Source organism: Streptomyces sp. NPDC051180 (assembly GCF_040689545.1).
Lineage (GTDB): Bacteria > Actinomycetota > Actinomycetes > Streptomycetales > Streptomycetaceae > Streptomyces.
The window spans coordinates 54,754-166,877 of sequence record NZ_JBFBBC010000009.1; the positions used below are offsets into that span (position 1 = coordinate 54,754).

Below are 112,124 nucleotides of genomic sequence, written 5' to 3' on the forward strand. Positions count from 1 at the left end.
CCGGCGCAGCCGCCCCGGAGGCCCTGCGGACGCGCGCCCTGGAGGCGCTGACCGCCGCGCGGGCGCGGACGGCGCTGCTCACCTCCTGCGTGGAGGACGGCGAACTGACCGCCCAGCACTCCCCTCTGATGTCGCCCCTGGTCTGGGACCTGGCGCACATCGGCAACCAGGAGGAGCAGTGGCTGTGGCGGGCCGTCGCCGGGCGGGACGCGCTGCGGCCCGAGATCGACTCGCTCTACGACGCGTTCGAGCATCCGCGGGCCAGCCGTCCGTCCCTGCCGCTGCTCCCTCCCGGGGAGGCCCGCGCCTACGCGGCGGACGTACGGACCCGGGTGCTCGACGTGCTGGCGAGCGCGCCGATGGAGGGGCGGCCGCTGCTCGACGCGGGCTTCGCCTTCGGCATGATCGCCCAGCACGAACAGCAGCACGACGAGACGATGCTGATCACCCATCAGCTGCGCAAGGGGCCGGCCGCACTGACCGCGCCCCCGCCGCCTGCCCACCGGTCCGGGCCGTTGCCCGCCGAAGTGCTGGTGCCCGGCGGGCCGTTCACGATGGGGACCTCGGACGAGCCGTGGGCACTCGACAACGAGCGTCCGGCGCACCCCCGCCTCGTGCCGCCGTTCTACGTCGACACCACGCCGGTCACCAACGGCGCCTACCTGGCGTTCATGGCCGACGGGGGCTACACGGACCGCCGCTGGTGGCACCCGGAGGGCTGGGCGCAGATCCGGGAGCACTCCATCGGGGCGCCGTTGTTCTGGCGCCGGGAGGGCGGCGGGTGGACGCGCCGCAGGTTCGGCGTGACGGAACCGGTCCCCGAGGACGAGCCGGTGCTGCACGTGAGCTGGTACGAGGCGGACGCCTACGCGCGGTGGGCGGGCCGGCGGCTGCCGACGGAGGCCGAGTGGGAGAAGGCCGCCCGGTTCGACCCGGTGTCCGGGCGCTCGCGGCGCTTCCCCTGGGGTGACGAGGAGCCGGGCCCGGAGCACGCCAACCTCGCCCAGCGGCATCTGCGTCCCGCACCCGCGGGCAGCTACCCCGAGGGCGCGTCCCCCCTCGGCGTCCGGCAGTTGATCGGTGACGTGTGGGAGTGGACGGCGAGCGACTTCCTGCCGTACCCCGGCTTCTCCGCCTTCCCGTACAAGGAGTACTCGGAGGTGTTCTTCGGTCCGGAGTACAAGGTGCTGCGGGGCGGGTCGTTCGCGGTGGACCCGGTCGCCTGCCGGGGCACGTTCCGCAACTGGGACCTGCCGGTGCGGCGCCAGATCTTCTCCGGCTTCCGCACGGCACGCAGCGCGGAGCTCGACTGATGTGCCGTCACATCGCCTTCCTGGGCGAGCCGGTGGCCCTCGGCGAGCTGCTCGTCCGGCCGGAGCACGCGCTGCTGCGGCAGTCCTGGGAGCCCCGTACGCAGTCCAGCGGGGTGGTGAACGCCGACGGTTTCGGCGTGGGCTGGTACGCCGAGGGCGATCCGCTGCCCGCGCGGTACCGGCGGGCGGCGCCCATCTGGGGCGACCTGTCGTTCGCGGACCTCGCCCGGGTGGTGCGCTCCGGCGCGCTGCTCGCCGCGGTCCGGGGGGCCACCCTGCCGGGCGCCGACGGGGAGGCGGCGGCGGCGCCCTTCACCGCGGGGCCGTGGCTCTTCAGCCACAACGGCGCGGTCACCGGCTGGCCGGGTTCCCTGGCCCCGGCGGCCGGCGCGCTGCCGGCCGAGGAGCTGCTGTCGCTGGAGGCGCGGAGCGACTCGGCGCTGCTGTGGGCGCTCGTCCTGCACCGGCTGCGGGCCGGGGACGCGCCCGGCCGGGCGCTCGCCGACACCGTGCGGGAGACCGCGGCCGCCGCGCCCGGCTCCCGGCTGAACCTGCTGCTGACCGACGGCGTCACCATCGCCGCGACCGCCTGGGAGAACGGCCTCTGGTACCTGAGGGGTCCCGACCGGGTGGTGGTGGCCTCCGAACCGTACGACGACGATCCCCGCTGGCGGGAGGTGCCCGGGCACACGCTCGTGACCGCCACCCGCGCCGACGTCACCCTCACCCCGCTCAAGGAGCCATCCGCGTGAGCCCGTTCCAGCTGACCCGCACCCTCGCCCCCGACGCCGCCGGCGCCGACCTTCGCGCCGACGTCCTGCAGGGGCTGTCGCGCTTCCCCAAGGAACTGCCGCCGAAGTGGTTCTACGACGCCCGGGGCAGCGAGCTGTTCGAGGAGATCACCCGGCTGCCCGAGTACTACCCCACCCGGGCGGAGCGGGAGATCCTGGTGGAGCGGGCGCCGGAGATCGCCGCGGCGACCGGGGCCAGGACCCTGGTGGAGCTGGGCTCCGGCTCCTCGGAGAAGACCCGGTTCCTGATCGACGCCCTGCTGCCGGGGCTGGACAGCTACGTGCCGGTGGACGTCAGCGAGTCCGCGCTGACCGGGGCGGCGGAGTCGCTGCTCGCCGACCGGCCGGGGCTGCGGGTGCACGCGCTGGTCGCCGACTTCACCCGGGGGCTCGGCCTGCCGGGGACACCGGGACCGCGTCTGGTGGCCTTCCTCGGCGGCACGATCGGGAACCTCCTCCCGGCCGAGCGGCGGACGTTCCTCCGCTCGGTGCGGGCGATGCTGTCCCCCGGGGACGCCCTGCTGCTCGGCACGGACCTGGTGAAGGACGAGGCGACGCTCGTCGCCGCGTACGACGACGCGGCCGGGGTCACGGCGGCGTTCAACAAGAACGTGCTGTCCGTCATCGACCGCGAGCTGGGCGCGGACGCGGATCCCGACGCCTTCGACCACGTGGCGGTGTGGGACGACGCGCACGAGTGGATCGAGATGCGGCTGCGCGCCCGCCGCGCGCTCACCGTGAAGATCCCGGAGCTGGACCTCGTGGTGCCGTTCGCGGCGGGCGAGGAGATGCGGACGGAGGTGTCCGCGAAGTTCCGTCAGGCGGGTGTCCGGGCGGAGCTCGCGGAGGCGGACCTCGATCTGGACCGCTGGTGGACGGACGGCGACGGCCGGTTCGCGCTGTCGCTCGCGACGGCCCGCTGAGCGGCTGCGGCCAGTGACCTCCGGTCCGGGTGCCGGGAAGCGGGTATCCGCTCCGGCAGCCGGACCTCGGCCGTGAGGCGGCGGGTGGTGACGACGCGCCACAGCGAGGCGCCGAGGGGATCGTCCCCGACGTAGGCGGCGGCTCCGGTGGGCCGGTAGGCGATCCGTACGGGCTGGACGTCGGCCCCGCCGTCGAGTGCGGCCTGGAAGGCGGCCGGACGGAACCGGCCGCCGGCCCGGCCGCACCAGGTCGACCCCTCGGGGAAGACCACGACGCGGCCGCCGGCCGCGAGGACGCCGGTCATCCCGCGGACGGCCCCGGGCAGGGCGCGGAGCCCGTCCCGGTCGAGGAAGAGCGTGCCGCCGAGCGCGGCGAGCACACCGAGGACGGGCCAGCGGCGCACCTCCGCCTTGGCGACCATCCGGCCGGGCAGCACGGCCGCGACGAGGGGGATGTCGAGCCAGGAGACGTGGTTGGCGACGACCAGGAGCGGGCCGTCGGCCGGGCCGGGAGTCCGGCCCTCGTAGCGGACGCGCACCCCGAAGGCACGGACGACGGCGCGTACCCAGCGGCGGACGAGGGCCGTGCGGATGGCGTCCGGGAGCAGGGCGGCGGCCGGGGCGAGCAGGACGCCGACGAGGACGGCGCCGGTCCCGGCGGTCAGCCGGAGCACGGCGAGGGCGGTCCGGACGGCCGCCCGGTCACGGCCATCGGCGTGCGGGTGGGCGACGCACCGGCCCGGGGTGCAGGGTGCCGTGGGGAGCCACGGCGAGGGTGCCGTGGTCCCGTTCACCGCGCCGGGGCGAGCGACAGGAAGTGGGCGAGGTAGCGGGGGTTGGTGCGGCGCAGCGAGAGCAGGACGTAGAGGTCGGCGACGCCGAAGTCGGGGTCGTGCGCGGGGGCGCCGCAGACCCAGGCGCCGAGCCTGAGGTAGCCGCGCAGGAGGGGCGGAAGTTCGGTGCGGCCCTCGGGGCGGGTGACTCCCTGCGGGCTCCAGAGCTTGTGCGGCGTCACCCAGTGCTCCTCGGGGGCGAGGTGCTTGGCCTTGACGGTGTCCCAGGTGGCGGCGGCGAGGCCGCCTCCGTCGGCGAGCGGGAGGGAGCAGCAGCCGGCCAGCCAGTTGTGGCCGGTGGTGGCCATGTAGCGGGCGAGTCCGGCCCAGATGAGGGCGATGACCGCGCCGTTGCGGTGGGCGGGGTGGACGCAGGAGCGGCCGACCTCCACGAGGTCGTGCCGGATGGGCGCGAGCCGGGTGAGGTCGAACTCGGTCTCGGCGTAGAGGCGGCCGGCGACGGCGGCCCGGTCGGGCGGCAGGATGCGGTAGGTGCCGACGACCTCGCCGGTGGTCTCCTCGCGGACGAGGAGGTGGTCGCAGTACGCGTCGAAGGCGTCGGTGTCGAGGCCCGGCTCGGGCCCGTCGATCCGGGCGCCCAGTTCGCCGGCGAAGACCAGGTGGCGCAGGCGCTGGGCGGCCCGCACCTCCTCCTGGTCGCGGGCGAGACCGACGACGTACCGGGGGGCGGGCTGCTGCTCCGCGCGGGCCCGGGGCTGTGCGGGGACGGCGAGCGTGGGCGTCGGTGCGGTCATGACGGGCTCCTCCGGCAGACGGAAGGGGAAGGGGCGGGCCGGGACCGCTCGCGCGGTGGCCCGGCTCCCTACTTCTTCCGTGACCGGCTGGATTCGAGTTGACCGTCCGGGGACTCGTGGGTGTGGACCCGCTGAATGCTATTCGGCGAGGGTGTCCGTGATGGCCGCGGACGCCTGCTCGGCCGCCTTCAGGGGGTCCTCGCCGGTCAGGACGGCCGTCATGTACGGCTTGATGGGGTTGTCCCCCTCGACGCTGGCCCACTGCGGGGAGTTGGGGGTGGCCCTGCCCCGGGCCGCGGCCTTGGCCATGACGGCGGTGGCCTCCTGGCCGGAGACGACGCCGGCCAGGCTCTTCTTGTTGGGGACGTAGCCCATGGTGCGGGCGAGTTCGGACTGCCACTTCTCGCCGGCGAGCGCCTTGACGACGTCGATGGCGGCGGTGCGCTCGGGTGCGTTCTCCGGGATGATCAGGTCCGAGCCGCCGGTGAAGACGGCGCAGGGCTGGTCGGCCTTGGCGCCGGGTATCGGGAAGTAGCCGAGCTTGTCCTTGAGCGCCGGGTTGGCCTTGAGGATGGCGGCGACGGCGCTGGGCGTGGCGATGAGCTGGGCCACGTCGCCCCGGGCGAACACGTCGGCCTGCGGCGGGTTCTGCTCGTCGGCGTTCTTGGGGCCGGAGCCGAGGGCCTGGAGCTGCTTGTAGTAGGCCATGCCGCGCCGGGCGGCGGGGGAGGCGAGCGCGCCGCTCCATTCGCCGCCCTTGTCGACGGCGAGTTCCCCGCCCTCGTCCCAGATGAATCCGGCGAGGGTGTACCAGTCCTGTCCGGCGAGGTAGATGCCCTGGTTGCCGTCGGTGTTGAGCTTCTCGGTGTCGGCGAGCCATTCGGCGCGGGTGGCCGGCGGCTTGTCGATGCCGGCGTCCTGGAACAGGTCCTTGTTGTAGATGACGATGCGGTTGGCGGCGTACCAGGGGATGCCGTACTGCGATCCGCCGATGCTGCCGGGCTCGGCGAGACCGGGGAGCCAGTCCTCGCTGCCGAGGTCGCGGACCGACTCCAGGGTGAGGTCGAAGAGCTTCTCGGTGTCGGCGTACTGGGCGACCTGGGTGTTGCCGACCTCGATGACGTCGGGGCCGCCGGAGCCCTTGATGGCTTCGGTGACCTTCTTCCCGATGCCGGTCCAGTCCTGGATGGTGACCTCGAGTTCGACGTTGTCGTGCTCGTCCTCGTAGGTCTCCGTGAAGCGCTTGAGGAAGTCCTCGCTGACGCTGTCCCGCATCAGCCAGATGTGGACCGTCTTCGTCTGGCCGCCTCCGCCCGGCAGCATCCCGCACCCGGCGAGGGCGAGCGCGGTGGCGGCTGCCAGGGGGCAGGCGAGATGGCGGTTCTTCACGTGGGTCACCTTCTGCGGTTCAGCACAGGGGCGTGCGGCATGGGGGGCTGACCCGACATGGGGGGACCGAACGGGGTGTTCGCGCGGGTATGTGGCCTGGATTCTGGTCTGGACCAACCGGATGGTCAAGTCCTTGACGATCCCGTTCCGCCCCGCGGACGGACGATCTATCCCCTTACCGCCGGTAGCTCCCGGGCGTCCACCCGGCCCCCGTCGTGTCGCGCGCCGTCACGCCCTGGGGCACCGTGGAGGGAACGTACCGAGAGGAGTTCGGCCCCCATGTCGAATCACACCTACCGCGTCACCGAGATCGTCGGCACCTCCACCGAGGGCGTCGACGAGGCCATCCGCAACGGCATCAAGCGCGCCTCGCAGAAGCTGCGGGGCCTCGACTGGTTCGAGGTCACCCAGGTACGCGGCCACATCGTCGACGGGGCGATCGAGCACTACCAGGTCGGCCTGAAGGTCGGCTTCCGCCTGGAGGACGAGGACTGACCCGCCGGGCCGGGGCCGCCGGCCGGACGCCGGGCCACCGGGCCGCCGGGCCACCGGTGTGGCTGCCTCGGGCCCGGTGCGGCCTTTCGGGTGCGGCCCGTCCGGTGTCGCCGGTCGGGTACGGCCGGTCAGGTGCGGCCCTCCTTCTCCTGGGCCTCCCTCAGCGCGTCGGAGGGCTCCGCCCAGCGGGCGCGCACCACCCGGAAGCCGGCGGCCTCCGCCGCGTCGCAGACGGCCGTGTCGTCGTCGACCAGCATCCTGACCGTACGGTCGACGGCCAGCCGGCGCAGGATCTCCACCTTGGTGACCCGGGCGGGCCGGAAGTCGCGGTTGCGGCGCATGTGGACCGCCCCCTGCGGGAGTCCCTGCGCGGCCAGCCAGTCCGCGGTCGCCCGGCGGCAGCGCTCGGGCCGCCCGGTGAGGTAGACGACCTCGCACTCGCCGGCCGCGTCGAGGCAGAGCGCGACCCCCTCGTCCAGCGGCGGGTCGTCGGGCGCCGCCGCGAAGAACGCCTCCCAGTCCTTGGGCCTGCGCTCCAGGAAGTGCTGGCGGTGCGCGGTCGCGGCGAGCGTGTTGTCCAGGTCGAAGACGGCCAGGGGCCGGTGGTCCGATGTCACGGACCCAGCGTAGAAGCCGCCCGGCGAGGCCGCCCGGGACATACCGGCGGCCCCTCCCCGGGAATCCCTCCCGCTCCGGGGCGTTGAACCCGGTGTGAGCACCTTCCCCGGCGGCATCCGCTTCTCCGTCCTCGACCGGTCGCGCACCCGGGAGGGCGAGGACGCGCCCCGGGCGCTGCGGAACACCGTGCGCCTCGCCCAGGAGGTGGAGGCCCTCGGCTACCACCGCTTCTGGGTGTCGGAGCACCACGGCGTCCCCGGGGTCGCCGGATCGGCTCCGACGGTCCTGGCCGCGGCCGCGGCGGCCGCCACCTCCGCCGTCCGGGTGGGCACCGGCGGGGTGATGCTCCCCAACCACCGGCCCCTGGTCGTCGCCGAGCAGTTCGGCGTCCTGGAGTCCCTCTTCCCCGGCCGGATCGACATGGGGGTCGGGCGTTCGGTCGGCTTCACGGACGGCGTCCGCAGGGCCCTGGGACGGGACAAGGACGAGGCCGACCGGTTCGCGGAGCAGCTCGACGAGCTCCTCGGCTGGTTCACCGGCGGGCCCGCCGCCCACCCCCAGGTGCACGCACGGCCCGCCGAGGGGCTGCGGGTGCCGCCGTTCGTCCTCGCGACCGGCGAGGGCGCGGGGATCGCCGCGCACGCGGGGCTCCCCCTGGTCATCGGCGACCTGCGCTCCCGTGACCGGGTCCTGGCGGCCGTCGACGCCTACCGTGCCGCCTTCCGGCCTTCGCCCTTGGCCGCCGAGCCCTACGTCGCCGTCGCAGGGACGGTCGCGGTGGCCGCCACCGAGGCGGAGGCGCGTCGGCTCCTGGTCCCGGAGGCGTGGTCGCTCGCGTACGCGCGCACCCGGGGCGACTTCCCGCCGCTCGACGCCCCCGAGCGGATCGAGGCCCTGACGATGACGGAGCGGCAGCGCGGCTTCTACGAGACGGGGCTGACCGGCCACGTCCACGGTACGGAGGAGCAGGTCGCCGCGGCCCTCGAAGAGGCGGTGAAGGAGACGGGGGCGCAGGAGGTGCTGGTGACCACGAGCACCTACGACCGTGCGGCGCTGACCGAGTCGTACCGTCGGCTCGCGCACGCCGTGGGCCTTGCGCCGCGGGCCCGGACGGCCGCTTCCTGGCCCGAACCACCGCCCCGACCAGGCCAAACGGTGATCGGTGGCTAAAATCGACCCATGCACGACAGTCCGCACGATCCGTACGTCCGCGTCCGCGGCGCCCGTGAGCACAACCTCGCCGGGGTGGACGTCGACATCCCGCGCGACGCGCTCGTGGCGTTCACCGGGGTCTCCGGCTCCGGCAAGTCGTCGCTGGCCTTCGGCACGATCTACGCCGAGGCGCAGCGGCGGTACTTCGAGTCGGTGGCGCCGTACGCGCGGCGCCTGATCCATCAGGTGGGGACGCCCGCGGTCGGCGAGATCACCGGGCTGCCGCCGGCGGTCTCCCTGGAGCAGCGTCGTTCCTCGCCGAACGCCCGCTCCTCCGTCGGCACGGTGACCACCCTCTCCAACTCCCTGCGGATGCTGTACTCCCGGGCCGGCCGCTACCCGGACGGCGCGGACCGGCTCGACTCCGACGCGTTCTCGCCCAACACGGCGGCGGGCGCGTGCCCTTCGTGCCACGGCCTGGGGCGGGTCCACGAGACCAGTGAGGAACTGCTCGTCCCCGACGCCGGGCTGTCGATCCGTCAGGGTGCCATCGCCGCGTGGCCGGGCGCCTGGCAGGGGAAGAACCTGCGGGACGTGCTGGACGCGCTCGGCTACGACGTCGACCGGCCGTGGAGCGCGCTCGACGCCGAGGACCGGCGGTGGATCCTCTTCACCGACGAGCAGCCGGTCGTCACGGTGCACCCGGTGCGGGACGCCGACCGTATCCAACGCCCCTACCAGGGGACGTACATGAGCGCCCGGCGTTACGTCATGCGCACCTTCTCCGACTCCAAGAGCGCCTCGCTGCGCGCGAAGGCCGAGCGCTTCCTCACCAGCGCGCCGTGCCCGGTGTGCGGCGGCGGCCGGCTGCGGCCGGAGGCGCTGGCGGTCACGTTCGGCGGCCGGACCATCGCCGATCTGGCCTCGCTGCCGCTGACGGAGCTGTCCCGGCTCCTGTCCGGGGCGGCGGCCGACGGCTCGGAGACGGCCCGGGTGCTCACGGGGGACCTCGTGGCGCGGATCGCCACGGTCACCGAACTCGGCCTCGGCTACCTGAGCCTCGACCGCGCCACCCCCACCCTCTCCAGCGGCGAGCTCCAGAGGCTGCGGCTCGCCACCCAGCTCCGCTCCGGACTCTTCGGCGTGGTGTACGTGCTCGACGAGCCGTCCGCCGGACTCCACCCTGCGGACACCGAGGCCCTGCTCGTGGTGCTCGACCGGCTCAAGGCGGCGGGCAACTCCGTCTTCGTCGTCGAGCACCACCTCGACGTGGTGCGGCACGCCGACTGGCTCGTGGACGTCGGCCCGCGGGCCGGTGTGCACGGCGGACGGGTGCTGCACAGCGGACCGCCGAGCGGCCTGGCGGACGTCGACGCCTCCGCGACCCGGCGCTTCCTCTTCGACCGGACCCCGGCTCCGGCACGCACCGTGCGGACCCCGGCCGGATGGCTGCGGACGGGCCCGGTCACCCGCCACAACCTCGACGGGGTGGACGCGGCCTTCCCGGTCGGCGTCCTCACCGCCGTCACGGGCGTCTCGGGCTCCGGCAAGTCCACCCTCGTGGGCGCGCTGACCGCGGAGGTCTCCGGCGTGGGCCGCCTCGTGACGGTGGACCAGCGGCCGATCGGCCGCACGCCGCGCTCCAACCTCGCCACGTACACCGGCCTGTTCGACGTCGTGCGGCGGCTCTTCGCCGAGACGGAGGAGGCGACGGCCCGCGGCTACAAGGCGGGGCGCTTCTCCTTCAACGTGCCCGGCGGGCGCTGCGAGACCTGCCAGGGCGAGGGCTTCGTGTCGGTGGAGCTGCTCTTCCTGCCGAGCACGTACGCCCCCTGCCCGGACTGCCACGGCGCGCGCTACGACCCCGAGACCCTCCAGGTCCGCCTGCGGGGCCTGACCATCGCCGAGGTCCTCGGCCTGACGGTGGAGTCGGCCGCCGTCTTCCTGGGCGACGTCCCGGCCGCCGCGCGCAGCCTGCGGACGCTGCTGGACGTCGGCCTCGGCTACCTCGGGCTCGGGCAGCCGGCCACCGAACTGTCCGGAGGGGAGGCCCAGCGGATCAAGCTCGCCTCCGAACTCCAGCGGCCCCACCGCTCCCCCACCCTGTACGTCCTCGACGAGCCGACGACCGGGCTGCACCCGGCCGACGTCGAGGTGCTCATGCGGCAGCTCCACGGCCTCGTGGACGCCGGGCACACGGTGGTCGTCGTCGAGCACGACATGGACGTGGTCGCCACCGCGGACTGGGTCGTCGACCTCGGCCCCGGCGGGGGCGACGAGGGCGGCCGGGTGGTCGCGGCCGGTCCGCCGGCCGAGGTGGCGCGGACGGCCGGCGGCCGCACCGCGCCGTACCTGGCCCGGGCCCTGGGGTCCGGGGCCTGAGGCCCCGGACCCCGCGCCCGTCAGGCCGCGGTGTCGAACGTGTAGTGGCGGGTGTGGTCCAGCATGTCCGCCGGCGTCACGTCGTTCCACGGGCGCATGGTGTCCCGGAGGTCGACGACGTTCGCGGTGCCGGCCGCCGGCAGGTACGTCGAGCGGGGGTGACGGGCCTGCCAGTCGGCCCACAGCTTGTCGATGAAGGCGTGGTGCAGCCAGAACACCGGGTCGTTGGGCGAGACCCCGGTGGCCATCTGGCCGCCGACCCAGACGTGGACGCGGTTGTGGAGGTTCACTCCGCGCCACCCCTCCAGGTGGTTGCGGAACCCGTCCGAGGAGCTGTTCCAGGGCGCCATGTCGTACGTCTCCATGGCGAGGACGGAGTCCACCTCCGCCCGGGTGGGGAGCTGACGGCCGCCGGCGCCGAGGTCGCGCCGCAGGTAGTCGCGCCCGTCGACGCGGACGGTGATGGTCCAGCGGTTGCCGCTGCGGGCGAACGCGCCGTCGGTCACCTGGCCGTCCCGGACGCGGCCGGTGCCGCCGAGGAAGTCGGGTGCCCAGATCGAGGAGCGCGAGGTGCGGTCGGCGGTCCAGTCCCAGTAGGGAAGGGTGACGGTCGGGTCGACCGACTGGAGCGCCTGCTCGAACTCCAGGAGGAAGCGCCGGTGCCACGGCAGGAACGACGGCGACCGGTGGCCGACGCGGTCGCCGCTGTCGGTGTCGCTCATGATGAAGGCGTTGTGCGTGGTGACGAAGGTGTCGTACCGCCCGGAGCGCTTCAGCTCCAGGAGCGCGTTCACGAAGCGCCGCTTCTCGTCGGCGGTGAGGGTGGCCTGGTTCTTGCGTACGGTCATGGTGGTGCCGCTTCCTGGATCGGTCAGCCGAGGGTGAGGGGTACGAGCGGGGCGCCCTGGAGCTCGCGGACGGCCGCGCGGGCCACCGCCTTGGGCGTGGTGACCGGCTCGTAGTGGTTGATCACGCTGATCCAGGTGCCGTCGGCGTTCTGCATCACGTGCAGTTCCTCACCGTCGATCGTCACGGAGTAGCCGCCTCCGTGGTGCCCCCCGTGGTGACCGCCCCCGTGCGAGGGTCCGCCCTTGATGCGACGGCCCTGGTAGACCTCGTCGAAGGAGCCGGGAGCCGGGGCGGCCGCGGGAGCGGCGTCCTGGGGACCGGCGGCTATGGCGGAGCCGGCCAGGGCGACGCCGGCGACGGCGCCTGCCGCGCCGGCCGCGACGCCGAGCGCCCGGCGGCGGGTGATGTCGGACATGAAACCCCCAAATGGTCTGTGCGACCGGGGGTTTGGTCATGTGCCCCCGGCACGTCCATCAGTACCCGGGGGCGTCGGCGCGGCGGAAATCACCGGGGGGTGGTTGGCCGCGATGTGGACAACATGTGGGGAAAGGTCCAGGTTTGAACAGAGTTGATCTTGCTGTCGCGAGCGACAGAAGCACCCCCGAGCGAAGATCTTACGGAGAAGGTGATCGTTTTGTGAACGATCTTTCGCTCAGGGGTGCGAGGTGTGGCGGAGCCCACGCCCTCAGACTGTCCGGATCCGGTCTCAGCCGCGGGGGGCCTTGCGCCGCGCCCGCAGCCACTCCCGGTTCATCGCCGCGATCGACGGAAGGGGGATGCCCTTCGGGCAGGCCGTCGCGCATTCCCCGGTCAGGGTGCATCCGCCGAAGCCCTCGGCGTCCATCTGGGCCACCATGTCGAGCACCCGGGTCTCGCGTTCGGGCGAGCCCTGGGGCAGGACGTTGAGGTGGTTGATCTTGGCCGAGGTGAACAGCATCGCGGAGCCGTTGGGGCAGGCGGCCACGCAGGCTCCGCAGCCGATGCACTCGGCGTGCTCGAAGGCCGAGTCGGCGTCGGCCTTGGGCACCGGGGTGGCGTGGGCCTCCGGGGCGGATCCGGTCGGTGCCGTGATGTACCCGCCCGCCTGGACGACCCGGTCGAAGGCGGACCGGTCGACGACCAGGTCCTTGACGACGGGGAAGGCGGAGGCCCGCCAGGGCTCCACGTCGATCGTGTCGCCGTCGCGGAAGGAGCGCATGTGGAGCTGACAGGTGGTGGTGCGCTCCGGACCGTGGGCGTCGCCGTTGATGACGAGACTGCACGCGCCGCAGATGCCCTCGCGGCAGTCGTGGTCGAAGGCGACGGGGTCCTCACCGCGCAGGGTGAGGTCCTCGTTGAGGGTGTCGAGCATCTCGAGGAAGGACATGTCGGGCGAGATCCCGTCCACCGCGTAGGTGGCCATGGCACCCTCGGTGCCGGCGTTCTTCTGGCGCCAGACGCGCAGGTTGAGCCTCATGCGTAGCTCCGCTGGGTGGGGTGGACGTACTCGAAGGACAGCTCCTCCTTGTGGAGGACGGGGGTCCCGTCGGCCCCGTCGAACTCCCAGGCGGCCACGTACGCGAACTCCTCGTCACGGCGGGCGGCTTCGCCGTCCGGCGTCTGGGACTCCTCGCGGAAGTGGCCGCCGCAGGACTCGGCGCGGTGGAGCGCGTCGAGGCACATCAGCTCGGCGAGCTCCAGGTAGTCGACGATCCGGTTGGCCCTCTCCAGGGACTGGTTGAACTCCTCGCCCGTCCCCGGGACCTTGACCCGGCTCCAGAACTCCTCGCGGATCGCGGGGATCCGCGCCAGAGCGGTCCGCAGACCCTCCTCGGTGCGGGCCATCCCGCAGTACTCCCACATGAGTTCGCCGAGCTCGCGGTGGAAGGAGTCGGGGGTGCGGTCGCCGTCGACGGCGAGGAGGAGGTTCAGCCGGTCCTCGGTCTCGGCGAGCACCTCCCGCACCGCCGGATGGTCGTCGGTGACCGCCTCGGCGTGCGGATGGCGCGCCAGGTAGTCGTTGATGGTGGCCGGGAGGACGAAGTAGCCGTCGGCCAGGCCCTGCATGAGGGCGGAGGCCCCGAGGCGGTTCGCCCCGTGGTCGGAGAAGTTGGCCTCCCCGACGGCGAAGAGGCCGGGGACCGTGGTCTGGAGGTCGTAGTCCACCCAGAGCCCGCCCATCGTGTAGTGCACGGCGGGATAGATCCGCATCGGCACCTCGTACGGGTTCTCCGCGGTGATCCGCTCGTACATGTCGAAGAGGTTGCCGTACTTCTCCTCGACCGCCTTGCGGCCCATCCGGCGGATCGCGTCGGCGAAGTCCAGGTAGACGCCCTGGCCCCCGGGTCCGACGCCGCGCCCCTCGTCGCACACGTTCTTGGCGGCCCGGGAGGCGATGTCCCGGGGGACGAGGTTGCCGAAGGAGGGGTAGATGCGCTCCAGGTAGTAGTCGCGCTCGTCCTCGGGGATCTCCGCGGCGGGACGGGTGTCGCCCTTGGCCTTCGGCACCCAGATGCGGCCGTCGTTGCGCAGGGACTCGCTCATCAGGGTCAGCTTCGACTGGTGGTCGCCCGTGCGCGGGATGCAGGTGGGGTGGATCTGCGTGAAGCACGGGTTGGCGAAGTAGGCGCCGCGCCGGTGCGCCCGCCAGACGGCGGTGGCGTTGGAGTTCATCGCGTTCGTCGACAGGTAGAAGACGTTGCCGTAGCCGCCGCTGGCGAGGACCACGGCGTCCGCGTAGTGGGTCGAGATCTCGCCCGTGACGAGGTCGCGCGCGACGATGCCGCGGGCCCGCCCGTCGACGACGACCAGGTCGAGCATCTCCGTACGGGCGTGCATCTCCACGTTCCCGGCGGCGATCTGCCGCGACAGCGCCTGGTAGGCGCCGAGGAGGAGCTGCTGCCCGGTCTGGCCGCGCGCGTAGAAGGTCCGGGATACCTGGACGCCGCCGAAGGAGCGGGTGTCGAGCAGGCCGCCGTACTCACGGGCGAAGGGCACGCCCTGGGCGACGCACTGGTCGATGATCTCCACCGAGATCTGCGCGAGCCGGCGGACGTTGGACTCGCGCGCCCGGAAGTCGCCCCCCTTGACCGTGTCGTAGAAGAGGCGGTGGATCGAGTCGCCGTCGTTGCGGTAGTTCTTGGCCGCGTTGATGCCGCCCTGCGCGGCGATGGAATGGGCCCGGCGCGGGGAGTCCTGGAAGCAGAACTGGACGACGTGATAGCCCTGTTCGGCCAGCGTCGCGCCGGCCGAACCGCCGGCCAGGCCGGTGCCGACGACGATGATCCGATGCTTGCGGCGGTTGGCCGGGTTCACCAGCTTCGCCTCGAAGCGGCGGGTGTCCCAGCGCTCGGCGACGGGACCCCCGGGGGCCTTGGTGTCGGTGATCGGCTCGCCGGTCGTGTAGTCGAGATAGCTCATGGTCAGCTCACCACTCCGGTCATGACGGCGACGGGGACGGAGACGAAGCCCGCGGTCAGCACGAGCGCGAGGAGGTTCGCCGCCCCCCTGAGGAAGCGCTCGCGACGGGCACTGCCGACCCCCAGGGTCTGCGCGGCGCTCCAGAAGCCGTGCCGGACGTGGAGGCCCACGGCAAGCATGGCGACGATGTAGATGACGTTGCCGTACCAGGTGGAGAAGGTGTCGATCACGTTCTGGTAGGGCCGGCCCTCCTCGAAGCCGCCGGGGTGGACCGTGCCGGTGGTCAAGTCGAGGATGTGCCAGACGATGAACAGGGCGAGGACGATCCCGCCCCAGCGCATGGTCCGGGTGGCGTACGACGCGCGCCTGCGCCGGTGGACGTACGCCGTGGGGCGGGCCCTCACGTCACGCCGGCTGAGCTGGTACGCCGAGACCGCGTGGGCCACGACGGCGGCGACGAGCACCAGCCGGACGATCCAGAGGGCCCACTCGTGGTGCAGGACGGGCGCGCCCAGCACCCGCAGCCAGTGGGCGTAGCCGTTGAACTCCTCGGGGCCGAAGAAGACCTTCAGGTTGCCCGCGACGTGGGCGACGAGATAGCCGAGCATGATCAGCCCGCTGACGGCCATGACCGTCTTCTTGCCCAGGGTCGACGACCAGAATCCGCGTGACGGTGTGGGGGACGGCGGGCGGCCCGCCGTGCGGTCCCTCGTGGGTGCCAGAGCCATGCGTACGACGCTAGGGCCGAAGGACCCAAGAGGTCCAAGACATGGTCCGGCTCAACTCGATAGGACACGCCTATCCACATCGCCTACGCTGGCCCCATGCAGTTCCAGCAGCTCCTGTACTTCGTCGCCGTCGCCGAGACCCGCCACTTCACCCGGGCCGCCGAGCGCGTCCACGTCTCCCAGCCCTCCCTCTCCCAGCAGATCAAGGCACTGGAACAGGAACTGGGCGCCGAGCTCTTCAGCCGCGCCCGCGGGAACATCGCCCTCACCGACGCCGGCGAGGCATTGCTGCCGCTCGCCCGCCGCATCCTCGCCGACACCGAGACCGCGCGCCTCGAAGTACAGGAACTCGCCCAGCTCAAACGCGGCCGGGTGCGGCTCGGCGCGACCCCGAGCCTCTGCACCGGGCTCCTGCCGGACGTCCTGCGCACCTTCCACGACCTCCACCCGGGCATCCAGCTCCTCATCGAGGAGGGCGGCTCCCACGACCTCGTCCGCGAGCTCGCCCGCGGCGCGCTGGACCTCGCGCTGGTGGTCCTCCCCCTCCCCACCCCCTCCCCCGCCCTCACCACCGTCGAGCTGCTCCGCGAGGACCTCGTCGTCGTGTCCTCCGCCTCCGCGCCCGCCCCCCGCCGGCCCGTCCGCATCACCGACCTCCGCGACCAGCCGCTCGTCATGTTCCGGCACGGCTACGACCTGCGGGAACTCACCGTCGCCGCCTGCCGCGCCGAAGGCTTCGAGCCCACCTTCACCGTCGAGGGCGGCGAGCTCGACGCGGTCCTCGGCTTCGTCCGCGCGGGGCTCGGTCTCGCCGTCGTCCCCACCATGGTCGCCGCGCGGGCCGGCCGCGACCTCCGCGTCACCGCGCTCGCCCGGCCCGGGCTCCGCCGCACCATCGCCCTCGCCCACCGCAGCGACGTCGCCCCGCCCCGCGCCGCCCGCGAACTCCAGAACCTCCTCCTCCGCACCCGCTGACCCGCCCGCTCCGCGCCCCCCCCGTTGTGGGCAATCGTTCCGCTGGGGCGGAACGGGTGGGCACAACGGACGGCGCCCCTGCCGGGCCTAGGCTTCCGCGCCCGGGCCCGCACCCCTTGCGCGTCGCGCGGACGGTGCGGGTCCAGGCGCAAGGGGCGGGGGCGCGGCCAGGCGCGCCGTCCCGTGTGCCCACCCGTCCCGCCCCAGCGGGACGATTGCCCACACGGGGGCGGGCGGGGGGGCCGCCCGGTCGCACCGGGGGAGGCGAGGCCCGGATGCGGGCCCCGCGACGCGGGTGGGGCGGGACGGTCAGATCGCGTCGGCCAGGAGGAGGGAGTGGATGCGGTCGGGGGCGCCGGGGCGGGCGTAGTACCAGCCTTGGGCCGTGTCGCAGCCGAGGTCACGGAGCCGGCGGGCCTGCGCGCCGGTCTCGACGCCTTCGACGGTGACGGCGAGTTCGAGGCTGTGGGCCAGGGAGACGATCCCTTCGACGATCTTGAGGTCGACGGGGTCGACGGGGTGCTGCTGCATGCCGCGGGTGAAGGACCGGTCGAGCTTGAGGACGCTGACGGGCAGGCGGCGCAGGTTGGCGAGGTTGGAGTAGCCGGTGCCGAAGTCGTCGAGGGCGATGTCGACGCCCATCTCGGCGAGCTGACGCAGCGGCTTGAGGAGGTCCTCGTCGGCCCCGATGAGGGCGGATTCGGTGACTTCGAGGCAGAGCGCACCGGGTTCGAGGCCGGACCGCTCCAGGACGTCGACGGTGTCGGCGACGAGGCGCGGGTGGTGGAGCTGGGTCGGGGAGAGGTTGACGTTGATGCGCAGGGGGCCGCCGTCGGCGTGCCGGGTCTGCCAGAAGCGGGCCTGGCGCACGGCTTCCTGGAGGACCCACCGGCCGAGGGGCACGATGAGGCCGGTGTCCTCGGCGAGGGGGATGAAGCGGTCGGGGCCGAGCACGCCGTGCTGCGGGTGGCACCAGCGGACGAGCGCCTCGGCGCCGTGGACGCTGCCGTCGTCGAGGTGGACGAGGGGCTGGTACTCGATGAAGAACTCGCCGCGTTCGAGGGCTGTGGGCAGGGCGGTGGTGAGTCCGTGCCGGGTGATGGCGCGGGCGTCGGCCTCGGGGTCGGCGAGCTCGAAGCGGTTGCCGCCGGCGGACTTGGCCCGGTACATGGTGATGTCGGCGCTGCGGAGCACCTCGGCCGGGGTGCGTTCGCCCGCGGGGCCCTCGACGACGCCGAGGCTGCCGCGGACGGTCAGTTCGCGGCCGTCGATGCGGAGCGGGGTGGCGAGGGCGGCGAGGATGCGGTCGGCGAGCTCGGTGACGTCGCGTTCGCCGCCGGGGGCGGTGGTGAGGGCGACGAACTCGTCGCCGCCGAGCCGGGCGACCATCTCGCCCGCGCCGGTGACGCAGGTCTGCAGCCGGTCGGCGACCTCGACGAGCAGCCGGTCGCCGGTGGAGTGGCCGAGGCTGTCGTTGATGACCTTGAAGCCGTCGAGGTCGAGGTAGCAGAGGCCGAAGCGGGCGTTGTCGCCGGGCGCGAGCGCCTTCTCCAGGCGTTCGAAGAAGAGGGTGCGGTTGGGCAGCCCGGTGAGCGCGTCGTGGGTGGCCTCGTACCGCAGGCGCAGGTGGAGCAGGCGCCGTTCGGTGGTGTCCTCCAGGAGGGCGAGCTGGTACTGGGGGCGGCCTTCGGCGTCCCGCAGGAGGGAGACGGTGAGGTTGGTCCAGAGAACCGTTCCGTCACCCCGGTAGTAGGGCTTCTCGACGCGGTAGTGCTCGCGCTCGCCCCGGACCAGTTCCTCGTACAGCTTCCAGACGTGCGGGCCGTCCTCGGGGTGGACCCATTCGCTGACGTTCCGGCTGCGCACCTGGCCCTCCATCCCGCCGAACATGCGGGTGAGGGTCTCGTTGATCTCCAGGATGTTGCCGTCGAGGTCGGCGATGCCGATGCCGATCGCGGCGCCGTCGAAGACCGCGCGGAAGCGGCTCTCGGTGGCGTGCAGGGCGATCTCGGCGGCGCTGCGGGCGGCGAGCGCCGAGCGGGCGATCGCCTCCTGTTCGGCGCGGGTCCGCTCGCGCAGGGCCTGGGCGTAGCCGGTGGCCATGGCGTGCTGGAGTCGGGAGCACCGGGCGCGGAGCTCCTCGGCGGGCAGGTCCGACTCGGCTCCGCAGTAGAGCACCAGGTACGAGTCGACGACGCCGAGGCTGCGGCCGAGCGCGTCCGGGTCGGTGCAGTGCGCGTCGATGAGGGCCGCTCCGGTGCGCTGCGCCGGGGCCGTGTCGAACGGCCGGGCGTGCAGCGCGTCGCACAGGGTGCGCGCCAACGGCAGCAGGTGGACATCGAATTCGGCGCGGGTCAGCGAGGTGGCCGTCACCGGGAAGATGGCACGGCTCCAGATGGTGACGAACCTCCGGAGCCGGTCCTCCGGGCCGTCGGCCTCCGCGAGTGCGCCGGTGGGCTGCGACGGGACCTTCACGCCTTGCGCCCCACCCCTGCGAAACCGGAGAAGGCGTACGGATCCTCCTCCTCGACCGGGCTCTCCGGTCGCCAGAGGGGCATCGGGACCAGGCCGGGTTCGACCAGTTCGGTGCCCTCGAAGAAGCGGGCGATCTCGGCGCTGGACCGCATCACCAGGGGGTTGCGGATGTTCCGGTAGACGCCGACGGTGCCGCCGGCCTCCTCCTCCAGGAGCGGGATGCCCTCGTAGGAGGCGTGGGTGACGACGACGAGGCTCCCGGGGGCGAGGGCGTCGAGCAGTTCGGCGACGGCCTCGTGCGGCCGGTCGTCGTCCTCCAGGAAGTGCAGGACGGCGACGAGGAGCAGGGCCACCGGCCGGTCCAGGTCGAGCAGCCGGGTCACCTCGGGGCTGAAGAGGATCTCGGCCGGCTTGCGCAGGTCGGCGGCGACGACCGCGGCGCTCTCGTCGCCCTCCAGGACGGCGCGGCTGTGGGCGACGGCGACCGGGTCGTGGTCGACGTAGACGACCCGCGCGGCGGGGTCGGCGGCGCGGGCGACCTCGTGCACGTTGCCGAAGGTGGGTATGCCGGAGCCGATGTCCAGGAACTGCGTGACGTCGTTGTCAACGGCGTGGCGGACGGCGCGCCGCATGAAGGCACGGTTCGCCTGCATGATCTTGGGCAGGCCAGGCATGAACTCCATGGCCTTGCGCGCCGCTTCCCGGTCCACTTCGAAATTGTGCGAGCCGCCCAGATAGAAGTCATACATACGGGACACGCTCGGCACCGAAATGTCGATGCCGGGCGGGGCCCAGGCGGGTCGCTCCATCGATGTCTCCAACAAGTCGCCACGGAGGATGCGGCCATGTGTTCGTGGCCGGTGTTCGAGGTGAGGCTACTGATCGCCCGCCGGGAGAGCGAGTAGAAACGGAAATTAGCGGTCCGTTCTTGGTCACACGCCATTGGCACGTGCTCGCGGAACGCAGAGTTCACGCCTTCAGGCTGTGCAAATTCACGTGCATATGAGCGTGCGTCGACTGCGTCGGCGACGCCTCTCCTCACCCGACGGCGCCTCAGGCCCCGCCCTCACCTCGGCCGTTGCCGGCGTCGGGGCCGTGTCGCCGGTGCAGGATGCCCCGTCGACCGCCTGTTCCGACAGGGCGACAACCGGACACTTCTCGACCGCCAGGCCGGAAGGGCCCTTCTCGATTCGCCCCGGTCGTCCCTACCGGCCATTGCACCGAATCCGTGGGCGGCGCGCGGTGAAACGTCAAGTCCACACAAGCGGAGATCCCCTCCATCCGGCGAATCCCGCGCGATTCCGCCCCGCGACGCCCCTGATGTGATCAAGCTCGACGGCGTGTCTCTGAACGGATCACTTCTCGCGCGGCCGGTGGCGGCCCTGGGATTGGTGTGGCTCCTCGCCTCACCCGTACCCGCCGCCGCGGACGCCTGCGCCTACGCCTCGACCGACGCGGGCGGTGCGCACCTCGCGGTGGCCTACGCCGGCGGCCACGACGACGACGGCGGCTCCCGCGGCCGCGGAGGCGAGGGCCACGGTCCCGGCGAGGGCCGGGGCCACGGGAACGGCCACGGCAAGGGCCACGGCGACGGCAAGGGCCATGGGAAGGGCCACGGCAAGGGTCATCACCACCACCACCCGAAGCCCTGCCACCCCAAGCCGCCCCCACCGTGCCCGACGCCCACACCCACGCCCGAGCCGACGCCCACCCCGACGCCGAAGCCCACTCCCAAGCCCACACCGCCCAAGCCCACGCCGTCCCCGAAGCCCACCCCGAAGCCGGAGCCGCCCCCGCCGTCGCCCCGGCCCACCCCTCCCCCGCCGCGGCCCGTGCCGAAGCCCCCGGCCGCCAGGCCCACGCCCGCCGCCCCGGCCCCGCCGCCCCCGACCACGAGGCCGCCCGAGCCGGCCCCCGCGCCGCCGCCCCCGCCGACCGTGCGGCCCCGGCCCCCGGCCCCGACGCCGGTGGCGCTGCCCCACTACCGCCCCGCCACCAAGGCCAAGCGGGAGGCGAGCACGTCCGTCGTCACGGCGACGCTGATGATCACCGCCCCGGCCGTGCTGGCGACGGCGATCCTGCGCCCCCGGTCCAAGTGACGCGCCGTCCCCGCACTCCGCCGTCTCCTCGATCCGCCGCCCCCTCGATCCGCCGTCCCGTCGTCCCGCTGATTCCCGCCGGAGAACTCCCTTGTCCGAATGGCTCGTTCTGACCCTCGCGATGGCGGCGGCCTGCGCCGTCGTCCTCACCATCGTCGTCATCAACAACCGCCGGATCACGGAGGACGACGACCCGAGCGAGACACCCGACGTCATCGAGTACATGACGATGATGATCGGCGTGATCTACGCGATCGTCCTCGGCCTCGCCATCGCCGGCGTCTGGGAGGCCCGCGGGGCCGCCCAGGAGACCGTGCGGCAGGAGGCGCAGGCCATGCACGAGATCTCGGCCCGCGCCGAGGTGTACCCGCAGGCGGTCCGGTCGGGCATCCGCGCCGACGTCGACGCCTACGTCTCCTATGTGGTCCACGACGAGTGGACGTACATGTCCGAGCACGGCGAGCTGAGCGAGGAGGGCACCGCGCTCCTGGAGCGGGTCCGCCGCAGCGTCACCGACTACCAGCCCGCGAACGACTTCGAGGGCCAGGCGTACCAGCCGCTGGTGGACCAGGTCGCGGCGGCCGACGACGCCCGCGGGGCCCGCGGCCAGAACGCCGGGGCGACCATGCCGGGGGTGGTGTGGTTCGGTCTGATCATCGGCGCCCTGGTGACCGTCGGCCTGATCTTCACGCTCCAGATCCGCAGGACCGGACGGGAGCTGCTGCTCGCCGGGCTGTTCAGCGTGCTGATCGCGTTCCTGCTTTTCCTCATCTGGGACTTCGACGCGCCGTTCGGCCGGGGCATCTCGGCCACCGCCGCGCCGTTCACCGATCTGTTCCCGCACCTCACCCGGTGAGGCGACACGCCCTTGTGGGCCACTCGGGGGACCTCCATGCCCCATTCGCGCGTCTGGGATCGCGGCTGTGGTAGTGCGCTCCTAGCGTTTCCGGCGACGAGGTGTACGCACGGTCTTTGGCGGAAGCCCCCTTCCGCGGCTGCCCCTCGGGACCCGGAGGATTCACCATGCGCGCGATACGTGCCGCTACCACTGCCCTGCTGGGGGCGGCCGCCCTCGCCCTGGCCGCCCCCGTCGCCCTCGCCGCGGACGGCGCTCCCGCTCCCGGCCCCAAGGTGCGGGCCAGGGCTCCGGGCGACTTCGTCGTGTCGCCCTCGGTCGTCGCCCCCGGCGGCCGGGTGACGCTGAGCGCGCCCGGCTGCGCCAGTACGGCGACGGCCTCGGCCGGCATCTTCGACACGGTCACGATCGCCCCGGGAGCGACGGCCTCGGCCACGGTGGACCTCGACGCCAAGCGCGGGGCCGTCTACACGGTGCTCTTCAACTGCACCGGCGGCGTGCAGGACACCGTCGCCCTGACGATCAGCGGCTCCCCCACCGCCACCCCGACCATCAGCGCCACGATCCTCACGCCTCCGCGCGGGGTGCAGGGCGGGCTCGGCGGCTCGATGGCGCCCAGCACCACCGAACTGGCCGCCGGCGGGGCCCTCGTCCTGGTCGCCGCCTCGGGTGCCGCGCTCTATGCGGTCCGTCGCCGCTCCGGCGCCGGCCGACGTCACTGACCGGGTGTCATGACCCGGCCCGGAGCGGTGCACGTCGTCCCCCGACGCCCGTCGGGTGGAGCGCGGCGCCCCGGGACGCCCGTCGCCCCCGGGTCCCGGCGGGGACTCGGGGGCGACGCGCACGGTGGGCCGGCCGGGAGGTTCGGCCGGTCAGATGCCCGCGCCGGTCACACGCCGGCGGCGGGCGATGAAGAGACCGCCGCCGAGGGCGGCGGCGGCGACGAGCGAGCCGCCGATGGCCATCTCCGTGGAGCTCGGCGCCATCGAGCCGCCGAGACCACCCTGGGCGCCCTGGCCGGCCAGGACCCGGAACGGCTGGGTCAGGGTGCGGCCGTTGCACTGGACGGCCAGGTTGTACTGGCCGGGCGTGGCGTTGTTGAAGATGCGGGGGGTGGCGGTCGACACCCCGTTGACGGCGGCGGGGAGCGTGGTCGTCGGGAAGGCGTTCGACGTGACCGTGCCACCCGCGCAGCCGCGGACGGTGATCGTGAGGATCGCGCCCTGGTGGACCGCGAAGGGGGACACGGTGACGCCGTTGGAACCGTCTCCGCCCCGCTCGGCCTGGAGAGGGACCGTCACGTTGCTGGGCCCGTTGGTTGCGGTGGCGAGGGGGGCCGCGAGTCCGAGCGCCGCGAACGCGGTCGCCGTCACCGCCAGAGTGCGTGCAGCACGCATGGTTGAACCTCCTGATGGAAGACGCCCCAAAGCGGTGCTCCGGGAGATTCGACGAGTACGCCTTCCATGACGAACCATCACAAGTCGGTGCGAGCCGTGCACGTCGGCGCTGGGCCACCCCGGTGAGGCGACACGCCGGGAGAAGGGCCCCCTGAGGCAACGGAGCCGCAGGTCAAAGCCGTTCGGGATGCTTATCTGACGATTACTCGGATGGGTCAGCCCCGACGTCACCCGGCTGCGCCCCGGCGGTGCTTCGGCACGGGCCGCCGCGCTCGCCCCGGACCCGCTCCCGCCCGGCCTCCGCGCAGACGCCCGCACCGTCTCCGGCACGCGCCTCGGGCAGGGCGGTCCGCACCCCTCCGGAAGGGCCGCCGACGCTCGCGACACCCGTCCGGCAGCGGGCCCCCACCCGTTCGCGCCGTCCGGCGCGACGTCGCACGCGACCGGATTTACCGTTCTGACGACGCCGAGAAGGGAGAACCATGCCCCCGAAGGACTTCCGCGTCTTCGAACGCAGGAGACGCCGACCCTGGGGCGTCCTGGCCCTCGCCATGCTGTCCGGACTCGCGATGATGCGCAACGGGGTGGACATCGCCGACGGGCCGCCCCAACCCGCCGCCGCCTCCCGGCCGGTGGCGCATCCGGTCGCCCCGCCGCCGCCCGCCGCGACCACCGGTCTGGAGCCGCTGCCCTTCGCGCCGGCGTCCCGGATCAAGATCCCGGCGATCCAGGTGGCGGCCCCCGTCATGGACGTGGGCCTGGACGCGGACGACTGGGTGGCGGCCCCGCCGCCGGAGGACCCCAACCTCGCCGGCTGGTACCAGAACGGCATCGCCCCGGGACAGCGCGGCACCTCCGTCATCGTCGGCCACGTCGACAACGCGAAGGGCCCCGCGGTCTTCTACGGCCTGGGCTCGCTCCAGAAGGGCCAGCACGTCGAGGTCGAGCGGTACGACGGCCGGGTCGCGGTCTTCGAGATCTACGGCGTCGAGGTGTACGCCAAGGACAACTTCCCCGGCGTGCAGGTCTACGCCGACAACGGGGAGCCGGAACTCCGGGTGATCACCTGCGGCGGCGGCTACACGCGCGCGCGTGGCTACGACGGGAACGTCGTCGTCTACGCGCGGATGGTCGGCTCGCGGTAGTCACCCCGAACGAAGGGCCCCGGCACCTGGTGCCGGGGCCCTTCCGCCGTACCGGGGAGGTCAGCGCCGGGGCACGGTGATCCGGTAGCCGGCGTCGAGGAGTGCGGGCAGGTAGCGGCGGAGCGCGGCGACGCTCTGGGAGCGGTTGCCGCCGGCGTCGTGGGAGAGCACCACGGTGCCCGGCGCGGCTCCGTCGAGGACGCGGCGGACGATGCTGTCGGTACCGGGCTCCTTCCAGTCCAGGGTGTCGACGGTCCAGGCGAGCGGCTCCATGCCCAGTTCGGCGCCGATCTCGAAGGAATGCCGGTTCCAGGCCCCGTAGGGAGCCCGGTACCAGAGCGGGGCGGTGCCGAGGGTCTTCTCGACGACCTCGCTGGTGGAGCCGAGTTCGTCGCGGATGCGGGAGGGCCTCAGCTTGGGGATCAGCGGGTGGGACCAGGAGTGGTTGCCGACGACGTGTCCGTCGGCGTCCATCTCCCGCAGCAGGTCCTGGTTCTCGACGGCCATCTCGCCGCAGACGAAGAACATCGCCCGGCAGTCGTGGCGGCGCAGGGTCTCCAGGATCGCCGGGGTGTACCGGGGGTCGGGGCCGTCGTCGAAGGTCAGCACCATCGACCTGCCGACCCCCGACATGCTGAGGAAGGGCCGCTGCCGCACGGGCGGCACCGCACGGCGGAAGGCCGGCGGCGCGTAGGCCGTCATCGGCTGGAGCCGGTAGGACGTCGGGAGCAGCCGGCCCGTACCGGCCTGCGGCCCGGCGGCCGGGCCGGGACCCGCCGCGCCTCCGCGTCCCCCGCCGGACGCGCCCTGGGGGAGGGAGGCGGCGCCGGAGACGGGCTCGGGCGTGGCGAACCGGTCGGCCGCGAGGACGCCGACGGTGGCGGTGGCCCCCAGGGCGGCGGCGAGCCGCAGCACCGCCCGGCGGCCACTGGTCATCTGATCCTTTTTCATGACCAATGGTTCCTACGGGCGAGCGTCCACACCCCTCATCGACACCGGCCCCCTGTCCGAAAACACCCGATGAGCCGATAGCCTCGAAGGGTGAGCGCACACCACCCCGGCCGGTTCGAACGCGGTACCGACGGCCCCAAAGTGATCATGGCCGGAATAGACGGCTCCGCCTCGTCGCTGCGTGCGGCCGCCTACGCGGCCGGACTCGCCCGGCGGCAGGACGCGCTGCTCGCCCTGGTCTACGTGCAGCCGCTGCTCCCGGCGGGCGCCGCGCTCGGTGCGCCCGTGTCGGACACCACCCAGGAGATCGCCGACGACCTCGCGAAGGAGATCCGCGCGTCGGCGGAGCGCGTTCGGGATCTGTGGCGGATGCGCTGGGAGTTCCGCACCTTCCGGGGCGACGCCTATGCCGGTCTGGTCCAGGCCGCCGAGGAACTGCTCGCGGACGCCGTGGTGGTGGGCGCATCCGAGTCCGCCGGCCACCGCTTCGTCGGCTCGGTGGCCGTCCGCCTGGTGAAGGCCGGGCGCTGGCCCGTCACCGTGGTGCCCTGACCGGTCGGCGCCGAGACCGCCCGCCGCGCCGCCGCACCCGATGCCGGCGGATGGGCCGTACGGGCTACCCGCCCATCACCAGGCCGTCCTTCGCGGCGCCGCGGCTGAGCACGACCCGGCGGATCGTGTCGCGGATCTCGGCGTGGCGCGGGTCGCGGGCGTCGGAGGCCAGGTCGACCACCCGGCCGCGCGCGGTGTCGAACCGCTGCGGGACGAACTCGGCCTTCGTGACCTCCCACCGCCCGCCGGGCGTGCGGGGCGGGGAGAAGGTGAAGCGGCCGAGGGTGCCCTGGTTGCCGCGGGGGTCGTGGGCGCCCTCGTGGTTGATCATGTCGCCGGCGATCTGGTCGCCCATCCCGTAGACGATCCAGACGCCGTTGACCTTCTCGTACGCCTGCGGGACGTGGGCGTGGGTGCCGATGATCAGGTCGATGTCGGGGCGCCCGCCGGTCCGTGAGGCGGTCAGCGCGCGGCCGAGGGAGAGCTGCCGCTCGTCGGGCTCGGTCTGCCATTCGGTGCCCCAGTGGACGCTGACCACGACCACGTCCGCGCCGGCGGCCCGGGCGGCGCGCGCGTCGGCGACGACCTTCTTCTCGTCGAGCAGCCCGACCGCCCAGGGCCGACCCTCGGGCAGGGGATAGCCGTTGGTGTCGTACGTGTAGGCGAGCTGGGCCACGGTGGCGCCGCCGGCCTTGAGGAGGGCGGGCCGGGCGGCCTCCTCGGCGGTGCGGGCGGAGCCGGCATGGCGGACGCCCGCCCTGTCGAGGGCGTCGAGGGTGCGGGCGAGCCCCTCCGGGCCGTCGTCGAGCGTGTGGTTGGAGGCGGTGGAGCAGGAGTCGTACCCGGTGGCACTGAGCGCTTCCGCGACCTCGGGCGGCGACTTGAAGGCGGGATAGCCGGTGTAGGGCCCGCCCTCCCGTCCGTAGACGGTCTCCATGTGGCAGAGGGCCACGTCGGCCCCGGAGACCACGGGCTTCACTCCGGCGAACATCGGACGGAAGTCGTAGCCCTCGCCTCCGGCGTCGTCGGCGGCGCGGCGGATGATCGAGTCGTGCGGCAGCACGTCGCCGGAGGCCACCAGGGTGAAGCCGACGGGTGCGGAGGCCCCGCCCGGCGCCGCGGAGGGGGCCGGCGGCGATCCGGGCGTCCGTCCGGAGTCGGGTGTCCTGCCGGCGCCGCCGCCCCCTTCGGTGCAACCGGTCGCCGCGGCGAGCAGGAAGGCGGCGAGTACCGCCGCCCCGGCGGGTCTGGTGCGTGAGGTCATCTTCGACACTCCAGCCAACTCATCCGATGAACATCTGTTCTGATGAATTGAGCCCGCGGAAAAGGTCCCGTCAAGGGTCGAGGCCGTGGACGCCCACGAACCCCGCTGAAACGGACGCGGCGACGCCGTCCGACCGCTCGCCGTACCATTCGCCGCTCGGTGCGACCGTTCGTCGCAGACCCCTGTCCGTTCCCTGTCCCTCCTCTTCCGGATGCGCTCGTATACGGCCGGACGACGAGCCGCGGGAGAGGCGGACAGCATGACGACGGCGACGACCGACGAACGGACCCTGGAGGAGCTGCAGCGGGACCACGGCCCCGCGCTGCTCTCCTTCCTGTTGGGACTGACCTACGGGGACCGGCAGCGCGCCGAGGACCTCGCCCAGGAGACCCTGGTGCGGGCCTGGCTCCACCCCGAGGCGTTCGACGACGCCTACGCCTCGATCCGGCCCTGGCTCTTCACCGTGGCCCGCCGGCTCGCGATCGACGCCCGCCGCTCCCGGCTCGCCCGGCCCACCGAGATCGGGGACGGCGTCCTGGCCGTGACCCCCGACCCGGCCGACCCCACCGCCTCCGCCGAGGCCGCCCTCGACGTACGGGCGGCCGTCCGGGAACTGAGCCCCGAGCACCGTGCGGTGCTGGTCCGCCTGTACTTCCACGGCCTCACCGTCAACGAGGCGGCCGTCGAGCTCGGCATCCCCGCCGGGACCGTCAAGTCCCGCTCGCACTACGCGCTCCGCCAGCTCGGCCGCTCGCTCCCCGGCTACCGGCCGCCACGCCGCACGGCCGTTGCCCGCCCCCGTGCCGGGGCCCCACAATGACGCCGTGACGCTGACACTCACCGCCGCCGAACAGCTCCTCGCCGACAACTTCGCCCCCTGGGTGCTCGATCTGGGGCTCTCGGTCGCCTCCGTCGACGGGGCGGGGGCCGTGCTCCGGCTCCCCTGGTCCGACCGGCTCGCCCGGGAGGGCGGCGGTCTCTCCGGCCAGGCCCTGATGGCGGCCGCCGACACCGCCACGGTGATCGCCGTGGCCGCGGCCCGCGGCGGCTTCGTGCCGATGACCACCGTCCAGCAGTCCATCAGCTTCCAGCGGGCGGTCGTCGGCTCCGACGTCCTGGTGCACGCCCGGCTCACCAGGGCGGGGAAGCGCATGGCCTTCGCCGACATCACGATGACCGCGGAGGGCACCGAGGAGACCGCGGCCCACGCCACCGCCGTGTACGCGCTCCTCGGCTGAGACCGCACCACCCGCCTCTCCCGGCACGTCCGACACCAGGAACCTCACCGGCACCTATCCGGCCGGAAAACGTATCCGAAACCACACGGGCGAGTTGAGCAAAGCGGGACCCGCGGGCGCCCTTCTCGGAGGAGGCTCTCCCCCGGGCCCTGACGTCCGGGACCCCGACGTCCGGGAGAAGGTGGGAGCGTTGCTGCCCGAGAGCACGAACGGCGCCGGCGGCACGAGTGGCGGCGGACTCGCCGTCCCGATGGCCTGGCTGTGCGCCGAGTACCTGGCCGACGAGGTGCTGCGGGCCGCCGCGCTCGTCGCGCCCGGCTCGCTGGAGTACCGGGCCGGGCTCCAGGCCCTGGCCCTCACCGTCCACCTGTCGGAGGAACCGGACGGGCCGGCGGGCGCATGGGCCGCCCACCGGGTCGACGAGTGGCTGCGCCACACGGCCTACGACCGTCCCTGGCCGCCCTGGGTCGAGGAGCGGCTCGCCGCCCGGCGCTCGGCCGGCGGCGACGGCCCCGACCTGGCGCTCGCGCACACCGCCTGGCGCCGGCTGCGGGACACCTGGGTGCGCGCCGCCGACCTGGACGGCCCCGAGACCGGGGAGCCAGGTCTCCCCGTCGACGAGGAAGAGCAGGTCTGGCTCCCCGCCTGGAAACTGGGCCTGCCGCTCGCCCATCTCTCCCTGCACCTGCGCTGACGTCGCGTGGTCCGGAGGCCGGGCTCTAGGGAGCCGATCGGTGCACGCCCGGACGGTACTTGGGGATGCGGACCGTCACCTTCATCCCGGCGTCGAGACCCGTCTCGATGACGAGGCCGTGCTCCGTCCCGTACACCTGGCGCAGCCGCTCGTCCACGTTGGAGAGGCCGATGCCGGAGCCGGCCGGATGCTCCCCGCGCAGGACGGCCCGCAGCACCTCCGGATCCATGCCGATGCCGTCGTCCTCGACGGTCACCACCGCCTCGTCGCCGGCGTCGCGGGCGGCGATCGTGACGCGGCAGCCCCGTTCGCGGTCCTGGAGCCCGTGCTTGACCGCGTTCTCCACCAGCGGCTGGAGGCAGAGGAACGGCAGGGTCACCGGCAGCACCTCGGGGGCGATCTGCAGCCTCACCTTCAGCCGGTCGCCGAACCGGGCGCCGGCCAGCGCCAAGTACTGCTCGATGGAGCGCAGTTCGTCGGCGAGCTGGGCGAACTCGCCGTGCCTCCGGAAGGAGTAGCGGGTGAAGTCCGCGAACTCGAGGAGCAGTTCCCTGGCCCGCTCCGGATCGGTGCGCACGAAGGAGGCGATGGCGGCGAGGGAGTTGAAGATGAAGTGCGGCGAGATCTGGGCGCGCAGGGCCCGGATCTCGGCCTCCACGATCCTGGTGCGCGAGCGGTCCAGCTCGGCCAGCTCCAGCTGGACGGAGGCCCAGCGGGCCACCTCCGTCGCCGCCCGCACCAGGACGGCCGACTCCCGCGAACCGTAGGCGACCAGCGCGCCGAGCACGCCGTCCTCGCCCGTGAGCGGGGCGATCACCGCCCAGCGCAGCGGGCAGGCGGGGTCGGCGCATCCGGTGGGCGCCGAGCGGCTGCGGCCGGTCGCCAGGGTCTCGGCCGCCTCGTCGGGCAGGTGCGCGCGGTGGTGGTCCTCGCCGGGGCCGTCCCAGGCGAGGACCGCGCCCCGGTCGGTGAGGCAGAGCGCCTCCGTGCCGAGCAGCGAGCGCAGGGTGCCGGCCGCCCTGCGGGCGGTCTCCTCGGTGAGCCCTGCGCGCAGCGGCGGCGCGGCGAGGGAGGCGGTGTGCAGGGTGTGGAAGGTCGCCCGCTCGACCGGGGTGCCGAGGCCGGGATCGGCGGCCCGGCCGCCGCGCCGGGCGGCCAGCCGGCCGAGCGCGAAGCCCGCGGCGAGCAGGACGGCCCCGGCGGCGACCGCGGCGGCGAGGGCGATGCCGGTCATCGGCGGGCCTCCTGGGTGGGTACGGCGCCGGCCGACGGCGGGCCTCCCGGTCGGGGGACCGTCCCGGTGAACTCCTCCGGGAGGTGGAGCCGGGCGAGGAGGGCGGAGGTGCCGGGCGGGATCCGGCGGGGCGTGGCCAGCGAGACCAGCACCATGGTGAGGAAGCCGAGGGGGACCGACCAGACGGCGGGCCAGGCCATCAGGGTGTGCGGCCAGCCTCCGGGGGGCAGTCCGGCCCGGGTCGCCATCACGGCGGCGAGCGCGGAGCCGCCGCCGAGCAGGAGTCCCGCCATGGCGCCGGGCGGGGTGAGCCGCCGCCACCAGATGCCGAGGACGAGGAGGGGGCAGAAGGAGGAGGCGGACACCGCGAAGGCGAGGCCGACGGCGTCGGCGACGGGCACCTTGGAGGCGACCACCCCGACGGCGAGCGGGACGGCGGTGGCCAGCAGGGTCGCGAGCCGGAAGTGGCGGACGCCCCGGGAGGGCAGTACGTCCTGGGTGAGGACGCCGGCGACGGACATGGTGAGCCCGGAGGCGGTGGAGAGGAAGGCCGCGAAGGCGCCGCCGGCGAGGAGCGCCCCGAGGAGGTCGCCGAGTAGTCCGCCGAGGATCCGGTCGGGCAGGACGAGGACGGCGGCGTCGGCGGAGCCGGTGAGGGCGAGTTCGGGGGCGTAGACGCGGCCCAGGAAGCCGTAGAGCGGGGGCAGCAGGTAGAAGGCGCCGACGAGGCCGAGGACCACGAGGGTGGTGCGCCGGGCGGCCCGGCCGTGCGGGCTGGTGTAGAAGCGGACGGCGACGTGCGGCAGGCCCATGGTGCCGAGGAAGGTCGCCAGGATCAGGCCGTAGGTGGCGTACAGCTGGTGCCCGTCGCGGCCTCCGGCGAGGGGCTGGGACCAGCCGAGGGGGTCGCCGCCGCTGGCGGCCCGCTCGGGCAGGGTGGCGCCCGGCGCGAAGGCGAGGGTGGTGCCGCCGAGGATGTGATGGGTGCCCGGGGCGAGGGTGAGGCTCCGGTCGCGGTGGGGGACGGAGTCGACGGTGCCGGTCACGGTGACGGCGAGCGGGGCGTCGAGCCCGACGCGCACCGTGTCGGCCACCCGGACGACGGTGTGGCCGCGCAGGACCGCGGGGGCGTCGAAGCGGGCCCGGGGCGCGCCGTCGCCGTACCAGGCGGCGGCCAGGAAGAGCGCGGGGACGAGCAGGGCGGTGAGCTTCAGCCAGTACTGGAACGCCTGCACGAAGGTGATGCTGCGCATGCCTCCGGCGGCGACCGTGCCGGTGACGACGACGGCGACGAGCAGCCCGCCGACCCAGTCGGGGGCGCCGGTCAGGATCTCCAGGGTGAGTCCGGCGCCCTGGAGCTGCGGCAGCAGGTAGAGCCAGCCGATGCCGACGACGAAGAGGCTGGCGAGCCGACGGGCCTGCGGGGACTGGAGGCGGGCCTCGGCGAAGTCGGAGAGCGTGTACGCCCCGGAGCGGCGCAGCGGCGCGGCCACGAGGACGAGCAGGACGAGGTATCCGGCGGTGTAGCCGACCGGGTACCAGAGCATCGCGGGGCCCTGGACGAGGACGAGGCCGGCGATGCCGAGGAAGGACGCGGCGGAGAGGTACTCGCCGCTGATGGCGGCGGCGTTGAGGCCCGGACCGACCGTGCGGGAGGCGACGTAGAAGTCGGAGGTGGTGCGGGAGATCCGCAGGCCGAGCGCGCCGATGAGGACGGTGGCGAGGACGACGGCGGCGACGGCGACGACCGCGTGGGTCTGGTTCATGCGGGGCGGTTCACCGTTCTCAGCGTTCGACGAGGCCGGCGAAGTCGCGTTCGTTGCGCTCGGCCCGGCGGACGTACCAGTGGGCGATGGCCCAGATGACCGGGTACACGCCGAGGCCGAGGGCGGCCCAGACGAGCGCCTCGGGCGCGGGGAGCGCCAGCAGCAGCGGCAGCGAGCCGACCAGCAGGGCGAGCGCGCCGAGCGCGGTCAGGGCGGCGCGGAGCTGGCTGCGCATCAGGGAGCGGACGTAGGTGTGGCCGAGGGTGGTCTGCTCGTCGATCTCGGAGCGGGCCGGCGGGTGGGCGGGGCGGCGTCCCGCGGGTCCCGGAGCTGCTCCCGGGCCGTGGGCGGAGGCGTAGGTGACGGTCTCGCGCCGGGGTCTGCGCGGGGGGTGGTGCTCGGACATCACCGGTCCGCTCCCGCCTCTCTCGACGACTTCCGACGGTCCGCGCGGGCGGCTCGCCGGCCCGCGGACGCGTGGAGTCTACGCAGCGGGCCCCGGCCGCGGTAGACGTGCGGGCAGGTCAGCCGCCGGCCCGGCGCATCAGGAGGTCCCGCAGGTGGCGGGCGTGGCGACGGCTGACGGCGAGGTCCGTGCCGCCGACGCGGACCGAGGTGGCGCCGCCGTCGAGCCGGAGTTCGTCGATCCGGGCGAGGGCCACGAGGTGGCTGCGGTGGATGCGGACGAAGCCCCGGGCGGCCCACCGCTCCTCCAGGGTGGAGAGCGGGATGCGGACGAGGTGGCTGCCGTGGTCGGTGTGGAGGCGGGCGTAGTCGCCGTGGGCCTCGGCGTACGCGATGTCGTCGACGGGGAGGAAGCGGGTGACGCCGCCGAGTTCGACGGGGATCTGCTCGGGGACGGCGGGGGCGGGCGCCGCGGTGGCGTGGACGAGGTCGTGGACCCGGCGGACGGCTTCGGCCAGGCGCTCGCGGCGGACCGGCTTGAGGACGTAGTCGACGGCCTTGAGGTCGAACGCCTGGAGCGCGAAGCCCTCGTGGGCGGTGACGAAGACGACGAGGGGCGGCCGGGCGAAGCCGGCGAGCAGCCGGGCCACGTCGAGTCCGGTCAGGCCGGGCATGTGGATGTCGAGGAAGACGACGTCGATGCCGCCGTCGCCGTCGGGTCCGGTCTCCAGCGCGCGCCCGATCCTGCGCAGGGCGGCGGTGGCGTCGCCGGCCCCCTCGGCGGTGCGGACGCGGGGGTCGGCGCGCAGCAGGTAGAGGAGTTCCCCCAGGGCGGGTTCCTCGTCGTCGACGGCCAGTACGCGCAGCATGCGGCGGAGTGTAGTGCGGGTCCGCCTCGGCGGGCCCGGGCGGTCGCGGTCACTTGAGGAGCTTCGACAGGCGCCGGTCGGCGAGGGGTTTCCCGCCGGTCTGGCAGGTGGGGCAGTACTGGAGCGAGGAGTCGCTGAAGGAGACCTCGCGGATGGTGTCCCCGCAGACCGGGCAGGGTTGGCCCGTGCGGCCGTGGACGCGCAGGCCGCTCTTCTTCTCGGCCTTGAGCTTTCCGGCCGCGAGTCCGTGGGAGCGGTCGACTGCCTCGCGGAGGGTGGTCCGCATCGCCGTGTAGAGGGCGGCGGTCTCGTCGGGGGTGAGGTTCTGCGTCGGCTTGAACGGCGACATCCTCGCGGCGTGCAGGATCTCGTCGCTGTAGGCGTTGCCGATGCCGGCGAGGAGGCTCTGGTCGCGCAGGGCGCCCTTGATCTGGCGCCGTTCGCCGGCGAGGAGGGCGGCGAAGGCGTCCGGGCCGAACTCCTCGGCGAGCGGGTCGGGGCCCAGGCGTGCGACGCCCGACACCTCCTGGGGGTCGCGGACCAGGTGGACGGCGAGGCGCTTGGTGGTGCCGGCCTCGGTGAGGTCGAAGCCGTCGCCGCCGGTGAGCGCGATCCGCAGGGCCAGGGGGCCCTTGCCCGGTTTCGGCGGGCCGGAGGGCAGCGGGTCCTGCCAGCGGAGCCAGCCGGCGCGGGCCAGGTGGATCAGGACGTGGAGCTCGCCGGCCGGCCCCTCGGTGGTGAGGTCGAGGAACTTGCCGTGCCGCCCGACCGCGGTGACCGTGGCGCCCTCGACGGCGCCCGGGGGCGGGTCGTACGTCTTGAGGACGCTGATCGCCACGGGCAGGACGCGGGCGATCTCCTTGCCCACCAGGTGCGCGTCGAGGAACTCGCGCAGCGCTTCCACCTCGGGCAGTTCGGGCATGGCTCCACCCTGCCGCACGGCCGCCCGGGGCGCGCGTCAGGCGCCGGCCGCGCGGGGCTCCGGGGGGTCGAGCAGGTCGAGTTCGGCGCCGAGCGCGGCGGCCAGCGCGTCGAGGTCGGGGACGGCCTCGCCGTCGGCGACGAGCCCGATGTGGACCCGGCCGCGGTACGGGGACATGGCGACGGCGAGGGACTGGCCGCGGGCCAGCGGCGCCATGGGGAACAGCGCGCTGAGCGGTGCGCCGCCGAGGGAGAGCGCGGCGCGGGGCAGCGGCACCTGGGTGACGAGCATGTCGAAGAGGAGGCCGGCGGCCCCGGCGGCGAGGGGGGCGCCGAAGCGGTGGGCGAGCGGGTGCAGCTGGTCGGCGAGGAGGGCGACGGCGCCGGCGCCTCGGGAGGGGCCGGCGGCCTTGTTGCGGTCCATGGCCTGCCGGACGGCGGCGAGCCGGGCGGCCGGGTCGGGTTCGGTGACCGGCAGGTCCAGGAGGTAGCCGGAGAGGCTGTTGCCGGGGCCGGGCGCGGCGCCGGGGCGGCGGCGGGAGACCGGGACGAGGGCGCGCGGGTCGACGCCGGGGAGGGGCACGCCCCGGTCGTCGAACCAGCGGCGCAGGGCCCCGGCGGTGACGGCGAGGAGGACGTCGTTGCCGGTGCCGCCGGTGGTACGGCGGATCCGCTGGACGCGGTCGAGGTCCAGGGTCGCGGTGGCGATCCGGCGGGTGCCGCTGGAGTGCGCGGTGAAGGCGGCGGCGGGGCGGCCCGCGCGGACGACGGAGGAGCCGACGACCGAGGCGCCGACCTCGACGGCCCGGCCGAGGTCGCCGAGGCGGTCGCGGGCGAGTCCGAGCAGCCGGCCGGGGGCGGGCAGCCAGGTGCGCGGGGTCTCGGGGCGGGGGCGGCGGGCGGGGCGGCGGGCCGCGGCGATCTCGTCGAAGATGCCGGCGCCGATGGCGACGGCCCGCATGCCGTCGGCGAGGGCGTGGTGGAGTTTGACGAGGACGGCGAACGAGCCGTCGGGGGCGCCGCTGAGCAGGTACATCTCCCAGGGCGGCAGGCCGCGCTCGACGGGGCGTTCCATCAGCTCGGCGGCGAGCCGGGCGGCTTCGGCGGGGAAGTCGGTGCCGGGCAGGACGACCTCGCGGACGTGGCGGCGGACGTCGAAGTCCGGGTCGGCGCTCCAGGCGGCGCCGCCGACCGGGATGAGGACGTCCCGGACGCGCATCCGCAGCCGGGGGACGGCGGCGGCGCGGCGGGCGAGCAGGTCGAGCACGTCGGGCTGCCTGTCCGGCGGGGGGCCGAAGTGGGCGAGGGCGCCCAGGTGGAGGGGGTGGTCGGCGGATTCGAGATGCCAGAAGGCCAGGTCGAGCGGGGCCAGTAGTTCGGGGGCCGTCGACTCGGGGGCCAGGAGCTCACTGCTGCTCACGGATGTCCTCACGTCCTGCGCGGAGGGGCGGGAACCTGAAGTGAATCGCGTACCGTCAGTTACGGTCAAGTACGATCAGTTCACGCTCAGTTAACAAGCTCAACGCTCCAAGGTGAACTCACACCAGACGCACTTGCCACCACCCCGCGACTCGACGCCCCAGACGTCGGAGATCTGTTCGACGAGCAGCAGACCGCGCCCCGACACGCCCGCCTCCCCCGCCTCGCGGCGCCGGGGCAGCGCGCTGGAACGGTCCTCCACCTCCACCCGCAGCCTCCGCACCGGTCCCGCCAGGATCCGCAGGGTCACGATCGCCCCGCCGTCCGTGTGCATCAGCGCGTTGGTCATCAGCTCGTCGGCGACCAGCTCGATCTCGTCCGCGCGTTCCTCCGCGCCCCAGGCCCGCACGGCGGCCCTGACCATGTGCCGCGCGGAGCTGAGCGCCTCCGGGTCGCTCTGGGCCACGTGCTGACGGAACCGCCCGGCCGGGACCGCGTACCCGCCGTCCCGGCGCAGCAGCAGGATCGCCACGTCGTCCTCGCCGCCGCGGTCGGCGACCACGTCGCACAGGTGGTCGGCGAGCAGCTGGAGGTCGCCGGGTCCGCGCTTGACCAGCGAGGTGAGCCACTCGAACCCCTCGTCGAGGTCCGCCCCCGGCTTCTCGACCAGACCGTCGGTGTAGAGCATCAGGGTCTGTCCCGGGTCCAGCTCCAGGGTGGTCACCGGGTAGTCGAGCCGGCCGAACTCCGCCGAGAGGCCGAGCGGCAGTCCGCCCTCGACCGGCACCCGGCGGCAGCCGCCGTCGACCTCGCGCACCAGGGGGTCGACGTGGCCGGCCCGGACCACCTGGACGACCCCGGTGGCCAGGTCCACCTCGGCGTAGGTGCAGGTGGCGAAGCGTTCGGTGTCCAGTTCGTGCAGGAACACGGAGGCCCGGGCCATCACCGTGGCGGGGGGATGCCCCTCGGCGGCGTAGGCGCGCAGCACGATCCTCAGCTGGCCCATGACGGCCGCGGCGTGGGTGTCGTGGCCCTGGACGTCGCCGATGACGGCGCCGACGCGCCCGCCGGGCAGCACGATGACGTCGTACCAGTCGCCCCCGATGTCCCGCCCGAGCCGGGCCGAGCGGTAGCGGACGGCGGTCTGGGCACCGGGCACCTCGGGGATGCGGCGCGGCAGCATGGCCGTCTGGAGGCCCTCGGCGAGGTCGTGCTCCTGCTCGTACAGCACGGCCCGCTGGAGGCTCTGGGCGATGCTGCTGCCGAGGGCGACGAGCAGGGTCCGCTCGTCCTCGCTGAATCCGGTCCTGTCGCTGTAGAGCAGCCCGAGGGCTCCGATGGGCCGGGCCTGGGCGATGAGCGGCAGATAGGCGGCGGCGGTGATGCCCAGCCCGCTGATGTGCGGCCAGAGCACCGGGTAGGAGTCGGCGAAGTCCCGCGCCGAGTCGATGAACCGCGGGCGGAGGGTGCGGATCACCTCGCTCATCGGATACGGCTCGTCCACCCGGGTGAAGCGGGTGCCCGGCACGAAGGCGCCGGCGGGCCCCTCGGCGACGAGATGGATGCGGCCGGCCTCCAGGAGCCCCATGACCAGACTGGCGGCGCCGAAGTGCTCCAGGGCGTGCGAGTCGTTCAGCAGGTCGATCACGTCCTGGACCGTCCGGGCGTAGGCCAGGGCCGCGGTGGTGCCCTCGACGACGCCGGCGCGCTGCCGGCGCCCCTCGTCGAGGCCGAGCCGGGCGGCGGACTCGGTGAGTTCGTGGGTGGCGTCGCGCACGACGCCGACGATCCGCACGGGCCGGCCCGAGGGGTCCCGGTGCACGAGGCCCTGGGTGTGGGTCCACTGGTGCCTGCCGTCGCGGCGGCGGATCCGGAAGTACGCGCCGTACTGCTCGCTGCCCTCCTTGAGCGCCTGCGCCACCATCGTGTCGAGGCGGCGGCCCTCGTCCGGCAGGACCCGGGTGCCGAGCGTCTCGGGCCGGTCGTCGTACTCCGAGCGGTCCATGTCGAAGACTTCCAGGGCGGCGTCGTCCATGATCATGACGCCGCCGACCAGGTCCCAGTCGAAGCCGCCCATCCGGAAGGCGGAGCCGTACTCGGAGAGGATCCGGGCCCCGCCGACCTGCTCCTCCGCCGCACGGCGGAGTGGTTCGACCGCCTCCCCGCCCCCTGTGCCCGCGCTCATGGGGCCACGCTAGGCGCAGCTCCGCCCCCGCGCACCAGGAAGATCGGATTCACCCCTGGAATGTCTCCTGCCGGTCCGGCATGGGCCCGGCGGGGAACAGCTCGTCCTGCGGCGGCTCGCCGTCCGGCACGGTGGGCGGGTCCACGGGCGGCTCGGTCCCCGGGTCGGGGTACGGGTCGGTGGAGGGGTCCGGGTACGGATCGGTCCGGGGGTATTCCTCCGGCGGCGGGGCGGGCGGTTCGGGGACCGACGGCGGCGCGCTCGGCTGCACCGGCGCCGGGGAGGCCGGGTCCGGGGCGGTGCTGCGGCCCGGGGCGTCGGGCACGGAAGGCGTGGCGTCGGGGGTGGCGTCGCCGGTCTGGGTGCACCGGTCCGGGTCGCAGGCCGGTTCGACGTCGGGCTTGCGGTCCTGCTCCCCGTCGCTGCCGACGCGGCGCTCGATCCAGGTGCGGTCGGCGGCGTTGACGATGACGAGGCTGCTGACGACGGTGGAGGTCGGCCGCACGACGATGACCCGGTCGGGGTCGAACCCGCTCCAGGGCTCGCCCTGGTGGACGCCCTCCTTGACCGCGACCGGCGTGCGCAGCGGGTTCCCGCAGGCGCAGCGGACCCTCGGGGCGCCGTACTGGTCGACGAGGACCGCCGTGCCGGTCTGGAGGACGGACTGGAAGGCGGCGGGCCTGCCCGCGCGGTAGCCGTGGTTGGTGACCCGGGTGTCGGAGCGCAGCACGACCGGGGTCAGTCCGCGCAGCCAGTCGCCGACCTGGGTCTCGGGGATGCCCGCGGCCTCGGCGAAGGCGCGGGTCTTGCCCTTGTCCGCGGAGAGGAAGGCCGCCTGCTGCTCGACGTCGCAGCTGGCCTCGGCGCGCGTGCCGCCGTAGAGCCCGGGCGTGGAGCCGGTGACCTCGCGGACCTGGAACGCCTCGGCGGGCTCCCCGTCCGGGGCCGGCCGAGGAGGGGAGACCCGGTCGGTCGAGGCGGTGAAGGGGTCGGGGCCCTGGGCGCCGACCGGCTGGAGGACGATGTCGCGCCCCGCGGAGGCGGCCGCCTGCTCGCCGCCGGCGGTGGGGGTCTCCCCGCTCACGGAGCAACCTGCGAGAAGCAGCGCCGAGGCGACCGCGGCGGCCGCGGCCCGGGCCGTCCCGACCGAGGCGCCGCGCTCGACCGAGGCGCCACGCTCGGCCGAGGCGCCACGCTCGGCCGAGGCGCCACGCTCGGCCGAGGCGCCACGCTCGGCCGAGGCGCCTCGCTCGGCCGCGCGCGGCGCGGCCGGAAGACCCGCGTCGGCGGGCGGGGCCGGGCGGAGGGCCGGGGCCGACGCGGCTTCACGGAAGGCGTCGGCCGATCGGGCCGGAAGGCCGGCGTCGGCCGGCCGGGCCGCGTGGACGGCGCCGGTCGCAACGCCGGCGTCGGCGGGCGGGGCCGGGCAGGCGGCCGGGGGCGGGGACGTCCGGTCGGCGGCGGGTGTGCGCCGCGTCCGGCGCGAGGGGGTGCGCACCTTGGTTCTCCCGCTTTCTCTCCCCGGGCCCGCGGCCCGGCTCCGGCCAGTCCTCCATGTCTGTCGCAGTCCGTGACGGGCCGCAAGCGGGGGGAGGCCGACCGGGTCGCGCGCCACCCGCTCGGCGGGCGGCCCCGCCCCACCGGCCCGCGGCCCGCGCGCGACCGGGGCGCCACCCACCCTCCACTTGAACACGTTCAAGAAAAGCCCTACGCTCAACTCGCCAGTTGAACGCGTTCAAGTGGGGGGTGACACATGGCCGCGCTGACGGTCCTGGTGGCTCCGATCGTCATGATCGGAATGTTCTGGGTCGTGCCGACCGGGCTCGCGCTCCTCGACGGCCCCCGGCCGCCGGGGTGGGACGCGCTCCGGCGGGCCTGGCCGTACCTCGCCGCCCCCGGGGCGCTCTCCCTCTGGCTCCCCCGCTCCACCGGCGCCGCCGCACTGGCCGCCGTCTACGCGCTCGCCACGCTGGCGCTCGCCCTCCAGGCCCCCGCCCGGCTCTTCCTCACCCGGTCCCCGAGGCCGCGGGAGGCCGCCGTCCTCACCGCGCTGGCCGCACCGTCCGTGGCCGGCGTCGCGCTGGTCGCCGAGCGCGCCGGACACCCGCTGTTCGGCTTCGAGCTCGACATCCTCGCGCTCACCGTCCCGCACTTCCACTTCGCCGGGTTCGCCGCCGCCCTGGTCGCCGGCCTCGTCTGCCGCGCCTCCGACGGCCCGGCGGCCCGCTGCGCCGCGCTCAGCGTCCCGGCCGGGACCCTGCTCGTGCTCGCCGGCTACTTCGTGGACGACTGGGCCGAACTCGCGGGCGCCGTCGTCCTCACCGCCGGAATGGCCGCGGTCGCCGTCCTGACCCTGCGCGAACGCCGGGAGCTCGCGGCGGACCCGCTCACCCGCGCCCTGCTCGCCGTCTCCGCCCTGGTCCTCGTCGTCACCATGCTGCTCGCGCTCAGCTGGGCGCTCGGCGAGGCAACCGGCCTGCCCCACCTCTCCCTGACCTGGACCGCCGCCACCCACGGGCTCGGCAACGCCCTCGGCTTCGCCGTCTGCGGCCTGCTCGCCCGCCGCCGCCTCCGGGCAGCGGAGCTCCCCGCGCACCCCACCACCACTCCCCCGCCCGTCCACCCGCGAACGGAGATCCCGGCATGACCCGTCTCACGAGCGACCTCTCCCGGTCCGCCCACCCGCGCCCGGTCCTCACGTATCCCGAGGTCGGGGCCACCCGCACCCCGGAGACGCTGCCGGCCGGCTACCACCACCTGCGGCACAGCGTGACCGTCGGCAGCGGCCGCGCCGCCTTCGAGACGGCCGGCGCCGCCGTCACCAGCTGGCGGATGCACCGCGCCTCGGGGGCGCGGGTGCGCTGCGAGGCACTCCGCGCCGCGCCCGGGGTCGCCCTGGAGGTCTCGGCGGGCCTCGGCCCGGTCCGGCTCGGCGCCCCCTGTTCGGTGGTCTGGACGGCGTACGAGCAGAACCGCACCGGTTTCGCCTACGGCACCCTGACCGGGCACCCGGAGCGGGGCGAGGAGTCGTTCGTCGTCTCGCTGGAGCCGGGCGGCTCCGTCCGCTTCACGGTCACCGCGTTCAGCCGGCCCGGCACCTGGTACACCCGGCTCGCCGGTCCCGTGGTGCCGCTGCTCCAGCGGGCGTACGCGCGCCGCCTCGGCCGGACGCTCCGGCGCCTCGTCAGGAGCTGATCCCGGGCCGATACTGGAGACGATGGAGTGGTTCACCGCACCCGACCAGTGGCTGAGCCGGATCGTCTTCCAGCGGGGCCTCGCCGGGCTGTACTGCGTGGCGTTCCTGTCGGCCGCCCTCCAGTTCCGGGCGCTGATCGGGGAACGCGGCATGCTCCCGGTGCCGGAGTACGTGCGCCTCACCCGTCCGCGCCACACCCCCTCGCTCTTCCACTGGCGCTACTCCGACCGGCTGTTCGCCGCGGTCTCCTGGTCGGGGGCCGCCGTGGCGCTCGCGCTCGTGGCGGGTGCGGGGGACGCGGTCCCGCCGGCCGTGTCGATGCTCCTGTGGTTCCTGCTCTGGGCGCTGTACCTGTCGATCGTGAACGTGGGCCAGACCTGGTACTCCTTCGGCTGGGAGTCGCTGCTCCTGGAGACGGGGTTCCTCGCCGTCTTCCTGGGCAACGACGACACGGGGCCGCCGGTCCTCGTCCTCTTCCTGCTGCGCTGGCTGCTCTTCCGGGTAGAGTTCGGCGCCGGGCTCATCAAGATCCGCGGCGACCGCTGCTGGCGCGACCTCACCTGTCTCTACCACCATCACGAGACCCAGCCGATGCCCGGCCCGCTGAGCTGGTTCTTCCACCACCTCCCGCGCCCGCTGCACCGGGTGGAGGCCGCGGCCAACCACGTCGTCCAGCTGTTCGTGCCGTTCCTGCTGTTCACCCCCCAGCCGGTCGCCACGATCGCGGCCGGGCTGATGATCGCGACCCAGCTGTGGCTGGTTCTCTCGGGCAACTTCGCCTGGCTCAACTGGATCACCATCGTGCTCGCCCTGTCCGCGGTGGACACCTCACCCCTCACCGGCGACCGCCCGCGGCCGGATCCCCCGCTCTGGTACGTGGTCCTCGTCGTCCTGGTGACCGTCCTCGTCCTTGTCCGCAGCCGGCGGCCGGTCCGCAACCTGCTCTCCCGGAACCAGGCGATGAACCGCTCCTACGACCCGTTCCACCTGGTCAACACGTACGGCGCGTTCGGGACCGTCGGCCGCGTCCGGGACGAGATCGTCGTCGAGGGCACCGAGGAGCGGCGCCCGGGCCCGGGGACGGTCTGGCGGGAGTACGGGTTCAGGGGGAAGCCCGGCGACCCGCGCCGGCTGCCCCGCCAGTTCGCCCCGTACCACCTGCGGCTCGACTGGTTGATGTGGTTCGCCGCGCTCTCCCCCGGGTACGCGCGGGACTGGTTCGGGCCCTTCGTGGAGCGGCTGCTCGACGGGGACCGGGACACCCTGCGGCTGCTCGCGCACAACCCCTTCCCGGACGCGCCGCCGACGCACGTCCGCGCCCGGCTCTACCGGTACCGGTACACGACCTGGCGCGAGCTGCGCGCGACCGGGGCATGGTGGCACCGGACCCTGCTCCGCGAGTACCTGCCGCCGACCCGGCTGCGCGAGCCGGTGGACCGTCGTTGAGCCGGCGGCGGGCCCGCGTCGTCGCGCGCCTGTGCCCCCGGCCGCCGGAACACGGGTTCCGACGAGCGGGGGCACAGGTGTCGGGCGGGTGTGGTGTCAGGGCACCGGCTCAGTCGATGCCGGGCAGGATGTGGGGCTCCGCGAGGTCGTCCTCGTAGCCCGCGAGGCGGATCGGGGCCGAGCGGGCCCAGACCTCGAGGCTTCCCAGTTCGCCCTTGCGTCGGGGCCGGTCGGCGGGTTCGGCCGGTCGCGGATCCTGCTTCGTCAGTTCGGGTGTCACCGCGCACTCCTTCGTGTCGCGTACCTGTAGGACAAGTGCCGGTCGGTCGCGGTGGCGCCGTTCGTCGGGCGGGACCGCGGCCTTGGTGTCAGGCCAGTCCCCGGGCCGGCCGTGAGGAAGGTGTGTCTCCTCGGTGGCCGACCGTGGACATCAGAGTAACCAAATGAGCGGATCCGCGCTCTACCGGGCTTCAAAGTGTGACGCGATCGGGTGACATACGTCGAATGAGCGCCCTACCGATCGGTAGAACGCTCATTCCAGACGAGGGGCCGCGCGGCCCGGGGGTCACCAGTTGGCGGGGGCGTAGTCCTTCAGGAAGCAGCCGTACAGGTCCTCGCCGACCTCGCCGCGCACGATCGGGTCGTAGACCCGGGCCGCGCCGTCGACCAGGTCGAGCGGGGCGTGGAAACCGGCCTCGGCGAGGCGCAGCTTGTCGAAGTGCGGACGCTCGTCGGTGATCCAGCCGGTGTCGACCGAGGTCATGAGGATGCCGTCCGTCTTGAACATCTCCTCGCCGCTGGTGCGGGTCACCATGTTCATCGCGGCCTTGGCGGCGTTGGTGTTCGGGTGGCCGGCGCCCTTGTAGCCGCGGCTGAAGACGCCCTCCATCGCGGAGACGTTCACGACGTAGGAGCGACCGCTGGCGGCCTTCCTCGCCGCCTCGGCCATCACCGGCCGCAACTTGCTGATCAGGATGAACGGCGCCGTGTAGTTGCACAGCTGGGTCTCCAGCAGCTCCACCGGGGAGATCTGCTCGATGCTCTGCACCCAGGTGTTGGACTCGACGACGTCCGGCACCAGGCCGCCGGCGTCGATGGCGGTGCCGTCGAGGTGCCGGGCGAGCGAGGCGTTGCCCGCGACCAGCGCGAGGTCGGCGACCTGCTGGGCCTCCAGACCGCTCACGCCGACGGGCAGCGACGAGCCGCCCACCAGCTCGCCGACGGCGCCCGAGTTGAAGGCGCCGATGACGTGGTGGGAGGGGAGTTCGCCGGCCGGCAGCGGGGCGCCCTCCCCGTCGACGAGGGCGGCGTACGCGGACGGGAGCCGGCGCACCGTCTGCGTCGCGTTGTTGATGAGGATGTCGAGCGGGCCGGCCTCGGTCATCTGGTCGGCGAGGGCCACGGCCTGGGCCGGGTCGCGCAGGTCGATGCCGACGACCTCCAGCCGGTGCATCCAGTCCGCGGAGTCCTCCATCGCCTTGAAGCGGCGGATGGCGTCCTTGGGGAAGCGGGTCGTGATGGTGGTGTGGGCCCCGTCGCGCAGCAGCCGCAGCGCGATGTACATGCCGATCTTGGCGCGGCCGCCGGTGAGCAGCGCGCGCTTGCCGGCGAGGTCGGCGCGGGCCTCGCGCTTGGCCCGGTTCTGGGCCGCGCACGGCTGGCAGAGCTGGTGGTAGAAGTAGTCGACCTCGACGAACCGCGTCTTGCAGACGTAGCAGGAGCGCGGGCGCTGGAGTATCCCCGCGATCCGGCCTTCCTCGGTCATCGAGGAGGGCAGGATGCCCTCGGTCTCGTCGTCGATGCGCTGCGCGGAGCCGGTGGCCGTGGCCTCGGTGACCGACTTGTCGTTGGCGGTCTTGGCGGCCCGGCGCTCCTGGCGGCGGCGCTGCTTCACGGTCCGGTAGATGCCGGCGGTGGCCCGGCGGACCAGGATCGCGTCCGGGTGGTCGACGTCCAGCTTGTCGAGCTCGTCGAGGACGCTGAGGCAGACGGCCAGGCGCTCGGGGTCGACGCCCGGCCCGTAGTCCTGGAATTCTTCGGTCACCGTCATGGCCTTCGGGATCCTCGTTCGCTCGTACGTCGCCGTTCGCGGGGCTTTCGAAGAAGCAACTTTACGGAGCGGGGGGCCGCGCCTCCAAACCCGTACGAGGAGCGTGGTCGAAGACACAGTCCCCGCACAGACCGCCGCCCGGGCAGCGGTAGTACAGGCAGCAGCTGGACCGGCGCAGCCGGGGGCCGCGGACCGTGCCCGCGAGGTCGGGGTGGGCGAGGAGGCCGGAGACGAGTGCGGCGGCCCGCTCGGCGGCCTCCGGGCGGCGGTGGGCCGCCGCCCACCTGGCCAGTTCCCGCAGCGCCCCGGCGAGCGCCGAGCCGGCGTTCCCCCACAGCAGGCGGGGCGAGATCCCGCCGTCGCGCCGCAGCGCCGCGTGCAGCGGGACGAGATGGGCGTCCACGACGGCTGCGGCGAGGTCCTCCACGGTGGCGGGACGGGTCGCCGAGCCGGACCACCACAGGTCGTCGGGGGAGGTGAGGTCGCCGTCCCAGTGGAGCTCGGCGGGGGCCAGGGCGGGGAAGCGCCCGGACAGCGCGGCGGGCCCGAGCGCCGTCGACCAGAGGCGGGCCGCCAGCCCGAGGTGGGCGATCGAGGCCGCGACCCGCCGCTCGTCCGTGCCGAGCCGGGCGGCGACCCGGTCCACGCGCGCGGCGAGCGGGCCGTCCTCGCCGTCGTACAGCCGCGCCAGCGGGCGGTGCGCGCCGCCGCCCTCCGGCGGGGTGGTCCGCAGGGCGAAGAACCCGCCCACCGATCCGCTCTCGACGAGATCCACGCGCCTGCCCCCGGTCCTGCCGCCCCGCCGTCCGCCCGGGCCCGGTCGCGCCTGGAGGGAGCCGACGTCGCGGCTCGCCACCCACCGTAACCGCGGGCCGTTTCGCACAGACGTCCCGGCATCGATTCCACGAGCGTCCGGGCGGTCCCACGGGCCCTCCCCCGGAGGCCGGAAAAGTCGCTTTCCACCCGGTCCGACCTGCGAAGGCGTACATCCGAAGGTGTACGCGGCGCCCGTGTACTGCGCCGGGGGTACGGGCGAAGACGTCCCCTGGTACGACGACGCGATCGGCCCGGAAGAGAGATCGTGGAAGGTATGAGTCCTCTCATGCTGTCCGTCGTCCTCGCCCTGGTCTCCGCGGTCGCCTACGCGTCCGCGGCGATCGTGCAGGAGCGGGTCGCGGCCTCCGATCCCGGCGCGGGCTACGCCCCGCTGCGCAACCCGGCCTGGTGGGGGTCCGTCCTCCTCAACGGCGTCGGCGCGGCCCTCCACGTCGCCGCCCTCGCGTACGGGCCGCTCAGCCTGGTCCAGCCAATGGGCGCGCTCACGATCGTCTTCGCGCTGCCGCTCGCGGCGCTCTTCGTCGGCCGCCGGGCCGGACGACGGGCCTGGCGCGGCGCGGTGATGGCCACCGCGGGCCTCGCCGGACTGCTCAGCCTCACCAGCGGCGCCGAGGCACGGTCTCCCGCCGACGACGAGCGCTGGCTGCTCACGGCGGCCACCTTCGGCGCCCTGGCCGTGCTCTTCACCGTGGCGCGGCTGATGGGCCGCTCGGTGCTGCGCAGCATCGTCCTGGCCGCCGCGGCGGGCGTCTCGTTCGGCATCGCTTCGGTCTTCACCAAGGCGGTCGCCGAGGAGTGGACGCCGAGCGCGCCACTCGCCCAGTGGACGGCGCTGCTCGTCCTGTCGGCCCTGGCCGTGACGGGGCTGCTGCTGTCCCAGGCGTCCTACCGGGGCGCGGGGCTCGCCGCCCCGCTGGCCACCGTCACCGTGGTCAACCCGGTCGTCGCCGCGGCCGTGGGCCTCACGCTCTTCGGCGAGGGCTTCCGGTACGGCGCCGCCGGCACCGTCGCCGCCCTGATCTGCGGCGCGGTGGCCACGGGCGGACTCGTCCAGCTCATGCTGGACCGGATGGCGCTGCCACCGGAGCCGGCGTCGGAGTCACCGTCGGCCGCGCCGTCGGCGGCGCGGCCGGTCCGGGGGCCGGAACCGGCCCGGGGAGCGGGACCGGCCCGAGGAGCGGGACCGGCCCGGGGAACGGCGGCCGGGACGTCGGCCGAGGGCCGTCGGACGGCGGTCCGGGAGTCAGAGGCTGACGCCCCGGGCCCTGAGATAGGCCAGCGGGTCGATGTCGGATCCGTACCCGGGACCCGTGCGCACCTCGAAGTGGAGATGCGGTCCCGAGCTGTTGCCGGTCGATCCTGAGCGCGCGATGCGCTGACCGGCCTGCACCCGCTGGCCTTCCCTGACGGAGAGAGCGGAGAGGTGCGCGTACTGGCTGTACCGGCCGTCGTCGTGACGCAGCACGATCTGGTAGCCGTAGGCCCCGCCCCACCCCGCCGAGACGACCCGGCCGCCGGCCACGGCCTTGACCGAGGTCCCGGTGGGCACGGGGAAGTCGACGCCCGTGTGGTAGCCGCTGGACCAGGAGCTGCCGGGCTTGCCGTAGCGGGTCCCGATGTCCGCTGAGACCGGGGCCGAGTAGCGGACCTCGTCGGTGTCGGCGGCCGGGCGGGGCTTGGGGGCGGGCTTGGCGGCGGGTTTCGAGACCGGCTTGGCGGCCGGCTTCGACACCGGCTTGGTCACCGGCCTCGGTGCGGGGGTCGTGGCGGGGCGCGAGGCGGTGCCGGCGGACGGCCGCGCCACGGGCTTCGCGGCGGGACGGGACACGGGCTTCACGGCGGGCCGCGTGCCGGGCCTGCTCGCCGGGTGCGAGGCGCTGGGCCGGGGCTCGGGCGTGGTGGGCCGCACGGCGGGCGGCTCGGCGGTGGCGGTGCCGGGGCGGGCTCCACCGGTCTGCTGGGCGTTCTGCGCGGGCCGTGCCGTCCTCGCCGGCGCGGCGGGCTTCGCCTCGTCCGCCTTCCTCGGCGCGGCGATGCGGAGGGTGAGCCGCTGGCCGGGGCGGATGAGGTCGGGGTCGTCGCCGACGACCGACCGGTTCGTCTCGTACAGCCCCTTCCAGCCGCCCCGCACGTGCTCGTCGCGGGCGATCGCCGACAGGGAGTCGCCGGGCGTCACCGTGTACATCTCGCGCACGGTCGGCACGTCGGTCGGGCCGGCAGGTCTGGCGGGCTGCTCCGGTAACGCGCGCTGCCCGGGCAGCGAGGCGGTCCTGGGCGCGTTCCCGCCGCCGGGCGCCTTGCCGTCCGCCGTGCGCCCGGGGTCGCCTGTCTCCGGCGCCGGTCCGCCGCGGGCGAGGCCCGCCCGCCGGCCGCACTCCGGCCAGGCACCGGGCCCCTGTCCCTTGAGGACGCGCTCGGCGACGGCGATCTGCTGGTCCTTGGAGGCGAGGTCGGCGCGCGGCGCGTAGTGCGTGCCGCCGTAGCTCTCCCAGGTCGACTGGCTGAACTGCAGCCCGCCGAAGTAGCCGTTGCCCGTGTTGATGCGCCAGTTGGAGGAGGACTCGCAGGACGCGACCTTCTCCCACACGTCGAGCGACGCCGCCTGCACCGCGCCCGCCCCGATGAGCGGCAGCGCCATTCCGGCGCCTCCCGCGGTGACGGTGAGCGAGGCGCGGTTGATCCGGCTCGGCTGGTGGCGACGGTGACGTCCGCGTACGGCCATGGGTGGGCCCCCCTTGAACACAGCAGCAGCCGTCCAAGTTAGGGGTGGCGCACACTCCGTGACAAGGGCTTCGGGAAACCTCAAGCCCCCTGTGTCACCTCACCGTTGACGCGCCGCGGTGACCCGCCGGCCCCGGCTGCGGCTGAGGCTCGGGTTCCGGTACGGGTCCGCCGGGCTGCGGCGGCCCGGGGTCCGGCGGAACCGGCACCGGGTTCGGCGGCGGCACCGGCGGCGGCGTGGGCACCGGGGGCGGGATCGGCGACGGGGGCAGCGGATCGGGATACGGGTGCGTCATCACGGACCTCTCGGTCGACGGACTCCTGCGGACGGGCTCCGCCTACCCAGGGTCGCCCGCCCGACGCACCCCCGCCCGCCGGACCCCTCGTTCGGGTCACCCCCGGGGAGCGGGCGGGCGCCCCGGAGCGACGTCCCCGCCCGCCGGACCGGCCCCGCGACGCACGGCTCCCCCGCGGAACCCCCTCGCGCATTCCCTTCGCGAATCCCTCCCGCGTCCTCTCCCGAACGAGGAACGGTCCGCGGCCCGGAGCCTCCGCTCCGGGCCGCGGACCCGCCACCTCACCACAGTTCCGGCGTGGCCTTCAGCTGCGCCTTCGCCGCCCGGACCACGTCCGACGGCGGCACGGGCGCCTCCTCGGGATGCCCCGCGGCCCACTTGGCCGCGTACGGGCAGAGCGGCACCACGGGCACGCCCTCACGGGCCGCGATCGCGTAGAACTCGCGCACGAGCGCCCCCGCGATCCCCTTCCCCTCGTGCCCGCCCTCCACGATCGTGTGCACGGCCACCAGAGCGTGCGGCTCGGCTTCCAGGGCGAAGTACACGACGACGCCGACGTACGTGTCCCCCTCGAACGCCTCCAGGCGGCCCTTCGCCCGGTCGTCGCGGATCCTCGGCTCTGCCATGCGGTACTCCCTCGGCTCAGACCTGCGCGGTCACGACGGCCGCCGCGGGCACCGCGTGCGGCCCGCGCACCGTGTCGCTCCCGGGAACCGGCGCGGACGCGTCCGTCCCCAGCTCCACGATGCGGTTCTCCCCGTCGACGTGCACCACACGCGGAACGAACGTCCGCGCCTCCGCATCCGCGATCTGCGCGTAACTGATGAGGATCACCAGGTCACCGGGGTGCACCAGATGCGCCGCCGCCCCGTTGATCCCGATCACCCCGGAGCCCCGCTCCCCCTCGATCACATACGTCTCCAGGCGGGCCCCGTTGTCGATGTCCACGATGTGCACCAACTCACCGGGCAGCAGATCCGCCGCCTCCATCAACTCCACGTCGACCGTCACCGACCCGACGTAATGCAGGTCCGCCTGGGTCACGGTGGCCCGGTGGATCTTGGACTTGAACATTGTGCGTATCACTGAGGCACTCCTGGACTGAGGCTCCCTGCCTGCGTTTTTGCAGGTCAAGGGCTGTTTCCACACCCTACAACGAGTCGCAAGTCCAGCCAGCCGTCCCCAGGTTTCTCAGGACTCATGCTGACCACTTGCCGACTTCCCTGACGCATCATCAGGGAGTGCCCAGGGAAGTCACCCACTCTCCCTGGTTCCACCGCGACGACCCCACAAGCCTACGCAGCACGCACGAAAGAGCCCTCGTGATCACCGTCACTCTCCCGGGGCGCGGCATCGCTTCCGAACTACTTCCTGCCGCGTGCGGATGTCGCCGTGGCCACGGATGCGGACGCCGCCGCGATGCCGGCGAGCACTCCGAACAACTCCGGGTAGCCGCCCAGAACCGAGGCAAGGGTGGCTGCGGCGAAGGGCGCGAGAGCCGAGGCCGTCATGGCTGGGGCACTGAGGATCGCGGAGAGTCGGCCGTAGTGCTGTGTGCCCCAGCGGTCGGTGATCGCCGTCGCCTGGAGGAGGGTGAGGTTGCCCCGGACCATGCCGGCCGCGATCGACACTGCGATCACCAAGCCGTAGGGGCCCGGTGTGACGGCGAGGGCCGCCGTGGTCAGGGCACCGAGTGCAATGAGTGTCGTGGTGCGGACTGTGGTGCCGGTGTGGCGGGCCAGCGGGGCGTAGAGGGTGCGGCCGAGTGTCTGGCCTGCGCCCCCGAGGCCGAGAACCCAGGCGGCTTGGGCTGTGGTGTACCCACGTTCGAGCAGGAGAGGGACGAGGGTGACGACGACGGCGTACATGGCGAAGGCCGAGAGCGTGAACGCGACCGTGAGCAGGAGGAACGGTCGACTCCGGGCCACCGCACCGGGACTCGCGGCCATGTCGACCGGGGAGGACGCCGCCGAGGGCCAGGGGGCATTGAGCGCGATCGCGTGGGCCGGGATCGTGACGGCGGCGAGGATCGCCGCCAGCACCAGGTAGGTCTCGCGCCACGACAGGTGGTCGGCCAGGGCGGCGGTGAGCGGGGCGAAAACGGTGGAGGCGAGGCCGCCGGCGAGCGTGACGATCGTGAGGGCGCGGACGTGATCGGGAGCCCACCAGCGGGTGAGGGCTGCGAACGCCGGCTGGTAGAAGGTGGCGGCCATGGCGAGCCCGCCCAGGAGCCAGCCGGCGAAGAAGACCGGCAGGTTCGGCGCCAGGGCCACGATCACCAGACTCAGGACCCCGGCCATGGAGCCTGCCGTCATGACTGTGCGTGGGCCACGGCGGTCGATGATCCGACCGACTCGGATTCCGGTGAGTCCGGAGACGACCAAGGCTAGTGAGAACGCGGCCATGGTGGCACCGGTGGACCAGCCGCTGTCGGCGGTGATCTGCGGGTTCAGCACGGGGAAGGCGTAGTAGACGATGCCCCAACTGGTGATCTGGGTGGCGCAGAGCGCAGGCAGGACGGCGCGAGGCCGCGACCGGTCCCCTGCTCCGGTCGCGGCTCCGCGGGCGTGAAGGTCGGTCATCGAGAGGTCAGTAGCATCCGCCGACGGCGACGGGTTCACTCGCCTCGATGTCAGTGGCGGCGACCGTGCCGTCGCAACAGGCGCTGCCCTGCTGCTTGGCCAGGGTGCCGGCGTCGGCCTTGACGACGTACACCTCCCACGGTTCGCGGCCGGGACCGTGGACCCACACCTTGTCCTGGAGGGCGTAGCAACAGGTGGTGTCGTTCTCCTCCGTCGTCGACAGTCCGGCCTCGCCCAGGCGGGCGGTGGCGGCGCGGACCGCCTCGGTGGTGTCGACCTCCACGCCGAGGTGGTCCAGACGGGTGTCGTCGTTCTCGGCGCCTTCGATGAGGACGAGCTTGAGCGGCGGTTCCGTGATGGCGAAGTTGGCGTAGCCGTCACGGAGCTTGGCCGGTTCGGTACCGAAGAGCTTCGTGTAGAAGGCGACGGATGCCGCCAGGTCGGGAACGCGCAGGGCGAGCTGTACGCGGGACATCGTGTTCCTCCAGTTGGGGGGTGGGTGGATGGATGAATTCGACAGGACAGGGTCAGCAGCCGCCGGATGCGGTCGGGGCTCCGACGCCGATCCGGAGCGCCGTCGGGCTCGCGCAGCAGCCGCCGCCGTCGGCCGGTGTGTCGGCGGGCTGGTCGAAGAGGCCGGCTCCGCCGCAGACCCCGGTTTCGGGGTTTGATTCGACGTTCGTCGATCTCTCGCACCTTCAGCATGGCACTTGAATTGATAGACGTCAACATAGACATTCATCGAACTGATGGGTGCACCACCCCCTCGCGAATGACCCTTGGGCGATTGGTTCGACATGTGTCAACATAGATGCATGTCGAACGCCGAGCTGCTGCCGGTACTGGAGCCCGAGACCGTGCCCTGCTGCCCGCCCCTGAACGAGCGGCCGCTGACCGCCGAGGAGGCCGAGCGCACCGCCGTGATGTTCAAGGCGCTCGGCGATCCGGTCCGGCTGCGGCTCTTCTCCTCCGTCGCCTCGCGCGAGGGCGGCGAGGCGTGCGTATGCGACATCTCCGACGTCGGCGTCTCCCAGCCCACGGTCTCCCACCACCTGAAGAAGCTGAAGGAGGCCGGCCTGCTCTCCTCGGAACGGCGCGGCACGTGGGTGTACTACCGCGTCGAGCCCACCGTCCTCGCGGCCATGGGAGCCCTCCTCACCAAGGCGGCCTCGACCTGAGCCTCCCCGCGGACGTCGGAGCGCTACCTGCGGTGTGATCGGTTCGCAAGGGACGAGGTCGTCGCGATCTACCAGGCCGGCGTCGACGAGGGCAACGCGACCTTCGAGACGGTCTGGGTGGCGGCCACGAGGGTCTCCGACCGGTGCGCGTACGCCGGTGTCGTCGAGCACTCCGTGTACGTGCACCCGGACGCGCGGGGTCGCGGCGTCGCCTCGGCGCTGCTGAAGGCGCTCGTCGACTCCACCGAGGCGGCCGGGATCTGGACCGTCCAGTCGGGTATCTTCCCGGAGAACGCCGCCAGCCTCGCCGTCCACGCCCGCGCGGGCTTCCGGGTCGTCGGCACGCGGGAGCGCGTCGGCCGCCACCACGGCATCTGGCGGGACACGGTCCTCGTGGAGCGCCGCAGCCCGCACATCGACTGACACAGGCGAGTCTGGATGCCTGCCCGCATACGGGCAGACCGTGACGGAAAGGCGTCGCCGCCCAGGTGGCGGGGCGGCGACACCGCGTCTCAGGAGAGCCGGGCCGCCGGAGAGAGGTCTTCCCTGCCGGCCTTCTCGGTGTCGGCGAGAAACTCGCCCAGCGATGCGAGGATGCCGGGCGCCGGGCGGTAGTACACCCAGGTGCCGCGCCGCTCGGAGGTGAGCAGGCCCGCTTCCCGGAGCTTCTTCAGATGGTGGCTGACCGTGGGCTGGGAGACACCTACATCGGCTATGTCACAGACGCACGCCTCCCCGTTGGGATGGGAGGCCACTCTGGACAGGAGGCGGAGCCGAACGGGGTCGGCGAGCGCCTTGAACATCGCCGCCATGATCTCGGCGTCCCCTTGGGACAGCGCGGCGGTCACAAGGGGCGGGCAGCAGGCAGCGGGGGTCGCGCCGGATATGTGCGAGGCAGACTCGGTCAAGTGGCCGGTCCTCACGCCGAGGCCGCGGGGCGGCCCATGACGGCGTCGGCGGCGCTGGGGAAGCATGCCACGCAGGCGACGTTGATGGAGTAGAGCATTGACGTCCCCTGGCGCTCGCGCAGGACGAATCGCACGTCGGCAAGGAGCTTCAGGTGATGGGACACCGTCGACTGGCCGACGCCCATCCGGTCCACGATCTCTCCGACACTCATCGGCCCCGTGGCCAGTGCCAGGAGATTGAGGATCTGCACGCGAGTGGGGTCGGAGAGAGCCTTGAACCAGGTTGCATAGGACTCGGCCGTGCTTCGGTCGATCAGCTGGGCATTCATCGTACCGCTCATGATCCATCGATGTTAATCGATGACCGCCTGTGACGGCAAGGTTCATCCCGTGCGGAGAAGCCTCCACCGGAGGGATTCCCGGCTCGCCGCCCGTACATGCCCGATCCGTGTCGACGGCACGACGGACAGCACAGCCACCGCCCAGTCCAGACCAATACCGGTACGACCTGGACAGACACTCACGTCACGGCCTCACCAGACTCCGGGGGCGGCGCCTCTGACGGCCGACAGAGCGAGGCACCGCCGACTCCATTGTCGGGCGGCCCTTTAATCGTCTATCATCGATATTCGATAAAGGGGATGCCGCACGAGCTTCCCCACGCGGCTCGCCACGTCCCCCGTATGCCACGCCACGGCGCCGCTCCCCTCATGTGTCACCGTCTCAGAGAGGTTCACCTGTGGACGAATTGCTGGCCCTTGGCCGGTTCATCCTGGTGGAGGTGCTCCACTATCTCCCGTGGTTCCTGGTCGCTATCGTCCTGGGGATCGCCGTACAGCGTCTGTCGATCGACGTGGTCGCGCGCCGCAGCTTCGCCCAGGGACGCAGGGGCGTCCTCGGCATCGCCATCGTCACGGCCATCGGAGCGTTCAGTCCCTTCTGCTCCTTCACCGTGATCCCGCTGATCCGCCGCTTCCTGATAGCCGGCGTCCCGCTCTCGGCGGTCATGTCGTTCTGGATCGCATCCCCCTCCATGGACCCGGAGATCTACGCGCTCTCCGCCGCCCAGCTCGGGATCCCCATCGCCACCGCCCGCCTCATCGGGGCCCTCGTGCTGAGCTTCGGCGCGGGCCTCATCGTCCTCGCGCTCGAACGGCGTGGGCGGTTCGCCGATCCTCTGCTCGACTCCACCGAGGAGAAGGCGCCCGCCAAGACCTGTTCGCAGGAGGCGGTGACCGTTCCCGAGACGGCGTGCTCCACCGTGAAGGCAAGCGTGCCCGAGCCCGTGGCTGTCGGTGGCGGCGGCGTCGGCGGCACGCCCGAAGGGGGCTGCGGAGGTGCCTCGCAGGAGCCCGTGGCCACGGCAGGAGGCTGCTCCACCGCCGCACGGAACGACGAGGAGGACGACGGTACTCCGTGGCGTGTGCTCGTGCGGCGTGACATCAAGAATCTGCGCGCCGGCGAGATCCTGAAGGAGATCGTCAGCGACTCGCTGATCCTGGGCAAGTGGCTGCTGCTCGCCATCGTCCTCGAAGCCCTGATCGTCCGCTATGTGCCCACCGACGTCGTATCGGGCATCCTGGGCACGGACGGCGTCCTCTCCGTCCTGGTCGCCGGGCTCATCAGCGTCCCGCTCTACCTCAACGGCGTCGGTGCCATCCCGGTCGTCGAGGGCCTCCTGGACCAGGGCATGGTCGCGGCGGCGGGCGTCACCTTCCTCCTCGGCGGCGCCATCACGACGATCCCGGCCATGGTGGCCGTCAAGAGCGTCGTCAAGACGAAGGTCTTCGCCTTCTATCTCGGCGTGGGCCTCCTCGGCAGCGTGGGTATCGGCCTCATCACGCTGCCCCTGCTCTGACCCCAGTACTCCTCCTCACCCCCCACCCACGCTCCTGCGGCGACCCCCGACGCCGCAGGAGCGTCGCCGTACCCGCTGACGAACTCCGTGCGTACCCCCGACGGGGGAGCGCCAAGGCAGGGAGCACGCATGACCGCATCACCGCCACCGGACATCCCCCTGGCACCGATGACAGACGACCATGCGTCGGACGTCATGGCGATCTACCAGCAAGGCATCGACGAGGGCAACGCCACGTTCGAGACCAGCGCGCCGCCCTGGAGCGCGTTCGACACCGCCAAGCTGGCGGCTCACCGCTTCGTGGCGCTGGGGCAGAGGGGGCGCGTGATCGGCTGGACGGCCGTGTCACAGGTCTCGACACGACCCGCGTACGCGGGGGTCGTCGAGCATTCCGTCTACGTCTGTCCCACGGCGCGTGGAAGAGGCGTGGGACGCGCGCTGCTGGATGCGCTGATCGTCTCCACGGAGAAGGCGGGATTCTGGACCATCCAGGCGGGCATCTTTCCCGAGAACGCGGCAAGCCTGGCTCTGCACGAGTCCGCGGGCTTCCGCGTGCTGGGCCGGCGGGAGCGCGTGGCCCGCCACCATGGCGTCTGGCGGGACGTCCTGCTCGTGGAGCGCCGAAGCCCGGTGGTCGAATGACCGATGCCGGTCACCACGGTGACCGGCATCAGCCCTGCGTCTTCGTGATCGGTACGGATCCGGACCGTACCGGCCGCCCTGTCAGGGGAGCTCGAAGGGCAGGTCCATCCCGTCCAGTGCCGTCGCGCACGCGCATGCCCGCTCGCGGTCCAGGTCGTGGACGGTCTTCAGGACCAGGCTCTTCAGGCGTTCCACGTTCGCCGCGAACACGCGGAACACCTCGTCCTGCGAGACCCCGTCGCCGTGCTCCACACCGGCGTCGTAGTCGGTGACCAGGGCTATGGAGGTGTAGCAGAGAGCGAGTTCACGGGCGAGTACGGCCTCGGGATGCCCGGTCATGTTGATCAGGGACCAGCCGGCCGCTGCATACCACTGCGACTCGGCGCGGGTGGAGAACCGTGGCCCTTCGACGACCACCATCACTCCCCCGTCGTGGACGTCGGCGCCTGTCTCTCCCGCTGCCTTGAGTACGGACGCTCGGCCCGACGCGCAGTACGGGTCGGCGAACGACACGTGGGTGGCGCCGTGCTCGTAGTAGGTCTGGACGCGGCCGGCGGTCCTGTCGACGAGCTGATCGGGGAGGACGACGCTTCCGGGGCCGAGTGAGGCGCGCAGTGAGCCGACGGCGCAGGGTGCGAGGACCTGCCGTACTCCCAGCGAGCGCAGGGCCCACATGTTGGCGCGGTAGTTGATGCGGTGCGGCGGCAGTTCGTGGTGGCTGCCGTGCCGGGGCAGGAAGGCCACCCTCCGGTCGCCCACGGTGCCGACGGACACCGCGTCGGAGGGTGCGCCGTACGGGGTGGAGACCTCGACGCGCTCTGCCGATTCCAGGAGTTCGTAGAAGCCGCTGCCTCCGATGACCGCGATGTCGGCCTTCGTCGCCGACGGGGACGGATCACTCATCGCCTGGGTCCTCCTGCGCGTGCGTGTCGACCGGTGCCGTGAAGTGGCCCGGGGGGGTTGGGGATACGAGTGGGGTGAGGGAGGCGACAAGCTGGTGGCCGTTCACGGCCGGTCGCTCGTCGTCGGGGCGGCGCACGGCAACCGTGCGCCAGCCGGCTGCGGCTGCGGCGTCGAGCTCGGCACCGACGTCGCTGACGAAGAGCAGGTCGGCGGGTGCGTGCCCCAAGTCCGACGCGATCGCACGGTAGGAGTCGGCGTCCGCCTTGGGGCCGGCAGTCGTCAGATCGAAGTAGCCGTCGAGCAGAGGGCGCAGGTCGCCGTGGGCGGTGTGGCCGAACCAGTCACGCTGTGCGGCCACGGAGCCGGAGGAGTAGATGAAGCGCCCTGTGCCATCTCTCTGCCAGTGCTCCAGTGCGGGCGGAACGTCCGGGTACACGTGACCGTGGAGCTCTCCCGCGTCGTAGCCGCCCGACCAGATCAGTCCCTGCAGCGTCTTCAGCGGCGGCGCCTTCACGTCGCCGTCGGCCCACAGTTCCAGGAGGGCCAGAGCGCTCGCCTCGTCGTGGGCCGCCCCGGTGTAGGCGGCGACCGCATCGAGAATCCTCCGCCACGGCGCGGCTCCACGGTGAGCGGCGAGCCAGGGAGCAAGCCTCTCCCTCGCATAGGGGAAGAGGACGTCACGTACGTGGCTGAGGGAACCCGTGGTCCCCTCGATGTCGAGGACGACAGCCCGCAGCCCCTTCTCGGGAACACGGGCCTGCCGGATGTCCGGCATCAGCCTTCCCTGAGGAGCGCGTCGAGGCGGGGGAAGCCTTCGGCGATGGGCTCCTGGGTGAAGTCGCCGACCCATCCGTCCTCCTTCTCGAAGAACCGGATGGCGCAGAAGTCCGGTACAGGTCCCATGTCGAACCAATGCCGAGTGCCTGCCGGGACCGACAGCAGGTCACCGGCCTCGCACACGACGGCGTACACACGGTCTTCGAGGTGCAGGTAGAAGCAGCCGGCGCCCTGGGCGAAGTAGCGGACCTCGTCCTCGGCGTGCCGGTGCTCTTCGAGGAATGTCGACCGCGCCTTGGCCGCGCGCTCCTCCCACTCCACCCCCTCCTCGGGGTGGAGACGGGCGACGTCGACGAGCCGCAGCCCCTGGTCCGCGCACAGGACGTCGATGTCGGCCCGATAGGCGTCGAGCAGTTCCTGGGACGACGTCTGCGGCATCACCCGTACACGCAGCGGCCACCGGGTGAAGGAGACCGACATCTCGCCCAAGGCTTGCTTGATGGCCTCCTCGTCCCGCGTGCGGAGCAGCACGGTGTTCGGTGCGTCGTCCGGCATGATCTGCAGCAATGTCATGGTGTGGTCCTCTCGTCGGGTCCGTCAGGCACGGGAGACGTGCAGCTCGGACTGCGAGAGCACGAGCAGCTGGCACAGCGACTCAAGGCATTCGAGCCGGTTCTTCGCCTGGCGAAGGGAGTCGCCCCATGTGGTGATGCCGTGATCGGCCAGAAGCAGCCCTGGCGGGCCTTCCCGATCGGCCGCGAGGTGGGCGGCGACGTCGTCGGCGACCCTGTCGACCTGGAGCCAGTTGGGAAAGACCGGCAGGCAGGTGGACGTCGGGTCCTTCAGCCCCAGCCCCTTGAGCAGCTCGAACCCGTCCACTCGCACCGAGGAGACGGCGTGCGGGGCCGCGGCACGATGGGCGATGACGGTGGCGTACGGGGCGTGGACATGGATGACGGCTCGGGCTCCGGTGACGCGGTAGACCGCCGCGTGGATGGAGGTCTCCGCCGAGGGGCGGTCCTCGCCGGGAGGGAACGCCCGCCCGGTGAAGGCGTCCACCTCCACCACGTCCCGGACGGTCAGTTCGCCTTTGTCCCGACCGCTGGCCGTGATCAGCGCCCGACCGGGATCGTCGGGCAGTCGCATGGATATGTTGCCGGACGTGCCCGGCATCCATCCACGGTCGTACAGGGCGCGGGAGATGTCGGCCAGCTGCTGGGCGGTCCGCTTGCCGGCGGCGGTGGACGGCGCGTAGCTCATGCTCCTACCTCGGATGCGTGGTGGACACCGTGCTCGGAGACGATCGCGGTGATCAGAGATGCCGGGGTGACGTCGAAGGCGGGGTTGTACGCGCGTGTACCCGGTGGGGTGGTGCGGACACCGCCGCAGGAGGTCACCTCGTCGTCGGCGCGTTCCTCGATGACGATGTCCTGGCCGTCGGCAAGGGATCTGTCCCAGGACGATTCGGGGGCGACGACGATGAAGGGGATGCCGTGGTGGGCGGCGGCGATCGCCAGCGCGTAGGTGCCGATCTTGTTGGCCACGTCTCCGCGCGCGGTGATCCGGTCGGCTCCGACGAGGACGCAGTCGACGAGCCCCTGTCCCATGGCCGCGGCAGCCGCGCTGTCGACGCACACGCGGTGCGGCACGCCGGCCTCTGCCAGTTCCCAGGCCGTCAGCCGGGCTCCCTGCAGGAGCGGCCGGGTCTCGTCGACGAGCACCTCGGCGACCTTGCCCGCTTCGGCGAGGGCGAGAATCGTGCCGAGGGCGGTACCCACGGCCGCGGTCGCCAGCCGGCCGGTGTTGCAGTGGGTCAGGAGCCGCAGGGACCGCGGCGGACAGCGTTCCAGTACGGCGCGGACCGCGTGGGCGACCATCTGCCGGTTGACTGCCCGGTCTTCGTCGATCATGGCAGTGGCCTCGGACAGGACCGCCTCCGGGCCGTCGGCGAGCCGCCCGAGGGCCCTGTCGACCGCCCAGGCCAGGTTGACGGCCGTCGGACGGGCGGCGGCAAGCCGCTGGGCGTCGGCGCGCACGGCCTCCCGCCCGTCGCCGGTGCTGCCGGGCAAGCAGTGGGTGTACGCCGAGAGCGCGACGCCCAAAGCCCCCGCAAGCCCGATGGAGGGGGCGCCCCGTACCGCGAGTGTCGAAATGGCGGTGATGACGTCGTCCACGGTGTCCAGGCGCAGGAGTCGCCTCTCATGGGGCAGCGCACGCTGGTCGAGGGTGACGATCGCGTCGCCGTCCCAGCGCAGTGACGGCTGGTCGGAGGACTTGCTCACGGGCTGCGGCTCCTTGGGGCCTGAAGGGTGGAACCGGTCGGTGAGTCGGTCAGTCGGTCAGGGGGAGCGACCGCAGTTCGACCAGGGCGGGCGCCGCCTCCACGTCGGCGGTCACCTGGTCGTGGTCCTCGCCGACGGCGATGACATGGCCGTACCGGTTCATGTACGCCCGGGGCGGGAGGGCCAGCCGCGTGCCGGGCCCGGCCGTCGCGACCGCACTGTGCACCGTGGGCCCGAAGAGATCGGTGCGGACGGTCAGCTCGACGGCCTCGCAGTCGACCTCCGGGTAGAGGAACCTGATGGCTGCGACCCTCCGCTCCTTCGGCGCGGTGTCGGGGGTGAGCCCGGCCGCTACATGGGCGGCTGCGACGGCCGGATCGGTCCCGGTGGCGAGCATCCCGATGAGGGGGATGAAGTCGCCGCCGAGGCGCGCGTTGATCTCGACGAGACGGGGCCCGTTGGGCGTGAGCTTGAACTCGGTGTGCGTGGAGCCGTGCTCGAAGCCGAGCGCCTTGTGGATGCGGTGCAGCTGGTCCAAAAGCTCGGCATCCTGCAGGAGGGGGTCCGCGGCATCGACGGTGTGGCCGGTCTCCTCGAAGTACGGCTCCATGCCGGTCTGTTTGCGGGCCACGATCATGGGGGTGCACACGCCGTCGACGACGACCGCGTCGATGCTGATCTCGGGGCCGGTGAGGTACTCCTCGACCAGGACGTCGGCCTCGTATCGGGGTACTCCGGGCCAGTTGGCGGAGCTGGCCGCTTCGAACGCCGCTTCGACGGCGTCCCCGTGGTCGGCTCGGACGACACCGAGGCTGCCCGCGAGTCCACGCGCCTTGACCACCACGGGGTAGCCGGTCTCGTCGGCCGCACGGCGAGCCTCGGCCGCCTTGGAGACCGGCGTGCAGGCAGGCTGTGGCACGCCGGCGGCCGTCAGACGTGCCCGGGTGGTCGCCTTGTCGCGACAGGCGAGCACGGCATCGGGCGCGCTTCCGGGCAGCCCCAGGGCTTCGGCAAGGCGTGCGGCGGCGTGCACGAGGGACTCGTCGTAGGTGAAGACACCCGCGACGGGGAGCTTCCGCATGACCTTTCTCGCCTCGGTCAGCAGCTCGTCGAGATTCTTCGTGTCGAGGAGGGAAGTTCCCTGCACGTACGGCAGTTGCCAGCTCGGCTCGTGCGCGTCGAGGAGCCAGAGGCGGAAGTGCCGGGAGACGGCCGCCACGATGTACTCCCGATAGCGGCGGTCACCGCTTCCCATGAGGAGCAGGACCGGGGCCTCGGTGGTGGGCGAGTGCGGGTGGGGCGTGGCGGCCATGGCGGAAACCTTTGTGTCGACGTGTGGTCGGGGCCGAGGCGGCCGACGAGGCGGGGCGATGCCCTGGTCGGCAACGGCTCTATCGGCCGACGGCCGGAACCATTCCAGCATTGAGCGATGTATGTCAATAGATCGATGAATGGCTGAAGGTCATCCCTAGCTGGACGTCACCGCCACACGACACCCCTGCCCCGATTCGCCCACCTCTGTGGGCGCTTGCGCAGACGCGTCGAGTTACCCGGTGTGGACATTCATGCAGCTGGGAACGGTAAGCACCAAGAGCTCTTGCACACCTTGCGCATCTGACGGAATCCGCCCTCACGGCCGCACCACAGGGCCTGGGGCCGTAAGACACCCTGCCAGAATTGATCGGCACTTATCGATCATTCAACCTGACGGATAGCTCTGGACCCACACTCCCCCGCGCGGCTTCCGAGGCGAGAAAGCCACCCGCGTCGGGGTCGCCAGAGGGGCGTGGAGAGGGTACCCTCGCGCACGGGTCATGATCCGCAGCCGGCGGGGTCACCGTCGAGTGGATGTCGAGACGTCGCGGACGCTCCGAAGGAGAAGCGGCCGCACGTTCACCCGCAAGGTCGTCGGGGCATGGAGGCTTGACACCCCTCATCGACCAGACCGCCGAAGAAGGTGGCCAGGTCTGCCAGCACCTCGGCGCGCAGCCGGTAGTAGGTGAAACGCCCGCAGGGCTCGGTCTCCACCACGCCCGCTTCCCGGAGAACCCGAAGATGGTTCGACAGGTTCGTCTGCCGCGCACCCGTCTCCTCGACGAGGTGGGTCGTGCACAGCGATTCATGGGCGAGCAGGCACACGATGCGAAGCCGCAGGGGGTCCGCCAGGGCCCTCAGCAGTTCCGCGTTCACCGACGTCAGCATGACCTGATCGTGACACACCCAGCACAACCAGTGTCAACGCCGGATTTCTGAACACCTCTTCACCAGAACTCACTTGAGGAGTCGCGCGTGTCCCGAATGCCCTCGGTCCTGTTCGTCTGCGTCCACAACGCCGGCCGCTCACAGATGGCCGCAGCATGGCTTCGACACCTGGCCGGCAACCGGATCGAGGTCCGTTCGGCGGGCTCCGCACCGGCATCGGCGGTGAATCCGGCTGCGGTCGAAGCGATGCGTGAAGTCGGGATCGACATGTCCGCGGAGGTCCCCGCCATTCTCACCACGGAAGCCGTCGAAGCGTCGGACGTGTGCGTCACCATGGGCTGTGGGGACACCTGCGAGGTCTTCCCTGGAAAGCGCTACCTCGACTGGAAGATCGATGACCCGGCCGGGCAGGGGGTGGATGCAGTGCGCCCCATCCGCGACGCGATCAAGGCCCTCGTCGACACCCTCATCGCAGAGCTGGACGCGGCGCCGACACGCTGAACCCGAAGGGTCAGCAGGGCGAGCAGTCGACGCCTCGAGGGAACGCGTGCTTCCTGAGCTCCTGGAGCGCATCCCAGCGGATCGAGAACCAGGCCCAGGTTCCTCGCTGTTCACGGCGAAGCAGCCCCGCGGTGGTGAGGATCTTCAGGTGACGACTCACCGTGGGCTGCGCCAGGTCGAGCGACTCGGTCAGGTCGCAGACACAGAGTTCGCCGGCCGGTGCCTGGTCGATGAGGTGGACGATCTGGAGACGGGTCTGGTCGGCCATCGCCTTCAACTGAGCGGTCAGCAATTCGACTTCGCTGCGGTCGATCAGCCGCCCCGTGGAGGGCACACAGCGCTCCACGCTCACGTCCTCGATCGGTATGCCTGCCAACGGAGTTGCCATCAGGACACCATACGAGTCGGCAAGATCGCACGGCCAACCCGACGATCGATATCCGTCAGGCGTTCACCTTTCGTTCACTCGCAGCCTCATCGCAGAAGGGAGTCGATCGCTCGCGCCGCTTCGCGCGCGGGCCGGCCGACGCCGACGAGCGTGGCCGAAGCCGGTCCGGTCCAGTCGCCGTACCCGAGCAGATGTAGCCGAGGCTCCCCGACGGCCTCGGTTCCCCGCGTGGGGATGCGTCCGCGAGGGCCGCGGAGCCCGAGCGGGGCGAGGTGGGCGAGAGCGGGTCGGAAGCCCGTGCACCAGATGATCGCGTCGGCCTCGGCGCGCGCACCGTCGGCCCATTCGACTCCGGCCCCCGCCACACGCGCGAACATCGGCTGCGCCTTGAGGAGTCCCGCATCGCGGGCTTCGCGTACAGGCGGCACGGCGACGATGTCGCCCAAGGAGCCGACTCCCCCGCCGTCGCCGCGGCCTTCATCGAGCGCGCGGCGGCGGGCGGTGGCGTGGTCGAAGAGGGCACGACCGTCGATGTCGTCGGCCAGGTACCGCGCGGGGCGCTGCGTGACCCAGGTGAGGTCGGTGTCGTACGCGAGATCGGCGGCGATCTGTGCTCCGGAGTTCCCGCCTCCGACAACGACGACGCGCATCCCGGCGAACTCGCCGGGATTTCGGTACTCGACGGTGTGGAGTTGCCTCCCCTGGAACCCCTCACGCCCGGGGACGGCGGGGAGGAACGGCCGTGACCACGTTCCAGTGGCGCTGACGACGGCTCGGGCACGCCAGGTACCGGAGTCGGTCTCGACGCGAAGGTGCCCGCCGTCGCGGCGGACCGCCTGGACGCGGACGGGACGGTGGACGGGGAGCTCGTATCGCTGCTCGTAGTCGGTCAGGTAGTCGATGACGTGCGGGGCGTCGGGGTACACCTTCCCTCGCTGCGGCGGCATGAGGCGACCAGGAAGGGACGAGTACGCGGCCGGCGAGAAGAGGTGCAGAGAGTCCCAGGTGTGCTGCCAGGATCCCCCCGGCCTGGGCTGCGCGTCCAGGACGGCGAAGTCGAGGCCGCCGAGGCGGCGCAGGTGGTATCCGGCGGCGAGTCCCGCCTGGCCGGCACCGATCACGACGACGTCGAGTGAGCTGCTCATCTCTCCGGCTTCCTTCGTACGACGGTGCCTCGCCCGGTCGGAGGGGCGAGGCACCGCGGAGTGGAATTGCGCTACCGCTGGGCAGGGGCGAATTTCTTGCGCCAGGCCAGCGACACGTACACGAGCGCGACGAGGACGGGCACCTCGATGAGCGGGCCGACGACTCCGGAGAGCGCCTGGCCGGAGGTGACGCCGAAGGTGGCGATGGCGACGGCGATGGCGAGTTCGAAGTTGTTGCCGGCGGCGGTGAAGGCGAGCGTTGCGGTGCGATCGTAGGTGAGGCCGATCGTCTTGCCGAGAGCGAAGGTGCCGAACCACATGACCGCGAAGTAGACGAGGAGCGGCAGCGCGATCCTCGCGACGTCCAGCGGCTGCGAGGTGATGGTCTTCCCCTGGAGGGCGAAAAGGATGACGATCGTGAAGAGCAGCCCGTAGAGCGCCCACGGTCCGATCTTCGGCAGGAACTTCGTCTCGTACGAGTCCCGGCCCATGCTCTTTTCGCCGATCCGGCGGGTGAGGAATCCGGCGACCAGCGGAACGCCGAGGAAGATGACGACGTTCAGGGCGATCTTCCACATCGAGATGTCGAGCGTCTCGCCCTCGCCGAGGCCCAGCCGGCCAGGCAGCAGGTCGAGGTAGAACCAGCCCAGGACGCCGAAGGCGATGACCTGGAAGACCGAGTTCAACGCGACGAGGACGGCGGCTGCCTCACGGTCGCCGCAGGCCAGGTCGTTCCAGATGATCACCATGGCGATGCACCGCGCCAGGCCGACGATGATCAGGCCGGTGCGGTACTCAGGCAGGTCCGGCAGGAAGATCCAGGCGAGGGCGAACATGAGTGCCGGGCCGAGGATCCAGTTGATGACGAGCGACGAGACCATGAGCTTCTTGTCGCCGGTGACGGCGTCGAGCTTGTCGTACCGGACCTTGGCGAGGACCGGGTACATCATGATCAGCAGGCCGACGGCGATGGGCAGCGAGATGCCACCGATCTCGACCTTGGCCAAGGCGTCGTCCATGCCTGGGATCAGCCGCCCGAGCCCGAGGCCGAGGCCCATGGCGAGGAGGATCCAGACGGCGAGGAAGCGGTCGAGCGTCGACAGCTTCGCGGCGACCGAGGAATCCGCCGCCTGAGCGGGCGCTTGGGTGGGAGTCACGGACAGGCCCTCTTGTTGTCGGCAGCGGTACGGGCGGACTCGGCCAGGTCGGCGAACTGGCCGGCGACCTGGGCGATGACGTCGGCCTTCAGGCGGTAGTAGGTGAAGCGACCGCAGGGCTCGGTCTCCACGACACCGGCCTCACGCAGCACGCGCAGATGGTTGGAGAGGTTGGTCTGCCTGGCTCCCGTCTCCTCGACGAGGTGCGTGGTGCAGAGGGTCTCGCGGGCGAGCAGGGTCACGATCTGGAGCCTGAGGGGATCGGCCAGAACCCGGATCAGATCAGTATCGACTGACGTCATCATGGACTGATACTCTCACATCACTCGCTGCTGATACCAGCTGAGGCTGACCTCTCGCCGGCAAGGAAGAACCGATGACCACCGCTCCGCTCGCCTCCGTGCTCTTCGTCTGCGTCCACAACGCGGGCCGCTCCCAGATGGCCGCCGGATTCCTCAACCACCTGGCCGGCGACCGCGTCGAAGTCCGCTCCGCCGGTTCGATCCCGGGTGACCAGGTCAACCCGGCCGCCGTCGAGGCCATGGCCGAGGCCGGCGTCGACATCTCCGACCAGAAGCCGAAGGTGCTCACCAGCGAGGCCGTCCAGGCTTCCGACTACGTCATCACCATGGGCTGCGGAGACGCCTGCCCGATCTTCCCCGGCAAGAAGTACCTCGACTGGGCCCTGGAGGACCCGGCCGGCCAGGGCGTCGAGGCTGTCCGCCCCATCCGGGATGAGATCAAGGTCCTCGTCGAGGAGCTCATCGCCGAGATCGACGCGAAGCAGGAGGCGTGACTCCCTTGACCGACTCGAACGCAGCGACCGGGGGCGACGTCCGTGAGGTCATCGTCATAGGCTCCGGCCCCGCCGGATACACCGCCGCCCTCTACACCGCCCGAGCCCAGCTCAAGCCCCTGCTCTTCGGCAGTTCGATCTTCGTCGGCGGGTCCCTGACCACGACGACCGAGGTCGAGAACTTCCCCGGCTTCCCCACCGGCATCGAAGGCCCCGACCTCATGGACGACATGCGGGCCCAGGCCGAGCGCTTCGGCGCCGAGATGATCGATGACGACATCGTCTCCGTCGACCTGACCGGCGACATCAAGGAAGTCACCGACAGCGAGGGCACGACCCACCGCGCCAAGGCCGTGATCATCGCGACCGGCTCCGGCTACCGCAAGCTCGGCCTGCCGAACGAGGACGAACTCTCGGGCCGCGGTGTCTCGTGGTGCGCCACCTGCGACGGCTTCTTCTTCCGTGACCGCGACATCGTCGTGGTCGGCGGAGGGGACACCGCCATGGAGGAAGCCACCTTCCTCACCCGCTTCGCCCGCTCCGTGACCGTCGTCCACCGGCGCTCGACCCTGCGCGCCTCCCAGGTCATGCAGAACCGCGCCTTCGCGGACGACAAGATCTCCTTCGCCTTCGACAGTGAGATCGCCGAGATCACGTCCGAGAACGGCATGCTCGCCGGCGTCGTCCTGCGCGACACCTTCACCGGCAGGACCCGCGACCTCGACGCCACAGGGCTGTTCATCGCGATCGGCCACGACCCTCGCACGGAACTCTTCACCGGCCAGATCGACCTCGACGACGAGGGCTACATCACCGTGGAGTCGCCCTCCACTCGCACGAACGTGCCTGGCGTCTTCGCTGCCGGCGACGTCGTCGACCACACCTACCGGCAGGCCATCACCGCGGCAGGCTCCGGCTGCCGGGCCGCACTCGACGCCGAGCGTTACCTCGCCGACCTGGCCGACAGGAGCAAGGCCGCCGCGAGCCTCGCCGTCACCGCCTGAGCCGGCACCGAGGCTCTCCCTTCGCCTCCCCCATGAACACCAGCTCCTGCCCGTCACGTTGGCGGACCTGACGGGCAGGAGCTGGCCCTCTCCCCGGTCGGCAGGGCGCACCGCGCTCCGGCCGGTCTTCCCCTGATCCACAGGCACGAGCAAGCACGAGGAGCCGGCAACGAGACTCGTTGCCGGCTGAAGTGCTCTCACGTCAGCGACCGAGATGCCTTCAACCGGATCCCGGTTCCCGACAGGAGTGGACCGGGGCCCCGATGAGGATGTCGGCTGCGCTGGGAAACTCGGTGATGCAGCGGGGGTTGATGGCGTACCGCATGCTGGCACCGGCACGGCGCCTGGTGAGGAAGCGGACGGTGTGGAGGATCTTCAGGTGGTGCGAGACGGTCGACTGGTTGAGCCGAAGATGATCGACGATCTCCCCCACCGGCACGGGCCCCGGCCGACCGCTCAGAAACCGCATGATGCGGATGCGCGTGGGGTCTGCCAGGGCTCGGAACCAGCGGGCGTACTCCTCGACGGTCTCCCGGTCGAGCGACGTTTCGGACATGGGCATCCTTAGCGGACCAGGAGGATCACCGCCACCGCTCGGAGAGCGGAGAGCGGCGGACCGGCCGTGCGATCAGAGGCCGTGGCCGGAGCTTCGGCTCCGGCCACGGCCCCGGTGTGACGACGCGGTCAGCAGCAGGAGCCGCCCGGAGCACAGTCGACTGCGGCGGGGGTGCCGTCCGCCGGCTTGTGAGCGCGGATGATCGCGGCGTGGAGGCCGTCGGCCGCCTCCTGGGTGAACACGACCTCCGCGTCCTTCAGGCCGACCGCGCCGAGGAGTTCCTTGTACTCGGCGACCGAGAGGGCGCCGGCGATGCACTGGCTGTGCCCGCCGCGTTCGGCTCGCTCCTCGGGGCTGAGCCGGTCCTCGGCGACGACATCGCTGATGCCGAGGCGGCCGCCCGGGGTGAGGACGCGGGCCATCTCGGCGAAGACGGCGGGCTTGTTCAGCGACAGGTTGATCACACAGTTGGAGATGATCACGTCGACGGTGTCGGCGGGCAGCGGGATGGACTCGATCGTTCCCTTGAGGAGGACGACGTTGTCGATTTCGGCGTCGGCCACGTTGCGGGCGGCGAGCGCGAGCATCTCCTCCAGGAAGTCCAGGCCGAAGACGCGGCCGTCCGGGCCGACGCGCCGGGCGCTGAGGATGACGTCCAGTCCGCCGCCGGAGCCGAGGTCGAGGACCGTCTCGCCCTCGCGCAGTTCGGCGACGGCGCTCGGGTTTCCGCAGCCGAGGCTGGCGAGGAGGGCGGCGTCCGGGGCGGTACCGGGGCCGATCTCGTCATACGCGGCGGGGCCGAAGGTCTGCGGGTCGGGCGAGCAGCAGGCGCCGCTGGTCTCGGCTTCGGCGGCCTTGGCCCGGTAGTACTCCCGGACCTCTTCCTGCAGGCTGCCGGCGGTGGTGGTGTCGCTCATGGCGGGTGGTCCTTCTCGGTCAGGCGCCGGCGGGGGCGAGGCGATGCACGGGGCGCGGGTAGGAGGGCTTGAACGACACCGGGGTGGTCGCCGAGGAGGTGACGGCGGTGGCCAGGTCGGCGGCCTTGACGGCCTCGGTGACGGCCGCGTCCAGGGCGTCGGGCTCGCAGGCGACCCGGGCGTTGACGACGGCCCGACCGGCCGGCGCGTCCGCGACGGCGGCGCGGTCGAGGGTGGGCTGCGCGCCGGACTCGGTGAGGCTGAGCTTGGCGAAGTCGCCGTCGGACGTCTCCACGGTGATCTTGGCGTGGCCGATCACGGCGTCGTGCTCCGCGGCCCAGGCGGACAGCTCTTGGAGGACGGTGCGGGCCCAGGCGGTCGCGTCGAAACCGTCTCCCGCTGCGGTGAGGTCGAGCTCCTGGTTCATCCAGGCGAGCTGGGCTTCGGCGGCCGCGTACCGGTCGTAGTCGATGTCGAGGACGACGTCCTCGTTCGTCGCCGGCGCCTGCCACGCGTCGAGCAGCGTCTCCAGGTGGGCGCCGGTGGTGGCCGAGTAGCCGACGACGGTCGCCTTCGGGTTGCTCGTACGGAGCGAGGCGAGCAGTTCCTCGGCCCGGTCCGCCTTGATGGTGTCCAGCTTGTTCACGGCGATGACGTCGGCTTCGGTGACCTGCTGGCGGAAGAGGTACGACAGGTCCGACTCCGGCTCACCCCGCTCGGCGGCGCGGGCGAAGGCCAGGTGCCGAAGCGGGTCGACCACCGTGGTCAGCGGGGCGACGACCATGTCGTCGCCGTAGTACTGGCGCAGCGGCCGTACGACGGTGGCCTGGAGGTCCGTGCAGCTGCCGACGGCTTCGGCGATCACGGTGTCGACGCTGTCGGAGGCGACGAGCGCGACGATCGCCTCGACGAGGTCCTCGAACTTGCAGCAGAAGCAGCCGCCCGTGACCTCGGCGACGCTGTCGAGCTTGCTGCGCACCAGCTTCGTGTCGACCAGTTCGACGCCCTGGTCGTTGGTGATGACGGCGACCTTGCGGCCCTGCTCCTGGAGCGCGAGCGCGGCGGCGGTCATGGTCGTGGTCTTGCCCGCCCCGAGGAATCCGGTCAGGGGGATGAAGGTGATCATGTGGTCCTTCTCGTCCTTGTCGTGGAGCCGGGCGGGGTCAGCCGCAGCAGCTGTCGCCGGAGCCGCCCAGGAGAGGCAGGTTCACGGGCTGGGCCGGAGCGGGGGACGCGGCGCCGAACGCGACGCGCCTGCTCCTGCCGAAGGCGTCGAGCCAGGCACTCGCCTGCGGCCGCAGTGCCGGGTCGGAGAGCAGCATCGAGGTACGCACTTCGCGCGGGGTGCATCCGCGCAGCGCCTTCGCCTGGTGGGCTCCGGCGCCGAACTCGACGGTGCGCAGCCCCTCGGCGTAGGCGTCGCGGACGGGCGCGTCGAGGACGAGGGCGAAGTAGATGCCGCTGCGCTCGCCGATCGCGGCGTAGTCGAAGCCGGCCCACTTCGGGAACAGGCGGTGGTTCTTGCGGATGGTGACGCAGGTGGCGACCAGGGCGCCGTCCTTGTAGCCGAGGTAGGCGCGGACGTCCGCGCCCTCGTCGATGAGCGCGGAGAGAATCCCGACGATGTGCTCGGGTTCCTCGCCGGCGCCGTTCTTCTCCCGGTTGAGGCAGGTGAGTTCGGCGATGCGGGCGACGTACGGGCGGATGTCGGTGCCGTCGACACGCTCGATGGTCACTCCGGCGGCCTCGGCGCGGCGGACGTCGCCCTTGATGCGCTGGCGCTTCTTCAACGGCAGGGCGGCGAGGTGCCCTTCCCAGTTCGGTGCGTCGAGGCTCATGAAGTCCTCGTAACCCCAGAAGGTGGTGGACGCGCCGGCGGCATCGAGGGCGTCGACGAGGGCGTCGTTGCCACGCCTGCTCGGAATCCAGGGGGCGACGATGCATCGGATGCCGGCCTCGAAGGCGGCGGGCACGAGCTTGTCGACGATGGACCCCATCAGCGTGGGGGTCCAGAAGTTGTAGGCGACCTCGGTGCGGTAGCCCAGCGGGGAACCGAGCAGCAGCGTCGGGAAGAAGGGCTCGGTTCCCAGCGCGTCGACCTCGGCGCTGCGCGCCGCATCGGTCTCCGCGCCGCAGCACACCTCCTCGCCGGAGGGGGCCTGCCATCCGAGGTAGGTGCGCGGCTCGTGGTCGACGACCGGCGGCGTCGTGAGGATGTACCCGGGGAGGAGTGCCAGCTCGCCACGGGCGCGGTGGGCGAGGGTGTGCCAGGGCTGGATGTCGGGGAGCACCTTCTCGGTGGCACGCAGCCAGGTGGGACCGAGGTACGGCCACGAGTCGGTGAGGCCGGCGAGCTCGCCGGCCCAGTCCATGTCCGGGAGAGCCTGGCCGGTGGAGATGACGACGCGGGGTGATCCACCCATGTCAGTGTCCTTTTCTTGTGAGCGGGTGGGTCAGCACTTCACGCAGCAGCGGATCTTGCCCGCGTCCTCGGCGTCGGTGCGACGCTCCTGCCAGAGCTCCTCGACCCGCTTGTCGGGGTGGGTCCACTCCACCCAGAAGCCGCGGTCGACGGTGGCGATGTCCTCCATCCAGGGCGAGGAGAGCAGCGGGGAACCCTTGAACAGCAGCAGGCGGGTCTGCAGGGCGGTGGGGTCGGTGACGCGGGCGAGGCCCGTCTCGACCAGCCAGTCCTCGAAGCCGAGGAGCTCCTCGTACTCGATCCACGGGGTGAACGGGATGAATGTCGGGTACAGCTCGAACCCGATCCGCTCGGCCTCGTCCACCGCCTCGCGCATGTGATCGACGTCGATGTGCTTGTCGAAGATGCGCAGGATGCGGTTCGAGGGGAACTCGAGGGCGCAGGTGACACGGCGCAGCCCGAGCGAGACGAGCTTCTCCAGTTCCTTGGTGTAGTCGAGGACGTGGTCGACGCGGGTGGTGAACTCGAACGTGATGGGGCCGATGGCCTCGACGAGTCGCTCGACCACACCGATGCCGATGGTGCGGGAGTTGAAGAACTCGGCGTCGATGAAACAGAAGTGCCGGACGCCTTCCTCCGCCAGCTGCAGGGCGTCAGCCAGGACACTGTCGGCGTCGTAGGCGGCAACACCGCCGTCGTACGCGCCGTAGACGGAGCAGTAGGTGCACTTGTGGTGACAGCCGCGGGATGCCTCGATGTTGCCCATCAGGCCGAACGGCGAGTGATGCGCCGGGTAGTGGACGAGGGAGGGGAACAGGTCCCGGGCAGGCTTGGTGACCGAGATGCGCCGGCGCGGGGGCTTGGGTCGCATGCCGCCCCGCGTCATCAGGGCGGGCACCGCGTCGAGTGTCAGCGTGCCGGCGGCGAGCTGGGCGAGCTCCGCGCTGATGAGCTCGGGCTCCTCCATGATGATGCCGTCGGCGACGTCGAGGAATTCCCGGTGGTTCATCTGCGCGTACTGGCCGAAGGTCACGACCGTGGTGCCGTACGCCTCCGAGACTCGGCGTGCGAGGGCGATCCCCCGCTCGAGGCCCTCGAACTGCTGGACCGAGACGAGGGTGAGGTCGAAGGGGCCTTCCGGCATGGCGTCGGGAAGCAGGTGCGCGTCCCAGCCGACCACGTCGGCGCCGTGCTGCTGGAGAGCGGCGGCCGCACACGCGGACGTCAGGGGCTGGAGCTCCGCTTCGAACGCGGAGGCAACCAGAACACGGGGACTACTCACACTTCCCCCCAGGGAGTGATCAAGGTGCGTGACGGATCGAGATGGGGCCGGGTCAGAGCCCTGGTCGGTAACGACGCTGTCGACCGACGGCCGGAACCCTGCCAGCGTTGAGCGATGTATGTCAATAGATCGATGAATGACTGGAAGCCCATCCCCGCGGGCGCTCGTTGCCACAGGAGCCGGCTGCCCCGATTCGCCCTCCTCTGTGGCTGCTTGCGAAGAGAGGTCACTCATCCGAATCCTGTTGTTCACACAGCTTGAAGCCATCCAGAGCCAAGATCTCGACCGGCGACCGTCAGGACTTCGAAATTCGTGGCCGACCGCAGGAAACTCACGTGCCAACGCGGCGCGTGACTCAAATTCAATCGCTGATCATCGATGATTTAGGCCCGCTAGATCTCGCCAGGGCGAGTCCGAGGCGGTAGCGTTCGGCCACGGCATCACGGTTCGCACCCGGGGTCAGCGGGCGAACGACTACCGACACCTTGATGTTCCAGGCCCTTCAAAGGGGAGTGGGCCCAGCACCGATCGTTCAGACGCGTGAGCACTTCACGGCAACTCCTGACGATCCCTCACGACTTCAACGTACGCGGGAACGGCCTCCAGGGCATTCGACTGCGGGCCCTCGAAAGCCCTCATCGGCTGACCCTCTGCCCACCGGACCACCCTTCCGGCGCTCCCGCGGGATCGCCCGGCGCCCCGCCTCGTCCACGCGGCAGCGGCGTGCCCGGCACTCCACGATCACCGTCCCTTCCATCACCGCAAAGGCACCGCCATGTCTTTCATGTCCACTGAAACCCGCAACAGAGCAGCGCGCCTCACCGGACGGCGGGTCCTCCAGGGCGCCTCCGTCGTCTCCGCCGCCCTCCTGCTGCCCGCAGTCCTGACCGGCTGTGCCGGCTCCGCGCAGGCCGGCTCGGACGCCATCCAGGCCAGCGGCTCCACCACCGTCGCCCCGGTGGCGTCCGATGCCGCCGAGGCGCTGAAGGCCAAGGGCCTGAACATCACCGTCGCCACCCAGGGCGGCTCAGCCGGCGGAATCTCCCAGCTCGGCACCGGCCAGATCAACATCGCCCTCAGCTCCAAGCCCCTGTCCGAGAAGGACCAGAAGGCTTACCCCGAAACGCACTTCGTCCCCACGCAGATCGGCGCGGACGCCGTCGGCGTCATCATCACCAAGGAAGTGGCGGACGGTGGGGTCAAGGGCCTGACCAAGGCTCAGGTCGCGGGCCTTTTCGAGGGCAAGATCACCAACTGGAAGGAGGTCGGCGGCCCCGACCTCCAGGTCTTCGTGTACGACAAGGAACCCGGCCGCGGCACCCGCGAGGTGCTCGACAAGTTCATCTACGGCAAGGGCGAGGCGCCGGCCCCGCCCAAGTCCGCGAACTACGCCATCGTGGGTGGCAACCTGGAGACCCGCAACAAGCTGAAGTCCACCAGGGGTTCCATCGCCCCGCTGTCGACGGGCTTCATCGACGGTCACCCCGACCTCGTCGCCGTGCCCCTGGAGGGCGTCGCCCCCACGCTGGCCAACGTGGCCTCCGGCAAGTACCCGATGACCCGTCCGCTGTTCATGATCACGAACGGTGAGCCGAAGGGCACCGTCAAGCAGTACATCGACTACATCCTCTCGCCCGAGGGCCAGAAGCTGCTGCCCCAGCACGGCTACCTCACGCGCGAGCAGATGGGCCTCTGATCATGGGTCTCACTCTGGAGCGCCCCACCCAGGCGCCCGGACCCGCCGTGCCGCGGCCCTCCCCCGGGAGCGGCCGCGGCAGCCGGGCGAGATGGGTCTGGAGTTGGGCCTACAGCGGCATCCTGTCCGTGCTGCTCACCCTCACGGTCCTGCTCGGCTACCTGGTCATGGGCATCGCGAGCGGAACCGTCGACTGGACGGCACTGCTCACCTCGTCCACCTGGAGTCCTGGAAACCTCGCCTTCGGCGGCCTGGCCATGATCTACGGATCGGCGGTCGTGTGCGTCCTGGCACTGGTGCTCGCCGTCCCGGTCGGCTGGGCGGCGGCCATCGCGCTGTCCGAGTACCTGCCGCCCCGCCTCGCCAGGCCGCTGCGCCTGAGCATCGAACTCCTGGCAGCGGTCCCCTCGATCGTCTACGGCCTGATCGGCATCATGGTGATCCGGCCGTTCGTGGCGGCCCTCGGCGACGTGCCGGGCGGAGACAGCCTGCTGGCCGCCGGCATCGTGCTCGCCGTGATGATCATGCCGACGATCGTGGCGGTCAGCGTGGACGCCCTGGCCGCCGTACCCGGCCGGTACCGCGAGGCCGCCTACTCCCTCGGCCTGACCCGCCGCGAAGTCGTCCGGTCAGCCGTTCTGCCCCAGGCCCGTCCCGGCATGCGGGCCGGCGTTCTCCTCGGGCTGGCCCGGGCACTGGGCGAGGCCATCGCCGTCTTCATGGTCATCGGCCGCGCCGACGACCGGCTGCCCGAGTCCCTCGGGGACGTCTTCTCCTTCCTCGTGCGCCCAGGCCAGACCCTCACCACCAAGCTGGCCGGCCCGGAGCCGATGCTCGCGGGCACCTCCGGCCCGTATTTCGCGGCCCTGTGCGGGCTGGGCCTCATCCTGTTGGCGCTGGTCGCCGTCGCCACCGTGTGGGGCACCCGCGGCTCAACGGGACGGGTCCCGCGCGCTCCACGCGTCCGGCGATCCTCTGCGTGGCTGCGCACTCCGAAGGACCGGATCACCACCGTCGTCCGGCTCGGGGCCCTGCTGCTGCCGGGGACTCTCCTCGTCGGCATGCTCGGCATCCTGCTGGCCCGCGGCGGCGCCGCGCTCAACCCCGTCTTCTGGTTCACGCCCTCCGAAGGCGCGGCGGGGGGCGGCATACGCGACCAGATCCTCGGCACTCTCCTGCTGCTTGCGACAACCGCGCTGATCGCATTGCCGCTCGGCTACGGAGCGGGCATCGTGATCGGCACGCGGGCCTCCGCGAGAACCGCCCGCGTACTGGAGACCCTGACCGTGGCGATCGGCGGGACACCGACCATCCTGCTGGGCCTCGCGGGGTACGTCCTCTTCTGCACGACCATGGGTTGGGGCCGTTCCTGGCTGGCGGGCGCCGTGGTCCTGGTACCCGTCGTGATCCCGGTCATTGCCCTCACCACCGCGGGCCGGATCCGCAGCATGCCCGCGGAGATCACCGAGGCAGCGCTCGCCCTGGGCCTCACCCGCTCCCAGTACGTCCGCTCAGTGGTCATCCCGTACACCTGGCCGGCCACGCTCACCGGCCTTCTGCTCGGGCTGGCCCGCGCGGCAGGAGAGACGGCGCCCCTGATCTTCACCGCCACAGTGTTCTTCGGGGCACCCGCCTTCCCGACCGGCATCGTCAACGCTCCGGTCCAGGCCCTGCCCACGCACATCTTCACCCTGTCGCAGGACTCGGGCGCACCCGAGGCGATCGCCCAGGCGTGGGGCAGTGCCCTCGTCCTGGTCCTGATCACCGCGGGCCTCCTCAGCCTGGCGGTCCTCCTGCGCAACCGCTACGAAGGAGCACGACGATGGACCACGTGACGACCGGCCTCGCGACCACGGCCGGCACCCTCGAACAATCCGTCATAGCCGTCCGCGACCTTCAGATCTTCGACGGCACGAAGCGCCTGGTAGGACCGGTCACCTTCGAGCTGGCCTCCGGATCCACCACCGGCCTGTGCGGCCCCTCCGGTGCCGGCAAGTCCACCGTGCTACGGGCCCTGGTCGACCTGCTGCCCCATGGGCTCCGCCGTCAGGGCGAGGTGCACGTCCTCGGACGCCCGGTACGGTACGGCAAGGGCGACGCCGACCTACGCAGCACCGTCGTCCTGGTGCCGCAGACCCCCGTGGTCTTCGGCGGCAGCATCCTTGACAACGCCCTCTTCGGCCTCCGTCACCTGGTCCGGGCGTCTCGGACGGAGCTGCACGACCGCGTCGAGCAGGCGCTGCGCGAGGCGGGCCTGTGGAGCGAGGTCGCCGACCGGCTGGGCACACCGGCCCAGACCCTCTCCAACGGCCAGCGCCAACGGCTCTGCCTGGCACGCGCCCTGGCTCTCGAACCGGCAGCCCTCCTCCTCGACGAGCCGACCAGCGCCCTGGACGAGCGGAGCCGCGACACCGTCGAGGAGTCCGTGGCCGCGCTGCGGGGCAACCGGACCGTCCTGCTCGTCTCTCACGACCCGGCACAGGTGGAACGACTCTGCGACCGGACGGTCCGCATCGACCTGCCGAGCACCTGCGAGCCTTCCGCAGCAGCGGCCTGAACACACGCCCGTCCCGCAGTGCTCGATGCTCCTGGGCCTGCCCTCGCGACGAATGCGCGAGGGTGGGCCCAGGAGCATGATCGAGCTCTGGACGGCTCCACCGGCCAGCATCGCGCTGGTCGGCGACAGGAGTCCTCCCTACATGCCGGGACTGCGGAGACTCAGCGATAAACCAGCACGGAAATCCGCTGCTTCTCCTACCATCCGAACATGTCGGACAAGCGGCCCCCTGGAACGCTGGGACTTGATCTGCGGAGCAACGGTCCACGTCGCTGCGGGCTTTGCGGCGACTACCGCAAGATGACCAAAGCGCACGTTCCTCCACAGAAGGCCGGCAATCGCCGCGAGGTGGTCTGCGCTCCACTGCGAGTGCACAACAACACGCGCAGCTACGGCCGTGCCCTGAAGGGCGGTACGTGGTTCCGAGGGCTGTGCGGAGAGCGCAACAGCCCGGCCGGTGCCCGCTATGACGGCGCGTACGCGGACTTCGCCCACCGACTGGTCTCCTACATCTCTGCACAGCGCCATCTGTACCTGCCGGCCCCCTACCCGGCACCCCCGGTTCGGCTGGCGCCTGGCCGAGTCGCACGATCCGTGCTGATGGGCATGCTCGCCTGACCAACGAGGCCCCCGAGCAACGTCATTGAGACGTCAGACATCTCGATCAACAGCCCGGGGGTCATCGGCATCCTGGCCGCGCAGGCGCCCAGCCCCGCCAGCGCCGTACAGGCGCGCGCGGTCTGGCGTTCGTGATCCTGGACGGCACGCTGCTGCCGATCGACCGCGTCGCCGCCGACCCGCCCGTACTACTCCGGGAAGCACAAGCGTCACGGCATGAACGTCCAGGTCCTCACCGACCCGCACGGCAGGCTGCTGTGAGCCTCACCCTCGCTGCCCGGCTCCACCCACGACCTCGCCGCCGCCCGGACGCACGGCATCGTCGACGCCCTTGCCGATGCCGACATCAAGTGCCGGGCGGACAAGACCTATCAGGGTGCCGGCCGGTGTGTTCGCGTCCCGTTCCGGGGCCGTCGCCTCAAGCGATGGCAGCGTCGGCACAACACCACCCACGCCAAGATCTGCTGTGCCGGCGACCAGGCCATGGCCACGCTCAAGTGCCGGCGTCCACTGCGAAAACTCTGCTGCTGTCCTGACCGCACCACCAACATCGTGAAGGCCGTCGTCGTCCTTCACCACGCATCAGCGTGAGGTTGGAAAGGCTCAGGGCCTCCTGGAACAGCTCTTGGCTTCAACAACCACTGAGCTACCGAGAGGCCCTGCCTTCATGCGCGCACCACCGGAAGATCACCCGGCCGGGATCCCTGTTCGACCCATACGTTCCATGACCGGTTGAGACACGGCCCCTAAGTCTCAGTGCTCTTGGTGAGCACCAGGGACCACGCCCCATCCGGAGTGCTGAACGCTACCTTTCCTCCGCCGCGCGCGTAGAGCTGGACACCGGAGACCTCACCGATGCCACGCCCATCGATGTCCAGGTAGACGAAGTCGCTGCCGCTGCTGTCGACGAACTCCCATTGGCCGTGGAAATCGGCGGGGTCGGTGTGCGCGTCTGTCGACAGATGAGTGGCAGTGAATGTGCCGTTGGAATCAAGCCGGATCTCGCCGCCGGTCTCCTTGTTGCGGTACAGACCGGGCAGGTCTTCGGCGTCGGCCTGAGCCGTGCAGCCTGCGATGAGTACCGCGGAAGCGGCCAGGGCAGCGGCGAACCAACGTCCACTCGTCAGCTTGCCCACTACGGCCCCAGCGTCACGTTGAACTCGATGACCATGGTCATGGTCGACCCCGGCCCTGAGTCGCCGCTGACCCAGTCGATCAACCCATTGATGGCCTTACCGGCGGTGTCCTTGTACCAGTCCTGGTACCCGATGACAGGCGGGCGGGTCGCGGACTCGATGCTCTGCGCGCTGAACGCCGTGTACCGCCACACCACGCTGCCGTCCGCGTTCTTCCGGATGGGGGTCATCCGGATCTGCTGTGAGCCCAGGAACGCGTACGCGAAGTTTCCGGTGTACCCGGTCAGGAGCCCGTCTGCTGGTTGCGTGGCATGGATGTCCCTGAGCCACTTCAGGCCCTGGAAGCCGGCGAGGCTGTAGTCGTACATGTACGTGTGACCCAGCTCGTAGTTCCCGGCCCGCACCCGATCAGCAAAGTAGCCGAGGGCCTCACTGGTCCAGGGATGCTCGCGGTAGAGCTTGGTGAACCCGTCGTCCGGGCCGAAACACTGGGAACGGTCGCCGCCCCCCGTGAGCCAGCTCCACCCCAGCTCAAACGGGTTGTTGCCGTTTACGGACGGGATGGGCTTGCCGAACGGCGTCAGACAGCTCTCGGCTCCGGCCGGGAGGCCGTTCCCGCCGCCGATGGGAACGGAAGCATTGTCGATCGCCTTCTGGATCGCCTCACGCACCGCGGCCTGGGCAACAAGAATGTATGCCTGGGTTGCGGCCTGCGCGGCGGCGACGGCGTCCTTGCCGGCTTCGAGTGCCTGCTTGCGGGCTACCGTTGCCGAGATCGCGGCGTCCGTGGCGTAGCGCGCGGCGATCTCAGCGGACCGCACGGCTCGCGTCGCGGCCTTGCGTGCCACGCTGCTCGCCTTGACTGCCGCGGCGGCCGCGTTGCTCGCGGTCTGGGCGGACTTCGCCGCTTCGGCCGCGGACGTCTCGGCGGCGTCGGCGTTGTCACGTGCTTCCTGCGCAGAGTTCTCCGCATCCGCGGCATAACCCTTGGCGAGGTCGGCCCACTCGAGCGCTTTGTCAGCGGCCTGGCGTGCGAGGGCGGCAGCCTCGGAGGCGCGGGCCGCGTCCTCCTGCGCATTCGCCGCGATCTTGGCCGCGCGTGCGATCGACGCACGGACCGCGCTGATGTGCGTGGCGCGATCGTGGTCGATCCGCGCGAGGTCGTACTGAGTGGTTGAGATGAACTGGCGGAGCATGAAGGTGTCGCCCTCGAGCGCGATCTGCGCCGCCGCCTTGGTGTAAGGGCCTCCGCTTGCGAGCAGTGCGGAAGCGGCCACCCGGTCATCCTCGCGTACGGCCGCCTCGCGGCCGACCCACAGGAAGGTGTGCAGGGCCTCGGCGGTCCCCGCGTCCAGTGCGGCCGATGCCTCGCTTCGCACCCTCGTGCCGCTGCTGGGGTCGGCCAGGATCCTGGCCACCTCGACCCGGTTGTCCTCAGCGCCCGCCTCGACCGCTCCGGTCTCCAGGAACGCCTTGATCTTGGCGTGGTCCTCGGTCTTCAGAGCCGCCGCGGCCGCCGTCGCCACGGCCTCCGTCGACGTCGCGGCGACCGCCCCGACGTTCTCGACGTTGTCCTGCTGCAGCGCGAGGACGCGGTCGGTCGAGATCCAGTTGACGACGTCCTGGTCCGAACCGGCCAGCGCGTACTCCGCTGCCTGACGGGTCCAGGTCCCCGAGCCCTCCAAGAGGCGGACCGCCGCCTTGCGCCCGGCCGCCGCGGCCTGCTCGATGGTTCCGTTCTGCAGCGCTGATTCCGCAGCGCTGATGAGTGCCAGGAGCTCTTCGGAGAGGCGTGCTTCCTGAGTCCGCTCCCGGTTGAACCGTTCGAGCTCGTTCAACTCCGCACTCGCCGCGAGCCGTGCCTGCTCGATCGCCTCGCTGGTCTCCTCGGCCAGACTGTCGGCCTCGGCCTGGCGGGCCAGCGCTTCGACATCCCCCGCCTTGGCGACCGCGGCGGCGGCGGCGTTCGCCGCCTCGACAGCGGCGTCGGCAGCCAGCGTGGACCGGTTGGCGTAGTCGACCGCCTCACCGGCGTGGGCGGCCGCTTCCTTGGCCGATGCCGCGGCCTTCTCGGCGTGATCGGCGGCGCTGTTGGCCGCGTCACGCGCCGTGCGGGCAGCGACGGCCGCCTGCCCGGCCAGGTTCCGCGCCCTGCCCGCCGCCCTGGTCGCCACGGCCGCGGCGGCATCCGCTTCGGCGGCGGCCTGCTTCGCGGCAGCGGCCTCGGACTTGGCTGCTCCGGAGGCCACGGCCGCGTCGGCCGCCGCGCCGGCGGCGGCGGCCGCGTTGACCGCCGAGTTGCGGGCGGCGTCGCCCGCCCGCACCGCCGCGTCGGAAGCCAAGGCCGCGAGGTCCGCCTTGGCGGCCACCGTGCGCACGAAGCTCACCAGCTTCAGGCACACGTCCGCCGCCGCGGTGGCCGCGCCCGCCATCGCCCTGTCCTTGGAAGCGGCGATCGCCGCACGGTACGCATTCGCCGCAGCGCGTCCCGCCGATGCCGCTGCCGCGGCAGCGGCATTGGCGGCAGCCACCGAACGCTGTGCGGCGGACTGTGCCGTCCGTGAGGCCGCCACCGCGGTCGACGCGGCCGCGGCCGCGCCCTTGGCCGCCTGCGCGGCCTTCCCCGCCGCCTTGGCCGAGCGTGCGACATCCTGCTCGGCGGCCAATGCCTCGGCCTTGGCTTCCAGTGCCGAGGCTTTCGCCTTCTCGGAAGCCTTGACTGCCTGCTCGGACAGCTCGACAGCCTCATCGGTCTTCAGACCGGCGCGGCGTGCTTCCTTCCCCACGGTGTCGACCAACTGCTGGATCGTGGCCGATTCCTCGTCGCGTGCCCGGGCGATGTACTGGCCCGTCTCCAGGAACCACCGGATGGCCCTGGCCGACCCGTCGTTCATGGCCCGACTCGCGTAGTCAGCCACCTGTGGTGACGCTGAGGCGAGGATGGTCATCACCTGCACACGGTCGTCCTCCTCCTGCGCGGTGAACCGCCCGTCACTGAGGAAGGCGCGCAACGCGAAGGGGGAATCGGCCGCCAGCGCGGCGGATGCATCACGCTTCACAGCCTTGGCACCGTGGGCCTGGACCGTACTCACGGCCACCCTGAGATCCTCGTCCACGGCAGTCTGGAAACCGCCTTGGAGGAGGGTCTCGACCGCTGCGTCCCCGCTGGACAACGCCGCACCGATGGCGTTGCGCGTCGCCAAGCCCGCTGTGGCCAGGGACTCCGCGAGTGCGAACCTGTTGTCCTCGGCCCAGGCTACGGGTGCCTTCTGAGCGAGGAACTCCGTTATGTCCGCGGCGGATCCCGCCAGCGCCGCAGACGCCGCGGTGCGGACGGCCCGGCGGCCCGATCGGTACGCCCAGACCACCTTGCCGCGATCGGTATCCGGAAGTCCAGATCCCTCGGGCACCGCCGGCGTGCCACCCGAACCGCTCGCCGCGTACGCCGGGCGCGTCCCGAACATACCGGTGGACAGCACGCTGCCGGCCGCTACCCCGGTGAAAATGGCCAGCGTCTGACGCCTACTCAACACCCGCCGTGATTGCTGTGACATCACGACTCCTTTCCACTCTCACTGTGTCTATCCGACCCGCACTCGCCCAGATGGCGCGGCACGGTGCCGCCCGCCGCGTCGCCGAGACAGATGCGCAAATAGCGCGCAGATGCTGTCCGGGCGTCGAGGCAGCATGATCCCAACATCCATTCGGTTAAACGTCAATTGGCTAGCAATGCGAGGTGCAGCTCTACGGTTTAATCTGTGGCAATTGTTCCGTTTTCTCGGAGAATCCACTCCACCATTCACGATGGATCGCAAAGCGCGATCCATCCAGCAAATTGGAAATTTCGACTCCAAACATCTCCCGATAGAATTTCCATTCGCGCGTCAAAGCCCACACGTCCATGAAGGTCACGCCTCACACCTTCCACAAGTCCTTCACGGTCATCCCTACAACCTTCGTGCAACTGGCTGTTTCAGCGGGCGAATTCGCCAACCCTGCATAGCTGCTTCCGGTTTGCCCTGCTGGACATGTGGAGGGATTGAGCTCTTGAATGAGGCGCCGCAGAAAGCCGCTTCAGCTCGCCTGAATGAATTCGCACGCCTCGCCAGGTGGGCCGAAACGGCCTGCGCGGAAATATCGGCAGTCGTCATCCCGGCTGCTTCCAGGACTTGCTCGCATTTCCCTGAAACGGCGTAGAGGCACCCGGTCGGGGCGCGTCGCTATGCAGAGAAGAAGGGGATGAGGCACCTGATCTGTAATAAGAGGGAACTGCACATGAAACTCGTCACTCGCGTCATTGCGACGGCATGTACCGCCGGCCTGGCCGCCGTGCTGTGGACGACTTCGTCGGCGGGCCGGCCGGCGGGGAACACGGACCCCGTGGCCGACGCGGCACCCGGATATGCCGTGGAGGAATACAACTACCCGAACGCGGACAAGATCCTCGCCGAGAAGAACATCGTCCTGAAGCGGGGCGACGGGCACATCGTGCTGGCCGACTGCGCCAGTGAGACCGGACTGCTCGAAGTCTGGGCCCGCAGCAAGGACAAGATCTGCTTCAAGGTCACTGGGAACAGCGGCTGGCTGACGCTTGAGATCCCCGCCGTGTACGCCGTCAAGGGCAGCGTCGACCAGAGCGCCCAGGTCGACATGACGGTCGGCACGGAGGAAAAGTCCTTCGACGTTGCCAAGAACACCTGGACCGCGGTCGGCGAGAGTGCCGACCCCGAGGGTCGCGACCACATGCTCGTCGAGATCCGCACCTCCAAGTAGGAACGTCAGACAGCCTGTTCACCCCTTGGATCCCGCAGCAAGGAATCAACTCATGCAGCACTCCCGAGGTCTCCGCCTGGCCACGCTCGGCGCAGCCCTGATAGCGGCTCCGCTGGCGCTGTGCGCCCCACCCGCCTCCGCAGTCACCGGCACGCCTGTCGCCGACTCCGACACCACCTACGCCTACACGGCCCAGATCACCGTCGGCCCGCACGACCGCGGCTGCTCCGCCGTCCTCGTGGACGCCGAGTGGCTGCTGACCGCCGCGAGTTGCTTCGCCGCCGACCCGGCCGCTTCGCTCGCCGTCCCGGCCGGAGCCCCGCAGAAGAGCACCACCGCGATCATCGGCCGCTCCGATCTGTCCGGCACCCAGGGCGCCGAGCGGCGCGTGGTCGAACTCGTCCCGCGTACCGACCGTGATGTCGTCCTGGCCCGCCTAAGCAGGCCGGTCACAGGCGTCACTCCGGTGGCGCTCGCCGCGTCCGCACCGGCAGCGGGTGAAGAGCTGAAGTTCGCCGGTTACGGCCGTAACAAGACCGAGTGGGCACCGCTCAAGCTGCACACCGCCGCCTACACCGTCGACTCGGCGGCCGCCACCTCCGCGACCGTCACCGGCAAGGACGGCGCGGCCGCCTGCATGGGCGACGCAGGTGGCCCCGTCGTACGCGCCGGCCAACTCGTCGGCCTCAGCAGCCAGTCCTCGCAGGGGGGTTGCTACGGCATCGACCCCGCGCAGACCTCCACGGCCGGCGTCATCTCCCGTGTCGACGACCTCAAGTCCTGGATCGACGGCAAGGTCGGTGCCACCCGGATCGTGGACTTCAACGGTGACGGTCTCGAGGACATCGCGATCGCCGACCCGGCCGGCACGGTCGGCACCGACACCACCGCGGGTCTGGTGCGGATCGTGTACGGCGGAGGCAAGGGCGTCGCCGAGATCAACCAGGACCTCGACTGGGTGGCGGGGGGTGCCGAACCGGGTGACTGGTTCGGTGACTCCATGGACACCGTCGACTGGAACGAGGACGGCTACACGGACCTCGTCGTCGGCACCACCCTCGAGGACGTGGGCACCGCCGCCGACGCGGGCTTCTTCGACATCCTTTACGGCGCCCCGGGCGGTATGGGCACCGGCGCGCTGAAGAGCACCCACTTCGAGCAGGGTGCGGGTGACGGAGCGATCAAGGCCGCCACGCCCGAGGCGGGCGACCGGATGGGCGACAACGTCGTGGCCGGCACCACCGCCGCGGGCGAGCCCTACATCGTGGTCGCGGCGCCCGGCGAGAAGGTGGGCACGGTCGCCAAGGCCGGTGCAGCCTTCTACCTGCGCGGCTCCGTCAACGTCGCGATCCACCAGGACAAGGCCGACGTCCCCGGTGCGGCCGAGGCGAACGACGGCTTCGGCACGTCTCTGGCCGCCGACTCCAACCACATCGCGATCGGCGCACCCAATGAGGTCATCGGTGGCGACGCCGCCGCAGGCAACCTCGCGGTGTTCAGCCACACCCTGCACGCCGACGGTCACCCCAAGCCGCTGTTCGGCCTCGACCAGGACCTCGACACCGTCTCCGGCGGCGCCGAGGCGAACGACGACTTCGCCTGGTCGCTCTCCCTGACCGACTACCGCCCCTCGGGCTCGGCCACCGCCAACGAGTCGATCCTGGCGATCGGTTCGCCCGGTGAGGCCATGTCCACGGACGGCGGCGCCACGCAGAAGGCCGACGCGGGCCGCGTCGTGGTCGGCCGCGTGACCGCCGCGGGCGCGTGGAGCGAGACGCGTCAGCTGTGGCAGGGCACCGCCGACGACGACGTCTCCGGCACCGCCGAAGCCGGCGACCGCATGGGCGAGAGCCTGACCGCCGTCAACACCGCACCCCGTGCCGTGAGCACCGGCGCCACCATGCGCCTCGCCGTCGGCACCCCCGGTGAGGCCCTCGGCACCACCGCGAACGCCGGCGCCATCCACACCTTCTCTCTGGTAGCAGCAGCCGGCACGAACGACCGCTGGATCGAGGCCGGAGACGGCGACGGTATCCCCGGGACCCCGGGCGCCAACCAGTACCTGGGCCGCAACATCCACTACACCGGCACCAAGCTCTACGTCGGCATGCCCTACGGACCCGGCCTCGGCGCCCTGTACGCCCTGCCCATGTCCAACACCATCATCGGCGGAACAGTCGCACCGGTGACCGTGTACAAGCCGGGCACCGGCGGCCTGCCCAACGTCGGCACCCGCTTCGGCGCGCAAGCCCGCTGATGTAGGCGTCCGCCGCTGGACAGCCAACCTGTAGGCGTCACACTGGCTGTCCAGCGGCCCCGCGTGGGCCAGCAACGGCGCAACTGCCGACGGACACAAGGTCGATTCCCCTTCTGCGGCCATCAGCGCGGGCATCGCGATCAATAAGGATCTTCAGCGTGGTCACCGATCGGGTGACGGCCGAAGGTGGATAGCAGGCGAGGTCCTTCGGGCAGTGGTTCGAGTTGCGTGACGTCTCAACCGCTGCGCCCGGAGGCTTCGTTGGCCGTCTATCCTGCCGCACTCGACCTGCCGCATGCGCTTGTGGAGTGGGTCACGATGCTGATCGTCACCCGCGAGGGTGACCGCCGCTGCAAACTGCGGCCCTCACAACGCGCCGTCATCACCCTGGTCTCCCTGCGCGAGCACACGACCTGCGCGAAGCGCGCCGCAGGGTTCCGCATCAGCGAAAGCACCGCCCACGCCTACGCACAGAGCGTGATCAAACTCCTTGCTTCGAGAGCACCGTCCCTGACACAGGCACTGCGCCGCGCACGCCCCGAGTACGTCCCGGTCGACGGCACCATCGCCGAGTGCTACCGGGTCGGCGACCACGAACGGGACTACTCGGCCAAAGCCCGACGGCACGGAGAGATTACGGATCCCCGTGCTCGCCGACAATCCCTACGCCGGGGCCGGCGGCACGTTCCAGGTGCCGTTCAAACGCCACCTCGGAAGACTCTCACCGTCAGACAAGCAGCCGTCAACCAAGCTCATGCCCGACTCCGCTTCCCCGTCGAGCGAGCCTTCGCCCGGCTCAAGGCATGGCGGATTGCCGACCGGAAACTGCCAGGACAGTCTCGCTGCCCGGGCTGTGATCCGCCCCGACCCATGGGACGCCGCCGTGACCTCGCATCCTGCGCAGGGACTCCATTCGCCAGATCCAGTCGCAGGGAGCGCTTTGGTCCGCGTCGTCGGTTGCCTTCCCTGTGAACGAGCAGCCGCACCCGATCGCGATCTACCGCCGACCGAACAGCGGCCACCTGCCCCACTGCCACTACGTCGCGTAGCCTGACACGGCACGCGGATCACGGTCCCGACCAGCGGTGACTCTCCTTAAGAGGCAGCCTCCGCTGGGGAGAATCTGGGGAGAACGAAGCCCCGTTGGGGAGCGTCTGGGGAGAATCGGCCGCGTAGATCGGCGTCATCATGAAAGCCCCCGAAACGGGCAAAGCCCCAGGTCAGCACGCCTCCCGCAAGGATCTGCGCAGGTCAGCGCAACGAGGGCGACGACTTCAAGAAGATCTCCTCGCCATCGAAGGCAGCACATCCCCTACCGCTCCTCAGGCTGCTTCCCAAAGTCCAGCGTCCAGGATCCGGGCGGCCTTGGTGATGCTGCCCGGCATCAGATGCCGGTAGGTCCGGTACGTCTCCTCGATGGACTTGTGACCCATCCACTCCGCGACGTCGGTGATCGGGATGCCATTGCCGAGGGCGTTCGAGGCGAAGTAGTGCCGGAAGCCATACATCCCCACACCCTGCTCCGGCGGGAGGTTCTCGAGGAGCCGCTTCACGCGGCGCCGCTCCATCGGCTCCGTGTACCAGCCGCTGGGGCCTCGCAGCAGGTAGCCGTCCTTCGTGGTGGCGTGCTTCTCCGCGTAGCGCTCGATTGCCTCCCGCACCGACCGAGGCAGAGGCACCTCGCGGAACTCCCCCGCCTTCCGGTGCTTCAGCTTCGCCGGCTTGTGCGTGTTGGAATGGATCTGCTCACGCACCCGGTACACGTCCTGCGCCACGACGTTGTGGACGTTCACCGCCCGCGCCTCGCCATTGCGCAGGCCGCACCCCGCCATCATGACGATCTCCAACGCAAGGTCCTCGTCGGCAACAGCCAGCGCCTTCTTCACGTAGGCGAGGGACGTAATGGCGACCGCTCCCCGGGCGTATTCCGGTTCCTGGACACCCTTCACCGGGTCGTCCGCCATCGCCCCCTTGGCATACGCATCCCGCAGAATGGTCTTCAGGACCCGGAAGATGTTCACCTGGTTACCCCGGCCGACCCCGTCGCTCTCCATCTCGTCCAGAAACCGCTCGACCACCATCGGCGTGACCGAGTTCAGCTTCCGTGAGGGCAGCGGGTGGGCTTGGCGCAGCCGCAGTCCTTGAAGAAGGAACCCATGCCGCGGGCGAGCTGTCGGGCCATGTGGCGAACCATCCGATCCAGCCCAAGAATCATGCTCAGGCGCCGCACTGTAGGTCGATGGTCAGCGAGCAGGGACACCATGCGGACGCATGCTGACCGTTTGCTGACCTGAGGGGGGCACATGATGCCCCTGACCTGCGGCAACGCCAAATAGTCAGATCTTGGACTTGAACATGGTTCGTATCATCGAGGCACTCCTGCACATAGGCTCCCTGCCTGCGTTTTTGCAGGTCAAGGGCTGTTCCCTCACCCTACAGCGAACGCGGTTCCGAGCCGGCGTCCCCGGGTCCTCCGGGATCTCGGACCACCTGCCGACCCTCCCGACACGTCCTCGGGCGACGACGGGACACCCGGCCTGCCGCCGCGGCGCGCGCCCGGTAAGCCTACGCAGAGCGCACGCCTTGGCCTCCGTGATCACCGTCACGTCGACGGACGGGCAATCCCTCCGCGCCTCCCGGGTGACGGCAGTGACGGTGGCGTCTCCGGACGGGTGTCGCCCGTGGTGCCGCGGAAGCCGGCGGAGCCGGAGCGTTTCCGGGTCCGCCGGCTTCCGGGCCGGTTCGGTGGGGCCGTCAGCCCTTGGTCAGTTCCGCGAGCGCGATGTTGAGTTGGAGGACGTTGACGCGGGGTTCGCCGATGAAGCCGAGGATGCGGTCGTCGGTGTGGTCGGCGACGAGCTGGTCGACCTGGGCGACGGTGAGGTGGTTCCTCTCGGCGACCCGGTGGACCTGGAGGTGCGCGTACTCCGGGGAGATGTGCGGGTCCAGGCCGGAGCCGGAGGAGGTGACGGCGTCGGCGGGGACGTCCGACGGATCGACGGTGTGGCCGTTCACCGAGTTGTCCTTGACGACGGCCGCCTTGGCGTCCTTGACCCAGGTGATCAGGTCCTCGTTGTCGCCGGATCGGTTGGTGGCTCCGGAGAGGATGATCGAGTACCGGGTGTTGACGCTGTTGGTGCCCAGGCCGTTGGAGGGGCGGGGCTGGAACCACTTCAGGTCCGGGGCCGGCGTCTCCTCGCCGTCCTTGAGCGGGAGGTCGTAGGTCTGGCCGATGAGCTCGGACCCGACGACCTTCCCGTCCGCCTTCACCTCGGAGCCGTTCGCCTGGCCAGGGAACGCCACCTGCGCGATCCCTGTGACGGCGAGCGGGTAGAGGACGCCGCAGATCACGGTCAGGACCAGGAGGGCGCGCAGGCCCGCCCAGAGCACACGGCCGGTGTTTCCTACCGAGTTGTTCATGTCAGCCGATTCCGGGGATGAGGGAGAGGAGCAGATCGATGATCTTGATGCCGATGAACGGGGCGATCAGGCCGCCGAGTCCGTAGATGCCGAGGTTGCGGCGGAGCATCGAGTCGGCGCTGGAGGGCCGGTAGCGCACGCCCTTGAGGGCGAGCGGCACGAGGGCCACGATGATCAGCGCGTTGAAGATGACGGCGGACAGGATCGCCGACTCGGGCGAGGCCAGGCCCATGATGTTGAGCTTGTCGAGGCTCGGGTAGGCGACGGCGAACATCGCGGGGATGATCGCGAAGTACTTCGCGACGTCGTTGGCGATGGAGAAGGTCGTCAGGGCGCCGCGGGTGATGAGGAGCTGCTTGCCGATCTCGACGATCTCGATGAGCTTGGTCGGGTTGGAGTCGAGGTCGACCATGTTGCCGGCCTCCTTCGCGGCCGACGTGCCCGTGTTCATCGCGACGCCGACGTCGGCCTGCGCGAGCGCGGGGGCGTCGTTGGTGCCGTCGCCGGTCATCGCGACCAGCTTGCCGCCCGCCTGCTCCCGCTTGATGAGGGCCATCTTGTCCTCGGGGGTGGCCTCGGCGAGGAAGTCGTCGACGCCGGCCTCCTCGGCGATGGCCTTCGCGGTCAGCGGATTGTCACCCGTGATCATGACCGTCTTGATGCCCATGCGGCGCAGTTCGTCGAACCGCTCCCGCATGCCCTCCTTCACGACGTCCTTCAGGTGGATGACGCCGAGGACGCGGGCGCCCTTGTCGTCCTTCACGGCCACGAGCAACGGGGTGCCGCCGGCTTCGGAGATCCTGTTCGCCAGGACGTCGGCGTCGTCGGCGACCTCGCCGCCCAGCTCACGGACCCAGTTGACGACCGAACCGGCCGCTCCCTTACGGGTCTGCCTGCCGTCCACGTCGACGCCGGACATCCGGGTCTGGGCGGTGAACTCGATCCAGGTGGCCAGTGCCAGTTCGCCCTGGTGGCGCTCGCGCAGGCCGTACTTCTCCTTGGCGAGAACCACGACGGAACGGCCTTCGGGCGTCTCGTCGGCGAGCGAGGAGAGCTGGGCGGCGTCCGCCAGCTCGGCCGCGGTGGTGCCCTTGACCGGCACGAACTCGGCCGCCTGGCGGTTGCCCAGCGTGATGGTGCCGGTCTTGTCCAGGAGCAGGGTCGACACGTCGCCGGCGGCCTCGACCGCGCGGCCGGACATGGCGAGGACGTTGCGCTGCACGAGCCGGTCCATGCCGGCGATGCCGATAGCGGAGAGCAGGGCGCCGATCGTCGTCGGGATCAGGCAGACCAGGAGCGCCGTGAGGACGATCAGGGAGGTCTGCTTGTCGGCACCGGCGTAGAGGGCGAAGGGCTTCAGCGTCACGACCGCGAGCAGGAAGACGATCGTGAGAGACGCCAGGAGGATGTTGAGCGCGATCTCGTTGGGCGTCTTCTGCCGTGCGGCGCCCTCGACCAGGCTGATCATCCGGTCGATGAACGTCTCGCCGGGCTTCGTCGTGATCTTGACGACGATCCGGTCGGAGAGGACCTTGGTACCGCCGGTGACCGCGCAGCGGTCGCCGCCGGACTCCCGGATCACCGGAGCGGACTCGCCGGTGATCGCGGACTCGTCGACGCTGGCGACGCCCTCGACGACGTCGCCGTCGCCGGGGATGATGTCGCCGGCCTCGCAGACCACCAGGTCACCGATCGTCAGCTCGGTGCCCGGGACCCGCTCCTCGTTCGTACCGGTGATCCTGCGGGCGACGGTGTCGGTCTTGGCCTTGCGCAGGGTGTCCGCCTGCGCCTTGCCCCGGCCTTCCGCGACCGCCTCCGCCAGGTTGGCGAAGACGGTGGTCAGCCACAGCCAGGCGGTGATCGCCCAGCCGAACCAGTCGCCCGGGTTCCTGACCGCCAGGACGGTGGTGACCACCGAGCCGACGAGGACCACGAACATGACGGGCGACTTGATCATCACGCGCGGGTCGAGCTTCCTGACCGCGTCGGGGAAGGACTTGATCAGTTGCCCGGGATCGAACAGACCTCCGCCGATCCGCCCCGGGGCCTGGTGCCCTCCGGCCGGGTCGCCGTGGGGCGCCTTGGGGGCGGTCGTCGTGGTGGACATGTCGTCCTCGTGCTTCTTCAGGTCGTTGGTCATGCCGCGAGCCCTTCGGCGAGCGGTCCCAGCGCGAGGGCGGGGAAGTAGGTGAGACCGGTGATGATCATGATGGTGCCGACGAGGAGACCGGTGAACAGCGGCTTCTCCGTGCGAAGCGTGCCCGCCGTCTCGGGGACGGGGGTCTGCGCGGCCAGCGAGCCGGCCAGGGCGAGGACGAACACCATCGGCAGGAACCGGCCGAGGAGCATCGCGATGCCGATCGTGGTGTTGAACCACTGCGTGTCCGCGTTCAGCCCCGCGAAGGCCGAGCCGTTGTTGTTGGCTCCGGAGGTGTACGCGTACAGGATCTCGGAGAATCCGTGCGCGCCGGAGTTGGTCATCGAGTGCGCCGGGGTGTCCAGGACGAACGAGGCCGCCGTGAAGCAGAGCACCAGCGCCGGGGTGACGAGGATGTAGCAGGCCGCGAACTTGATCTCGCGGGTGCCGATCTTCTTGCCCAGGTACTCCGGGGTGCGGCCGACCATCAGACCGGCGATGAACACCGCGATGATCGCCATGATCAGCATGCCGTAGAGGCCGGAGCCGACACCGCCGGGCGCGATCTCGCCGAGCTGCATGCCCAGCAGGTTGATGCCGCCGCCGAAACCGGTGTTCGACGAGTGGAAGGAGTTCACCGCGCCGGTCGACGTCAGCGTCGTGGCCACCGAGAAGATCGCGGAGGCACTGATGCCGAACCGGGTCTCCTTGCCCTCCATCGCCCCGCCGGCCAGCTCGAACGCCGGGCCCTTGCCCGCGAACTCGGTCCACATCATCAGCGCCGTGAACCCGACCCAGATAGCGGCCATCGTGCCGAGGATCGCGTACCCCTGCTTCAGCGACCCGACCATCCGGCCGAAGGTCCGCGTCAACGCGAAGGGGATGACCAGGATCAGGTAGACCTCGAAGAGGTTGGAGAGACCGTTGGGGTTCTCGAAGGGGTGGGCGGAGTTGGCGTTGAAGTAGCCGCCGCCGTTCGTGCCCAGCTCCTTGATGACCTCCTGCGAGGCGACGGCGCCGCCGTTCCACTGCTGCGTCCCGCCCATGAACTGGCCGACCTCGTGGATGCCGGCGAAGTTCTGGATCGCGCCGCACGCCACCAGGACGAGGGCGCCGACCACCGAGATCGGCAGCAGGACGCGGACCGTGCCCCGGACCAGGTCGGCCCAGAAGTTGCCCAGCTCGCCGGTGCGCGACCGGGCGAAACCGCGGACCAGCGCGACGGCGACGGCGATGCCGACGGCGGCCGAGACGAAGTTCTGCACGGCGAGGCCGCCGGTCTGCACGACGTGGCCCATGGCCTGCTCGCCGTAGTACGACTGCCAGTTGGTGTTCGCGACGAAGGACGCGGCGGTGTTGAACGCCTGGTCCGGGTCGATCGACACGAAGCCGAGCGAGCCGGGCAGCGAGCCCTGCACCCGCTGGAGCAGGTAGAGGAAGAGGACGCTCACCGCGGAGAAGGCGAGCACCCCGCGCAGGTAGGCGGGCCAGCGCATCTCGACCGACGGGTTCGCGCCGATCGCCTTGTAGATCCACTTCTCCGGCCTCAGGTGCTTCTCCGAGGAGTACACCTTCGCCATGTGGTCACCCAGCGGCCGGTACGACAGGCCGAGCGCGATGATCAACGCCAGAAGCTGGAGGACTCCAGCCAGAACAGGACTCATATCCGTGCTCAGAACCTCTCCGGCTTGACGAGGGCGAGGACGAGATAGACGAGGAGGGCGGCGGCCACCAGCAGACCGACGATGTTCTCGGCACTCACAGCTTGGCCACCCCCTTGGCGATGAAGGCCACCAGCGCGAAGACCGCGACCGTGGTGACGACGAAGGCCACGTCGGCCATCGTGAGCTCCCGGATGCAGGAAGAAGGAAGAACGGATTCTCGGACAAGACGAGGAAATCGCCTTTCGGCCACCGATCGGCTCTCGTTGACGGCCCTCTGACGCCCCGCAGCGCTCTCTTGACGCGTCCCCTACGCCTCTCGATCTCCCGAAGCGGAACCCGGCCACTCTCCCGGGCTTCGCGCCTGCGGCAGGGCGGGTGCGGCTACTCGTACCGCGGGAGCGATGCTCTACCCGCACCGCACCGCGGCCCCGCCCCGGCCGGTGAGGCGCGGGCCGGCGCCGGCTGCGCCGGGCTGCTCCGGGAGGACGACGTACGGGAGCGGGCGAGCCGGGTCGTCCGGTGCAGCCGCTCCAGGTGTGTGGCGTCCGTGACGGCCACCCGCTTCATGGTTCGCCCGTACGCGGCCGGCTGGGACACGATCAAGCCGACGACCAGGAGCAGGACGGCGGTCTCGACGTCGGCACGGTCCTGGACGTGGAAGCTCTGGTACGGCTCGGTGTGGAAGAAGTCGGACCATGCGGCGGCCGACAGGGCGGCGAGCGCGCCGGCGAGGCGGTTGCCGAGGGCGGACACGGCGACCACCACGACGACGAGCAGCAGCGCGAGGTTCGTGTGCGTGACGGACGTCCGCAGCGGCAGCAGCACGAGCGCCGCGGCAGACGGGGCCACGGCTCCGGCGGTGACGGCGACGGCGACGGCGTCCCGAAGTGGAATCCTCATGATTTACCTCGGAGGATCCGGCCCCGTACTGCCCCCGACACGTCAAGGCTCCGCCCGGTGCGGCGTGGAGGGCAGCGGGCGGAGCGGTCTTCTACGGATCCCTGACGGCCCGGGGGGGGCGGTGTCAGCAGCGGAAGCGGAGCCGGCAGACGACCGCGTCCGTGTCGCGGCGGACGGCGTGGGCGACGACGGCACCCCGCTGGTTCTGCAGGGCGCGCTGCCACAGGCGCTCGGGCTCGGCCTCCGGGATCAGGACGGTGACCCGGGTGCCGGGTTCGGTCGCTCCCAGGTCGCGCACGTAGGCGGTGATGGGCCGGCCGAGGGAGCGGCGTTCGGAAGGGAGCCGTACCAGGGGGACACCGGGGTTCCACAGCGCCCAGTCGCGTTCGAGCGCCTCGGTGGCCACCTGGTCCTCGGCATCGGGGTGGCAGACCGTGAGGGCGCGGACCTCGTCGCCGAGGGACACGGCCGCCGTCAGCGCCTCGCTGGTGACGCGGGTCAGCGAGGAGACGGGCACCAGGACGAGGGAACGCTCGCGGTGCGGAGCCTCCGGAATCCGGCCGACGCCCAGACGCTCGCCGATCCGGCCGTACGCCCGGTGGACCGTCTCGAAGAGGGCCACGAGCAGCGGCAGCGCGATCACGATCAGCCAGGCGCCGTCGTGGAACTTGGTGGCCGTGACCACGAGCGCGGAGACACCTGTCAGGACGGCGCCGAGGCCGTTCAGCAGGGACTTCCCGATCCACTGGGGTCCGCGCTCGCGGCGCCAGTGCAGGACCATGCCGGTCTGGGCGATGGTGAAACCGACGAAGACGCCGATCGCGAAGAGCGGGACGAGGGTGTTGGTGTCCCCGCCCGAGAAGACGAGCAGCCCGGCGGAGACGACGGCCAGCCAGACGACGCCGTGGCGGTGGACCTGGCGGTCGGCCTTGAGACCGAAGACGTGGGGCAGGTAGTTGTCGCGGGCGAGCAGTCTCAGGAGGACGGGCAGCCCGCCGAAGGAGGTGTTCGCGGACAGCGCGAGCAGCACCATCGTGGCGAACTGAACCACGTAGAAGGCCCAGTTGTGCCCGAGGGAGGCGTCGGCCAGCTGCGCGAGGACGGTGACGCCCTCGACCGGCTGGAGACCGAAGCGGGAGATCAGCACGGACAGGCCGATCAGCATCACGCCGAGCAGTGCGCCCAGGGCGACCTCGGCGCGCATGGCGCGGCGGGCGGCGGGGGCGCGGAACGAGGGCACCGCGTTCGCTATCGCCTCCACGCCGGTGAGCGCCGAGCAGCCCGAGGCGAACGCCTTGAGGAGGAGCAGGGCGCCCACGGTGGTGGCGTTGTCGGCGAGGACGGAGGCGTGACCGTCGGACGCGGCCGTGGAGACGGGGGCGTCGCGGAACAGCCCGACGACGATGAGCACGAGGATCGCGCCGATGAAGACGGCGGTCGGGACGATGAAGGCACGCGCCGACTCGACGATCCCCCGCAGGTTCACGCCCGTGATCAGCACCAGTACGGCGAGGCAGATCCCCAGGCGGTCCCCGTGGAGCTCGGGGACCGCCGAGGTGAGGGCGGCGACACCGGCCGTCACGGCGACGGCCACGTTCAGGACGTAGTCCAGGACGAGCGAGCCGGCGGCCACCAGGCTCGTCCGCCGGCCGAGGTGCGTCCTGGCGACCGCGTACGACCCCCCGCCGTCCGGGAAGGCGGCGATGACCTGCCGGTACGAGGCCACGAGCACGGCCAGCAGGCCCGCGATGGCCAGCGTGACCGGCAGCGTGAAGCCGAGGCCGTAACCGCCGGCCGCCGCGAGAACGAGGACGATGGCCTCGGGCCCGTACGCGACCGAGGCCATCGCGTCCAGGGAGAGCGCGGCGAGCCCGGTGACAGCGGTCAGCTTGTGGCGCGCACCGGTATCCGGGGGCTCCTCGGCGACGGGCGCGGCCCCGTTCTCGGTGGTCGGAGCGGACATGTGGGGGTCTCCTTCGTGCTCAGGTCCGCTCAGGGTGTCCCCCGGCCCGCGTGGTTCCCGCGCCTCCTGGCGCGTTCCTTGCGCCGAGTACCGGGCTCTTCACGGGTTCTTGACGCCAAGCTGTCGGCCGTGGGGCGCAGGGGAGCGGGCCTCCGGGCTACGGTCGTGCCATGGACCGCAACAGATCGCGGACATCCGCGGACCTCCGCATGCGTCGTGTGTCCCTGTCCCTCGCCGCCGTGGCGCTGCCCGTCTGCCTCCTCGGAGTCGTCCAGGACGCCGTGTGGGTGCTCGGCGCAGGTGCCTGGCTGCTCGTCGCGGCCATCCTCATCGAACTCGTCTACCGCCCCTGAGGTCGCCGGCGAGGCCCTGTCGGCGCGCGCCGGCACGCGGCATCCCCGCGTCCAGGTCGGCTGACGCCCGGGGTGACCCCGAGAGGCCACGGACCCGACGGCCACCGCGGTCTCGTGGGCCGCACCGGTGCCCGAGAGACGTGCCCCGCCGGTTCCGTCGCGACGGAAGGGGCGGGGCACGGTTGCGCAGTACGGGTCAGGGGGTCCGGGTCGCGTGTCCGATCTCGCGGGCGGCCCTCGGCGACGTCCGGGCGGTCGACGGGCCGGTGAACGCGGGGGCGGTGAGCGTCGGATCGACGGTCGGAAGCTCGATGTCGAGCGGCTCGGCGAGCGAGCGCACGACCGACTCGGAGGGCCGGATCCATGGACGGCCTTGGGTCCTGCGGGCTCGGGCGCCAGGGGTACTTCGTCCGGTTCGTCGAGGGGCTCAGTACACGGTTCCGTCCGCGCGCCGGCCGGGCGAGCGGGTCAGCGTGCTGATGGTGTCGTGCTTGACCCAGCTGCCCGTCGCGGTGCCGTCAGGGCTTCGGTTGAGGGACACGCCGTCGGAGTTGGCCTGGCTCGAGGTGTAGGTCATCGACTGGACCGTCGTTCCGGCCGAGTCCCGGAGGATGACCTGGTCACCGCTGTTGGACAGGTTGAGGCCGCCGGTGGTCGCCGCCACCGCCACGATGCCGCCGGGGATCGCGGAGCCGGCACCGAACACGGTGATCGCCTTGCCGGGCTGCAGTGTCGTCCCGGCCGCGAACGTGTGCCGCACCGCCGACGCGTCCCGGACGGTCCAGCCGGCGATGCTGACGGCCGTGCCGCCGGTGTTCACGATCTCCACCGCCTCGCCGTCGGTGCTGCTGCCCGGTTCGTTGGCCAGGACCTCGTTGATGACGACACCGGCGGTTCCGCCGCCGCCACCACCGCCGATGACGAAGTCGTAGCGGGCCAGCACCGGGTAGTGGTCGCTGGTCGTCGTCGCGTAGTTCGGGACATAGGGCTGGGGCTGGAAGGCGGTCGCCGAGCCGGCGACGTACTTCGCCTGCACCTCGTCGGTGGTGAGCTGGTGGTCGATGAAGTCCGGGTAGCTCGTCGTCGACGCCACCCCTGCCAGGGACAGGGCACGCGTCGGGAACGTGTAACGCGCCGCGTCGTTCACGAAATTGGCGTAGGGCGAAGCCTTCTGGGAGGTGATGGAGGTGTCCACGTCGTCGTTCCAGTCACCGACGACGAAGACGTTCTGTGTGGGGTAGGTCGTGTCGAGGTAGGACTTGAGCGCCTGCGACGCGGGGTTGCGAAGGTTCCACGCCTCCTGGGTGGACCCGGCCTTCGCGTGCAGGACGATGAAGACGAGGTCGCGGGTGACGCCGTCGAACGTGCCGCGCAGCGTGAACTCCACCGGCGGGCGGCCGGCGAAGTTGCTGTTCTGGCCGGTGAGGATGACCTTCGCGCTCACCAGGGTGGCCATGTCGGCGCGCCAGACGAGGGCGACCTTCTGCTCGGTGTCGCCGAAGTCCGAGTAGTACTGCGCACCGTTCGTCACGATCGGGTCGTTGGCCACGACCCCGGTGTACCCGGGCATTCCGGCCACGAGTGTGTCGAACGCCGAGGTGCTGACGACCTCGGAGAGGCCCCACACGTCCATGTCGGCGCCCGCCATGACGTCGCGGACGTTCTGCTGTTGCAGCGCCTCGTCGGTCGGGCCGAAGTCCGGCGCACCGAACCACTCGACGTTCCAGTTGCCGACGTCGAGCTGCGTCGGCGATCCCTGCGACGGAACGGAGGCGGCGGCACGCGCCACGGGGGCGGTGGTGAGCGTTGCCAGCGTCATGGCGGCGGCCAGGAGGGCTGCGCCGAGCACGCCGATGCGGCGGCGGCTTCTGTCAGGTATACGACAAAGTTGCACGAAGGTGCCTTTCGCGAGCGGTTGCGGACGGTTCGCGCGCCGCACCGGTCGCGTGGGGAGGAACACGCCGTGGCGGCAGGGCAGTTCTAGGCGCGCCGGGTTGCACGCGGGGGACCGGAAGGTTTCCTCCGCATGTCACTTCTACGCGCGTTGCGCAGTGTGCACCGACTGCCGGACGGTACGCCATACCCCGTACAGGCCGGACCTGTTGAACCTCGCCTTGGTGTGCCGCTCCTCGCGGGCACCCGAGGCCGGAACGGCGGCCGCACACCACCGCCCAGCGCGAGCATTCCGCTCCCGTCCGCCGGCCCCCGACGGTCCCGGCCTCACTCCCCCGGGGTCGCTGATCCGCGATCGACGGTGTGGGTCACCTCCGGTGTCGGCTGCGGCGGGTGGGCGCGCCGGCGGCGGAGCCAGAGGTAGAGCATCGAGCTCGGCAGCAGGACGCCGGTGAGGGTGAAGGCGAGGAAGGCCGTCAGGCCGCTGATGTGGCTGACCAGCCAGGCGAAGTTCTGCCCGAAGAAGCCGACGACGAAGGAGAGCGGGAGGAACACGCTCGCGAGGATCGTGAGCCGCTCCATCGTGGCGCTCTGCCGGAGGTTGATCTTGTTCTGCTCGACGGAGATGACCGCGATGTTCGCTTCGAGCACGGTGGTCAGGAGGTCACGTTGGGCGGCGACCTCCTCGTTGACCAGCAGGAGGTGGTCGTGCACGTCACGGATGTACGGCTGAAGCAGGGGCGGCGACTTGCCGGCCTGCAGGCGCCGTCCGAGGACGGCGAGCAGCGGGTGGACGGCGCGGTAGAAGTCGGTGGCCTCGCGGCGCAGGAAGTAGATCCGTTCGGTGGGAGCGACCGCGCCGGAGAACACGGTGGCCTCGATCTGCTCGATGTCGCGTTCGAGCTCCTCGACGACCGGCGCGTAGCCGTCCACCACCTGGTCGACGATGGCCCACACCGTGGACGCGCTGCCGGTCTTCAGCAGCTCGGGGCGGCTTTCGAGCCGGCTCCGGGCTTCGTGCAGCTCGCTCGCGATGCCCTGGCGAACCGTGATCACGAAGTGTTCGGCGAGGAAGATGCTGATCTCGCCGGTGTCGACCTCCTCCCGCTCGTCGTCGTAGCGGGCCGTGCGGATGATGAGCAGTTCGGTGCCGTCCTCGTACTGCTCGGCCTTCGGCCGCAGGTGGAACGTCCGGGCGTCCTCGACGGCGAGCTCGTGCAGTCCGAAGACCTCCCGGACCCGGCTCAGCTCCTCGGGGGCCGGTTCGAACATGCCCAGCCACACGAACCCGCCCAGCTTGCTGTGCGCGGCCGCCTGCTCCAGTGGCATCGCGCCCTCGTGCTGCCGACACCCGTCCTGGTAGTGAGCGCAGTCGACGATCATGGCAGCCTCCTCGCGGCCGGCCGACGTGCGCCGTCTCCTGTCCACCGGCGGCGTGGCGCGCCGTGCCGGCCTCACAGGAATAGATGTTCCTCCGAGTCGTCGGGAATGTCCCGTCCGGACCGGGCCTGCACTGCCCTGCGGCCGCCGCCGCTCGGCGTCCTCCTCGACGGTCCGCCGACGCCGCACTGCGGGGGCGTAGCACCTCTGACCTGCGGAGACAACAAGCCGGTCAGACGCTGACGACCTCGATGCCGGCCTCGGTGAGGCGGGCGGCCATGTCGGGGGTGAGGCCGGAGTCGGTGACGAGGACGTCGACGCGGTCGAGGTCGCAGATGCGGGCGAAGGCGCGCTTGCCCATCTTGGAGGAGTCGGTGGCGAGGACGACCTTGCGGGCGCGCTCGGCGAAGAGCCGGCTGATGTCGGCCTCGTCCTCGTGGTGGGTCATGACGCCGAGCTCCGGGTCGACGCCGTCGACGCCGAGGACGGCGACGTCGAGGACGACCTCGTCGAGGACTCCGCGGGTCAGCGGACCGACCAGTTCGTAGGTCTGGGGGCGGGCGACGCCGCCGGTCAGGACGATCTTGAACTGGGGGCGGACGGCCAGTTCGCCCGCGATGTTCAGGGCGTTGGTCACGATGGTGAACGTCGGGCCGGAGGTGTTCTCCGCCGCCCCGCCGGTCGTCCGGAGCGCCAGGGCACGGGCCACCTCGGTGGTGGTGGTGCCGCCGTTGAGGCCGACGACCTCGCCCTCGCGGAGGAGTTCGGCCACGGCGGCGGCGATGCGCTGCTTCTCGGAGACCTGGCGCGACGACTTGTAGCGCAGGGGGAGTTCATAGGAGACGCCGTGCGCGATGGCGCCTCCGCGCGTACGGACGAGCAGTTTCTGGTCGGCCAGCTCGTCGAGGTCGCGGCGGATGGTCGCGGGCGACACCGCCACCGCCACGGCCGCCTCCTCGACGTCGAGCGCCCCGTCCACCGCGAGCAGCTCCAGCAGCCTGCTCCACCGCTCCTGCTTGGACATGCGTCGCGCCCCTTTGTGCCCCGGTCCTCGGTGTGCGCACGGCCGCCGGGCGGGCCGACGGGCCGGATCCGCCGCCCTGGACGACGTGCGCGGACTCGATCGTATCGGTGCGGCTCCCGCGGCCCTCCGGTCCGGCCGCTCTCCGCGCTCTCCGGCGCCTTCGGGGCGCTGCCTCTGGACGTAGAGGACTCTTCGATGTTTACTCCACTCATCAATCTTGCTCGAAGTTGCTCGAATGGCCTTGCTTTACATCAGATTCCACCATGGAGATGGTTCGACGTTGATGGATGGTCCTCACTCCCCGGGCACGGCTGCGCAGGCGGTCTTCTCAGGTCACGGCCGCGGTCCCGCCCTCGACGAGGCGCCCGGGTCCTGTGTGCTCGGCATCGACGTCGGCGGCACCGGTATGAAGGGGGCGGTCTTCGACCGGGACATGCGGCCGCTGGAGAGCGTGCGCAGGCCGACTCCCCGCGGCGACGGGCCCGAAGCGGTCGAGGACGCCGTCGCCGACACCCTGCTCGTACTGAGCGGGGCGGCCACCCGGCGCGGGCTGCGGGTCCGGCACGCGGGTGTGGTCGTCCCCGGCATCGTCGACGACGCGCGCGAGCGGGCCGTCCGGTCGGCCAACATCGGGTGGCGCGACCTCCCACTCGCCGGACTCCTGGAGGCGCGTACCGGACTGCGGGTGACGCTCGGCCACGACGTACGCGCCGGAGGGCTGGCCGAGGGCGCGCTCGGGGCGGCCCGGGGTGCCCGGGACGTGCTCTTCGTGGCGATCGGGACCGGTGTCGCGGCGGCGATCGTCAGCGACGGCAGGCCGGTCCTGGCCGGAGGATACGCGGGGGAACTGGGCCATGTGGTGGTCGAGTCGCCCGGGCGGCGGTGCGCCTGCGGTGGTTCCGGGTGCCTGGAGACCGTGGCGTCCGCGTCCGCGGTGGCGGAGGCGTACAGCGCGCGCAGCGGCCGCGCCGTGACCGGCGCGGCCGACGTCGCGGAGCTGACGGAACGCGGCGACCCGGTGGCCGGCGCGGTGTGGCGGCGGGCCACGGAGGGTCTGGCCGACGCGCTGGCCACCGCCACGACGCTGCTGGGGCCCGAACTGATCGTGCTGGGGGGCGGCTTGGCCGAGGCCGGCCGGCTGCTGCTCGACCCCGTACGCGCAGGACTGGACGAACGCCTCGGATTCCAGCGCCGTCCCACGCTGGTCCGGGCCGAACTCGGAGACCGCGCCGGGTGCCTGGGAGCGGGACTCACCGCCTGGCGGGCAGCCGACGCCATGACCGCCGTACGCACGGGAGCGACCGCGCCGTGATCCTCACCGTCACCCTCAACGCGGCCCTCGACGTCACCTGGGAGGTCGAGAGCCTGCGCCCCCGTGCCTCCCACCGCGTGGGCGCCGCCCACGAGCGGGCCGGCGGCAAGGGCGTCAACGTCGCCCGCGTCCTGGCCCACCTCGGCCACGACCCGGTCGTCACCGGCCTCGTGGGCGGGGACACCGGCCGTCTGATCAGGGACGGAGTGCGGGCCGCGGGCCTGCGCGAGGCGTTCCTGGAGGTGGCCGGTGCCTCGCGCCGCACCCTGGCCGTCGTCAGCCACGACGACGGCGACGCGACCGTCTTCAACGGAAGCGGACCGGACGTCACCCCCGCCGAGTGGCGGCGCTTCCTGCGCCACTACGCGTCACTGCTGGCCGACGTGCGGGTGGTGGTCCTCAGCGGCAGCACGCCCCCCGGCCTGCCGGAGGACGCCTACGCGCAACTGATCCGCACGGCCGCGGCCTCCGGGGCGCGCACCGTGCTCGACACCGGTGGAGCCGCCCTGCTCCGCGCACTGCCCGCCCGCCCGGACGTGGTCAAGCCCAACGCCCCCGAGATCACCGCGGCTACGGGCCGCGAGCACCTGGCGGAGGGCGCGGCCATGTTGCGCGGGCGGGGTGCCGGGGCGGTCGTCGTGTCCGCCGGGGCGGCCGGCCTGTACGCGCTGACGCCCGACGGCGCCTGGCGTGCGGCGCCTCCCGAGCGGCTCTCCGGCAACCCGACCGGCGCCGGCGACGCCTGCGTGGCCGCGATCGCGGCCGGGCTGTGGGACGGGGCCGCCTGGCCGGACCTCCTGCGCGAGGCGGTGGCGCTCTCGGCCGCCGCGGTCCCCTGCCCGGCCGCCGGAGACGTCGACGCGGCGGTCCACCGCCGGTTCCTCGCCGGAGTCTCCGTCGAGGAGGTGGCGCCGACCCCCACCGCGTGAGCCTCTCCCCGCTCACACAGCCCCTCCCCGCCCGCACAGGCCCCCCGACCGGCCCGCCTCTCCCCCGCCCTTCCCGAACGCTAGGAATCCCGTGACCACCTTCGAAACGTCCCGCACCTCGGCCGAGATCGCGTCCCAGCCCGACACATGGAGCCGAGCGGCCGGCTCCGTCGCGTCCCACACCGGCGCGCTGCCCCGGCGCGGAGAGCGCGTCGCCGTCGTCGGCTGCGGCACCTCCTGGTTCATGGCCCACGCCTACGCGCGCTTGCGGGAGAGCGGCGGGCACGGCGAGACCGACGCCTTCGCGGCCTCCGAGTTCCCCACCGGCCGCACCTACGACCGGATCGTGGCCCTCACCCGCTCCGGCACCACCACCGAGGTCCTCGACCTGCTGGCCCGGGTCAGGGGCGCGGTGGCGACCACCGCCCTCACCGCCGACCCCGCCACACCGGTCATGACCCTCGCGGACCACGTCGTCGTCCTCGACTTCGCGGACGAGGAGTCGGTGGTGCAGACCCGCTTCGCCACCACCGCCCTGGTACTGCTCCGTGCACACCTGGAGGCCGAGGGCGCGCTGCCCGCGGGCGTCCGCCCCGTCGCCGGGGCCGTCGAGGACGCCCGGCGCGCCCTCGGCGCACCGCTGGGACCCGACCTGTGCGGGGCCGAGCAGATCACCTTCCTCGGTACGGGATGGTCGTACGGCCTCGCCCTCGAAGCGGGGCTGAAGATGCGCGAGGCCGCCGGAGCCTGGACCGAGGCGTACCCCGCCATGGAGTACCGCCACGGCCCGATCAGCATCACCGGTCCCGGCCGTGTCGCCTGGCTGTTCGGCCCGGCCCCGCACGGCCTCGCCGACGACGTGGCCCGTGTCGGCGGTCTGTTCCGGGGTGCCTCGACGGACGCGCCGGGGGGCCTCGACCCGCTCGCCGACCTGATCGTCGCCCAGCGGCTGGCCGTCCGCCTCGCCGAGGCCCGCGGCTACGACCCCGACCGTCCCCGCAACCTCACCCGCTCCGTGGTGCTCGACCCGCCCTCCGCGTAGAGGCGCCGCCGCCCGCGCCTCTCCTCCTTCCGCCGACTTCCGCCGACTTCCGCCGACTTCCGCCCGCAGCACCCGTGCCGACGCCGTACCGGCTCCTCGGCGATCGCCTTCGTGGAGAACCCCATGCCCCTCACGTCCACCGACGACATCGTCGGCCCCGCCTACGCGGGCGCCTCCGGCGTCGGAGCGTTCAACGTCGTCCAGATCGAGCACGCCGAGGCGATCGTCGCCGGAGCCGAGCAGGCCGGACTGCCGGTCATCCTGCAGATCAGCGAGAACACCGCCCGATATCACGGTGCGCTCGCCCCGATCGGCCTCGCGTCCCTCGCGCTGGCCCGGGCCGCGGCCGTCCCCGTCGCGGTGCACCTCGACCACGCCGAGACCGTCGCCCTCGTCCACGAGGCGGTGGAACTGGGCTTCACCTCCGTGATGTTCGACGCCTCCCGGCTCTCCTACGCGGCCAACGTCGCCGCCACCCGGGAGGTCACCGAGCACTGCCACCGCGCCGACGTCCGGGTCGAGGCCGAACTCGGGGAGGTCGGCGGCAAGGACGGCGCCCACGCACCCGACGTCCGTACCGACCCAGCCGAGGCCAGGGCCTTCGCCGAGGCGACGGCCGTCGACGCGCTGGCCGTGGCGGTGGGCAGCTCCCACGCCATGGCGACCCGGGACGCCGGCCTCGACTTCGGCCTGATCGCCCGCCTCCGGGACTCCCTCGGCATACCCCTGGTCCTGCACGGCTCCTCGGGGGTCGACGACGCGAACCTCGCCAAGGCGGTCGCCGCCGGAATGACGAAGATCAACATCTCGACCCACCTCAACCGGCTCTTCACCCGGGCCGTGCGAGAGCGGCTCCTCGCCGGACCCGACGCCACCGACCCCCGCACGTACCTCGGCCCCGCCCGCGACGCCGTGGCCTCGGAGGTGGCCCGTCTGCTGACGATCCTCGCGGGACGCTGAGCGTCGCCCGTAAGGCCGCGACGGCATGGTTCCGTACGGCCGCGGCAGCCTCCTTCCGTACGGCAGCGACGGCCTCGTCCCGGTCGGCGCCGGGCACCGAGCCGTCCACGAGAGGCGAGCTCCCCTCAAGTCCGGCCTGCCGGACGATAGTTCCGGACCAACGGCGCTGTTGACCGACGCTGCCGCCGGGCCGGTCCGGGCGCCCGGCCCGGTCCGGAGCGGCGTCGCGACGACGCCCGCCGTCGCGACGCCGCTTCCGTCGCGTTCAGATGCTGTTGGCGTCGAGGAGGCGGCGGGTGCGGGGGCTGGCGCCGCCGAGGGAGAGCGGGATGCCGAGGCCGGCGCACATGCGGTGGGCCCGGGCGAGGGCGCTGAGCGTGGCGGGGGTGGGGTCGGCGACGGGGAGCTCGATGACGACCCGGAGGGGGCGGTGGTCCTGGACCAGCGCCTGGATCTGGAGCGCGGCGGCGGCCCGGTTGGTCACGTCCAGGTCGTGGTGGAGGGTGACGTGCAGGGCGTCCGTCCCCACGGTGTGGCTGATGAGCATCGATTCCCTCCGCGCAGGACGAATGGAGGCCCACGACGGTCCATGGCGTGGGCGGTTCGTCCGAGGATGTCACGGGAAGCGCCGTTGCGGCCGTCTCGTGACACGGACGGCGCGGAGTGTCTGACCTGGGAGGCCGAGCGGGTGCCGCACCCGGACCGTGTGCGCGAGGGCGAGATGGCCACCACCATTCACGTACATGAATCGGAGAGGTGCGGTGCCGGGCGGCACGGGTCAGGCAAGATCCGAAAGAGACGGCCTAGTCGGGACCCGTCCAGTCGAAGGTGATGTGCTTGCTGGACCGGCCTTCGCGGCTCCAGAGGAAGCCGTGGGCGTCGGCGCGGTCCGCTGTCGAGCGGCCCCAGGTCGCGACCTGGCCCGGTCCGGTCTCCGCGCCCGGCAGGTTGGTCGACTGGACGCGCGCGCCGTCCGGCGTCGTCGGTCCCGTGAGCGCAACCGCGCTCGCCTCGACCCGGCCCGGCACCACGGCCCGCCAGCTCGCGAGGTCGTCGGCGACCTCGATCCGGATGGGGGCGAACTCCATGCCGCGCATCTCGGCGCCCATCATGCTCACCATCTCGGCGGGCCAACTGCCCGCCTGGCCACCGAAGATCATCTGAAGCGCCTCGCGCTGGGGGCCGTCGGCGCGTTCGTCGACGAAGACCGCGGCGTAGGTGTCGGTGTGGTCGGCCCAGATGTTGCCGACGAACGAGCCCAGCATCAGCACGTTGAGACCGTCCAGGGACACGTCACCGTACCGGCCCTCGCGGACGTGCCAGGCGAGGATGCCGTCGCAGTCGCCGTAGGTGGGAAGCTGCGCGAACGAGCAGGGGCAGGGCACGTTGCACTTGCAGGTGTCGAACCAGTCGCCCGCCGCGTGCCACCGGGGAACGGCCGCCGTCGTCTCGGACATCTCCCTGCCTCCTCGTGACCGCGCCGGGACGTCGATCGCGGGAGGACGGCAGAACCCCGGGAGCCCTCGCCGGCCCACGCCCGGGTCGTACGGGTATCCACCTCCATTGTCCCACCGCGGGAGTCCCCGGGAGAGGTGCGTTCTCCGTACACGCGTTCCCGCGCGCACGCCCGGGGCCGCCGTGATGTGCTGGAGGTGTGCGCCTCGACCCGAAGGCCCTGTCACCCTCTCTGCGTCCGGCGAACCTCCTGTCGGCCCGGCAGCTCGCGTTCGCCTGGTCGGTGATGGCGGCGATCGCCGTGCTCGCCTGGGTGCTGGTGGTCGACCAGGCCCGTGACATGGGGGTCGAGCCGGGGACGATGGGCATGGGCATCCCGCTGTTCCTGCTGCTGTGGCTGGTCATGATGATCGCCATGATGTTCCCGTCCGTGGCCCCGGTGGCCCTGACCTGGACCCGGGCCATCGGGCGCCGCTCGCCCACACCGGTCGCGCGGGTCGCCCGCACGGCCCAGTTCGCCGCCGGGTACCTGCTGGCCTGGACGGCCTTCGGCCTGTTCGCCTACGGGCTGCTCGCCGCGACCGGGGCTCTGGTGGACCGGAACCCGGGCGCCGGGCGCTGGATCGGCGCCGGGGCCTTCCTGGTCGCCGGGCTGTACCAGTTCGGCCCGTGGAAGGACCTCTGTCTGCGGCACTGCCGGAGCCCCATGGGTCAGCTGGTGCGCTACGCGGGCTTCCGACCGCGGGCCCGGGACCTGCGGGTCGGGGCGCACCACGGCGCGTACTGCGTGGGCTGCTGCTGGGGGCTCATGGTCGTGCTCGTCCCGCTCGGGGTCATGAACGTCCTGGCGATGGCCGCCGTGGCCGTCGTGATCTTCGTGGAGAAGCTCTGGCGGCTGGGCCCCGTCTTCTCCTGGGTCGTCGGGGCCGCCTGCCTCGCCCTCGCCGTGCTGAGCCTCTTCCAGCCCTGGCTGCTGCCGGGCCTGATACCGCCGCAGTCACCCATGACGGAGATGCTCCGTATCTAGGGGGCGCCTCGGCGAGCCCGGCATCATCGGCAAGGCACCCGCTAGCCGCGCCCGCGGAGGGCGGTGGCGTACGCCTCGTCCGGGTCGAGGCGGCGGAGTTCCTCGGCGATGAGTTCGGCGGTGGTGCGGACCTTGAGGGCGAGGACACGGCTGGGCTGACCGGGGATCGCGAGGCGGGCGACGGGGCCTTCGGGACGGTCGATGCGGATCTCGCCGTCGGCGGTGTCCATGCGGACGGCCGTGACGACGGGTCCGTCGGTGACGACCCGGTCGACGGGGACGCGGAGCCGGACCTCGAACCAGCGGGCCAGGAGTTCGGCGCTGGGGTTCTCCGCCTCGCTCTCGACGGCGGCGGCCGTGACGGCGAGGGGCGCCTGGTCGAGGGCGGCGGCCAGCATGGAGCGCCACGGGGTGAGCCGGGTCCAGGCGAGGTCCGTGTCGCCGGGGGCGTAGGATGCGGCGCGGGCCTCCAGCGCGGCGAGGGGGTCCTCCACCGCGTACATGTCGGTGATGCGGCGCTGGGCGAGCGACCCGAGCGGGTCGCGGGAGGGGACTTCGGGGGCGTCGACGGGCCACCAGACGACGACCGGCGCGTCGGGCAGGAGCAGGGGCAGGACCACGGAGTCGGCGCGGGCGCCGAGTTCGCCGTGGAGCCGGAGCAGGACCGTCTCGCCGGAGCCCGCGTCGGTGCCGAGGCGGACCTCCGCGTCGAGCCGGGTCTCCTGCCGGCCGCGCGGCGAACGGGCGTGCCGCTTGATGACGACGAGCGTGCGGGAAGGGTGTTCCCGCGAGGCGTCGTTGGCGGCCTTGACGGCGTCGTAGGCGTTCTCCTCGTCGGTGACGACGATGAGGGTGAGCACGGCGCCGACGGCGGGTGTGCCGACTTCCCTGCGCCCTCGCAGGATCGCCTTGTTGATCTTGCTGGAGTTGGTGTCCGTCAGATCGATCTTCATGCGCGGCCCCCGTCCCTTCCTGTGCGGCGAGCCTAACCCTCCCGCGCGGCGGACGCGTGCGGGTCCCTTCCCACTAGGGCCTGTCGTCACATTCCCCTCTGCCCCGCGACGCCTGGCACGCGCTCTCGCCGCACCGGGCGAAAGCGCGAGTACGCCCAGTACGAGCACTTCCACCCGGCACACCGAGAGCACGCACCAGACGCCGCAGGGCCGCCCTTCGGGCAACGAGGGGATTGTGACGACAGGCCCTAGGCCGACTTCGGCTCGGGGTCCGGTTCGGGGTCGGGGTCGGGGGCGGCCTGCTCCTGTGCGCGGCGGCCGACGACGGCCGCGGCGGCGATCGCCGTGCCGAGGAAGGCGGTGGCGACCACCCAGGGGCGGTCGAGAACGTGACAGGTGGCGTGGTCCAGGGAGTAGCGGCCGGCACCGGTGATGCCGATGGCGGCGGCCGTGAAGCCGAGGAACGCGGGGTACTCGTAACCTCCGGCCTGCGCGAAGAAGCCGGCCGGGGCGTGGACGGCGACGGCTCCCGCCATGGCGCCGGCCGCGGCGGCGCCGGCCGCCGGGGTGGCGAGGCCGAGGGCGAGGAGGACTCCGCCGCCGGCCTCGCCGAGGCCGGCGGCGATCGCGCTCTCGCGGGGCGGGTTGAAGCCCATGGCCTCCATCGCCTTGGAGGTGCCCTCGATGCCGCCGCCTCCGAACCAGCCGAGGAGCTTCTGCGTGCCGTGCGCGGCGAGGACGGCGCCGGTGCCGACCCTCAGCACGAGCAGCCCGAGATCGCGTCGGTTGAGGTGGGCCATGGGGTTCTCCAGGTGCGGGAGGCGGAGGCGTACGCCGTCCACTCTGGTCCGGGTGCTCGCCGGGCGCCCTTCGAGCGGCATTCCGCGTAGGCCACTTGAGTCATCTTTTGCGGTGTTCGACCCGTGTTGCTTGACTGAGTGGGCTTTCGTTCTCCGAGGGAAGTGGGTTGCCGCATGACCGCCGAGGCCACCGAGACCGCGCTGCGGGAGAGGGTCCGGGCCCTGATGCCCCGGGCGAAGGAGGACCTGACCGCGCTCGTGGCGATGCGGTCGGTCGCCGACCCCCGGCAGTTCCCGCCCGAGGAGTGTGCGAAGACCGCCGACTTCCTCGTCAGGTCCTTCACGGAGGCCGGGCTGCGGGACATGCGGCGGGTGACGACGCCGGACGGCACGGACGCGGTGGTGGGGCACGCGCCGGGGCCGGAGGGGGCGCCGACGGTGCTGCTGTACTGCCACTACGACGTGCAGCCGCCGCTGGACGACGACGCGTGGCGGACACCGCCGTTCGAGCTCACCGAGCGCGACGGGCGCTGGTTCGGGCGCGGCGCGGCGGACTGCAAGGGCAACATCGCCATGCATCTGACCGCCCTGCGGGCCCTGGGCGGCCCGGAGGGCCGGGACTTCCCCGTGAACATCAAGTTCGTGGCGGAGGGTTCGGAGGAGCAGGGCACGGGCGGGCTGGAGCAGCTCGTCCCCCTGCAGCCCGAACTCTTCTCCGCCGACACCCTGTTGATCTGCGACACGGGCAACTTCGCGCTCGGTCTGCCGACCGCGACCACCTCGCTGCGCGGGCTGACCAACGTCGTCGTCACCGTCTCCACGCTCAAGGGCGAGATGCACTCCGGCATGTTCGGCGGCCCGGCGCCCGACGCGCTGGCCGCGCTCGTCAGGATCCTCGACGGCCTGCGCGACGAACACGGCAACACCGCGGTCAAGGGGCTGGCCGGGGACGGGAGGTGGGACGGCGTGGACTACCCGCCCGAGCAGTTCCGCACCGACGTCGGCGTGCTGGACGGCGTCTCCCTCGTCGGCACGGGCTCGGTCGCCGACGAGCTCTGGGCGCGTCCCGCGGTCACCGTGCTCGGCATCGACTGCCCGCCGGTGGTGGGTTCCTCGGCCGCCGTGCAGGCGAAGGTACGGGCGCGGGTCAGCCTGCGGGTGCCGCCTGGGATCGACGCGGACGACGCGCGGCGCGCCCTCACCGACCATCTGGTGTCGGCCGCGCCCTGGGGCGCCAAGGTGGAGGTCGAGCCCGAGAGCGCCGGGCAGCCGTTCCGGGCGCGCACCGACGGTCCCGCCTACCGGGCGCTGGCGGCGGCGCTGCGCACGGCGTACGGGAAGGACATGGTGCAGTCGGGGCAGGGCGGATCGATCCCGCTGTGCAACGTGCTGGCGGAGCACTTCCCCGAGGCGGAGATCGCGCTGATCGGCGTCGAGGAGCCGGGCTGTCTCATCCACGCCCCGAACGAGAGCGTGGACCCCTCGGAGATCGAGCACATGGCGCTCGCCGAGGCGCTGTTCCTCAGCGGCTACGCCGCCGCGCGCTGACGACACCGCGCAAGGCCCGCCGCCCGCCCGGTTCGCCGGGCGGGCGGCGGTGGCCGTTGACGCGTGCGCTACATTTTGCCGGTCCTTGACCACCGATCCCCCGTGATCGCGATCCTTCGGAGCCGGCAACCCCATGAGCGACATCCTCAACGGCCTCGGCCGGGCCGGCGCCTACGGCGCCCTGGGCGTGGTCCTGCTGATCCTCGGCATCGTGCTGGTGGACGTGCTGACCCCGGGGAAGCTCGGGCGGCAGATCTGGGAGGACCGCAACCGCAACGCCTCGGTCCTGCTGAGCTCGGCCCTGCTCGGCATCGGCGGGATCGTCTTCACCTCGATCTGGACCACGTACGACGACTTCGGCAAGGGGCTCGTCTCCACCGCCGCGTTCGGCCTGCTGGGCCTGGTGATGATGGCGGTGGCGTTCCTGGTCGTGGACCTGGTCACGCCCGGGAAGCTGGGCGCCACCCTGGTCGACCCGGAGCCGCACCCGGCGGTGTGGGTGACCGCCTCCTGCAACATCGCCGTCTCGGCGATCGTGTCCGCCTCGATCGCCTGACCCCGGCGGGCCACCGGCCCGCCGCCGATCCCGCGCCGGTTCAGCCCGCCATCGGCTCGACCTCCAGGAAGCGTCGGCCGCGGGGCCCCTTGTAGAGCAGGGCCTCCCAGCCGAGCCGCGCCAGGGCCGGTCCGCACGAGCCGAGTGCCGCCGCCTCCTCCCGGGCGGCGCCCGAGCCCGGCGGGCCGAGCCACTCCACGACGGCAGTCCCCGGCCGCTCCCCCGCGGTGACCCGGTATCCGGTGCCGAGGCGGGCGCCGGTGCCGTCGACGGACGACGGCGTGAGTCCGCCGCTCTCCAGGGCCAGGGCCACCGCCCGCACGGGCTGCCGGCGCTCCCATTCGGCCGGCACGCCCCGGGGGTCGCCGCCCTGGCGGTGCGTCAGCCGCCTGATCTGGAGCAGCCCGTCGACGGCGGCGCGGATCTCCCGGGAGCGCTGTTCGGCGTCGGCCGCGGGCAGCGGCGGACCGTCCCCCGTGGCCGCCTCGAAGACTCCCCCGGCGCCGACGCCGTCCCCCGGGCTTCGGCCGTTCGTCACAGCAGCCGCCGGATGTCGCCCCGGACCCGGTAGAAGCCGCCCGCGGCGGGGTGCAGGGCGTCGACCACGTACCGCGCGCCGGCCTGCCGGATCGCCCGGGGGAACTGCACGTTCCATGCGGAGTCGTAGCCCTCGGAGACCACCCGGACCCGGGTCCTGCCGCCTTCGGTGACGCACTCGACGACGATCGATCCGGCCGGTGCGTCGTGGACGGCGGTGACCGCGGTGACGGTGGTCGCCGGCTCGTACACCGGCAGGGCGGCGGCGAGCTTGATGTCACGGGCGACCGGGACCGTGCCGCCCTTGGCGGCCTCGATCGCCGCCTCGCTCGCGTCCACGCAGACGAGCGAGCCGTCCGTGGTCACCAGGTAGAGCCGCTCGTCGCGGTACTGCATGGAGAGCGCCGAGCCGCCGCCGGTGCCGAGCTTCCAGAGCCGGGTGCCGTCCTCGGCGAAGCAGTAGACGGAGGAGGACGAGTCGCCCGCGAAGACGAACCGCCCGCCGGGCGAGGTGGCGCAGGAGTACACCGGGCTGTCGCAGGCGTAGACCGCTTCGACGCGGCCGTCCTTCTTCGCGAGCCGCTGGACCTTCTTGCGGGACGTGCCCGCGTAGACCGCCGTGTCCTCCTGCCAGCCGAAGAGGACCCCGCCCTCCGTCGCGCTGTGCCACAGCTCGCCGCCGCCGTCGGGCGCGTGGGCGGCGACGCCGCGCGTGTCCCCGTAGTAGACGGCGTCGCCGTCGGCGCGGACCATCCAGGCGTGCTCGCCCTGGCCGCCGCGCGCCCACTGGTGCTCGTCCTCGTGGTCGATGACGGTGAGCCGGCCGGAGCGGTCGGCGACGTGCAGGACGCCCTCGTGGATGTCGAGCCAGAAGATGTCGACGTCGGTGGCGATGTCGTAGGCGGCGAAGGGGAGCTTGGACGACAGGTCGTACACCTTGCCGTCGTCGCAGCCCGCGTAGATCCAGAAGTCGTCGGCGACCAGGCACTTCACACCGTCCGGCAGGCTGAAGCGGGCCTGCACCTCGCCGGACCGGTCGAGGGTGAAGACGTCTCCCGCCTGGTTCCCGACCCAGCAGCGGTCCTCGTCGACGTGGATGCCGAAGGCCGCGGAGCC

At 71.9% G+C, this 112,124-nt stretch carries 110 protein-coding genes and 1 pseudogene (2 of these 111 only partly in view); 42 read left to right on the plus strand and 69 right to left on the minus strand.

From position 1 onward, the window contains the following. The 3 genes in view from egtB to egtD are tightly spaced (each overlapping or abutting the next) and all read left to right on the plus strand, a layout consistent with a single transcriptional unit that may run on beyond the window. On the plus strand, positions 1–1,313 hold the 3' portion of the coding sequence (egtB, locus tag AB0424_RS17730) for an ergothioneine biosynthesis protein EgtB (protein ID WP_366306355.1). Its footprint begins 109 nt before the window's first position; the window shows 1,313 of its 1,422 coding nt (coding positions 110–1,422); its start codon lies off the left edge, out of view; the stop codon is at positions 1,311–1,313. Next, entirely contained in the window at positions 1,313–2,065 is a 753-nt protein-coding gene (egtC, locus tag AB0424_RS17735) for an ergothioneine biosynthesis protein EgtC (protein WP_366306357.1), read from the plus strand. The genes egtB and egtC overlap by 1 nt, the downstream gene beginning before the upstream one ends. Continuing rightward, positions 2,062–3,027 carry an L-histidine N(alpha)-methyltransferase gene (gene egtD, locus AB0424_RS17740; protein WP_366306359.1) on the plus strand — a complete coding sequence of 322 codons (966 nt, stop codon included), beginning with the start codon at positions 2,062–2,064 and terminating at the stop codon, positions 3,025–3,027. The genes egtC and egtD overlap by 4 nt, the downstream gene beginning before the upstream one ends. Here the strand turns inward: egtD and AB0424_RS17745 are convergent. The 3 genes from AB0424_RS17745 to AB0424_RS17755 all read right to left on the minus strand — a co-directional run bounded on the left by AB0424_RS17745 (position 2,922) and on the right by AB0424_RS17755 (position 6,004). Then, a complete protein-coding gene (locus tag AB0424_RS17745; RefSeq protein ID WP_366306361.1) occupies positions 2,922–3,821 on the minus strand; it encodes a lysophospholipid acyltransferase family protein in 900 nt (299 codons plus the stop codon). The genes egtD and AB0424_RS17745 overlap by 106 nt on opposite strands. Then, positions 3,818–4,615 carry a GNAT family N-acyltransferase gene (locus tag AB0424_RS17750; protein WP_366306363.1) on the minus strand — a complete coding sequence of 266 codons (798 nt, stop codon included), beginning with the start codon at positions 4,613–4,615 and terminating at the stop codon, positions 3,818–3,820. The genes AB0424_RS17745 and AB0424_RS17750 overlap by 4 nt, the downstream gene beginning before the upstream one ends. 138 nt (positions 4,616–4,753) lie before the next feature. After that, positions 4,754–6,004 carry an extracellular solute-binding protein gene (locus AB0424_RS17755; protein ID WP_366306365.1) on the minus strand — a complete coding sequence of 417 codons (1,251 nt, stop codon included), beginning with the start codon at positions 6,002–6,004 and terminating at the stop codon, positions 4,754–4,756. Between the two features lie 279 nt (positions 6,005–6,283). Between AB0424_RS17755 and AB0424_RS17760 the strand changes: the two genes are divergently transcribed. Then, positions 6,284–6,499: a dodecin gene (locus AB0424_RS17760; RefSeq protein ID WP_366306367.1), complete on the plus strand. Its 216-nt coding sequence runs from the start codon at positions 6,284–6,286 to the stop codon at positions 6,497–6,499. A 128-nt stretch (positions 6,500–6,627) separates the two neighbouring features. Here AB0424_RS17760 and AB0424_RS17765 read toward each other — a convergent pair whose 3' ends face one another. Then, on the minus strand, positions 6,628–7,116 hold the full coding sequence (locus AB0424_RS17765) for a hypothetical protein (protein ID WP_366306369.1): 489 nt from the start codon (positions 7,114–7,116) through the stop codon (positions 6,628–6,630). Positions 7,117–7,210: 94 nt separating this feature from the next. Here AB0424_RS17765 and AB0424_RS17770 point away from each other — a divergent pair, with 94 nt between their 5' ends. Further along, positions 7,211–8,287, plus strand: a complete 1,077-nt coding sequence (locus tag AB0424_RS17770) for an MsnO8 family LLM class oxidoreductase (RefSeq protein WP_366306371.1) — start codon at positions 7,211–7,213, stop codon at positions 8,285–8,287. A 9-nt stretch (positions 8,288–8,296) separates the two neighbouring features. Continuing rightward, the gene (locus AB0424_RS17775; protein ID WP_366306372.1) at positions 8,297–10,651 is read left to right on the plus strand and encodes an excinuclease ABC subunit UvrA; all 2,355 of its coding nucleotides are present in this window, start codon (positions 8,297–8,299) and stop codon (positions 10,649–10,651) included. 20 nt (positions 10,652–10,671) lie between these two features. Here AB0424_RS17775 and AB0424_RS17780 read toward each other — a convergent pair whose 3' ends face one another. From AB0424_RS17780 to AB0424_RS17800, 5 genes are all read right to left on the minus strand, one after another. Next, the gene (locus tag AB0424_RS17780) at positions 10,672–11,499 is read right to left on the minus strand and encodes a tyrosinase family protein (RefSeq protein ID WP_366306374.1); all 828 of its coding nucleotides are present in this window, start codon (positions 11,497–11,499) and stop codon (positions 10,672–10,674) included. Positions 11,500–11,522: 23 nt separating this feature from the next. Further along, a complete protein-coding gene (locus tag AB0424_RS17785) occupies positions 11,523–11,915 on the minus strand; it encodes a tyrosinase cofactor (protein WP_366306376.1) in 393 nt (130 codons plus the stop codon). A gap of 291 nt (positions 11,916–12,206) precedes the next feature. After that, entirely contained in the window at positions 12,207–12,956 is a 750-nt protein-coding gene (locus AB0424_RS17790; RefSeq protein ID WP_366306378.1) for a succinate dehydrogenase/fumarate reductase iron-sulfur subunit, read from the minus strand. Then, on the minus strand, positions 12,953–14,899 hold the full coding sequence (locus AB0424_RS17795) for a fumarate reductase/succinate dehydrogenase flavoprotein subunit (RefSeq protein WP_366306380.1): 1,947 nt from the start codon (positions 14,897–14,899) through the stop codon (positions 12,953–12,955). Before AB0424_RS17795 ends, AB0424_RS17790 begins: the two co-directional genes overlap by 4 nt. Positions 14,900–14,901: 2 nt before the next feature. Then, entirely contained in the window at positions 14,902–15,528 is a 627-nt protein-coding gene (locus AB0424_RS17800) for a succinate dehydrogenase (RefSeq protein ID WP_366306753.1), read from the minus strand. Positions 15,529–15,723: 195 nt separating this feature from the next. Here AB0424_RS17800 and AB0424_RS17805 point away from each other — a divergent pair, with 195 nt between their 5' ends. Continuing rightward, positions 15,724–16,602, plus strand: a complete 879-nt coding sequence (locus AB0424_RS17805) for a LysR substrate-binding domain-containing protein (protein ID WP_366306382.1) — start codon at positions 15,724–15,726, stop codon at positions 16,600–16,602. A 309-nt stretch (positions 16,603–16,911) separates the two neighbouring features. On the opposite strand, the gene AB0424_RS17810 is transcribed toward AB0424_RS17805, so the two are convergent. Then, positions 16,912–19,077 carry an EAL domain-containing protein gene (locus tag AB0424_RS17810; RefSeq protein ID WP_366306384.1) on the minus strand — a complete coding sequence of 722 codons (2,166 nt, stop codon included), beginning with the start codon at positions 19,075–19,077 and terminating at the stop codon, positions 16,912–16,914. Continuing rightward, complete coding sequence (locus AB0424_RS17815; protein WP_366306386.1) at positions 19,074–19,886, minus strand: SAM-dependent methyltransferase; 813 nt, start codon at positions 19,884–19,886, stop codon at positions 19,074–19,076. The genes AB0424_RS17810 and AB0424_RS17815 overlap by 4 nt, the downstream gene beginning before the upstream one ends. Positions 19,887–20,417: 531 nt before the next feature. Between AB0424_RS17815 and AB0424_RS17820 the strand changes: the two genes are divergently transcribed. The 3 genes from AB0424_RS17820 (at position 20,418) to AB0424_RS17830 (ending at position 22,754) form a co-directional block, all read left to right on the plus strand. After that, positions 20,418–21,176: a hypothetical protein gene (locus tag AB0424_RS17820; protein WP_366306388.1), complete on the plus strand. Its 759-nt coding sequence runs from the start codon at positions 20,418–20,420 to the stop codon at positions 21,174–21,176. Between the two features lie 91 nt (positions 21,177–21,267). After that, on the plus strand, positions 21,268–22,032 hold the full coding sequence (locus tag AB0424_RS17825; RefSeq protein ID WP_366306390.1) for a hypothetical protein: 765 nt from the start codon (positions 21,268–21,270) through the stop codon (positions 22,030–22,032). Between the two features lie 167 nt (positions 22,033–22,199). After that, positions 22,200–22,754, plus strand: a complete 555-nt coding sequence (locus tag AB0424_RS17830; RefSeq protein WP_366306392.1) for a hypothetical protein — start codon at positions 22,200–22,202, stop codon at positions 22,752–22,754. A gap of 150 nt (positions 22,755–22,904) precedes the next feature. Here the strand turns inward: AB0424_RS17830 and AB0424_RS17835 are convergent, their stop codons facing one another. Beyond that, a complete protein-coding gene (locus tag AB0424_RS17835; protein WP_366306394.1) occupies positions 22,905–23,429 on the minus strand; it encodes a hypothetical protein in 525 nt (174 codons plus the stop codon). Between the two features lie 482 nt (positions 23,430–23,911). Between AB0424_RS17835 and AB0424_RS17840 the strand changes: the two genes are divergently transcribed. Next, positions 23,912–24,574: a class F sortase gene (locus AB0424_RS17840; protein ID WP_366306396.1), complete on the plus strand. Its 663-nt coding sequence runs from the start codon at positions 23,912–23,914 to the stop codon at positions 24,572–24,574. 60 nt (positions 24,575–24,634) lie between these two features. Here AB0424_RS17840 and AB0424_RS17845 read toward each other — a convergent pair whose 3' ends face one another. Next, positions 24,635–25,525: a polysaccharide deacetylase family protein gene (locus tag AB0424_RS17845; protein ID WP_366306398.1), complete on the minus strand. Its 891-nt coding sequence runs from the start codon at positions 25,523–25,525 to the stop codon at positions 24,635–24,637. A gap of 147 nt (positions 25,526–25,672) precedes the next feature. Here AB0424_RS17845 and AB0424_RS17850 point away from each other — a divergent pair, with 147 nt between their 5' ends. Next, positions 25,673–26,077: a universal stress protein gene (locus AB0424_RS17850; protein ID WP_366306755.1), complete on the plus strand. Its 405-nt coding sequence runs from the start codon at positions 25,673–25,675 to the stop codon at positions 26,075–26,077. Positions 26,078–26,141: 64 nt separating this feature from the next. Here AB0424_RS17850 and AB0424_RS17855 read toward each other — a convergent pair whose 3' ends face one another. Next, positions 26,142–27,341 carry a CapA family protein gene (locus AB0424_RS17855; RefSeq protein ID WP_366306400.1) on the minus strand — a complete coding sequence of 400 codons (1,200 nt, stop codon included), beginning with the start codon at positions 27,339–27,341 and terminating at the stop codon, positions 26,142–26,144. Between the two features lie 259 nt (positions 27,342–27,600). On the opposite strand from AB0424_RS17855, the gene AB0424_RS17860 reads away from it, so the two are divergent. From AB0424_RS17860 to AB0424_RS17870, 3 genes are all read left to right on the plus strand, one after another. Then, positions 27,601–28,161, plus strand: a complete 561-nt coding sequence (locus AB0424_RS17860) for a sigma-70 family RNA polymerase sigma factor (protein ID WP_366306402.1) — start codon at positions 27,601–27,603, stop codon at positions 28,159–28,161. Between the two features lie 4 nt (positions 28,162–28,165). After that, complete coding sequence (locus tag AB0424_RS17865; RefSeq protein ID WP_366306404.1) at positions 28,166–28,579, plus strand: PaaI family thioesterase; 414 nt, start codon at positions 28,166–28,168, stop codon at positions 28,577–28,579. A 190-nt stretch (positions 28,580–28,769) separates the two neighbouring features. Beyond that, on the plus strand, positions 28,770–29,273 hold the full coding sequence (locus tag AB0424_RS17870) for a hypothetical protein (protein ID WP_366306406.1): 504 nt from the start codon (positions 28,770–28,772) through the stop codon (positions 29,271–29,273). Positions 29,274–29,298: 25 nt separating this feature from the next. Here AB0424_RS17870 and AB0424_RS17875 read toward each other — a convergent pair whose 3' ends face one another. The 8 genes from AB0424_RS17875 to AB0424_RS17910 all read right to left on the minus strand — a co-directional run bounded on the left by AB0424_RS17875 (position 29,299) and on the right by AB0424_RS17910 (position 39,570). Further along, the gene (locus AB0424_RS17875) at positions 29,299–30,507 is read right to left on the minus strand and encodes a histidine kinase (protein WP_366306407.1); all 1,209 of its coding nucleotides are present in this window, start codon (positions 30,505–30,507) and stop codon (positions 29,299–29,301) included. Beyond that, positions 30,504–32,273 carry a cation acetate symporter gene (locus AB0424_RS17880; protein ID WP_366306409.1) on the minus strand — a complete coding sequence of 590 codons (1,770 nt, stop codon included), beginning with the start codon at positions 32,271–32,273 and terminating at the stop codon, positions 30,504–30,506. Before AB0424_RS17880 ends, AB0424_RS17875 begins: the two co-directional genes overlap by 4 nt. Positions 32,274–32,292: 19 nt before the next feature. Beyond that, a complete protein-coding gene (locus AB0424_RS17885) occupies positions 32,293–32,679 on the minus strand; it encodes a hypothetical protein (RefSeq protein ID WP_366306411.1) in 387 nt (128 codons plus the stop codon). Between the two features lie 118 nt (positions 32,680–32,797). After that, a complete protein-coding gene (locus tag AB0424_RS17890; RefSeq protein ID WP_366306413.1) occupies positions 32,798–33,547 on the minus strand; it encodes a LytTR family DNA-binding domain-containing protein in 750 nt (249 codons plus the stop codon). A gap of 49 nt (positions 33,548–33,596) precedes the next feature. Further along, positions 33,597–34,469 carry a DNA-formamidopyrimidine glycosylase family protein gene (locus AB0424_RS17895; protein WP_366306415.1) on the minus strand — a complete coding sequence of 291 codons (873 nt, stop codon included), beginning with the start codon at positions 34,467–34,469 and terminating at the stop codon, positions 33,597–33,599. Between the two features lie 36 nt (positions 34,470–34,505). After that, positions 34,506–35,888, minus strand: coding sequence for a wax ester/triacylglycerol synthase family O-acyltransferase (locus AB0424_RS17900; protein WP_366306417.1), 1,383 nt, complete (start codon positions 35,886–35,888; stop codon positions 34,506–34,508). A 99-nt stretch (positions 35,889–35,987) separates the two neighbouring features. Continuing rightward, positions 35,988–37,964, minus strand: coding sequence for a SpoIIE family protein phosphatase (locus AB0424_RS17905; protein WP_366306757.1), 1,977 nt, complete (start codon positions 37,962–37,964; stop codon positions 35,988–35,990). Positions 37,965–38,121: 157 nt separating this feature from the next. Then, positions 38,122–39,570 (minus strand): DUF6777 domain-containing protein, encoded by a 1,449-nt coding sequence (locus tag AB0424_RS17910; RefSeq protein ID WP_366306419.1) that lies wholly within the window; start codon positions 39,568–39,570, stop codon positions 38,122–38,124. Positions 39,571–39,834: 264 nt separating this feature from the next. On the opposite strand from AB0424_RS17910, the gene AB0424_RS17915 reads away from it, so the two are divergent. Genes AB0424_RS17915 through AB0424_RS17925 form a run of 3 tightly spaced genes read left to right on the plus strand, consistent with a single transcriptional unit; the run spans position 39,835 to position 42,714 of the window. Further along, complete coding sequence (locus AB0424_RS17915) at positions 39,835–40,719, plus strand: YndJ family protein (protein ID WP_366306759.1); 885 nt, start codon at positions 39,835–39,837, stop codon at positions 40,717–40,719. Further along, the gene (locus AB0424_RS17920) at positions 40,716–41,267 is read left to right on the plus strand and encodes a DUF1990 domain-containing protein (RefSeq protein ID WP_366306421.1); all 552 of its coding nucleotides are present in this window, start codon (positions 40,716–40,718) and stop codon (positions 41,265–41,267) included. The genes AB0424_RS17915 and AB0424_RS17920 overlap by 4 nt, the downstream gene beginning before the upstream one ends. Before the next feature lie 22 nt (positions 41,268–41,289). Then, positions 41,290–42,714, plus strand: coding sequence for a lipase maturation factor family protein (locus AB0424_RS17925; RefSeq protein ID WP_366306423.1), 1,425 nt, complete (start codon positions 41,290–41,292; stop codon positions 42,712–42,714). A gap of 109 nt (positions 42,715–42,823) precedes the next feature. Here the strand turns inward: AB0424_RS17925 and AB0424_RS17930 are convergent, their stop codons facing one another. The 3 genes from AB0424_RS17930 to AB0424_RS17940 form a co-directional block, all read right to left on the minus strand. Next, positions 42,824–42,994, minus strand: a complete 171-nt coding sequence (locus AB0424_RS17930) for a hypothetical protein (protein WP_366306425.1) — start codon at positions 42,992–42,994, stop codon at positions 42,824–42,826. 285 nt (positions 42,995–43,279) lie between these two features. Beyond that, on the minus strand, positions 43,280–44,764 hold the full coding sequence (locus tag AB0424_RS17935; protein WP_366306427.1) for an SDR family NAD(P)-dependent oxidoreductase: 1,485 nt from the start codon (positions 44,762–44,764) through the stop codon (positions 43,280–43,282). A gap of 61 nt (positions 44,765–44,825) precedes the next feature. Then, entirely contained in the window at positions 44,826–45,539 is a 714-nt protein-coding gene (locus AB0424_RS17940; RefSeq protein WP_366306429.1) for an IucA/IucC family C-terminal-domain containing protein, read from the minus strand. Positions 45,540–45,854: 315 nt separating this feature from the next. Between AB0424_RS17940 and AB0424_RS17945 the strand changes: the two genes are divergently transcribed. Continuing rightward, positions 45,855–46,964 carry a DMT family transporter gene (locus AB0424_RS17945; RefSeq protein ID WP_366306431.1) on the plus strand — a complete coding sequence of 370 codons (1,110 nt, stop codon included), beginning with the start codon at positions 45,855–45,857 and terminating at the stop codon, positions 46,962–46,964. Here AB0424_RS17945 and AB0424_RS17950 read toward each other — a convergent pair. The 5 genes from AB0424_RS17950 to AB0424_RS17970 all read right to left on the minus strand — a co-directional run bounded on the left by AB0424_RS17950 (position 46,845) and on the right by AB0424_RS17970 (position 51,675). After that, positions 46,845–48,323, minus strand: coding sequence for a transglycosylase family protein (locus tag AB0424_RS17950; protein WP_366306433.1), 1,479 nt, complete (start codon positions 48,321–48,323; stop codon positions 46,845–46,847). The two genes, AB0424_RS17945 and AB0424_RS17950, sit on opposite strands and share 120 nt — an antisense overlap. A 576-nt stretch (positions 48,324–48,899) precedes the next feature. Beyond that, positions 48,900–49,244: a GNAT family N-acetyltransferase gene (locus AB0424_RS17955; protein WP_366306435.1), complete on the minus strand. Its 345-nt coding sequence runs from the start codon at positions 49,242–49,244 to the stop codon at positions 48,900–48,902. Between the two features lie 16 nt (positions 49,245–49,260). Further along, positions 49,261–49,704, minus strand: coding sequence for an aspartate 1-decarboxylase (gene panD / locus AB0424_RS17960; RefSeq protein WP_366306437.1), 444 nt, complete (start codon positions 49,702–49,704; stop codon positions 49,261–49,263). Between the two features lie 278 nt (positions 49,705–49,982). After that, positions 49,983–51,200 (minus strand): MFS transporter, encoded by a 1,218-nt coding sequence (locus AB0424_RS17965; protein ID WP_366306438.1) that lies wholly within the window; start codon positions 51,198–51,200, stop codon positions 49,983–49,985. A 7-nt stretch (positions 51,201–51,207) separates the two neighbouring features. Continuing rightward, the gene (locus AB0424_RS17970) at positions 51,208–51,675 is read right to left on the minus strand and encodes an ArsI/CadI family heavy metal resistance metalloenzyme (RefSeq protein ID WP_366306440.1); all 468 of its coding nucleotides are present in this window, start codon (positions 51,673–51,675) and stop codon (positions 51,208–51,210) included. Positions 51,676–52,015: 340 nt separating this feature from the next. On the opposite strand from AB0424_RS17970, the gene AB0424_RS17975 reads away from it, so the two are divergent. Together AB0424_RS17975 and AB0424_RS17980 are read left to right on the plus strand one after the other, a co-directional pair. After that, positions 52,016–52,378 (plus strand): metalloregulator ArsR/SmtB family transcription factor, encoded by a 363-nt coding sequence (locus AB0424_RS17975; protein WP_366306441.1) that lies wholly within the window; start codon positions 52,016–52,018, stop codon positions 52,376–52,378. 27 nt (positions 52,379–52,405) lie between these two features. Next, positions 52,406–52,801, plus strand: a complete 396-nt coding sequence (locus AB0424_RS17980) for an N-acetyltransferase family protein (RefSeq protein WP_366306761.1) — start codon at positions 52,406–52,408, stop codon at positions 52,799–52,801. 89 nt (positions 52,802–52,890) lie between these two features. Here the strand turns inward: AB0424_RS17980 and AB0424_RS17985 are convergent, their stop codons facing one another. Beyond that, positions 52,891–53,190, minus strand: coding sequence for a metalloregulator ArsR/SmtB family transcription factor (locus AB0424_RS17985; RefSeq protein ID WP_366306763.1), 300 nt, complete (start codon positions 53,188–53,190; stop codon positions 52,891–52,893). Positions 53,191–53,297: 107 nt separating this feature from the next. Then, positions 53,298–53,627 (minus strand): metalloregulator ArsR/SmtB family transcription factor, encoded by a 330-nt coding sequence (locus AB0424_RS17990; RefSeq protein ID WP_229902042.1) that lies wholly within the window; start codon positions 53,625–53,627, stop codon positions 53,298–53,300. 398 nt (positions 53,628–54,025) lie between these two features. Between AB0424_RS17990 and AB0424_RS17995 the strand changes: the two genes are divergently transcribed. Both AB0424_RS17995 and AB0424_RS18000 read left to right on the plus strand, forming a co-directional pair. Beyond that, positions 54,026–55,144 (plus strand): permease, encoded by a 1,119-nt coding sequence (locus tag AB0424_RS17995; protein ID WP_366306443.1) that lies wholly within the window; start codon positions 54,026–54,028, stop codon positions 55,142–55,144. Between the two features lie 129 nt (positions 55,145–55,273). Then, a complete protein-coding gene (locus AB0424_RS18000) occupies positions 55,274–55,786 on the plus strand; it encodes an N-acetyltransferase family protein (RefSeq protein ID WP_366306444.1) in 513 nt (170 codons plus the stop codon). Positions 55,787–55,867: 81 nt separating this feature from the next. On the opposite strand, the gene AB0424_RS18005 is transcribed toward AB0424_RS18000, so the two are convergent. The 7 genes from AB0424_RS18005 to AB0424_RS18035 form a co-directional block, all read right to left on the minus strand. Then, complete coding sequence (locus AB0424_RS18005; RefSeq protein ID WP_366306446.1) at positions 55,868–56,689, minus strand: S-methyl-5'-thioadenosine phosphorylase; 822 nt, start codon at positions 56,687–56,689, stop codon at positions 55,868–55,870. Next, on the minus strand, positions 56,682–57,464 hold the full coding sequence (gene mtnC / locus AB0424_RS18010; RefSeq protein ID WP_366306448.1) for an acireductone synthase: 783 nt from the start codon (positions 57,462–57,464) through the stop codon (positions 56,682–56,684). Before mtnC ends, AB0424_RS18005 begins: the two co-directional genes overlap by 8 nt. Continuing rightward, positions 57,464–58,039 carry a cupin gene (locus tag AB0424_RS18015; RefSeq protein ID WP_366306450.1) on the minus strand — a complete coding sequence of 192 codons (576 nt, stop codon included), beginning with the start codon at positions 58,037–58,039 and terminating at the stop codon, positions 57,464–57,466. Before AB0424_RS18015 ends, mtnC begins: the two co-directional genes overlap by 1 nt. Before the next feature lie 24 nt (positions 58,040–58,063). Further along, positions 58,064–58,726, minus strand: a complete 663-nt coding sequence (gene mtnB / locus AB0424_RS18020) for a methylthioribulose 1-phosphate dehydratase (protein WP_366306452.1) — start codon at positions 58,724–58,726, stop codon at positions 58,064–58,066. Then, complete coding sequence (gene mtnA / locus AB0424_RS18025; protein ID WP_366306453.1) at positions 58,723–59,748, minus strand: S-methyl-5-thioribose-1-phosphate isomerase; 1,026 nt, start codon at positions 59,746–59,748, stop codon at positions 58,723–58,725. The genes mtnB and mtnA overlap by 4 nt, the downstream gene beginning before the upstream one ends. A 49-nt stretch (positions 59,749–59,797) precedes the next feature. After that, positions 59,798–61,060, minus strand: a complete 1,263-nt coding sequence (locus tag AB0424_RS18030) for an ATP-grasp domain-containing protein (RefSeq protein WP_366306455.1) — start codon at positions 61,058–61,060, stop codon at positions 59,798–59,800. 581 nt (positions 61,061–61,641) lie between these two features. Next, positions 61,642–61,950 (minus strand): metalloregulator ArsR/SmtB family transcription factor, encoded by a 309-nt coding sequence (locus AB0424_RS18035; RefSeq protein ID WP_366306457.1) that lies wholly within the window; start codon positions 61,948–61,950, stop codon positions 61,642–61,644. A gap of 87 nt (positions 61,951–62,037) precedes the next feature. Between AB0424_RS18035 and AB0424_RS18040 the strand changes: the two genes are divergently transcribed. After that, positions 62,038–62,451 (plus strand): arsenate reductase ArsC, encoded by a 414-nt coding sequence (locus AB0424_RS18040; protein WP_366306459.1) that lies wholly within the window; start codon positions 62,038–62,040, stop codon positions 62,449–62,451. A gap of 10 nt (positions 62,452–62,461) precedes the next feature. Here AB0424_RS18040 and AB0424_RS18045 read toward each other — a convergent pair whose 3' ends face one another. The 4 genes from AB0424_RS18045 to AB0424_RS18060 all read right to left on the minus strand — a co-directional run bounded on the left by AB0424_RS18045 (position 62,462) and on the right by AB0424_RS18060 (position 65,446). Beyond that, positions 62,462–62,839, minus strand: a complete 378-nt coding sequence (locus AB0424_RS18045; protein WP_366306461.1) for a metalloregulator ArsR/SmtB family transcription factor — start codon at positions 62,837–62,839, stop codon at positions 62,462–62,464. An 86-nt stretch (positions 62,840–62,925) separates the two neighbouring features. Next, positions 62,926–63,984 carry an ArsO family NAD(P)H-dependent flavin-containing monooxygenase gene (locus tag AB0424_RS18050; RefSeq protein ID WP_366306463.1) on the minus strand — a complete coding sequence of 353 codons (1,059 nt, stop codon included), beginning with the start codon at positions 63,982–63,984 and terminating at the stop codon, positions 62,926–62,928. Between the two features lie 71 nt (positions 63,985–64,055). Continuing rightward, a complete protein-coding gene (gene arsB, locus AB0424_RS18055) occupies positions 64,056–65,141 on the minus strand; it encodes an ACR3 family arsenite efflux transporter (protein WP_366306465.1) in 1,086 nt (361 codons plus the stop codon). Beyond that, positions 65,138–65,446: a metalloregulator ArsR/SmtB family transcription factor gene (locus tag AB0424_RS18060; protein ID WP_366306467.1), complete on the minus strand. Its 309-nt coding sequence runs from the start codon at positions 65,444–65,446 to the stop codon at positions 65,138–65,140. The genes arsB and AB0424_RS18060 overlap by 4 nt, the downstream gene beginning before the upstream one ends. Positions 65,447–65,517: 71 nt before the next feature. Between AB0424_RS18060 and AB0424_RS18065 the strand changes: the two genes are divergently transcribed. Beyond that, entirely contained in the window at positions 65,518–65,937 is a 420-nt protein-coding gene (locus AB0424_RS18065; protein WP_366306469.1) for an arsenate reductase ArsC, read from the plus strand. A 5-nt stretch (positions 65,938–65,942) separates the two neighbouring features. Beyond that, on the plus strand, positions 65,943–66,941 hold the full coding sequence (gene trxB / locus AB0424_RS18070; RefSeq protein WP_366306471.1) for a thioredoxin-disulfide reductase: 999 nt from the start codon (positions 65,943–65,945) through the stop codon (positions 66,939–66,941). 220 nt (positions 66,942–67,161) lie between these two features. Here trxB and AB0424_RS18075 read toward each other — a convergent pair whose 3' ends face one another. The 5 genes from AB0424_RS18075 to AB0424_RS18095 all read right to left on the minus strand — a co-directional run bounded on the left by AB0424_RS18075 (position 67,162) and on the right by AB0424_RS18095 (position 72,118). Next, positions 67,162–67,497 carry a metalloregulator ArsR/SmtB family transcription factor gene (locus AB0424_RS18075; RefSeq protein WP_366306473.1) on the minus strand — a complete coding sequence of 112 codons (336 nt, stop codon included), beginning with the start codon at positions 67,495–67,497 and terminating at the stop codon, positions 67,162–67,164. Between the two features lie 128 nt (positions 67,498–67,625). Further along, positions 67,626–68,414, minus strand: a complete 789-nt coding sequence (locus AB0424_RS18080) for a methyltransferase domain-containing protein (protein ID WP_366306475.1) — start codon at positions 68,412–68,414, stop codon at positions 67,626–67,628. Positions 68,415–68,433: 19 nt separating this feature from the next. After that, positions 68,434–69,540 (minus strand): GTP-binding protein, encoded by a 1,107-nt coding sequence (locus AB0424_RS18085; protein ID WP_366306477.1) that lies wholly within the window; start codon positions 69,538–69,540, stop codon positions 68,434–68,436. A 37-nt stretch (positions 69,541–69,577) separates the two neighbouring features. Next, complete coding sequence (locus AB0424_RS18090; protein WP_366306479.1) at positions 69,578–70,837, minus strand: GNAT family N-acetyltransferase; 1,260 nt, start codon at positions 70,835–70,837, stop codon at positions 69,578–69,580. A gap of 30 nt (positions 70,838–70,867) precedes the next feature. After that, positions 70,868–72,118: an RCCLKC-tail radical SAM protein gene (locus tag AB0424_RS18095; RefSeq protein WP_366306481.1), complete on the minus strand. Its 1,251-nt coding sequence runs from the start codon at positions 72,116–72,118 to the stop codon at positions 70,868–70,870. 784 nt (positions 72,119–72,902) lie between these two features. Here AB0424_RS18095 and AB0424_RS18100 point away from each other — a divergent pair. The 5 genes and pseudogenes from AB0424_RS18100 to AB0424_RS18120 form a co-directional block, all read left to right on the plus strand. Beyond that, complete coding sequence (locus AB0424_RS18100) at positions 72,903–73,814, plus strand: phosphate ABC transporter substrate-binding protein (RefSeq protein ID WP_366306483.1); 912 nt, start codon at positions 72,903–72,905, stop codon at positions 73,812–73,814. Positions 73,815–73,816: 2 nt separating this feature from the next. After that, a complete protein-coding gene (gene pstC / locus AB0424_RS18105) occupies positions 73,817–75,649 on the plus strand; it encodes a phosphate ABC transporter permease subunit PstC (protein ID WP_366306485.1) in 1,833 nt (610 codons plus the stop codon). Beyond that, positions 75,637–76,371, plus strand: coding sequence for an ATP-binding cassette domain-containing protein (locus AB0424_RS18110; protein WP_366306487.1), 735 nt, complete (start codon positions 75,637–75,639; stop codon positions 76,369–76,371). The genes pstC and AB0424_RS18110 overlap by 13 nt, the downstream gene beginning before the upstream one ends. 210 nt (positions 76,372–76,581) lie before the next feature. Continuing rightward, positions 76,582–76,989, plus strand: a complete 408-nt coding sequence (locus AB0424_RS18115) for a hypothetical protein (protein WP_366306489.1) — start codon at positions 76,582–76,584, stop codon at positions 76,987–76,989. 63 nt (positions 76,990–77,052) lie between these two features. Then, a pseudogene (locus tag AB0424_RS18120) lies at positions 77,053–77,580 on the plus strand (transposase family protein); the annotation flags it as partial. A gap of 155 nt (positions 77,581–77,735) precedes the next feature. On the opposite strand, the gene AB0424_RS18125 reads toward AB0424_RS18120, so the two are convergent. The 3 genes from AB0424_RS18125 to AB0424_RS18135 all read right to left on the minus strand — a co-directional run bounded on the left by AB0424_RS18125 (position 77,736) and on the right by AB0424_RS18135 (position 82,037). Then, positions 77,736–78,125, minus strand: coding sequence for a hypothetical protein (locus tag AB0424_RS18125; RefSeq protein ID WP_366306490.1), 390 nt, complete (start codon positions 78,123–78,125; stop codon positions 77,736–77,738). Next, a complete protein-coding gene (locus tag AB0424_RS18130; protein WP_366306492.1) occupies positions 78,125–81,679 on the minus strand; it encodes an ALF repeat-containing protein in 3,555 nt (1,184 codons plus the stop codon). Before AB0424_RS18130 ends, AB0424_RS18125 begins: the two co-directional genes overlap by 1 nt. 190 nt (positions 81,680–81,869) lie before the next feature. After that, a complete protein-coding gene (locus AB0424_RS18135; protein ID WP_366306494.1) occupies positions 81,870–82,037 on the minus strand; it encodes a hypothetical protein in 168 nt (55 codons plus the stop codon). Between the two features lie 363 nt (positions 82,038–82,400). On the opposite strand from AB0424_RS18135, the gene AB0424_RS18140 reads away from it, so the two are divergent. From AB0424_RS18140 to AB0424_RS18150, 3 genes are all read left to right on the plus strand, one after another. After that, positions 82,401–82,898 carry a hypothetical protein gene (locus tag AB0424_RS18140; RefSeq protein ID WP_366306496.1) on the plus strand — a complete coding sequence of 166 codons (498 nt, stop codon included), beginning with the start codon at positions 82,401–82,403 and terminating at the stop codon, positions 82,896–82,898. A gap of 52 nt (positions 82,899–82,950) precedes the next feature. After that, a complete protein-coding gene (locus tag AB0424_RS18145; protein ID WP_366306497.1) occupies positions 82,951–85,155 on the plus strand; it encodes a trypsin-like serine protease in 2,205 nt (734 codons plus the stop codon). 261 nt (positions 85,156–85,416) lie between these two features. Continuing rightward, positions 85,417–86,127 (plus strand): transposase family protein, encoded by a 711-nt coding sequence (locus tag AB0424_RS18150; RefSeq protein ID WP_366306765.1) that lies wholly within the window; start codon positions 85,417–85,419, stop codon positions 86,125–86,127. Between the two features lie 350 nt (positions 86,128–86,477). On the opposite strand, the gene AB0424_RS18155 is transcribed toward AB0424_RS18150, so the two are convergent. From AB0424_RS18155 to AB0424_RS18190, 8 genes are all read right to left on the minus strand, one after another. Continuing rightward, the gene (locus AB0424_RS18155; RefSeq protein ID WP_366306499.1) at positions 86,478–87,236 is read right to left on the minus strand and encodes a tyrosine-type recombinase/integrase; all 759 of its coding nucleotides are present in this window, start codon (positions 87,234–87,236) and stop codon (positions 86,478–86,480) included. 673 nt (positions 87,237–87,909) lie between these two features. Next, a complete protein-coding gene (locus AB0424_RS18160) occupies positions 87,910–88,575 on the minus strand; it encodes a potassium-transporting ATPase subunit C (protein WP_366306500.1) in 666 nt (221 codons plus the stop codon). Between the two features lies 1 nt (position 88,576). Then, complete coding sequence (kdpB, locus tag AB0424_RS18165; protein ID WP_366306502.1) at positions 88,577–90,715, minus strand: potassium-transporting ATPase subunit KdpB; 2,139 nt, start codon at positions 90,713–90,715, stop codon at positions 88,577–88,579. Further along, positions 90,712–92,376, minus strand: a complete 1,665-nt coding sequence (kdpA, locus tag AB0424_RS18170; RefSeq protein ID WP_366306504.1) for a potassium-transporting ATPase subunit KdpA — start codon at positions 92,374–92,376, stop codon at positions 90,712–90,714. Before kdpA ends, kdpB begins: the two co-directional genes overlap by 4 nt. Positions 92,377–92,384: 8 nt before the next feature. Further along, on the minus strand, positions 92,385–92,474 hold the full coding sequence (kdpF, locus tag AB0424_RS18175; RefSeq protein WP_150264922.1) for a K(+)-transporting ATPase subunit F: 90 nt from the start codon (positions 92,472–92,474) through the stop codon (positions 92,385–92,387). Beyond that, on the minus strand, positions 92,471–92,626 hold the full coding sequence (locus AB0424_RS18180) for a hypothetical protein (RefSeq protein WP_366306507.1): 156 nt from the start codon (positions 92,624–92,626) through the stop codon (positions 92,471–92,473). Before AB0424_RS18180 ends, kdpF begins: the two co-directional genes overlap by 4 nt. 131 nt (positions 92,627–92,757) lie before the next feature. Then, the gene (locus tag AB0424_RS18185; RefSeq protein ID WP_366306509.1) at positions 92,758–93,276 is read right to left on the minus strand and encodes a DUF4118 domain-containing protein; all 519 of its coding nucleotides are present in this window, start codon (positions 93,274–93,276) and stop codon (positions 92,758–92,760) included. A 124-nt stretch (positions 93,277–93,400) separates the two neighbouring features. Then, positions 93,401–95,239: an APC family permease gene (locus AB0424_RS18190; RefSeq protein WP_366306511.1), complete on the minus strand. Its 1,839-nt coding sequence runs from the start codon at positions 95,237–95,239 to the stop codon at positions 93,401–93,403. A 170-nt stretch (positions 95,240–95,409) separates the two neighbouring features. Between AB0424_RS18190 and AB0424_RS18195 the strand changes: the two genes are divergently transcribed. Further along, entirely contained in the window at positions 95,410–95,592 is a 183-nt protein-coding gene (locus tag AB0424_RS18195; protein ID WP_366306513.1) for a hypothetical protein, read from the plus strand. Positions 95,593–95,788: 196 nt separating this feature from the next. On the opposite strand, the gene AB0424_RS18200 is transcribed toward AB0424_RS18195, so the two are convergent. The 4 genes from AB0424_RS18200 to AB0424_RS18215 all read right to left on the minus strand — a co-directional run bounded on the left by AB0424_RS18200 (position 95,789) and on the right by AB0424_RS18215 (position 99,889). Then, on the minus strand, positions 95,789–95,932 hold the full coding sequence (locus AB0424_RS18200) for a hypothetical protein (protein WP_366306515.1): 144 nt from the start codon (positions 95,930–95,932) through the stop codon (positions 95,789–95,791). Between the two features lie 87 nt (positions 95,933–96,019). After that, positions 96,020–97,411 (minus strand): lamin tail domain-containing protein, encoded by a 1,392-nt coding sequence (locus AB0424_RS18205; RefSeq protein WP_366306517.1) that lies wholly within the window; start codon positions 97,409–97,411, stop codon positions 96,020–96,022. 401 nt (positions 97,412–97,812) lie between these two features. Continuing rightward, positions 97,813–98,868 carry a magnesium and cobalt transport protein CorA gene (locus AB0424_RS18210; RefSeq protein ID WP_366306519.1) on the minus strand — a complete coding sequence of 352 codons (1,056 nt, stop codon included), beginning with the start codon at positions 98,866–98,868 and terminating at the stop codon, positions 97,813–97,815. A gap of 229 nt (positions 98,869–99,097) precedes the next feature. Beyond that, positions 99,098–99,889 (minus strand): DeoR/GlpR family DNA-binding transcription regulator, encoded by a 792-nt coding sequence (locus AB0424_RS18215; RefSeq protein ID WP_366306521.1) that lies wholly within the window; start codon positions 99,887–99,889, stop codon positions 99,098–99,100. A 283-nt stretch (positions 99,890–100,172) separates the two neighbouring features. On the opposite strand from AB0424_RS18215, the gene AB0424_RS18220 reads away from it, so the two are divergent. From AB0424_RS18220 to AB0424_RS18235, 4 genes are all read left to right on the plus strand, one after another. Next, a complete protein-coding gene (locus tag AB0424_RS18220) occupies positions 100,173–101,201 on the plus strand; it encodes an ROK family protein (RefSeq protein WP_366306523.1) in 1,029 nt (342 codons plus the stop codon). Further along, on the plus strand, positions 101,198–102,130 hold the full coding sequence (locus tag AB0424_RS18225; protein WP_366306525.1) for a 1-phosphofructokinase family hexose kinase: 933 nt from the start codon (positions 101,198–101,200) through the stop codon (positions 102,128–102,130). The genes AB0424_RS18220 and AB0424_RS18225 overlap by 4 nt, the downstream gene beginning before the upstream one ends. A gap of 91 nt (positions 102,131–102,221) precedes the next feature. Then, a complete protein-coding gene (locus tag AB0424_RS18230; RefSeq protein WP_366306527.1) occupies positions 102,222–103,172 on the plus strand; it encodes a sugar isomerase in 951 nt (316 codons plus the stop codon). A gap of 123 nt (positions 103,173–103,295) precedes the next feature. Further along, positions 103,296–104,132 (plus strand): class II fructose-bisphosphate aldolase, encoded by an 837-nt coding sequence (locus AB0424_RS18235; protein WP_366306529.1) that lies wholly within the window; start codon positions 103,296–103,298, stop codon positions 104,130–104,132. 265 nt (positions 104,133–104,397) lie between these two features. Here the strand turns inward: AB0424_RS18235 and AB0424_RS18240 are convergent, their stop codons facing one another. Both AB0424_RS18240 and AB0424_RS18245 read right to left on the minus strand, forming a co-directional pair. Further along, positions 104,398–104,679, minus strand: coding sequence for a hypothetical protein (locus AB0424_RS18240; RefSeq protein ID WP_366306531.1), 282 nt, complete (start codon positions 104,677–104,679; stop codon positions 104,398–104,400). 256 nt (positions 104,680–104,935) lie between these two features. Beyond that, complete coding sequence (locus AB0424_RS18245; protein WP_366306533.1) at positions 104,936–105,589, minus strand: DUF1326 domain-containing protein; 654 nt, start codon at positions 105,587–105,589, stop codon at positions 104,936–104,938. A 197-nt stretch (positions 105,590–105,786) separates the two neighbouring features. Here AB0424_RS18245 and AB0424_RS18250 point away from each other — a divergent pair, with 197 nt between their 5' ends. Further along, positions 105,787–106,614 carry a DUF2182 domain-containing protein gene (locus tag AB0424_RS18250; protein WP_366306535.1) on the plus strand — a complete coding sequence of 276 codons (828 nt, stop codon included), beginning with the start codon at positions 105,787–105,789 and terminating at the stop codon, positions 106,612–106,614. 41 nt (positions 106,615–106,655) lie between these two features. Here AB0424_RS18250 and opcA read toward each other — a convergent pair whose 3' ends face one another. Both opcA and AB0424_RS18260 read right to left on the minus strand, forming a co-directional pair. After that, complete coding sequence (gene opcA, locus AB0424_RS18255; protein WP_366306537.1) at positions 106,656–107,567, minus strand: glucose-6-phosphate dehydrogenase assembly protein OpcA; 912 nt, start codon at positions 107,565–107,567, stop codon at positions 106,656–106,658. 248 nt (positions 107,568–107,815) lie between these two features. Beyond that, on the minus strand, positions 107,816–108,367 hold the full coding sequence (locus AB0424_RS18260) for a DoxX family membrane protein (protein WP_366306539.1): 552 nt from the start codon (positions 108,365–108,367) through the stop codon (positions 107,816–107,818). A gap of 174 nt (positions 108,368–108,541) precedes the next feature. Between AB0424_RS18260 and AB0424_RS18265 the strand changes: the two genes are divergently transcribed. Then, complete coding sequence (locus AB0424_RS18265) at positions 108,542–109,915, plus strand: dipeptidase (protein ID WP_366306541.1); 1,374 nt, start codon at positions 108,542–108,544, stop codon at positions 109,913–109,915. Between the two features lie 133 nt (positions 109,916–110,048). Next, positions 110,049–110,471, plus strand: a complete 423-nt coding sequence (locus AB0424_RS18270) for a DUF350 domain-containing protein (RefSeq protein ID WP_366306543.1) — start codon at positions 110,049–110,051, stop codon at positions 110,469–110,471. A 40-nt stretch (positions 110,472–110,511) separates the two neighbouring features. On the opposite strand, the gene AB0424_RS18275 is transcribed toward AB0424_RS18270, so the two are convergent. Both AB0424_RS18275 and AB0424_RS18280 read right to left on the minus strand, forming a co-directional pair. Continuing rightward, positions 110,512–111,009, minus strand: a complete 498-nt coding sequence (locus AB0424_RS18275; RefSeq protein ID WP_366306545.1) for a hypothetical protein — start codon at positions 111,007–111,009, stop codon at positions 110,512–110,514. Next, positions 111,006–112,124, minus strand: partial view of a WGR domain-containing protein gene (locus AB0424_RS18280; RefSeq protein ID WP_366306547.1) — the 3' portion only. 315 nt of this gene lie beyond the right edge of the window; 1,119 of the gene's 1,434 nt are visible here — the last part of the coding sequence; its start codon lies beyond the right edge, outside the window; the stop codon is at positions 111,006–111,008. The genes AB0424_RS18275 and AB0424_RS18280 overlap by 4 nt, the downstream gene beginning before the upstream one ends.

Coding starts and splice junctions, on each gene's coding strand:
- egtC (WP_366306357.1), top strand. CDS start 1,313: ATGTGCCGTCACATCGCCTTCCTGGGCGAGCCGGTGGCCCTCGGCGAG.
- AB0424_RS17750 (WP_366306363.1), bottom strand. CDS start 4,615: ATGACCGCACCGACGCCCACGCTCGCCGTCCCCGCACAGCCCCGGGCC.
- AB0424_RS17760 (WP_366306367.1), top strand. CDS start 6,284: ATGTCGAATCACACCTACCGCGTCACCGAGATCGTCGGCACCTCCACC.
- AB0424_RS17775 (WP_366306372.1), top strand. CDS start 8,297: ATGCACGACAGTCCGCACGATCCGTACGTCCGCGTCCGCGGCGCCCGT.
- AB0424_RS17780 (WP_366306374.1), bottom strand. CDS start 11,499: ATGACCGTACGCAAGAACCAGGCCACCCTCACCGCCGACGAGAAGCGG.
- AB0424_RS17785 (WP_366306376.1), bottom strand. CDS start 11,915: ATGTCCGACATCACCCGCCGCCGGGCGCTCGGCGTCGCGGCCGGCGCG.
- AB0424_RS17790 (WP_366306378.1), bottom strand. CDS start 12,956: ATGAGGCTCAACCTGCGCGTCTGGCGCCAGAAGAACGCCGGCACCGAG.
- AB0424_RS17795 (WP_366306380.1), bottom strand. CDS start 14,899: ATGAGCTATCTCGACTACACGACCGGCGAGCCGATCACCGACACCAAG.
- AB0424_RS17800 (WP_366306753.1), bottom strand. CDS start 15,528: ATGGCCGTCAGCGGGCTGATCATGCTCGGCTATCTCGTCGCCCACGTC.
- AB0424_RS17805 (WP_366306382.1), top strand. CDS start 15,724: ATGCAGTTCCAGCAGCTCCTGTACTTCGTCGCCGTCGCCGAGACCCGC.
- AB0424_RS17815 (WP_366306386.1), bottom strand. CDS start 19,886: ATGGAGCGACCCGCCTGGGCCCCGCCCGGCATCGACATTTCGGTGCCG.
- AB0424_RS17830 (WP_366306392.1), top strand. CDS start 22,200: ATGCGCGCGATACGTGCCGCTACCACTGCCCTGCTGGGGGCGGCCGCC.
- AB0424_RS17835 (WP_366306394.1), bottom strand. CDS start 23,429: ATGCGTGCTGCACGCACTCTGGCGGTGACGGCGACCGCGTTCGCGGCG.
- AB0424_RS17840 (WP_366306396.1), top strand. CDS start 23,912: ATGCCCCCGAAGGACTTCCGCGTCTTCGAACGCAGGAGACGCCGACCC.
- AB0424_RS17845 (WP_366306398.1), bottom strand. CDS start 25,525: ATGAAAAAGGATCAGATGACCAGTGGCCGCCGGGCGGTGCTGCGGCTC.
- AB0424_RS17850 (WP_366306755.1), top strand. CDS start 25,673: ATGGCCGGAATAGACGGCTCCGCCTCGTCGCTGCGTGCGGCCGCCTAC.
- AB0424_RS17855 (WP_366306400.1), bottom strand. CDS start 27,341: ATGACCTCACGCACCAGACCCGCCGGGGCGGCGGTACTCGCCGCCTTC.
- AB0424_RS17860 (WP_366306402.1), top strand. CDS start 27,601: ATGACGACGGCGACGACCGACGAACGGACCCTGGAGGAGCTGCAGCGG.
- AB0424_RS17875 (WP_366306407.1), bottom strand. CDS start 30,507: ATGACCGGCATCGCCCTCGCCGCCGCGGTCGCCGCCGGGGCCGTCCTG.
- AB0424_RS17880 (WP_366306409.1), bottom strand. CDS start 32,273: ATGAACCAGACCCACGCGGTCGTCGCCGTCGCCGCCGTCGTCCTCGCC.
- AB0424_RS17885 (WP_366306411.1), bottom strand. CDS start 32,679: ATGTCCGAGCACCACCCCCCGCGCAGACCCCGGCGCGAGACCGTCACC.
- AB0424_RS17890 (WP_366306413.1), bottom strand. CDS start 33,547: ATGCTGCGCGTACTGGCCGTCGACGACGAGGAACCCGCCCTGGGGGAA.
- AB0424_RS17895 (WP_366306415.1), bottom strand. CDS start 34,469: ATGCCCGAACTGCCCGAGGTGGAAGCGCTGCGCGAGTTCCTCGACGCG.
- AB0424_RS17905 (WP_366306757.1), bottom strand. CDS start 37,964: ATGGGCGGCTTCGACTGGGACCTGGTCGGCGGCGTCATGATCATGGAC.
- AB0424_RS17920 (WP_366306421.1), top strand. CDS start 40,716: ATGACCCGTCTCACGAGCGACCTCTCCCGGTCCGCCCACCCGCGCCCG.
- AB0424_RS17925 (WP_366306423.1), top strand. CDS start 41,290: ATGGAGTGGTTCACCGCACCCGACCAGTGGCTGAGCCGGATCGTCTTC.
- AB0424_RS17935 (WP_366306427.1), bottom strand. CDS start 44,764: ATGACGGTGACCGAAGAATTCCAGGACTACGGGCCGGGCGTCGACCCC.
- AB0424_RS17945 (WP_366306431.1), top strand. CDS start 45,855: ATGAGTCCTCTCATGCTGTCCGTCGTCCTCGCCCTGGTCTCCGCGGTC.
- AB0424_RS17950 (WP_366306433.1), bottom strand. CDS start 48,323: ATGGCCGTACGCGGACGTCACCGTCGCCACCAGCCGAGCCGGATCAAC.
- AB0424_RS17955 (WP_366306435.1), bottom strand. CDS start 49,244: ATGGCAGAGCCGAGGATCCGCGACGACCGGGCGAAGGGCCGCCTGGAG.
- AB0424_RS17965 (WP_366306438.1), bottom strand. CDS start 51,200: ATGACCGACCTTCACGCCCGCGGAGCCGCGACCGGAGCAGGGGACCGG.
- AB0424_RS17970 (WP_366306440.1), bottom strand. CDS start 51,675: ATGTCCCGCGTACAGCTCGCCCTGCGCGTTCCCGACCTGGCGGCATCC.
- AB0424_RS17975 (WP_366306441.1), top strand. CDS start 52,016: ATGTCGAACGCCGAGCTGCTGCCGGTACTGGAGCCCGAGACCGTGCCC.
- AB0424_RS17985 (WP_366306763.1), bottom strand. CDS start 53,190: ATGGCGGCGATGTTCAAGGCGCTCGCCGACCCCGTTCGGCTCCGCCTC.
- AB0424_RS17990 (WP_229902042.1), bottom strand. CDS start 53,627: ATGAGCGGTACGATGAATGCCCAGCTGATCGACCGAAGCACGGCCGAG.
- AB0424_RS18000 (WP_366306444.1), top strand. CDS start 55,274: ATGACCGCATCACCGCCACCGGACATCCCCCTGGCACCGATGACAGAC.
- AB0424_RS18005 (WP_366306446.1), bottom strand. CDS start 56,689: ATGAGTGATCCGTCCCCGTCGGCGACGAAGGCCGACATCGCGGTCATC.
- mtnC (WP_366306448.1), bottom strand. CDS start 57,464: ATGCCGGACATCCGGCAGGCCCGTGTTCCCGAGAAGGGGCTGCGGGCT.
- AB0424_RS18015 (WP_366306450.1), bottom strand. CDS start 58,039: ATGACATTGCTGCAGATCATGCCGGACGACGCACCGAACACCGTGCTG.
- mtnB (WP_366306452.1), bottom strand. CDS start 58,726: ATGAGCTACGCGCCGTCCACCGCCGCCGGCAAGCGGACCGCCCAGCAG.
- AB0424_RS18030 (WP_366306455.1), bottom strand. CDS start 61,060: ATGGCCGCCACGCCCCACCCGCACTCGCCCACCACCGAGGCCCCGGTC.
- AB0424_RS18035 (WP_366306457.1), bottom strand. CDS start 61,950: ATGCTGACGTCGGTGAACGCGGAACTGCTGAGGGCCCTGGCGGACCCC.
- AB0424_RS18045 (WP_366306461.1), bottom strand. CDS start 62,839: ATGGCAACTCCGTTGGCAGGCATACCGATCGAGGACGTGAGCGTGGAG.
- AB0424_RS18050 (WP_366306463.1), bottom strand. CDS start 63,984: ATGAGCAGCTCACTCGACGTCGTCGTGATCGGTGCCGGCCAGGCGGGA.
- AB0424_RS18060 (WP_366306467.1), bottom strand. CDS start 65,446: ATGATGACGTCAGTCGATACTGATCTGATCCGGGTTCTGGCCGATCCC.
- AB0424_RS18065 (WP_366306469.1), top strand. CDS start 65,518: ATGACCACCGCTCCGCTCGCCTCCGTGCTCTTCGTCTGCGTCCACAAC.
- AB0424_RS18075 (WP_366306473.1), bottom strand. CDS start 67,497: ATGTCCGAAACGTCGCTCGACCGGGAGACCGTCGAGGAGTACGCCCGC.
- AB0424_RS18080 (WP_366306475.1), bottom strand. CDS start 68,414: ATGAGCGACACCACCACCGCCGGCAGCCTGCAGGAAGAGGTCCGGGAG.
- AB0424_RS18085 (WP_366306477.1), bottom strand. CDS start 69,540: ATGATCACCTTCATCCCCCTGACCGGATTCCTCGGGGCGGGCAAGACC.
- AB0424_RS18090 (WP_366306479.1), bottom strand. CDS start 70,837: ATGGGTGGATCACCCCGCGTCGTCATCTCCACCGGCCAGGCTCTCCCG.
- AB0424_RS18100 (WP_366306483.1), top strand. CDS start 72,903: ATGTCCACTGAAACCCGCAACAGAGCAGCGCGCCTCACCGGACGGCGG.
- pstC (WP_366306485.1), top strand. CDS start 73,817: ATGGGTCTCACTCTGGAGCGCCCCACCCAGGCGCCCGGACCCGCCGTG.
- AB0424_RS18110 (WP_366306487.1), top strand. CDS start 75,637: ATGGACCACGTGACGACCGGCCTCGCGACCACGGCCGGCACCCTCGAA.
- AB0424_RS18115 (WP_366306489.1), top strand. CDS start 76,582: ATGTCGGACAAGCGGCCCCCTGGAACGCTGGGACTTGATCTGCGGAGC.
- AB0424_RS18130 (WP_366306492.1), bottom strand. CDS start 81,679: ATGTCACAGCAATCACGGCGGGTGTTGAGTAGGCGTCAGACGCTGGCC.
- AB0424_RS18140 (WP_366306496.1), top strand. CDS start 82,401: ATGAAACTCGTCACTCGCGTCATTGCGACGGCATGTACCGCCGGCCTG.
- AB0424_RS18145 (WP_366306497.1), top strand. CDS start 82,951: ATGCAGCACTCCCGAGGTCTCCGCCTGGCCACGCTCGGCGCAGCCCTG.
- AB0424_RS18155 (WP_366306499.1), bottom strand. CDS start 87,236: ATGGTGGTCGAGCGGTTTCTGGACGAGATGGAGAGCGACGGGGTCGGC.
- AB0424_RS18160 (WP_366306500.1), bottom strand. CDS start 88,575: ATGAACAACTCGGTAGGAAACACCGGCCGTGTGCTCTGGGCGGGCCTG.
- kdpB (WP_366306502.1), bottom strand. CDS start 90,715: ATGACCAACGACCTGAAGAAGCACGAGGACGACATGTCCACCACGACG.
- kdpA (WP_366306504.1), bottom strand. CDS start 92,376: ATGAGTCCTGTTCTGGCTGGAGTCCTCCAGCTTCTGGCGTTGATCATC.
- AB0424_RS18185 (WP_366306509.1), bottom strand. CDS start 93,276: ATGAGGATTCCACTTCGGGACGCCGTCGCCGTCGCCGTCACCGCCGGA.
- AB0424_RS18190 (WP_366306511.1), bottom strand. CDS start 95,239: ATGTCCGCTCCGACCACCGAGAACGGGGCCGCGCCCGTCGCCGAGGAG.
- AB0424_RS18195 (WP_366306513.1), top strand. CDS start 95,410: ATGGACCGCAACAGATCGCGGACATCCGCGGACCTCCGCATGCGTCGT.
- AB0424_RS18205 (WP_366306517.1), bottom strand. CDS start 97,411: ATGACGCTGGCAACGCTCACCACCGCCCCCGTGGCGCGTGCCGCCGCC.
- AB0424_RS18210 (WP_366306519.1), bottom strand. CDS start 98,868: ATGATCGTCGACTGCGCTCACTACCAGGACGGGTGTCGGCAGCACGAG.
- AB0424_RS18215 (WP_366306521.1), bottom strand. CDS start 99,889: ATGTCCAAGCAGGAGCGGTGGAGCAGGCTGCTGGAGCTGCTCGCGGTG.
- AB0424_RS18220 (WP_366306523.1), top strand. CDS start 100,173: ATGGATGGTCCTCACTCCCCGGGCACGGCTGCGCAGGCGGTCTTCTCA.
- AB0424_RS18235 (WP_366306529.1), top strand. CDS start 103,296: ATGCCCCTCACGTCCACCGACGACATCGTCGGCCCCGCCTACGCGGGC.
- AB0424_RS18240 (WP_366306531.1), bottom strand. CDS start 104,679: ATGCTCATCAGCCACACCGTGGGGACGGACGCCCTGCACGTCACCCTC.
- AB0424_RS18245 (WP_366306533.1), bottom strand. CDS start 105,589: ATGTCCGAGACGACGGCGGCCGTTCCCCGGTGGCACGCGGCGGGCGAC.
- opcA (WP_366306537.1), bottom strand. CDS start 107,567: ATGAAGATCGATCTGACGGACACCAACTCCAGCAAGATCAACAAGGCG.
- AB0424_RS18260 (WP_366306539.1), bottom strand. CDS start 108,367: ATGGCCCACCTCAACCGACGCGATCTCGGGCTGCTCGTGCTGAGGGTC.
- AB0424_RS18265 (WP_366306541.1), top strand. CDS start 108,542: ATGACCGCCGAGGCCACCGAGACCGCGCTGCGGGAGAGGGTCCGGGCC.
- AB0424_RS18270 (WP_366306543.1), top strand. CDS start 110,049: ATGAGCGACATCCTCAACGGCCTCGGCCGGGCCGGCGCCTACGGCGCC.